The organism is Streptomyces bottropensis ATCC 25435 (assembly GCF_000383595.1).
In the GTDB taxonomy this organism is placed as follows: domain Bacteria; phylum Actinomycetota; class Actinomycetes; order Streptomycetales; family Streptomycetaceae; genus Streptomyces; species Streptomyces bottropensis.
Map to the genome: position 1 here is coordinate 2,056,728 of NZ_KB911581.1, position 115,343 is coordinate 2,172,070.

At 70.6% G+C, this 115,343-nt stretch carries 77 protein-coding genes, 1 tRNA gene, 3 rRNA genes and 4 pseudogenes (2 of these 85 cut by a window edge); 61 read left to right on the forward strand and 24 right to left on the reverse strand.

What is annotated here, in order from left to right; all coding sequences use genetic code 11:
* Positions 1–953, forward strand: partial view of a PucR family transcriptional regulator gene (locus tag STRBO_RS0109230; protein ID WP_005479724.1) — the 3' portion only. 670 nt of this gene lie to the left of the window's left edge; only the last 953 of its 1,623 coding nucleotides appear in the window; its start codon lies beyond the left edge, outside the window; it ends in the stop codon at positions 951–953.
* Between the two features lie 374 nt (positions 954–1,327).
* The gene (locus STRBO_RS0109235; protein ID WP_005479723.1) at positions 1,328–2,779 is read left to right on the forward strand and encodes an aldehyde dehydrogenase family protein; all 1,452 of its coding nucleotides are present in this window, start codon (positions 1,328–1,330) and stop codon (positions 2,777–2,779) included.
* Positions 2,780–2,936: 157 nt separating this feature from the next.
* On the opposite strand, the gene STRBO_RS0109240 is transcribed toward STRBO_RS0109235, so the two are convergent.
* Positions 2,937–5,789 carry a glycoside hydrolase family 3 C-terminal domain-containing protein gene (locus STRBO_RS0109240; protein WP_005479722.1) on the reverse strand — a complete coding sequence of 951 codons (2,853 nt, stop codon included), beginning with the start codon at positions 5,787–5,789 and terminating at the stop codon, positions 2,937–2,939.
* Between the two features lie 376 nt (positions 5,790–6,165).
* Here STRBO_RS0109240 and STRBO_RS0109245 point away from each other — a divergent pair, with 376 nt between their 5' ends.
* The 6 genes from STRBO_RS0109245 to STRBO_RS0109270 all read left to right on the forward strand — a co-directional run bounded on the left by STRBO_RS0109245 (position 6,166) and on the right by STRBO_RS0109270 (position 15,242).
* On the forward strand, positions 6,166–7,851 hold the full coding sequence (locus STRBO_RS0109245) for an extracellular solute-binding protein (RefSeq protein ID WP_005479719.1): 1,686 nt from the start codon (positions 6,166–6,168) through the stop codon (positions 7,849–7,851).
* A gap of 26 nt (positions 7,852–7,877) precedes the next feature.
* On the forward strand, positions 7,878–8,918 hold the full coding sequence (locus STRBO_RS0109250) for an ABC transporter permease (protein ID WP_020114095.1): 1,041 nt from the start codon (positions 7,878–7,880) through the stop codon (positions 8,916–8,918).
* Positions 8,915–9,886, forward strand: a complete 972-nt coding sequence (locus tag STRBO_RS0109255; RefSeq protein ID WP_005479714.1) for a carbohydrate ABC transporter permease — start codon at positions 8,915–8,917, stop codon at positions 9,884–9,886. Before STRBO_RS0109250 ends, STRBO_RS0109255 begins: the two co-directional genes overlap by 4 nt.
* 259 nt (positions 9,887–10,145) lie before the next feature.
* Positions 10,146–12,368 carry a sialidase family protein gene (locus STRBO_RS0109260; RefSeq protein ID WP_005479711.1) on the forward strand — a complete coding sequence of 741 codons (2,223 nt, stop codon included), beginning with the start codon at positions 10,146–10,148 and terminating at the stop codon, positions 12,366–12,368.
* The gene (locus STRBO_RS0109265) at positions 12,368–14,359 is read left to right on the forward strand and encodes a beta-galactosidase (protein ID WP_005479710.1); all 1,992 of its coding nucleotides are present in this window, start codon (positions 12,368–12,370) and stop codon (positions 14,357–14,359) included. Before STRBO_RS0109260 ends, STRBO_RS0109265 begins: the two co-directional genes overlap by 1 nt.
* A 130-nt stretch (positions 14,360–14,489) precedes the next feature.
* Positions 14,490–15,242, forward strand: coding sequence for a glycoside hydrolase family 12 protein (locus STRBO_RS0109270; protein ID WP_005479709.1), 753 nt, complete (start codon positions 14,490–14,492; stop codon positions 15,240–15,242).
* Between the two features lie 75 nt (positions 15,243–15,317).
* On the opposite strand, the gene STRBO_RS0109275 is transcribed toward STRBO_RS0109270, so the two are convergent.
* Complete coding sequence (locus STRBO_RS0109275) at positions 15,318–17,552, reverse strand: glycoside hydrolase family 36 protein (RefSeq protein WP_005479708.1); 2,235 nt, start codon at positions 17,550–17,552, stop codon at positions 15,318–15,320.
* Positions 17,553–17,657: 105 nt separating this feature from the next.
* On the opposite strand from STRBO_RS0109275, the gene STRBO_RS0109280 reads away from it, so the two are divergent.
* From STRBO_RS0109280 to STRBO_RS0109300, 5 genes are all read left to right on the forward strand, one after another.
* Positions 17,658–18,698, forward strand: a complete 1,041-nt coding sequence (locus tag STRBO_RS0109280; protein WP_020665516.1) for a LacI family DNA-binding transcriptional regulator — start codon at positions 17,658–17,660, stop codon at positions 18,696–18,698.
* A 93-nt stretch (positions 18,699–18,791) separates the two neighbouring features.
* Entirely contained in the window at positions 18,792–20,120 is a 1,329-nt protein-coding gene (locus tag STRBO_RS0109285) for an ABC transporter substrate-binding protein (protein ID WP_005479705.1), read from the forward strand.
* A 39-nt stretch (positions 20,121–20,159) separates the two neighbouring features.
* Positions 20,160–21,083: a carbohydrate ABC transporter permease gene (locus STRBO_RS0109290; protein WP_020114097.1), complete on the forward strand. Its 924-nt coding sequence runs from the start codon at positions 20,160–20,162 to the stop codon at positions 21,081–21,083.
* A gap of 8 nt (positions 21,084–21,091) precedes the next feature.
* Entirely contained in the window at positions 21,092–21,907 is an 816-nt protein-coding gene (locus STRBO_RS0109295; protein WP_051085332.1) for a carbohydrate ABC transporter permease, read from the forward strand.
* A gap of 100 nt (positions 21,908–22,007) precedes the next feature.
* A complete protein-coding gene (locus STRBO_RS0109300; RefSeq protein WP_020114098.1) occupies positions 22,008–24,482 on the forward strand; it encodes a CBM35 domain-containing protein in 2,475 nt (824 codons plus the stop codon).
* Between the two features lie 67 nt (positions 24,483–24,549).
* Here the strand turns inward: STRBO_RS0109300 and STRBO_RS0109305 are convergent, their stop codons facing one another.
* The 4 genes from STRBO_RS0109305 to STRBO_RS0109325 all read right to left on the reverse strand — a co-directional run bounded on the left by STRBO_RS0109305 (position 24,550) and on the right by STRBO_RS0109325 (position 30,509).
* Positions 24,550–25,737: a sulfotransferase family protein gene (locus STRBO_RS0109305; protein ID WP_005479692.1), complete on the reverse strand. Its 1,188-nt coding sequence runs from the start codon at positions 25,735–25,737 to the stop codon at positions 24,550–24,552.
* Positions 25,738–25,846: 109 nt separating this feature from the next.
* A complete protein-coding gene (locus STRBO_RS0109315; RefSeq protein WP_005479691.1) occupies positions 25,847–26,893 on the reverse strand; it encodes an AI-2E family transporter in 1,047 nt (348 codons plus the stop codon).
* Between the two features lie 305 nt (positions 26,894–27,198).
* Positions 27,199–29,250 carry a glycoside hydrolase family 31 protein gene (locus STRBO_RS0109320; protein ID WP_005479690.1) on the reverse strand — a complete coding sequence of 684 codons (2,052 nt, stop codon included), beginning with the start codon at positions 29,248–29,250 and terminating at the stop codon, positions 27,199–27,201.
* 248 nt (positions 29,251–29,498) lie between these two features.
* Positions 29,499–30,509, reverse strand: coding sequence for a LacI family DNA-binding transcriptional regulator (locus STRBO_RS0109325; RefSeq protein WP_005479688.1), 1,011 nt, complete (start codon positions 30,507–30,509; stop codon positions 29,499–29,501).
* Positions 30,510–30,965: 456 nt separating this feature from the next.
* Here STRBO_RS0109325 and STRBO_RS0109330 point away from each other — a divergent pair, with 456 nt between their 5' ends.
* Positions 30,966–32,906 (forward strand): acyl-CoA dehydrogenase family protein, encoded by a 1,941-nt coding sequence (locus STRBO_RS0109330; RefSeq protein WP_005479686.1) that lies wholly within the window; start codon positions 30,966–30,968, stop codon positions 32,904–32,906.
* A 96-nt stretch (positions 32,907–33,002) separates the two neighbouring features.
* Here STRBO_RS0109330 and STRBO_RS0109335 read toward each other — a convergent pair whose 3' ends face one another.
* Positions 33,003–33,458 carry a lamin tail domain-containing protein gene (locus STRBO_RS0109335; RefSeq protein ID WP_005479685.1) on the reverse strand — a complete coding sequence of 152 codons (456 nt, stop codon included), beginning with the start codon at positions 33,456–33,458 and terminating at the stop codon, positions 33,003–33,005.
* Between the two features lie 200 nt (positions 33,459–33,658).
* Here STRBO_RS0109335 and dxr point away from each other — a divergent pair, with 200 nt between their 5' ends.
* The 6 genes from dxr to STRBO_RS0109365 all read left to right on the forward strand — a co-directional run bounded on the left by dxr (position 33,659) and on the right by STRBO_RS0109365 (position 41,200).
* Positions 33,659–34,942 (forward strand): 1-deoxy-D-xylulose-5-phosphate reductoisomerase, encoded by a 1,284-nt coding sequence (dxr, locus tag STRBO_RS0109340; RefSeq protein ID WP_005479683.1) that lies wholly within the window; start codon positions 33,659–33,661, stop codon positions 34,940–34,942.
* Positions 34,939–36,243 (forward strand): M50 family metallopeptidase, encoded by a 1,305-nt coding sequence (locus STRBO_RS0109345; protein WP_005479681.1) that lies wholly within the window; start codon positions 34,939–34,941, stop codon positions 36,241–36,243. Before dxr ends, STRBO_RS0109345 begins: the two co-directional genes overlap by 4 nt.
* 284 nt (positions 36,244–36,527) lie before the next feature.
* A complete protein-coding gene (gene ispG, locus STRBO_RS0109350) occupies positions 36,528–37,664 on the forward strand; it encodes a flavodoxin-dependent (E)-4-hydroxy-3-methylbut-2-enyl-diphosphate synthase (protein WP_005479680.1) in 1,137 nt (378 codons plus the stop codon).
* Positions 37,665–37,896: 232 nt separating this feature from the next.
* A complete protein-coding gene (locus STRBO_RS0109355) occupies positions 37,897–38,751 on the forward strand; it encodes a GNAT family N-acetyltransferase (protein WP_020114100.1) in 855 nt (284 codons plus the stop codon).
* A gap of 121 nt (positions 38,752–38,872) precedes the next feature.
* Positions 38,873–39,403 (forward strand): GNAT family N-acetyltransferase, encoded by a 531-nt coding sequence (locus tag STRBO_RS0109360; RefSeq protein ID WP_005479678.1) that lies wholly within the window; start codon positions 38,873–38,875, stop codon positions 39,401–39,403.
* Positions 39,404–39,493: 90 nt separating this feature from the next.
* Positions 39,494–41,200, forward strand: coding sequence for a proline--tRNA ligase (locus tag STRBO_RS0109365; protein WP_005479677.1), 1,707 nt, complete (start codon positions 39,494–39,496; stop codon positions 41,198–41,200).
* Positions 41,201–41,366: 166 nt separating this feature from the next.
* Here the strand turns inward: STRBO_RS0109365 and STRBO_RS0109370 are convergent, their stop codons facing one another.
* The 3 genes from STRBO_RS0109370 to STRBO_RS0109380 are packed head-to-tail and all read right to left on the reverse strand — an operon-like array spanning position 41,367 to position 43,292.
* Complete coding sequence (locus STRBO_RS0109370; RefSeq protein ID WP_005479676.1) at positions 41,367–42,299, reverse strand: aminoglycoside phosphotransferase family protein; 933 nt, start codon at positions 42,297–42,299, stop codon at positions 41,367–41,369.
* 28 nt (positions 42,300–42,327) lie between these two features.
* Positions 42,328–42,783: a ferritin-like domain-containing protein gene (locus STRBO_RS0109375; protein WP_005479675.1), complete on the reverse strand. Its 456-nt coding sequence runs from the start codon at positions 42,781–42,783 to the stop codon at positions 42,328–42,330.
* Entirely contained in the window at positions 42,780–43,292 is a 513-nt protein-coding gene (locus STRBO_RS0109380) for a hypothetical protein (protein ID WP_005479674.1), read from the reverse strand. Before STRBO_RS0109380 ends, STRBO_RS0109375 begins: the two co-directional genes overlap by 4 nt.
* 308 nt (positions 43,293–43,600) lie before the next feature.
* On the opposite strand from STRBO_RS0109380, the gene rimP reads away from it, so the two are divergent.
* The 9 genes from rimP to STRBO_RS0109425 all read left to right on the forward strand — a co-directional run bounded on the left by rimP (position 43,601) and on the right by STRBO_RS0109425 (position 55,921).
* Complete coding sequence (gene rimP, locus STRBO_RS0109385) at positions 43,601–44,110, forward strand: ribosome maturation factor RimP (protein WP_005479673.1); 510 nt, start codon at positions 43,601–43,603, stop codon at positions 44,108–44,110.
* A gap of 2 nt (positions 44,111–44,112) precedes the next feature.
* Positions 44,113–45,099 (forward strand): transcription termination factor NusA, encoded by a 987-nt coding sequence (nusA, locus tag STRBO_RS0109390; protein ID WP_005479672.1) that lies wholly within the window; start codon positions 44,113–44,115, stop codon positions 45,097–45,099.
* Between the two features lie 147 nt (positions 45,100–45,246).
* Entirely contained in the window at positions 45,247–45,543 is a 297-nt protein-coding gene (locus tag STRBO_RS41440) for a YlxR family protein (RefSeq protein ID WP_167336820.1), read from the forward strand.
* Between the two features lie 147 nt (positions 45,544–45,690).
* On the forward strand, positions 45,691–48,846 hold the full coding sequence (gene infB / locus STRBO_RS41445) for a translation initiation factor IF-2 (RefSeq protein ID WP_005479668.1): 3,156 nt from the start codon (positions 45,691–45,693) through the stop codon (positions 48,844–48,846).
* Positions 48,847–49,041: 195 nt separating this feature from the next.
* On the forward strand, positions 49,042–49,335 hold the full coding sequence (locus STRBO_RS0109405) for a DUF503 domain-containing protein (RefSeq protein ID WP_005479665.1): 294 nt from the start codon (positions 49,042–49,044) through the stop codon (positions 49,333–49,335).
* Between the two features lie 60 nt (positions 49,336–49,395).
* Positions 49,396–49,842, forward strand: coding sequence for a 30S ribosome-binding factor RbfA (rbfA, locus tag STRBO_RS0109410; protein ID WP_005479664.1), 447 nt, complete (start codon positions 49,396–49,398; stop codon positions 49,840–49,842).
* On the forward strand, positions 49,839–50,753 hold the full coding sequence (gene truB / locus STRBO_RS0109415) for a tRNA pseudouridine(55) synthase TruB (protein WP_005479663.1): 915 nt from the start codon (positions 49,839–49,841) through the stop codon (positions 50,751–50,753). The genes rbfA and truB overlap by 4 nt, the downstream gene beginning before the upstream one ends.
* A 264-nt stretch (positions 50,754–51,017) precedes the next feature.
* Positions 51,018–54,833, forward strand: a complete 3,816-nt coding sequence (locus STRBO_RS0109420; protein ID WP_020114103.1) for a trypsin-like peptidase domain-containing protein — start codon at positions 51,018–51,020, stop codon at positions 54,831–54,833.
* A gap of 134 nt (positions 54,834–54,967) precedes the next feature.
* Positions 54,968–55,921 (forward strand): bifunctional riboflavin kinase/FAD synthetase, encoded by a 954-nt coding sequence (locus tag STRBO_RS0109425; RefSeq protein WP_028796557.1) that lies wholly within the window; start codon positions 54,968–54,970, stop codon positions 55,919–55,921.
* Between the two features lie 120 nt (positions 55,922–56,041).
* Here the strand turns inward: STRBO_RS0109425 and STRBO_RS41450 are convergent, their stop codons facing one another.
* The 3 genes and pseudogenes from STRBO_RS41450 to STRBO_RS0109440 all read right to left on the reverse strand — a co-directional run bounded on the left by STRBO_RS41450 (position 56,042) and on the right by STRBO_RS0109440 (position 60,385).
* Positions 56,042–58,747 carry a MinD/ParA family ATP-binding protein gene (locus STRBO_RS41450; protein ID WP_425336035.1) on the reverse strand — a complete coding sequence of 902 codons (2,706 nt, stop codon included), beginning with the start codon at positions 58,745–58,747 and terminating at the stop codon, positions 56,042–56,044.
* A gap of 687 nt (positions 58,748–59,434) precedes the next feature.
* A pseudogene (locus STRBO_RS45885) lies at positions 59,435–59,563 on the reverse strand (SCO5717 family growth-regulating ATPase); the annotation flags it as partial.
* 528 nt (positions 59,564–60,091) lie between these two features.
* Positions 60,092–60,385 (reverse strand): DUF397 domain-containing protein, encoded by a 294-nt coding sequence (locus STRBO_RS0109440; RefSeq protein ID WP_005479658.1) that lies wholly within the window; start codon positions 60,383–60,385, stop codon positions 60,092–60,094.
* 463 nt (positions 60,386–60,848) lie between these two features.
* On the opposite strand from STRBO_RS0109440, the gene rpsO reads away from it, so the two are divergent.
* From rpsO to STRBO_RS0109465, 5 genes are all read left to right on the forward strand, one after another.
* Positions 60,849–61,136 carry a 30S ribosomal protein S15 gene (gene rpsO, locus STRBO_RS0109445; RefSeq protein ID WP_005479656.1) on the forward strand — a complete coding sequence of 96 codons (288 nt, stop codon included), beginning with the start codon at positions 60,849–60,851 and terminating at the stop codon, positions 61,134–61,136.
* A 411-nt stretch (positions 61,137–61,547) separates the two neighbouring features.
* Positions 61,548–63,767 carry a polyribonucleotide nucleotidyltransferase gene (locus tag STRBO_RS0109450; RefSeq protein WP_005479655.1) on the forward strand — a complete coding sequence of 740 codons (2,220 nt, stop codon included), beginning with the start codon at positions 61,548–61,550 and terminating at the stop codon, positions 63,765–63,767.
* Entirely contained in the window at positions 63,764–65,143 is a 1,380-nt protein-coding gene (locus STRBO_RS0109455) for a M16 family metallopeptidase (RefSeq protein WP_005479654.1), read from the forward strand. Before STRBO_RS0109450 ends, STRBO_RS0109455 begins: the two co-directional genes overlap by 4 nt.
* Before the next feature lie 23 nt (positions 65,144–65,166).
* Positions 65,167–65,919 carry a 4-hydroxy-tetrahydrodipicolinate reductase gene (gene dapB / locus STRBO_RS0109460; RefSeq protein WP_020114106.1) on the forward strand — a complete coding sequence of 251 codons (753 nt, stop codon included), beginning with the start codon at positions 65,167–65,169 and terminating at the stop codon, positions 65,917–65,919.
* Positions 65,920–65,936: 17 nt separating this feature from the next.
* Positions 65,937–66,392, forward strand: a complete 456-nt coding sequence (locus STRBO_RS0109465; protein WP_005479650.1) for a tetratricopeptide repeat protein — start codon at positions 65,937–65,939, stop codon at positions 66,390–66,392.
* An 84-nt stretch (positions 66,393–66,476) separates the two neighbouring features.
* Here the strand turns inward: STRBO_RS0109465 and STRBO_RS0109470 are convergent, their stop codons facing one another.
* Entirely contained in the window at positions 66,477–67,034 is a 558-nt protein-coding gene (locus tag STRBO_RS0109470; protein ID WP_005479649.1) for a hypothetical protein, read from the reverse strand.
* A 188-nt stretch (positions 67,035–67,222) separates the two neighbouring features.
* Here STRBO_RS0109470 and STRBO_RS44475 point away from each other — a divergent pair.
* From STRBO_RS44475 to STRBO_RS0109510, 10 genes and pseudogenes are all read left to right on the forward strand, one after another.
* Positions 67,223–67,513: pseudogene (locus STRBO_RS44475) on the forward strand (FAD-dependent thymidylate synthase); the annotation flags it as partial.
* Between the two features lie 159 nt (positions 67,514–67,672).
* Positions 67,673–68,419, forward strand: a pseudogene (locus STRBO_RS44480) (HNH endonuclease); the annotation flags it as partial.
* A gap of 3 nt (positions 68,420–68,422) precedes the next feature.
* Positions 68,423–68,872: pseudogene (gene thyX, locus STRBO_RS44485) on the forward strand (FAD-dependent thymidylate synthase); the annotation flags it as partial.
* A gap of 211 nt (positions 68,873–69,083) precedes the next feature.
* Positions 69,084–69,983: a 4-hydroxy-tetrahydrodipicolinate synthase gene (gene dapA, locus STRBO_RS0109480; RefSeq protein ID WP_005479644.1), complete on the forward strand. Its 900-nt coding sequence runs from the start codon at positions 69,084–69,086 to the stop codon at positions 69,981–69,983.
* 148 nt (positions 69,984–70,131) lie between these two features.
* Positions 70,132–71,817, forward strand: a complete 1,686-nt coding sequence (locus tag STRBO_RS0109485; RefSeq protein ID WP_020114107.1) for a ribonuclease J — start codon at positions 70,132–70,134, stop codon at positions 71,815–71,817.
* Between the two features lie 505 nt (positions 71,818–72,322).
* Positions 72,323–73,849 (forward strand): 16S ribosomal RNA (locus STRBO_RS40005).
* A gap of 307 nt (positions 73,850–74,156) precedes the next feature.
* A 23S ribosomal RNA gene (locus STRBO_RS0109495) occupies positions 74,157–77,280 on the forward strand.
* 89 nt (positions 77,281–77,369) lie between these two features.
* Positions 77,370–77,486: ribosomal RNA gene (gene rrf / locus STRBO_RS0109500) — 5S ribosomal RNA — on the forward strand.
* Together the 16S, 23S and 5S rRNA genes form the textbook arrangement of a ribosomal RNA operon.
* A gap of 112 nt (positions 77,487–77,598) precedes the next feature.
* On the forward strand, positions 77,599–78,261 hold the full coding sequence (locus tag STRBO_RS0109505) for a DegT/DnrJ/EryC1/StrS family aminotransferase (RefSeq protein WP_005481422.1): 663 nt from the start codon (positions 77,599–77,601) through the stop codon (positions 78,259–78,261).
* A gap of 129 nt (positions 78,262–78,390) precedes the next feature.
* A tRNA-Thr gene (locus STRBO_RS0109510) sits at positions 78,391–78,463 on the forward strand.
* A 49-nt stretch (positions 78,464–78,512) separates the two neighbouring features.
* Here STRBO_RS0109510 and STRBO_RS0109515 read toward each other — a convergent pair.
* Entirely contained in the window at positions 78,513–81,257 is a 2,745-nt protein-coding gene (locus STRBO_RS0109515) for a SpoIIE family protein phosphatase (RefSeq protein WP_005481424.1), read from the reverse strand.
* Positions 81,258–81,667: 410 nt separating this feature from the next.
* On the opposite strand from STRBO_RS0109515, the gene STRBO_RS0109520 reads away from it, so the two are divergent.
* The 10 genes from STRBO_RS0109520 (at position 81,668) to STRBO_RS44490 (ending at position 96,965) form a co-directional block, all read left to right on the forward strand.
* Positions 81,668–87,157, forward strand: a complete 5,490-nt coding sequence (locus STRBO_RS0109520; RefSeq protein WP_086016340.1) for a HAMP domain-containing protein — start codon at positions 81,668–81,670, stop codon at positions 87,155–87,157.
* Between the two features lie 297 nt (positions 87,158–87,454).
* Positions 87,455–88,138, forward strand: a complete 684-nt coding sequence (locus tag STRBO_RS0109525; RefSeq protein WP_005481428.1) for a response regulator — start codon at positions 87,455–87,457, stop codon at positions 88,136–88,138.
* Positions 88,139–88,346: 208 nt separating this feature from the next.
* Entirely contained in the window at positions 88,347–91,094 is a 2,748-nt protein-coding gene (locus STRBO_RS0109530) for an FtsK/SpoIIIE family DNA translocase (protein ID WP_202499241.1), read from the forward strand.
* A 323-nt stretch (positions 91,095–91,417) separates the two neighbouring features.
* Positions 91,418–92,284, forward strand: coding sequence for a helix-turn-helix domain-containing protein (locus STRBO_RS0109535; protein WP_005481430.1), 867 nt, complete (start codon positions 91,418–91,420; stop codon positions 92,282–92,284).
* Positions 92,285–92,407: 123 nt separating this feature from the next.
* Positions 92,408–93,889 carry a 30S ribosomal protein S12 methylthiotransferase RimO gene (rimO, locus tag STRBO_RS0109540; protein ID WP_005481432.1) on the forward strand — a complete coding sequence of 494 codons (1,482 nt, stop codon included), beginning with the start codon at positions 92,408–92,410 and terminating at the stop codon, positions 93,887–93,889.
* Entirely contained in the window at positions 93,886–94,635 is a 750-nt protein-coding gene (gene pgsA / locus STRBO_RS0109545; protein WP_020114112.1) for a CDP-diacylglycerol--glycerol-3-phosphate 3-phosphatidyltransferase, read from the forward strand. Before rimO ends, pgsA begins: the two co-directional genes overlap by 4 nt.
* Complete coding sequence (locus STRBO_RS0109550) at positions 94,632–95,177, forward strand: CinA family protein (protein WP_005481439.1); 546 nt, start codon at positions 94,632–94,634, stop codon at positions 95,175–95,177. The genes pgsA and STRBO_RS0109550 overlap by 4 nt, the downstream gene beginning before the upstream one ends.
* A gap of 109 nt (positions 95,178–95,286) precedes the next feature.
* Positions 95,287–95,664, forward strand: coding sequence for a helix-turn-helix domain-containing protein (locus STRBO_RS0109555; RefSeq protein WP_005481441.1), 378 nt, complete (start codon positions 95,287–95,289; stop codon positions 95,662–95,664).
* A gap of 278 nt (positions 95,665–95,942) precedes the next feature.
* On the forward strand, positions 95,943–96,413 hold the full coding sequence (locus STRBO_RS0109560) for a Dps family protein (protein ID WP_005481443.1): 471 nt from the start codon (positions 95,943–95,945) through the stop codon (positions 96,411–96,413).
* Between the two features lie 258 nt (positions 96,414–96,671).
* The gene (locus STRBO_RS44490; RefSeq protein ID WP_078531513.1) at positions 96,672–96,965 is read left to right on the forward strand and encodes a hypothetical protein; all 294 of its coding nucleotides are present in this window, start codon (positions 96,672–96,674) and stop codon (positions 96,963–96,965) included.
* Here the strand turns inward: STRBO_RS44490 and STRBO_RS0109565 are convergent.
* The 3 genes from STRBO_RS0109565 to STRBO_RS0109575 all read right to left on the reverse strand — a co-directional run bounded on the left by STRBO_RS0109565 (position 96,913) and on the right by STRBO_RS0109575 (position 103,642).
* Positions 96,913–97,677 carry an SDR family NAD(P)-dependent oxidoreductase gene (locus STRBO_RS0109565; RefSeq protein WP_005481445.1) on the reverse strand — a complete coding sequence of 255 codons (765 nt, stop codon included), beginning with the start codon at positions 97,675–97,677 and terminating at the stop codon, positions 96,913–96,915. The two genes, STRBO_RS44490 and STRBO_RS0109565, sit on opposite strands and share 53 nt — an antisense overlap.
* Positions 97,678–97,709: 32 nt before the next feature.
* Complete coding sequence (locus STRBO_RS0109570; RefSeq protein ID WP_005481447.1) at positions 97,710–98,564, reverse strand: Fpg/Nei family DNA glycosylase; 855 nt, start codon at positions 98,562–98,564, stop codon at positions 97,710–97,712.
* A gap of 131 nt (positions 98,565–98,695) precedes the next feature.
* Complete coding sequence (locus STRBO_RS0109575; RefSeq protein WP_005481449.1) at positions 98,696–103,642, reverse strand: ATP-dependent helicase; 4,947 nt, start codon at positions 103,640–103,642, stop codon at positions 98,696–98,698.
* A gap of 235 nt (positions 103,643–103,877) precedes the next feature.
* On the opposite strand from STRBO_RS0109575, the gene STRBO_RS0109580 reads away from it, so the two are divergent.
* The 3 genes from STRBO_RS0109580 to STRBO_RS0109590 all read left to right on the forward strand — a co-directional run bounded on the left by STRBO_RS0109580 (position 103,878) and on the right by STRBO_RS0109590 (position 105,984).
* Complete coding sequence (locus STRBO_RS0109580) at positions 103,878–104,741, forward strand: AraC family transcriptional regulator (protein ID WP_005481452.1); 864 nt, start codon at positions 103,878–103,880, stop codon at positions 104,739–104,741.
* Between the two features lie 158 nt (positions 104,742–104,899).
* Positions 104,900–105,679, forward strand: a complete 780-nt coding sequence (locus STRBO_RS0109585; RefSeq protein WP_037627802.1) for an AzlC family ABC transporter permease — start codon at positions 104,900–104,902, stop codon at positions 105,677–105,679.
* Complete coding sequence (locus tag STRBO_RS0109590) at positions 105,676–105,984, forward strand: AzlD domain-containing protein (protein ID WP_005481456.1); 309 nt, start codon at positions 105,676–105,678, stop codon at positions 105,982–105,984. Before STRBO_RS0109585 ends, STRBO_RS0109590 begins: the two co-directional genes overlap by 4 nt.
* A gap of 111 nt (positions 105,985–106,095) precedes the next feature.
* Here the strand turns inward: STRBO_RS0109590 and STRBO_RS0109595 are convergent, their stop codons facing one another.
* Positions 106,096–107,040, reverse strand: a complete 945-nt coding sequence (locus STRBO_RS0109595) for a hypothetical protein (protein WP_005481457.1) — start codon at positions 107,038–107,040, stop codon at positions 106,096–106,098.
* A gap of 79 nt (positions 107,041–107,119) precedes the next feature.
* Between STRBO_RS0109595 and STRBO_RS0109600 the strand changes: the two genes are divergently transcribed.
* The 4 genes from STRBO_RS0109600 to recX all read left to right on the forward strand — a co-directional run bounded on the left by STRBO_RS0109600 (position 107,120) and on the right by recX (position 111,301).
* Positions 107,120–107,314, forward strand: coding sequence for a DUF3046 domain-containing protein (locus STRBO_RS0109600; RefSeq protein WP_005481459.1), 195 nt, complete (start codon positions 107,120–107,122; stop codon positions 107,312–107,314).
* A 208-nt stretch (positions 107,315–107,522) separates the two neighbouring features.
* The gene (locus tag STRBO_RS40010) at positions 107,523–108,863 is read left to right on the forward strand and encodes an AI-2E family transporter (protein WP_020114114.1); all 1,341 of its coding nucleotides are present in this window, start codon (positions 107,523–107,525) and stop codon (positions 108,861–108,863) included.
* 344 nt (positions 108,864–109,207) lie between these two features.
* Positions 109,208–110,335 carry a recombinase RecA gene (recA, locus tag STRBO_RS0109610; protein ID WP_020114115.1) on the forward strand — a complete coding sequence of 376 codons (1,128 nt, stop codon included), beginning with the start codon at positions 109,208–109,210 and terminating at the stop codon, positions 110,333–110,335.
* A gap of 3 nt (positions 110,336–110,338) precedes the next feature.
* Positions 110,339–111,301 (forward strand): recombination regulator RecX, encoded by a 963-nt coding sequence (recX, locus tag STRBO_RS0109615; protein ID WP_005481465.1) that lies wholly within the window; start codon positions 110,339–110,341, stop codon positions 111,299–111,301.
* A 124-nt stretch (positions 111,302–111,425) separates the two neighbouring features.
* Here recX and STRBO_RS0109620 read toward each other — a convergent pair whose 3' ends face one another.
* The 5 genes from STRBO_RS0109620 to STRBO_RS0109635 all read right to left on the reverse strand — a co-directional run.
* Positions 111,426–111,959: a cupin domain-containing protein gene (locus STRBO_RS0109620; RefSeq protein WP_028796559.1), complete on the reverse strand. Its 534-nt coding sequence runs from the start codon at positions 111,957–111,959 to the stop codon at positions 111,426–111,428.
* Between the two features lie 89 nt (positions 111,960–112,048).
* Positions 112,049–112,096: a hypothetical protein gene (locus STRBO_RS45890; RefSeq protein ID WP_309506048.1), complete on the reverse strand. Its 48-nt coding sequence runs from the start codon at positions 112,094–112,096 to the stop codon at positions 112,049–112,051.
* A 140-nt stretch (positions 112,097–112,236) separates the two neighbouring features.
* A complete protein-coding gene (locus STRBO_RS0109625) occupies positions 112,237–113,928 on the reverse strand; it encodes an FAD-dependent monooxygenase (protein ID WP_005481470.1) in 1,692 nt (563 codons plus the stop codon).
* Between the two features lie 198 nt (positions 113,929–114,126).
* Positions 114,127–115,050: an amino acid ABC transporter permease gene (locus tag STRBO_RS0109630; protein WP_005481472.1), complete on the reverse strand. Its 924-nt coding sequence runs from the start codon at positions 115,048–115,050 to the stop codon at positions 114,127–114,129.
* Positions 115,047–115,343, reverse strand: partial view of an amino acid ABC transporter permease gene (locus tag STRBO_RS0109635; RefSeq protein WP_028796560.1) — the 3' portion only. It continues 381 nt past the right edge of the window; 297 of the gene's 678 nt are visible here — the last part of the coding sequence; its start codon lies beyond the right edge, outside the window; the stop codon is at positions 115,047–115,049. Before STRBO_RS0109635 ends, STRBO_RS0109630 begins: the two co-directional genes overlap by 4 nt.

Here is a 115,343-nt window from a genome sequence, read left to right on the forward strand (position 1 = left end):
GACGCCGAGCCCGTGCCGCCCTCGCCGTCGGGACGGCGGCGGCCCTCGGCACGGCCGAGCGGTACGCCGTGCACTCCGCGATCGCCCTGCTGACCCTCACCACGGAGCGGTCGCGTCCGCTGCACGCCGCCGAGCAGCGGATCGGCGCGGCGGTGCTGCGGATGCTGCTGGCCGGAGAGTGCGACCATGCGCGCGCCGTCGCCGGGGATCTGTACGGGGAGCTGCTGGACGCTCCCTTCCGGCTGATCCTCGCGGAGTCCACCTCGTCGTCGGTCGCCACCGGCCCGGGGGGTGACCTGCTCGGACAGCTCGTCGAGGTCGTGGAGGCGGCCGCCGCGCGGGCCGGGGAGGCGGTGCTCGTCGTGCCCGACGGGGAGCGGCTGGTGGTGCTCGCCGTGGACGGGGGTGCGGCCGTGGACGCGTGCGGGGCGTTCGCGGTGGAGCTGGAGACGGCGCGGGCGGCCGGGCGGGAACCGGTGTCCGGGGGCGGCTCCGTCCCCGTCCCCGTTTCCGTCGACGAGGAGGAACTCGTCGTCGGGCTGTCCGCGCCCGCCGGGCCGATCGCGGCCGCCGCCGCGTACAAGCAGGCCGAGCAGGCGCTGGCCGTGGCCCGGAGACGGGGGCGGTGTCTCGTCGAGCACGAGGAGCTGGCGGCGGGGTCCGTGTTGCCGTTGCTCGGTGACGATGCGGTGCGGGCGTTCGCGGACAGTCTGCTGCGGCCGCTTCGTGAGCACGACGCGACCGGGCGGGGGGATCTTGTCGCTTCGCTGCGGGCGTGGTTGTCGCGGCATGGGCAGTGGGACGCGGCTGCCGCGGATCTGGGGGTGCACCGGCATACGTTGCGCTATCGGATGCGGCGGGTGGAGGAGATCGTGGGGCGGTCGCTCGATGATCCCGATGTGCGGATGGAGTTGTGGCTGGCGTTGAAGGCGACCGCTGCCGCGGGGGAGTAAGGCGTACTTTTCCGCCCCCGCCGCCCCTACCCGTCCCTCCCCAGGGGCTGCGCCCCTTCGACCCCCAGCCGCGGGTCCGGTGGGGGCTGGTCGCGCAGTTCCCCGCGCCCTTGAAGAGCAGGGGCTGCGCCCACTGCTCTTCAAGGGCGCGGGGCCGCAGCAGCACTCGGGTCCTCAGGGGCGCGGGGAAGCGCGCGAGGAGCCCCACCGGCCCGCAGCCGCTTCACCACCCCACCCCAGGCCGATCCACCCCTCCAATCCGGCGCACCCCCCAGCCGTAGTCATACGTGCCGGACAAGCGCCCCCTCGCCGTCCCGGCTCTACCGTGGAGCCGGAAGACGACATGTGTACCCACCGAAGGGCCGGGAACGACTATGACCGCCACTACCGCCTTCTGGCTCGCCGGCCGTCGGGCCACCGGTGAGACCACGTTCGATGTGACGTCGCCCTGGGACGGCCGCCTGGTCGCAGCGGTGAGCGTGCCGACGGACGAGCAGGTCGAAGAGGCCGTGGCCGCCGCGTACGCCGTACGGGACGAGTTCGCGGCGACGCCCGCGCACGTGCGGGCCGCCGTGCTCGACCACGTCAGCAGGAGTCTCGTCGAGCGGACCGAGGAGATCGCGCAGCTGATCTCCGCCGAGAACGGCAAGCCGATCAAGTGGGCGCGCGGCGAGGTCGGCCGTGCGGTCTCGGTGTTCCGGTTCGCGGCCGAGGAAGCCCGGCGGTTCAACGGCGGCGAGGCGCAGCGGCTCGACACCGACCTGGGCGGACAGGGGCGCCTCGCCCTCACGCGCCGCTTCCCCAAGGGCGTCGTCCTCGGGATCGCGCCCTTCAACTTCCCGCTCAACCTCTGCGCCCACAAGATCGCCCCGGCGATCGCGGCCGGTGTGCCGATCATCCTGAAGCCCGCCCCGGCGACGCCCCTGTCCGGGCTGATCATCGGTGAGCTGCTCGCGGACGCGGCGACCGCGCTGCCCGCCGGTTCCTGGAGCATCCTGCCGGTCGCGAACGACCGTATGCCCGCCCTCGTCCAGGACGAGCGGCTGCCCGTGATCTCCTTCACCGGGTCCGAGAAGGTCGGCTACGCGATCATGGACTCGGCGCCGCGCAAGCACTGCACCCTGGAGCTGGGCGGCAACGGCGCGGCGGTCGTGCTCGCCGACTACGCGAGCGACGAGGACCTCGACTGGGCCGCCGGCCGCATCGCGACCTTCTCGAACTACCAGGGCGGCCAGTCCTGCATCTCCGTGCAGCGGGTGATCGCGGACGCGTCCGTGTACGACCGGCTGCTGCCGCGCATCGTCGCCGCGGTCGAGGCGCAGGTGACCGGCGACCCGTCCGACGGCGCGACCGACGTGGGGCCGCTGGTCAGCGAGGACGCCGCCAAGCGGGTCGAGGCATGGGTGCGGGAGGCGGTCGACGCCGGCGCCACGCTGCTCACCGGCGGCAAGCGCGACGGCGCCTCGTACGCGCCGACCGTCCTCACCGACGTGCCCGCCGACGTGAGCGTCTCCTGCGAGGAGGTCTTCGGGCCCGTCCTCACCGTGCGGAAGGTGGAGGGGGAGGCCGCGGCCTTCGCCGCCGTCAACGACTCCAAGTACGGCCTCCAGGCGGGCGTCTTCACCCACGACCTGCAGACCGCCTTCCGCGCCCACCGGACCCTGGAGGTCGGCGGCGTGGTCATCGGTGACGTGCCGTCCTACCGCGCCGACCAGATGCCCTACGGCGGGGTGAAGCAGTCCGGTGTCGGGCGGGAAGGTGTGCGCTTCGCCATGGACGACTACACCTACGAGCGGGTGATGGTGCTGACGGGGCTCCAGCTCTGAGCGCCGTCGGACCGATCGCCGGCCCTCGATCCCCGACCAACCCTAGCTTGTGACAATCATTTTCATGTAGTCTCGGGTCGGATCCCGGGATGAAGGGGCCCGGCACCGATGCCTTCCGGTGCCGGGCCCCTTCTGTGTGCCGGCTCGCTCCGGACCCTCAACCGGAGAAGCCGACGTGCGCCAGCCGCAGTGGGCCGCGCAGCACTAGGCGGACGTCGTGCGTCCCGGCCGCCGAGGCGGCGGCGCGCAGGGTCGTGTACGCGTACGGACCCGCGGTGGGCGGGTCGAGCGTCAGGGTGGTCAGTACCGGGCCGCCCACGAGCGAGACCTCGACGCTTCCCGTCCCCGCCGCCTCCACCGCGATCTCGGTGACGCCCGCTCCGAAGTCGCAGGCGCGGTAGAGGAGTTCACCGGGGCCGTCGCCGGCCGGTGTCACCGCGTCGCCGGACACCTTCGTGCGGTCGACGATCTCCGTGCCCCGCTGTTCGTCGAAGTCCGCCGCGCCCAGGCCGTGGGTCACGACCGGGCGTGGGGCGACCGGTTCGCCGTCGACGGTGACGGTCGTACGCAGGCGGATGTCCTCGCTGGACGCACCCGCCAGCAGTTCGTAGGCGCCCGGCTCCCGATGCCAGGCGCCGTGGGCCACGTCCCAGAACTCCAGTACGGAGAGCGGGAGCCGGAAGGTCAGCTCCGTCGAGGCGCCGGGGGCGAGCGTGATCCGGCGGTGGCCGGCCAGCTCGCGGCGCGGGCGTGGGACCGACGGGCTCTCGGCGCGCACGTAGAGCTGGGCGACCTCGTCGGCGGTCACCGTGCCCGTGTTGGTGACGGTGAAGGAGATCGTCAGATCGCCGTCCCCCAGCCGGGCGGTCAGGTTTCCGTACGCGAACTCCGCGTAGGACAGGCCGTGGCCGAACGGGAACAGCGGGGTGCCCTCGAAGTAGAGGTACGTCTGGCGGGCGCCGATCACGTCGTAGTCGAGGAGGCCGGGGAGGTCGGCGTCGGCCGCGTACCAGGTCTGCGGGAGGCGGCCCGCGGGGGAGACGTCACCGGCGAGGACGCGGGCCAGGGCGGTGCCCGCGGCCTGGCCGCCGTGCGCGGTCCACATGACGGCGGGCAGGCCGGCGGGGTCGACGGCATAGGGGTAGGCCGAGACCAGGACCAGCGCCGTGTTCGGGTTGGCGGCGCGGGCCGCGCGCAGCAGCCGTTCCTGGTGGGCGGGGAGGGCGAGGGTCGTACGGTCCTCGGTCTCGCGGCCGTTGATGTGCGGGTCGTTGCCCGCGACCACGAGGACCACGTCGGCCTCGGCGGCCACCCGTGCGACGGCGGTCTCGCCGCGCTCGGTCACGACCAGGTCGAAGATTTCCGGATTGCCGTCGGCAACCTTTACTCCGTCGGCGCCGACAGTGACGTACCGGCCGGTTCCCAGGTGCTTGAGGAGGTGCCCCTTCCCGTGGGGTTCGCAGGGCTCCAGGCGGAACGTCTCCTGGACGATCCAGCCGCCCGGCTGGTCGGCGGAGGCGCGCAGGAAGCCGTCGTCGGCGACCGAGAGATAGCGGCCGTCCGGCGCGCGCAGCGTGAGCACGTCCTCGCCCCAGTCGACGAGGGCCAGTTCGGTGCCGTCCGGGTCGGTGGTGAGCGGCGACAGATCGGTACGGCCGGCCAGGAGCGCCGGATCGAGCGCCCCCTGTGCGCCGCGCACCTCGTCGGCGGCCTCGGGCGCCTCGGGGACGAACACGAACGCGCCGGTGGACTGCGCCCGCAGACGCACCCGGTCCACGCCCTCCGCGAACGTCACGCGCTCGGCGCCGAAGCGGTCGTACAGGCCTTCGAGCGGGGTCGAGCGGTGCAGGAGGGTGCCGCTGTACCAGTCGAGCTTGCACTCGTCGGCGAGCAGACCGACGACGGCGATACGGGTGTCGGCGGCGAGGGGGAGCAGGTCGCCCTCGTTCTTCAGCAGGACCACCGCCCCTTCCGCGGCCTCCTGGGCGAGGGCGCGGTGGGCCGGGGTGTCGAAGTCCTTGACGTCGGCGTACGGGTCGCGGCCGGGGTCGAACTCGCCCAGGCGGAAGCGGACCGAGAGCTGTCGGCGGACCGCCTCGTCGATGTCGGCCGGGGTCAGCAGGGAGCGGGCCAGGGCACCCCGGACGCGGTCGGTCATCGTCGAACCGTCCGTGCCGTGGTCGGTGAAGCTGTCGACCCCGGCGCGCAGCGAGGCGGCGGTCGCCTCCTCGTGGGTGTCGAAGTAGTGCTCGGAGTCGACCAGGTTCGTCGGCGCCCCCGCGTCCGAGCAGACCAGCAGGGGCTCGTCGGTCCAGGTCCGCAGGTGCTCCGCCAGGTGCGGCGAGACGTGGTTGGGGCGGCCGTTGACCAGGTTGTACGCGGGCATGACGCCGGCCACCGCGCCCGCCTCGACGGTCTCGCGGAAGGCGCGCAGGTCGTACTCGTGCAGGACGCGGGGGCGGACCGAGGAGGAGGTGGTGGAGCGGTCGGTCTCGTTGTTGTGCGCCAGCCAGTGCTTGAGGGCCGGGGCCGTGCGCCAGTACGTGGGGTGGTCGCCGCGCAGGCCGCGGGTGTACGCGGTCGCGATCGCCGAGGTCAGCCGTGGGTCCTCGGAGTAGCCCTCCTCGTTGCGGCCCCACAGGGGGTGGCGCAGCAGATTGACCGTCGGGGACCAGACGTTGAGGCCGACGCGGTCGTCGCGCGCCCGCATCGCGCGCACCTCGGTGGACACGGCCTCGCCCACCCGGCGCACGAGGTCCTCGTTCCAGGTCGCGCCGAGGCCGACGGCCTGCGGGAACACCGTCGCGGGACCCATCCACGCCACCCCGTGCAGCGCCTCCTGGCCGGTGCGGAAGGCGGCCACCCCGAGACGGTCGACGGCGGGCGCGAACTGGTGCAGGAACGCGATCCTCTCGTCCGGGGTGAGCCGCTGGAGCAGGTCGTCGATGCGCTTCGCGAGCGGCAACTGCGGATCGCGGAAAGGTGGCGTGGGGGTCGTCTCTGCGGTCACGTGGGGATCCCTTTGCGGTGGAACGACGAGGCGCTTTCGAAGCGCTTCGATGCTCATTCGACGGTGGGGCGGGTGTCAAGAGACCAAGGCGCAACAGATCCGTTTCCGCACCGTCATACAGGCCGGGAGAGCGAAGGTCGGAAGGGGTCGCTCCAGTCCTTCGCACCTCTGAGGAATCTGTGGATCGACCCTTGTGCACCCCCGGTCGTTCACTTAACCTCGCAGCAACATCGAAGCGCTTCGACTGTGGAGGGACCGCTTCGCATGCTCACCTCCCTCCGATGATCATCGCTTCTGCACAGCCAGTTCTGTTGAAGACACCGCAGCCGACGGCCACCGCCGGGTGTCCTGGTGTGCGCCATGAAGGGTTGACGCAATGACGCCGAACTCCGCCACCTCCGCCGCGCCCGGCCGGAGAAGCTTTCTCGCCTCCACGGCGGTCGCCGCCGCCGTAGTGGCGGGGGGCGTGCCGCTGCTGTCCGCCTGCGGCGGCTCGCAGGAAGGCCGCAAGGAGGGCGCGACGTCGGGCAAGGACGCCAAGAAGATCCTTCCGACGTTCGTCGCCTCGAACGTCGTGGCGCCCGACATCCCGTCGAAGAACGGCTCGGCGGCCGGCTTCACCAAGGCGATCCCCACGGCCGACCTGAAGACCTCGGTCCCGAAGAAGCTGGGCAGCGGCGGCGGACTGAAGGTCATGGCGCCGTTCTGGGGGACGCCGCCGAAGGGCGACAACCCGTACTACACGGCGATGAACGAGGCTGTGGGCGTCCAGGTGACCTGGCAGAACCAGGACGGCGTCACCTACGACCAGAAGCTCGGCGCGGTCCTCGCCTCCAGCGACATCCCCGACGTGGTCGTCGTCCCCGGCTGGAACCTGATGGGCAAGATACCCAGCGCCATCAACGCCAAGTTCGCCGACCTCGGCCCGTATCTCTCCGGCGACAAGGTCAAGGCGTACCCGAACCTCGCGGCCGTGCCCAGCGAGGCCTGGCAGCGCGGCATCTTCGGCGGCCAGCTGCGCGCGATCCCGATGCCCGCCTCGTACGTCACGGACATCGCGCCCATGTACCGCCGGGACATCTTCGACAAGAAGGGCTACACCGTCCCCACCAGCCCCGACGAGTTCCTGTCCTGGGCGAAGGAGGCCACCGACGCCAAGTCGAAGGTGTGGGCCTGCGACGACATGAAGTGGTCGGCGTTCAACTTCTACGGCGTCTTCCCCGGCAGCGACAAGGCGCTGTGGTGGAACACGGTCGACGGCAAGCTGGTCAACCGCGTCGAGACCGAGGAGTACCTCGAAGCCCTGGAGTGGGTCCGCAAGCTCTACGCGGCCCGCGTCGTCCACCCGGACGCGGTCTCCGGCAAAGCGGGCGGCAACGCCCGGAACCGGTTCACCGCCGGTGAGTCGCTGGTCTTCAACGACAACATCTCCGCCTGGTGGGGCTCGGTCTCCGAACAGGCCACCCAGAAGAGCGACTTCGACATGGCCGCGTTCGACATCTTCGGCCCCGACGGCGGTGACCCCACCCTGTGGGCGGTGCAGCCCGCCAACATCTTCACGTTCGTCAGCAAGAAGGCCTCCGCGCAGCAGATCAAGGACTTCCTCGCCCTCTGCAACTACTGCGCCGCGCCCTACGGCACCAAGGAGTTCATGCTCACCGCCTACGGCGTCGAGGGCACGGACTACGACACGAAGAAGGGCCTGCCGGTCAAGTCCACGACGGGCGTCAACGAGGTCAACGGCGCCTACGACTACACCGGCAACCCCGCCCCGTACGTCGCCTATCCCGACTTCCCCGACGTCACCAAGGGCATCGTCGAGTGGCAGCAGCGCATGGGCGCCTTCACCGAGAAGACCTCCTTCTTCGGGCTGACCGTCACCGAGCCCAACCGCTGGGCCAACCTCGCCGACAACTTCGAGCAGTTGGAGGACGACGTCGTGCGCGGGCGCAAGAAGATCAGTGACGTCCAGCAGGCGGTGTCCGACTGGAAGAGCAAGGGCGGTGACGACCTGCGGGACTGGTACAAGAAGCTGCTCGACGACACCGGTTCGGCGAACTGACCCGGGGCCGAGGCGAGGAGAAGGCCGTGTCCCACAGCACGGTGCCCCGGCCGAGGGCCGAGGCGAAGACTTCCGGGACGGCCCCCGTGGCGTCCGACGACGCCACGGGGCCCCCGCCCCGGAACGACGGGCGCGCGGGCAGGCTGAGCCTGCGCCTGAGATTCCGGCGCGACCGCACCCTGATCCTGATGACGCTGCCGGCGGTCCTGCTGATCCTGGTCTTCAACTACATACCGATCCTCGGCAACGTGGTCGCCTTCCAGGACTACGACCCCTACCTCAGCGAGAACGGCTTCGTCGCCATCTTCCAGAGCCCCTGGGTCGGCTTCGAGCAGTTCGAACGGATCTTCGCTGACTCGGACTTCTGGCACGCGGTGCAGAACACGTTCGTGCTGTTCTTCCTCCAGCTCGTCCTCTTCTTCCCCATCCCGATCCTGCTCGCGCTGCTCATCAACAGCATCGTCAGACCCCGGATCCGGGCGGTCGCCCAGGCCGTCATGTACCTCCCGCACTTCTTCTCCTGGGTCCTCGTCGTCACCGTGTTCATGCAGATCTTCGGCGGGGCGGGCGTCATCGCCCAGACCCTGCGCCAGCACGGCGTCGAGGGCTTCGACCTGATGACCAACCCGGAGACCTTCAAGTACCTGGTCACGGTCGAGATGATCTGGAAGGACGCCGGCTGGGGCATCATCGTCTTCCTCGCCGCGCTCTCCTCCGTCTCCCACGACCTCTACGAGGCCGCCGCGATGGACGGCGCGGGCCGCTGGCGGCGCATGTGGCACATCACCCTGCCCGCCCTGCGCCCGGTGATCGCCCTGCTGCTGGTGCTGCGCGTCGGCGACGCCCTGACCGTCGGCTTCGAGCAACTGCTGCTCCAACGGCAGGCGGTGGGCGTCGAGGCCTCCGATGTCCTCGACACCTATGTGTGGTGGAACGGCATCCGCAACCAGGACTTCAGCTACGCCGCCGCGGCGGGACTCATCAAGGGCGTGGTCGGCCTCGCACTGGTCCTGACCGCCAACAAGGTCGCCCATCTCATGGGCGAGCAGGGGGTGTACAAGAAATGAGCGCGCTCCTCGACACAGCGGACGAGGCGGCCGGAGCCGCCGACCGGCGGCCGGCACCGGGCAGGGCGAGCCGCTGGGCCGCACCGCCCCGCCCGGTCTGGGAGGAGGAACCCGCCAAGGCGGGACTCGCGGGCAAGGGCATCGCCCTCGGCCTCGCCTGTTTCGCGATCCTCTTCCCTCTGTGGATCGTCGTCGTCACGAGCCTCCAGACGAAGAAGACCATCGACGAGGCGGGCGGTCTCGTCGTCATCCCCGAGGGCATCACCTTCGTCGCCTACCGGGAACTCCTCGGCGGCGGCCAGGTCCAGACGGCCGCCCTGGTCAGCGTGGGTGTCACGGTCGTCGGCACCCTGTTCAGCATGACCGTCTCGGTCCTGTGCGCCTACGGCCTGTCCCGCGTCGGCTCACTCGCCCACCGCTGGATCCTGATGACCCTGCTCGCCACGATGTTCTTCGGCGCGGGCCTCATCCCGACCTATCTGCTGGTCCAGGCCCTCGGCCTCACGGACACCTATCTCGCGCTGATCCTCCCCAGCGCGGTGAGCGTCTTCAACATCCTGGTCCTGCGCTCGTTCTTCATGGGCATCTCGCCGGAACTCATCGACAGCGCCCGCATCGACGGCGCCGGGGACTGGCGCATCCTGTGGAAGATCGTGATGCCGCTGTCGAGGGCGGTCCTCGCGGTCATCGCCCTCTTCTACGCGGTGGGCTACTGGAGCGCCTGGTTCAACGCCTCCATCTACCTCACCGACCAGGACATGATGCCGCTGCAGAACGTCATGATCCAGCTCGTCCAGAAACAGGAACGCCCGGTCGGCCTCTCCGCCCAGATCAACACCGGCCAGCTCTCCCCGCTCGCGATCCAGATGGCGGTCATGGTCATGGCGCTGCTCCCCGTCGCGGTCCTCTCCCCCTTCGTCCAGAAGCACTTCAAGAAGGGGATGCTCACCGGCGCGATCAAGGGGTGACCGGGGCGCCTCTTTCCTCGGGGCCGAGGATGCGTGCGCGACCGCGGGTGGTCGGTGGTTGCTCGCGCAGTTCCCCGCGCCCCTAAAAGACTCCGGGCGCCACCCACGCCGCCAATGGGGCGCGGGGAACCGCGCGACCAGCCACGAACCACCGCGCGACCAGCCACGAACCACCCGCACCCGCCGACGAGCCGGACCCCACGAGCTCTTGGGCGACCCCCCGCTTCCTCCCCCCTCTCGCCGCAAAACGAGGTATGCCATGCCCACCCCCCAGCCGACCCGTCGCACCCTCCTCGCCGGAGCCACGGCCACCGCAGCCCTCACCACCCTCCCCGCACTCGCCACCCCGGCCCACGCCACCGACGCGAAAAGCGGCCCGACCGCCGGACGCTACCGCTGGCGCACCGCCGTCATCGGCGGCACCGGCTTCATCACCGGCGTCCTGTTCCACCCGACCGCGCGCGGATGCGCCTACGCCCGTACCGACATCGGCGGCGCCTACCGCTGGGACGACCACCAGGCCCGCTGGACCCCGCTGACCGACCACCTCGGCTGGGACGACTGGAACCTCCTCGGCGTGGAGGCCATCGCCGTCGACCCCGCCCACCCGAACCGCCTCTACCTCGCCCTCGGCACCTACACCCAGTCCTGGGCCGGCTACGGCGCGATCCTCCGCTCCGACGACCGCGGCGCCACCTGGGCCCGTACCGACCTGACCGTCAGGCTCGGCGCCAACGAGGACGGCCGGGGCACGGGCGAGCGCCTGCTCGTCGACCCCCGCGACAGCGACACCCTGTGGCTGGGCACCCGGCACGACGGTCTGCTCAGGTCGACCGACCGGGGCGCCACCTGGGCGACGGCGACCGGCTTCCCGGCCACCCCCAGCGCCTCCGGCCAGGGCGTCACCCTGCTGGTCGCCGCCGGACGCACCGTCTACGCCGGCTGGGGCGACGGCGACGGCACCACCGCCACCCTCTACCGGACCGGCGACGGCACCACCTGGGAAGCCGTCCCCGGCCACCCGACCGGTGCCTCCGCCAAGGTCCCGATCCGCGCCGCCTACGACAGCCACTCCCGCGAGCTGTACGTGACGTACGCCGACGCGCCCGGCCCCAACGGCCAGTCCGACGGCAGTGTGCGCAAGCTCCGCACCACCACCGGCGCATGGACCGACGTGACCCCGGTGCGGCCGGGCGGCACCACGAGCGACGGCGGCACCGACTCCTTCGGCTACGGCGGGGTCGCCGTCGACGCCCGGCGCCCCGGCACGGTGGTCGTCTCGACCAACAACCGCTGGGCCGAGATCGACACCGTGTTCCGCTCCACCGACGGCGGCCGTACCTGGAGATCCCTCAAGGACTCCGCCGTCCTCGACGTGTCCGAGACCCCCTATCTCGCCTGGGGGGCCGACAAGCCGAAGTTCGGCTGGTGGATCCAGGCCCTCGCCCTCGACCCGTACGACTCCAAGCACCTCGTGTACGGCACCGGCGCGACGCTCTACGGCACCCGTGACCTGAAGCACTGGGCGCCGCGGGTCCGGGGCCTGGAGGAGACGTCCGTACGGCAGCTGATCTCCCCGCCGACCGGCGAGGCGCACCTGATCAGCGGCCTCGGGGACATCGGCACGATGTACCACGAGCGGCTCACGGCGTCCCCGTCGCGCGGCATGGCGTCCAACCCCGTGTTCGGGACGGCGACCGGACTCGCGCAGGCCGCCGCCAAGCCCTCGTACGTGGTCCGCACCGGCTGGGGCGACCACGGCAACGGCGCCTTCTCCCGCGACGGCGGGCGGACCTGGGCGCCTTTCGCGGCCCAGCCCGCCCTCGCCAAGGACGCGCCGGGCCCGATCGCCACCAACACCGACGGCACCGCGCTGCTGTGGTCCTTCGTGCACTGGGACGGCACGAAGTACCCCGCCCACCGCTCCGCCGACAACGGCGCGACCTGGACCGAGGTCACCTCCTTCCCGAAGGGCGCCACACCGGTCGCCGATCCGGCCGACCCGGCCCGCTTCTACGCGTACGACACCGACGCGGGAACGCTGTACGCCAGCACCGACAGCGGCCGCTCGTTCGTGGCGCGCGCGAGCGGACTGCCGGGCGGGGACAGTCAGTTCGAGCTGGTCGCGGCCCCCGGACGCGCCGGTGACCTGTGGCTGAGCCTGAAGGGGAACGGGCTCTACCGCTCCACCGACGGCGGGGTGACCTTCTCGAAGGTCGACAGCTGCCGGGCCGCGTACACCCTCGGCTTCGGCAAGGCCGCCAAGGGCGCCCGTTACCCGGCGGTCTACCTGGTCGGCACGACGGAGACCGTCACCGCCGTCCACCGCTCCGACGACGGCGCGAAGACCTGGACCCGCATCAACGACGACGCCCACCAGTGGGGCTGGACCGGCGAGGTCGTCATCGGTGACCCGCGCGTGTACGGCCGCGTGTACCTGGCGACGAACGGGCGCGGCATCCAGTACGGGGACCCGGTCTGATGCCCGGGGCGACACGGCCGTCCCTCGCCGACGCCACGCGCGGACGGGTCCTCTTCGGCGGCGACTACAACCCCGAGCAGTGGCCCGAGGAGACGTGGCACGAGGACGTCCGCCTCATGCGGGAGGCCGGCGTCACCACCGTCACCCTCGGCGTCTTCTCCTGGGCGAAGCTCGAACCACGCCCGGGAGCACGGGAGTTCGGCTGGCTGGACACGCTGATGGACCTGATGCACGCGAACGGCATCGGCGTCGTCCTGGCCACCCCCACCTCCTCCCCGCCGCCGTGGATGGGCCGCCTGCACCCCGAGACCCTCCCGCGCGACGAGAACGGCCAGGTCGAGTGGTGGGGGTCCCGCCAGCACTTCTCCCACTCCAGCGCCACCTACCGCCGCTACGCCGCCGCCATCACCGAGGACCTCGCCGCCCGCTACGGCGGCCATCCGGCCCTCACCCTGTGGCACATCAACAACGAGTACTGCACCTACGACTGGGGCGACGAGGCGGCGGCCACCTTCCGCGACTGGCTCCGGCGCAGGTACGGCACCCTCGACGCGCTCAACCGGGCCTGGGGCACGGCCTTCTGGAGCCAGGGCTACGACGGCTGGCACGAGATCATCCCGCCGCGCCGCGCCCACTACCTGCGCAACCCCGCACACGTGCTCGACTTCAGACGCTTCACGAGCGACATGCTCCTGGAGTGCTACGCCATCGAGCGCGACATCGTCCGCCGGCACACCCCGCACATCCCGGTCACCACCAACTTCATGCCGATGTGGACGGGCCAGGACGCGTGGCGGTGGGCCGAGGAGGAGGACGTCGTCTCGGTCGACATCTACCCGGACCCGCGTGACCCGCTCGGCGCACAGCACGGGGCGCTGGTGCAGGACATGACGCGCTCCCAGGCGGGCGGCGGCCCGTGGATGCTCATGGAACAGGCGGCCGGCCCGGTCAACTGGCGCGGTGTCAACCACCCCAAGCCGCGCGGCCTCAACCGGCTGTGGTCCCTCCAGGCCGTCGCCCGGGGCGCGGACGCCGTCTGCTACTTCCAGTGGCGGCAGTCCCGGCAGGGCGCGGAGAAGTTCCACTCCGGCATGGTCGGCCACGCGGGCGAGCGGGGGCGCACGTACCAGGAGGTCAAGCGGCTCGGGGCCGAGCTGGCGGCGGTGGGACCGGCGGTGGCGGGGCAGCCCCTGCACGCCGAGGTGGCGATGCTGTTCGACTGGCACTCCTGGTGGGCGGGCGACCATGACGGCCGGCTGTCGAACGAGGTCGACCTGGCCCGGGTCGTACGGTCCTGGCACCGCGCCCTGTGGGAGTCGAACCTCACCACCGCCTTCGCCCACCCCGAGCACGACCTCTCCGCGTACCGGCTGGTCGTCGTACCGCAGCTCTACCTGCTCACCGACCCGGCCGTCGAGAACCTCCTCGCCTACGTACGAGGCGGCGGCACCCTCGTCAGCGGCTTCCTGACCGGCGTCGCCGACGAGGACGACCGCGTCCGCCCCGGCGGCATGGACGCGCGGCTCCGCGACCTCTTCGGCATCCGCACCCTGCACGAATGGTGGCCGCTGGACGCCGGGGAGGAGGTCGAGTGCGAGGGCCCGCGCGGGGTGTTCCGGGGCACGCTGTGGTCCGAGGAGATCGAGGCGGCGGACGCGGACGAGGCCGTCGCCTACAAGGGCGGTGAACTCGACGGGCTCCCGGCGGTGTTGCGCAGGGGACGCGCCTGGTACGTCTCCACGCTGCCCGAACCCGCTGAGCTGCGCGGCCTGTTGGCGCGGGTCGCGGCCGACGCCGGGGTACGGCCGGTGCTGGACGGGCTGCCCGACGGGGTCGAGGCGGTCCGGCGCGGCGATGTGCTGTTCGTGCTCAACCACGGCCGTGACACGGTCACCGTCGAGGTGCCGGGCACCCCTCGCGACCTGCTCACGGGCGCGACCGTGACCGGCACGCTGTCGCTCGCCCGGTACGGCGTGGCGGTGCTGAGGTAACCCCGACTTCCTCCGGCGCCGAAACGTGGCGGGCGATCGGCCTCGTCGCCGGAGAAGACCGCGTCCTCACCCCGGGGTCGTGGTAGCTCCCCCCGCAGTTCCCCCCACCCATGGAAGGAACCCACACCCCATGGCAACACGCACCCGCACCCGCACCCGCACCCGCACCCTGGGCCGGATCGGCAAGGTCCTGCTGGCCCCCGCCCTCGCCCTCGGTGTCACCGTCGGTCTCGCCTCCGCCCCCGCCTCGGCCGCCGTCTGGAACTCCTGCGACCGGTGGGGCAACACGAGCCTGGGCGGCTACACCCTCTACAACAACATCTGGGGCTCCGGCGCCGGCAGCCAGTGCGTCTGGGCCAACTCCGGTACCAACTGGGGGGTCTGGGCCGACCATCCCAACACCGGCGGCATCAAGTCGTACCCCAACTCCAAGAAGGTGATCAACAAGTCGATCACCTCGCTCGGCTCGCTCAACAGCAGCTACAACGTCACGGTCCCGTCCTCGGGCGCGTACAACACCTCGTACGACGTCTGGGACACGGACCACGACTACGAGATCATGCTCTGGGTCAACTACAACGGCGCCGTCGGTGCCCTCGGCAGCTTCCAGCAGAGCGTGACGGTCGGCGGCCACAGCTGGAACGTCTACAAGGGCCGGGCCTACCGGTCCGACGGCACGTACTGGGACGTCATCTCGTTCCTGCGCACCTCGGACTCGACCTCCGGCACCGTCCAGATCCTCCCCGTCCTGAAGTGGATCAAGGACACCAAGGGCTGGATGGGCAACGAGACCATCGGCGACGTGCAGTTCGGCTTCGAGGTCACCTCGTCCTCCGGCGGCTTGAACTTCACCACCAACAACCTGACGGTCAGCAGCAGTTGACGTCTGTCCCGGCAGTGATCCGCAGGTGAGACCGGGCCGGTGCCGTACCCCACGCGGCACCGGCTCGGGTCCGTCCTACGCCCGCGCCCCGCCCTGCGCCGTCAGCCGGAGCAGCAGCACCCCGGGGGCGCGCGGCACCGTCACCCGCAGGGCGCCGGCACCCGGTTCCCAGACGGCCTTCGCCCGCGTCCGCGCGATCGACGGATGCAGGATCTCCACCCGGACCGGGGTGCCCGGCTCCGCCAAATGCGCCACGGGCAGCCGCACCTCCTGCGCCCCGCCCCTGCGCCACACGGAGACGTACGCCGGTCCGCCCGGCCCGGGCGCCCGCAGTCCCAGCGCCAGCCACTCGTCCGTCCACCCCGGCAGACCGAGCGGCCAGAAGGGCACCGCGCGGGCCAGGTCCCCGCGGATCGCCTTGTACGTGTCCACCGCATCGCGCACGAGGCCGAGTTGCTGTTCCGTCATGCGGTCGAGATGGCCCGACAGATGGATGCGGCCGAGGAGGGCGCCACCCAGGGTGAAGGCGATCAGGGCGTCGTCGTGCTCGGGCTGCGGGTAGGCCCACACGGCACCCTGTTCCGGCGGCACCGCCGTGGGCGCGGCGGCGGCGATCGAGGGGTAGCGGAGGGGATCCTGCTGGTCGCTGGTCGACTGGAGCTGCGACACGGCCAGGGTGGCGCCGTCCATCCGCATCCCGCCGGAGGCGCAGTTCTCGACGACCAGGTGCGCGTGGCGGTCCAGCACGTCGGAGAGCCAGTCCAGGTAGGCCCGGGTGTGACCCAGGAGGCCGGCGCCGGGGGAGAGGTCGCCGGCGGCGGTGGTGCCGGGGTCGATCACGATGTTGTAGTCGAGCTTGAGGTAGCCCACGCCCCAGTCGCCGACCAGGCGGTCCACCGTCCTGTCGAGGTGCGCGCGGGCGGCCGGGTGGCGCAGGTCGAGCTGGTGACGGCCCTGTTCGGTCAGCCGCACCCCGTCCCGCTGGAAGAACGCCTCCGGCGGCAGTTCGGCCGCGACCGGGCTGCGTACGCCGACGACCTCGGGCTCCAGCCACAGCCCGGGCACCATGCCGCGCTCGCGGATCCGGTCCAGGACGGCCCGGATGCCGGCGCCCGGGAAACGGCGCGCCGACGGCAGCCATTCGCCCACGCCGTCCCACCAGCCGCCGTCCACCGAGTCGTCGTACCAGCCGGAGTCGATGCAGAAGTACTCCGCGCCCACACCCGCCGCCGCGTCGACCAGCGGCAGCAGCTTCGCGGTGGTGGGGTCTCCCATCAGGGTGTTCATGTAGTCGTTGAACACCACCGGCAGCGCCACGTGGTCCGCGTGCGGCCGCCGGACGGCCCGCCGGTACGAGGTCAGCGCACCCAGGGCCTCGTCGAGCGCGGGGCCGGGCCCGGCCCCGGTGGCCGCACCGGCATCCACCCCCAGGGCCAGTGCCACCGGCACCGTGGTGAACTCCTCCCCCCGCCCCAGCCGCACCCGCCACTGGTGCTCGGCGTCGGTCGGGCCGTTCAGGGCGAGGTAGGTGCCGTGTGCGCGTTCCCCCAGGTCCCAGCGCCAGCCGGCCGGTGACTCCACCTGCCAGACCCATGCCCGGCCGCCGTCACCCCGTTCCGTGAGCGCCCCCATCGGCAGATGCCCGTCACTGGGCCAGCTACCCCGCCCGGTGAGGGCGAGCGCCGCCCGGCTGTCGTGCTGATGGACGTCGACGCTGATGTCCGCGACGGTCGCCCGCAGCGGCTCGGCGTACCAACGGCACTCCGCAAGCCAGTCGTTGCGAGCGCGGTGCACGTCGAGGAGGTCGGGGGAGGGGAGGCCGCCGATGAGCAGGCTGCTGACGGACTGGACGACCAGGGGCTCGGTGCCGTCGTTGCGAAGGCGTACCCGGGACCGGAGCACGGCGACCCCGGCGGGGGAGGACAGCTCGACGAACGCGGTCAACCCGCAGGCGGGATCGTGGAGTTCGATCGTCAGCCACTCCCAGCCACCGTCACCCTCCCCCTCCCCACCGCAGCGGTGCCCCCGGTACGCCAGTCGCGCACCGAACGCCGTACCGGTGAAGCGCGGCCCGGACCACCCGCTGCCGTGCCCGAACGCGGTCAACTCGACCAGGGGGAGCGCGACTTCGGCGTCGACGGTGTCACCGAAGGGACCGAGCCGGACCAGCCGCAGCGTACCGTCGGCGGCCGTCGCGAACCTCGTCCCGATCGCTGGGTGACCCCAGGCGAAGCCGTCCCCGACGCCGTCGGCACCCCGCGCGCCGCCCGTCCGCCCGCTTCCGCCGAAGTCGCCCGCACCCGAGTCCACGTCGCTTCCTCTCCTCAGCCGTCACTTCGCCACTCGCCACGTTCTCCGGCACGTTCTTTGTTACGTTCTCTTGACGACGCATGTGTGACCGGTCACAATCTTGGCATGAATGTGACCGGTCACACAAGCCGCCCGGCAAGCATCCGGGACGTCGCGACCGCCGCCGGAGTCTCGTACCAGACCGTCTCCCGGGTGATCAACAATCACCCCAGCGTCAAGCACACGACGCGCGAGAGGGTGCAGGCCGCCATCGACGAGCTGGGGTTCCGGCGCAACGCCACCGCACACGCCCTGGCCAGCGGGCGCACCCGGGCCGTGACCGTGCTGACCGCCAACACCACGCACTACGGCTATGCCTCGATCCTCCAGGGCATCGAGGAGGCGGCGCGGGCGGCGTCGTACGCGGTCGGGATCGGTGTGCTGGAGTCGGCGGACGAGGCCGCGGTCGCCGCCGAGGTGCAGCGGGCGGCGGACGCGGGCGGTGGACTCGTCGTGATCGCCTACGATCCGGCCGGTGTGGCGGCTCTCGGCGCGGTCCCCGCCGCGCTGCCGGTCGTCGGCGTCGTCGAGACCCCCGCGACCCCGCCCGGCGGCGACCGCCCCTGGGTGTGGACCGACGACCGCCAGGCCGCCTACGAGGCGACCCGTCACCTGCTCTCCCTCGGCCACGAGACCGTGCACTACGTCGCGATCCCCTCCAGCACCCGCAGGACCAGCGCGGCCCGCACCACCGGCTGGCGGCAGGCGCTCCAGGAGGCCGGGGCGCCGGAACCCCGCCCGCTGCAGGGGAGTTGGGGCCCGGCGGGCGGCCACGCGGCCGGGCTCGAACTGGCCAAGGACCCGGCGGTCACCGCGGTCCTGTGCGGCAACGACGACCTCGCGCTCGGTGTGCTGCGCGCGCTGCACGAGTCCGGGCGCTCCGTACCGGGCGAGGTGAGCGTCACCGGGTTCGACGACGCCCCGCACTCCGCCTATCTGACCCCGTCCCTGACGACCGTACGCCTGGACTTCACCGGCCTCGGGCGGGCCGCGTTCGCCCTGCTGCACGGGGTCCTGGAGGCGTCCGCGCAGATCGCCCCGCACCCGGTCTCCGTACCGGAACTGGTGGTGCGGGAGAGCGCGGGCCCGCCGCCGGCCAAGCCCTGAACACCTCGGACCACCTCCTCCACCCGGCCGCTCACCGCTGCTCCGCATCCTGCTCTGTCCTGCCCTGAACCATCTGTTCTCGAAAGGCGCGCGATGAAGACAAGAGCTCTCCCCACGCTGGCCCTCATATGCGCCCTCGGCCTGGCCGCCACGGCGTGCAGCGATCCCACGGCGGGGACCTCCGGCGCGGAGAAGGACACCGGGCGGACGGCCGTCGACCCGACCGCCCGACTCGACGGCGTGAAACTGACGATGTGGACCGCGCAGAACACGGTCGACGCACCCCGGCAGGTCATCGACGCCTTCGAGAAGGCCACCGGCGCCGAGGTCGAGACCCAGCCGGTCCCGGACCCCTACGAGTCGAACGTGCCGACCAGGCTGGCCTCCGGCGACCGCCCCGACCTGATGTTCTGGCAGCCGTCCATCTCCACGCTCCCCTTCGTCCAGCCGAGCCAGAACCTGCTCACCCTCGACGGCGAGCCCTGGGTGTCCAAGCTCGGCGACACGGAGAAGTCGCTCGGCGTCATCGACGGCAAGCGGTACGCGGCGATCGTCACCAGCCCCGCGATGCTCGGCGTCTACTACAACAAGGACGTCTTCCGGCAGGCCGGCATCGCCGAGAAGGACTTCCCGAAGTCGTACGACGAACTGCTCGCCCTCGGCCACAAGGTCGTCGACGACACGGACGCGGCCGCCTTCTACGAGGCCGGCGGCGACAAGTGGCCCCTCCAGTGGCAGATGCAGGTGCAGCTCACCGACCTCGACAAGCAGTGGTGGGCGGGCCTGAACGAGAACAAGGAGAAGTGGACCGACCCGGTCGTCGTCGGCGCGATCAAGAAGTACAAGGACAAGCTGCTCGACGCCGGGCTCGCCCAGAAGAACCACCGGACGGGCACCTTCACCGGGCAGGCCGACGCGCTGTGGAAGGGCGAGGCCGGCATGGTCCTCAACGTCACCTCCTTCCAGAGCCAGTTGCAGGCCAGGTACTCCACCGCGGACATCGACAAGAAGATCGGCTGGTTCCCGATCGCCAACTCGTCCGCCACCGGCCTGTACTCGCCCGACCAGACCAACGGTGTCGTCGCGTTCAGGACCGGTGACGAGCAGCGGCAGAACGCGGCCCGGCAGTTCCTCGCCTTCTGGCTCGGACCCGACTACCCCGACTACATCAAGGCGATGAAGATCCCGTCCGTGCAGCCCTCCGTGCCCACCCCGGACGGCCTCCCCGAGGCATCGAAGGCCCAGGTCGAGGCCCTGCCCACGGCCATCGGCGTCTTCCAGGCCAAGGCGATCGTCGCCCCGGACACCCACCTCTACCTCGCCGACATGATCTTCGGGAAGAAGAGCCCGCGGCAGGTCGCCCAGGCCATCCAGGACCAGTTCGCGCAGGTGGCCAAGGCCCAGGGCGCGCCCGGCTTCTAGCGGAGGAGAGGCAGGGCGAGGAGGAGGCAGGGCTTTCCGATGGCGGACACGGCCGTACGCAGACGCAAACAGGCACCCACGAGAAGCGAACCCCGGCGGGTGGGGCGGCTGCCCCGCGCGGCCGTGCACCACCCCTGGTGGTTCGCGCTCCCCGCGATCGTCGTCTTCGCGGGCTTCTTCCTGGTGCCCAACCTGCTCAACTTCTACTACCCGTTCACCGACTGGTCCTCGTACCACCCGGACATCGCCTTCACGGGCCTCGACAACTTCACGACCATCGCCGACGACGGCACCCTCGTCCGCGCGATCCGCACGACCCTGCTCTACGCGTTGCTCGCGGCCGTCTTCCAGAACGGCTTCGGACTGGTGCTGGCGCTGCTGCTGGAGGACGACACCCGCTTCAACCGGTTCTTCCGCGCCGTCTTCTTCCTGCCGGTGCTCATCTCGGCCCTCGCCACCGGTTACGTCTTCCAGGCGCTCCTGAACCAGGACGGCGCGGTCAACTCCCTGCTGGGCACGGACATTCCGTGGCTGGGGTCGACGACCTGGACGCTCGTCGTCGTCACGCTCATCCACGGCTGGAAGTGGATGGGCCTGTCGATGCTGATCTACCTGGCGGGCCTCAAGGGCATCCCGGGCGACATGCTCGAAGCCGCCCGGATGGACGGGGCCGGGCCCTGGCGGACCTTCTGGTCGGTGCGCTGGCCGATGCTCGCCCCGGCCCTCACCTTCAACGTCACCACCGCGCTCATCGGCTCGATGAACACCTTCGACATCGTGCAGGCCACGACCGGCGGCGGGCCGGCCGCCTCCACCGAGGTCTTCAACATCTACATGTTCCGGATCTTCGGACAGGGCCTGTACGCACAGGCGTCCGCGATGAGTCTCGTCCTCTTCCTGGTCGTGGTGGCCGTCGCGATCCCGCTGGTCGTCGGACTGCGCCGAAGGGAGCAAATGCTGTGAGCACGGTGATGTGGCGCCACGGCCGCCCGGCCCTCGTCCTGCTGCTCGCCGGACTCGCCGTCGGCGTCCCCCTGTGGCTGGTCCTCGTCACCTCCGCCAAGCCGCAGGCGGAGGCCATCGAACCCAACCTGGACCCACCCGCGCACTGGCAGCCCGGCGCCAACTACGACGACGCCGTCGCCCAGGGCGAGATGCTGCGCGGACTTCTCAACTCCCTGCTCGTCGTGGTCCCTTCGGTGGTCCTCGTGCTGATCCTCGGCGCGGGCGCCGCCTGGGTCTTCGCCCGCCGGAGGTCGAGGCTCGTCTCGGCGGCGTACGCGCTGTGCATCAGCGGGCTGCTGCTGCCGCCGGCGGTCATCACGATCGTGATGGAGCTGCGGCAACTGGGGCTGGCCGGCACCCGGCCGGGAATGATCGCCGTCTACACCGGGATGTACCTCTCCACGTCGATCTTCTTCATGACGGGGTTCATCCGCGCCATCCCCATGGAGCTGGAGGAAGCGGCCCGCATCGACGGCGCGAAGCCGCTGCGGATCTTCACCCGGATCGTCCTTCCCCTCCTCCGGCCCGTCATCGCCACCGCGACGATCATGGTGATGCTCTACGCCTGGAGCGACGTCTTCTACGCCTTCTTCGTCCTCGGCGGCGGCGACCGGGCCACCCTCCCGCTCAACCTCTACAAGGTCGCGAGCGCCCAGCTCTACCTCAACAACTGGCATCTCGTCTTCGCGTACGTCGTGGTGATGAGCCTGCCGATGGTCGTCGTCTTCCTCGTCGGCCAGCGAAAGATCGTGTCCGGAATCACCAGTGGAGCCGTCAAATGACCGGAGGTCCAGCAGCGTGAGCCCCCACACCGGTACGACCACCCCCATGCGATCCCGTACCAGAACCGCCTTGCTCACAGCACTACTTGGAGTCACCGCCATGGCAGGAAGCACCCTCCCCGCCACCGGAGCGGCCACGGCCGCGGCAGCCGGCCCGCAGCGCCTCTCCGTCGACCTCTCCGCCTCCGAGGGCCCGGTGATGCTCGGCGCCAACGGCGCGCTCTACGGGCTCAGTGACGACGGCGTACCCAGCGACGCGGCCCTCGCGCCTCTGAAGATCACCAGCATCTCGCAGAAGCCGGAGGGCGGCGCCCAGCACCCCAACGGCGACGCGCTCACCGTCTCCCGGTCGTTCTTCCGCAACGGCGGCGGCGAGATCAACGTGATGATGCAGGACATCTACGCCAAGTGGCCCTACGAGGACCTCGGCATCGACGACTACCTCCCCAAGGTCGACAAGATCGTCGAGGAGGTGGCGGCCGACCCGAACAGCGACCGCTTCGTCTACATCCCGTTCAACGAGCCCGACCAGATCTGGTACAAGCTCGACGTCGCCGACCAGGCGCAGTACGAGGTCAACCGCGACCGCTTCTTCCGGGACTGGAAGACGGTCTACGAGCGCATCCGCGCCGTCGACCCCGACGCGCGGATCGCCGGCCCCAACGAAGCCGCCTACCACACCCGCCTGCTCAAGGACTTCCTCGCCTTCGCCAAGCGCGAGAACGTCCTCCCCCAGGTGATGACCTGGCACGAACTGGGCTCCGGCTCCCTCCGGGACTTCCAGGCCCACTACGACGACTACCGCGCCCTGGAGCGCGCGGCCGGCATAGCCCCGTTGAAGATCAACATCGACGAGTACGCCAACCGCCGCGACCTCTCCGTCCCCGGCCAACTCGTCCAGTGGGTCTCGATGTTCGAGAGGAACAAGGTGTACGCCAACCAGGCGTACTGGGACGCGGCGGGCAACATGGACGGCAACGTCGTCCGCTCCAACATCCCCAACGGCGGGTGGTGGTTCTTCCGCTGGTACGCGGGTCTGACCGGGAACACCGTCCAGGTCACCCCGCCGCAGGCGAACACCATCGACACCCTCCAGGGCCTCGCCTCCCTCGACACCTCCCGCCGCCAGGCGCAGGTGCTGCTCGGCGGCTCCGCCGGTGACACCGACGTCGTCGTCCGGAAGGTCCCCCGCTCCCTCTTCGGCCGCACCGTCACCGCGACCGTCGCCGAGGCCGCCTGGTCCGGCTACGAGGGTCAGCACGCGACCCCGCGCGTCCTGTCCCGTGCCAAGGTGCGGATCGCGGACGACGGCACGGTGACCGTGCCCCTGCGCGGCATGCACAAGATGTCGGCCTACCGCGTCGTCCTCACCCCGGGCGGCTCCGGCACCCCGACCGCCCCGTCCGTTCCCTGGACCGCCTCCTACGAGGCCGAGGACGCCGCCGTCACCGACGGCAAGGTCTACACCCAGGGCACCGTGAGCAACGCCAACGGCTACGCGGCCTCCGGCACCAAGGACGTCGGCTCGCTCAACCAGGCCGGCAGCAAGGTCGACTTCACGGTGTCGGTGCCGAAGGACGGCACGTACGACCTGGCGATCCTTTACGGCAACCAGTCCGGCGTCCCCGCCACCCAGAAGCTGACGGTCGACGGCGGCGAACCGGTCACGGTCGCCTACCCCTCCACCGAGAACTGGACCTACCGCGCGAAGAAGGACGTCACCGTCCACCTCACGGCCGGTACGCACCGGCTGACGCTCGCCAAGGACACCACCGAGGTCACCCTGGACCGGATCGACCTCACCGCCCGCACCGCCGAGCCCTCCGCCTCCTACGAGGCCACGCTCGCGGACATCGGCGGCAGGCCGTCGTACGACTACTCCTCGTCGAAGGGCGTGGGCACCGGCGAGCTGGTGATGCGCTCCGGCGACCGGGCGGTCTTCGACGTGTACGCCCCGCGCGACGGCTACTACCGGGTCGTGCCCCGGGCGTCGGCGCCGGTGAAGCTCGCCCTGCACGGGCAGTCGGTGGCCGCGGTGCCCGGCCGGCCGCTACGGCTCTACCTGGTGGCGGGCAACAACCGCATCACCGCGTCCGCCGGGCACACCGCCCTGCGCTCCCTCGACGTCACCGGCGCCGGCTCGACCACCGGCACCCTCGCCTACGAGGCCGCCGCGGCCACGCTCGCCGGTGGGGCCAAGCTCGTCGACTCCGCGTACGCCTCGGCCGGCTCCTACATCGGCTGGCTCGGCAACAGCGCGGACAGCACCGCCGAGTTCACGGTGAACACCCCCACGGCCGGCCGTCATGTCCTGGTCGTCCACTACGCGCACAACGAGCGCCGCGACAACGGCCACTCCTACAACACCGACATCATGTCCCGCACGGCGGACATCACGGTCGGGGCGGCCGAGCCGCGCAGGGTCACCTTCAAGAACACCTGGGGCTGGGACGACTACTGGACCGTCGGCGTCCCGGTCGACCTGAAGAAGGGCGCCAACAAGGTGACCTTCGGCAACGCCGGTGCCTGGGCGCCGAACATCGACCGGATCGAGGTGGGCCGGGTCGTCGGTTAGCCCCCACCGGACCCCGGTCACCGGCGTGCGCCGCCGGTGACCGGGGTCCGTGCCGCTCCGGGTTGCGTCAGGGCCGGTCGACCTCGGCCCGCAGCGCGTTGTACTCGGCGAACGAGGACTCCACGTCGGCCGGGGTCAGCCCGTAGCGGGCCAGGTCGTAGCGGTGGGGCCGGCTGCCCCGGGAGTGGGCGGCGGCCGCCGGGAGCCGGGCCGCGTCGGCCTCGGTCCAGCGGGCGCCGACGGCGTCGTACAGCTTCGGGGCGCCGGCGGCCGGGTCGGCGCCGAGCGAGGAGTACGGCACGTCCACCAGCGCCCCCGGGGCGATACCGGTGCGGGCGGCGAGGCCGCGCCGGACGGAACGGCTCAGCAGGTCGAGCCAGGTGGCGCCGAGTTGACGCGGGTCGAACCGGCGCAGCGAGGTGACCATACCGACCTCGACCAGGCTGCAGAAGGACGCGACGGCGGCGGCCGGGTCGCGGTGGGTCCACACGAGCGTGGCGTCGGGGAAGACCTTGACCAGCGCGTCCAGGTTCCCGGTGTGGAAGGGGGACTTCAGGATCCAGCGGCGGCGCGGACGGCCGTACTGCAGGACCTGGAGTGCCTGCTTGAGGTGGTGGTAGTCGGGTGTGAAGTCGTGCTCGAAGTGCCAGGCGTGGTAGGCCGGTATGTGCGCCTGGGCCAGCGGTACCAGGGCGTGCGGCAGGAGGAACGTGCACTCCTCCGGGCCCTCGGGGGTCATGGGGTGGATGTCACGGAAGCGCGGGCTGAGCAGATGGCTGCCGCTCAGGACGCGGCGCGCGGCCGTGATCCGCTTCTGCCGTTCCCGGGGCGACGGTTCCAGGTCGGGAGCCAGCAACTCCCACAGCAGCGGGCAGCGGTGGTCGTCCGAGAGGGAGAGCACCCCGTGGGTGAGCGTGCTCGCGGTGCGCGGCAGCCCGACCACGAACACCGGTTTCTCGACGGGCTCCTTTTCGATGGCCGGGTTCTCCGCGATCAGCCGCCGGAACCGGGCCCGGTTGGTGAGATGCCGGCGGACGTGCGCCTGCGCGGACTGCCAGCCGACCGGCCCGAGATCCTCGTCCTTCGCCCACTCCCGCAGCAGGAACCGGAAATTCTCGACGAACTCCTCGTCCCCGTCCGCCTGCCCGGCCCCGGCGACGATCCGGTCGAAGACCCGGTCCGGGTCGCGGCGGGAGCCGAGCGTGGGCCGGAGTAACAGGTTGGCCAGGGTGAGGGGCAGGGGAGTGGACGCCATCACAGGACTTCCCTTCGGTGCGGACGGGTGAGGGCGGACGCCGGTCCGGGCGCGATCCCGGTCCGGGCCCGGTGCTCGGCGGCCGTCCGGCCGGGACGGACGCCGGCGATCATCCTCCCGTGCGGGCGATCTCCCGCTCCGCCGGGGGTCCGGCCGGGCCCGCCCCGTCCCCGTACCGCGACCGCAGTTCCGACAGCACACCCGACACCGCCGCCGTCAGCGGCACCGCGAGGAGCATGCCGAGGATGCCGGCGATGGAGGCGCCCGCCGTGAGGGCCAGCAGGATCGCCGCCGGGTGCATCTGCACGGTCCGGCTGTGGATCATCGGCTGGAGCACGTTCCCTTCGAGGAGCTGCACCGCGAAGACCACGCCGACCGCCCACAGCGCGGTCACCAGACCCCGGTCCGCGAACGCGACGAGGATCGCCACCGCGCCCGACAGGAACGCGCCCAGATACGGGATGTACGCGCCGACGAACACGAGCGCGCCGAGGCCGACGGCCCCCGGCACCTGCAGGATCAGCAGACCGACGGCGATGCAGACACCGTCGATGAAGGCGATCAGCGTCGTGCCCCGCATATAGCCCTCGATGGCCCGGAACGCGCGCCGGGCCATCACCTCCAGGGTGTCACCCGAGCCGCGCGGCGCGAGCGAGTGCAGGGAGGCGACCGCCCGGTCGGAGTCGCGCAGGAAGAAGAACATCAGCAGCATCGCCAGCACGGCCGCCGCCACGAACTCGCTGACCGCGCTGACGCCGGTGAGCACCCCGGAGGCCGCGGTGCCGCCGAACTTCGACAGCAGCTCCCTCGCGTTCTTCGCGAGGTCGTCCAGCGACGTCCCCGCGAACCCGAAATCGTCGCTGAGCGACTTCGCCGCCTGCCTGAGCGAGGAGATGATCTGGTCACCGGTGTCGATCAGGGCGGCCACCACGATGTACGCGGCCCCGCCCATCACCACCACCACGGCGGCACAGGTGAGCCCGGCGGCCAGGGATTTGTTGAACCTCATCGCGACCAGCCGCCGGTAGAACGGGCCGAGCAGCGCGGTCCCCAGCAGCGCGATCAGCACCGGCGTGACCGCGGTCTGGAACGTCACGCAGATCCACACGCCCACGTAGACGACACCCGTCACCAGCAGCGTCAGCGCGCTCCACACGGCGATGTGCCGCGCGGGCCCCGGCAGGAAACCCCGGGGGACGCCCTCGCCCGACGGCGCGACGGCCCTCGGCGCCGCCGCGTACCCGCCGGTGGTGCGTATCGTCGTGCGTGTCCGATGGACAGGTCTGTGCGCGGGCCCACCCCGACGGCCCTGCCGTCCCCCGCGTACTGCGCGGGAGTCTCCCGTACGGCTGTTCATCCTCCGCCATCTCCACTCGTTCAAGGGTCGCGCGCACCCCTGAGGATCATGGGATGGCTGTGGCGCCATAGCGTAGACCCGGCCGGCGAACAGGCGTCCGGCACCTACCCGGCGATCGGCACCGGGGCCCCGTCCCGCAGGAACACCGGAATCCGCTCCAGCGGCGCGTCCACGGTCACCGACCGGCCCCCCTCGTACGTCTCGCCGGTCCACGCGTCGGTCCACCGCGCTCCCACCGGCAGATACGTCGTCCAGCGGGTCACCCCCGCCTCCAACACCGGCGCGACCAGCACGTCCCGCCCGAACAGGTAGGCGTCGTCCACCGACCAGGCCCGCTCGTCACCGGGGAACTCCAGGAACAGCGGCCGCATCACCGGCAGCCCCTCCTCGTGGGCCTCCCGCATCACGCGCAGCACGTACGGCTTCAGGCGCTCCCGCAGCCGCAGGAAGTCCTCCAGGATCGCCCCGGCCTCCTCCCCGTACGACCACACCTCGTTGGGACCCCCGGTCATGGCCGGCCCCAACGGCATGCCGGGTTCACGGAACCCGTGCAGCCGCATCAGCGGCGAGAACGCGCCGAACTGGAACCAGCGCACCATCACCTCGCGGTACGCCGGATCGTCCGGGTCGCCGCCGTGGAAGCCGCCGATGTCGGTGTTCCACCAGGGGATGCCGGACAGCGCGGTGTTGAGGCCCGCCGCGATCTGCCGGCGCAGCGTCGGGAAGTCCGTGCCGATGTCACCGGACCACAGCGCGGCCCCCCACCGCTGACTGCCCGCCCACGCCGAACGGTTGAGGGAGACGATCTCCTCCTCACCCGTCGCCCGCAGCCCCTCGTAGAAGGTACGGGCGATCTCGGCCGGGTAGATGTTGCCGACCTCCAGGCCGGGACCCGCCCAGTAGCGCAGGTTCTCCTGGAAGCCCGGCTTGATCTCCGGCTCGCAGGCGTCCAGCCAGAACGCCTTGATGCCGTACGGCTCCAGGTAGTTCTCCTTCACCCGTGACCACACGAACTCCCGGGCCTCGGGGTTCGTCGCGTCGTAGAAGGCGACCTGGACCGTCGAGGCGACCTCCTTGTCCGGCCAGTCGGCGTGCGCCATCGGGCCGTACTGGGTGCCGATGAAGTAGCCGCGCTGTTCCATCAGGTGGTGGTTCTCGCTCAGCGGCGAGACCGACGGCCACACGGACACCACCAGCCTGATGCCCAGCTCCTCCAGCTCCCGGACCATGGCCCCGGGGTCGGGCCACTCGGCCGGGTCGAACTTCCACTCGCCGAGGTGCGTCCAGTGGAAGAAGTCGCACACGATGACGTCGATGGGCAGTCCCCGCCGCTTGTACTCCCGTGCCACGGCGAGGAGTTCGTCCTGCGTGCGGTAGCGCAGCTTGCACTGCCAGAACCCGGCCGCCCACTGGGGCAGCATCGGCGTGCGGCCCGTCGCCGCGCTGTAGCGGCGCTGCGCGTCTGCCGGGTCGCCCGCGGTGATCCAGTAGTCGAGCTGCCGGGCCGAGTCGGCGACCCACCGGGTGCCGTTGCCGGCCAGCTCGACGCGGCCGATCGCCGGGTTGTTCCACAGCAGGGTGTAGCCGCGGCTGGAGGTGAGCACCGGGATGCCGACCTCGGCGTTGCGCTGCACCAGGTCGAGCACCAGCCCCTTCTGGTCCAGCCGCCCGTGCTGGTGCTGACCGAGGCCGTACAGCTTCTCGTCGTCGTACGCGGCGAAGCGCTGCTCCAGGCGGTGGTGGCCGTTGCCGACGGCGGTGTAGAGGCGCGGGCCGGGCCACCAGAAGTGCGCGCGGGCCTCCGACAGCAGTTCGGCGCCGTCGGCGGTGCGCGTGTACCGGATCAGGCCCTCGGGGTCGACCTCGACGGTGAGCGCGCCGACGGTCAGCCGCCCGAGCCCGTCCTCGATCTTGACGCTGCTCTCGGTGCTCTCCGCCTCGTCGAGCAGGGCGCCCGGCAGCCCGTCGAGGATGGGGCCGCCCAGGCGGGCGCGGACCCGGACCGCGTCCGGGCCCCAGGGCTCGATCCGCAGGGTCTCCTGGCGTCCGCTCCACTCCAGGGCACCGTCCCGCTCACGGAACGTGCCGACGGTGGGGGAGGACTGGGCGAGGCTGACCGCGCCCGTCGGGGTCTGGTTCTCGGCAGGCTGATTCACGAGAGGTCTCCTGGAAGGGAGGAGGAGGTCAGGGAGGAGATCAGGAGGAGGTCAGGAGGAGGTCAGGGGGGAGAGGTCGGGGGAGGGAACCGTACGGCGGCTTCCGTACGGCGCTTGCGTGCGACGGTCCGCGGACGGCCGTCCGGGGCCCGTCATCCGCCATCCGTCATCCGTCGGCGTCGGGTCGGCGTCCGGGTCCGCGGGGCCGGCCCGCGCCGGCGTACGACGCGGGTGCGGCCCGTGCCGGGTCAACCGGCGGTCAGCGGCCCCGTGCTCGCGCGGATGGTCAACTCGGGGGCGAGGAGCACCACTTCGTCGGTGTCCCGGCCCTCCAGCTTGGCGATCAGCTGCTCCACGGCCCGGCGGCCCATCTCCTGGGCGGGGATGGCGACGGAGGTGAGCCGTACCGAGGCCTGCACGGCGACCTGGTCCGGACAGACCGCGATCACCGAGACGTCCTCGGGGACCGCGCGCCCCTGCTGCCGCAGCAGCGCGAGCAGCGGTTCCACCGCGGACTCGTTCTGCACGACGATCCCCGTGGTGCCCGGCCGCTCGTCGAAGATCCGGGCCAAGGTCGCGGCCATCGCGTCGTAGCCGCCCTCACAGGGGCGGTGCAGCACGCGCAGACCCAGCTCCCGCGCCCGGGACCGGAGTCCGTCGAGGGTGCGTTCGGCGAAACCGGTGTGCCGTTCGTACACCGCGGGCGCCTCGCCGACGACCGCGATGTCGCGGTGGCCGAGCATCGCCAGATGCTCCACGCACAGCGCGCCCGTGGCCCCGAAGTCCAGGTCGACGCAGGTCAGCCCGCTGGTTTCGGCCGGCAGTCCGATGAGTACCGACGGCTGATCGGTGCCGCGCAGCAGTGGCAGCCGCTCGTCGTCCAGCTCCACGTCCATCAGGATCATCGCGTCGGCGAGCCCGCTGCCCGTGACGCGGCGCACCGCGTCGGGGCCCTCCTCGCCGGTGAGCAGCAGCACGTCGTAGCCGTAGGTGCGGGCCGTGGTGGCCACCGCGATGGCGATCTCCATCATCACCGGGACGTACATGTCGGTGCGCAGCGGAACCATCAGGGCGACGATGTTCGACCTGCTGCTCGCCAGGGCGCGGGCCCCCGCGTTCGGGTGGTAGCCGAGCTCCTGGATGCTCCGCTCGACCCGCTGCCGGGTGCCCGCGGAGATGGACCGCTTGCCGCTGAGGACATAGCTCACCGTGCTCGCCGAGACTCCGGCGTGCTGGGCGACCTCGGCGAGGGTGACCATCCAGCTCTCCAAGCGTGTTTAAGCGCTTCGACAGCGCAGTGTTTCTGAACCGGGACGAGTGAGGGTGGCACGACAGTAGCTCGGCGCCGGATGGGTGTCCATAGGCTGTCGAAGCGCTTCGATTATTCGCCGGACAGGGGAGGGAGTGGTGGGGGTGAGTCGGGTGCGGCCGCGGGTCCGTGGGGTTCTCGCGCGGTCCCCCGCGCCCCTTGAGGGCACTCTCGGCCACAGTCTAGAACTCGTCGCCGTGCCCGGGCGGCCGCACCGCGCACGCGCGGGCGCATCCGGCCGGTGCGAGCCGCCGGGGCGTGCGCGGGCCGGCGGAAGCGGCCGATCGGGCACGCGAGGGGTGGCGGGCTCATCCCGAATCGGGTACCAACGATCGAGTAGCACCCATCGGTAACCATTCAGGTACCCATCCGGTACGAGATCCCGATTCGCGGCGAGGTGAGCCTCATGTCCGCCCCACCCCTCAAGAAGCCCGTCGTCACAGAACGTGAGGCCCGCCAGGTGGCGGAGGCCGCCCGGGAGCAGGCCTGGCGCAAGCCCAGCTTCGCCAAGGAACTGTTCCTCGGCCGGTTCCGCCTCGACCTCATCCACCCCCATCCGCTGCCCACGGACGAGGCCGTCCGGCGCGGCGAGCAGTTCCTGGCCAAGCTCCGCGCCTTCTGCGAGACGAAGGTCGACGGCGCCCTGATCGAGCGCGAGGCCCGGATCCCCGACGAGGTCATCGACGGCCTCAAGGAACTCGGCGCCCTCGGCATGAAGATCGACCCCAAGTACGGCGGTCTCGGCCTCACCCAGGTGTACTACAACAAGGCGCTGGCCCTGGTGGGCTCGGCCAGCCCGGCCATCGGCGTCCTGCTCTCGGCGCATCAGTCGATCGGCGTACCGCAGCCGCTGAAGCTGTTCGGCACCCCCGAACAGAAGGAGAAGTTCCTGCCGCGCTGCGCCCGCACCGACATCAGCGCCTTCCTCCTCACCGAGCCGGACGTCGGCTCCGACCCGGCCCGCCTCGCCACCACCGCGGTGCCCGACGGGGACGACTACCTCCTCGACGGCGTGAAGCTCTGGACGACGAACGGCGTGGTCGCCGACCTCCTCGTCGTCATGGCGCGGGTGCCGAAGTCCGACGGACACAAGGGCGGTATCACCGCCTTCGTGGTGGAGACCGACTCGCCCGGCGTCACCGTCGAGAACCGCAACGCCTTCATGGGTCTGCGCGGCATCGAGAACGGCGTCACCCGTCTGCACCAGGTCCGGGTTCCCGCGGCCCACCGCATCGGCCCCGAGGGCGCCGGCCTGAAGATCGCGCTCACCACCCTCAACACCGGCCGGCTCTCGCTCCCGGCGTCCTGCGTGGCCGCGGGCAAGTGGTGTCTGAAGATCGCCCGCGAATGGTCGGCGGCCCGTGAGCAGTGGGGCAAGCCGGTCGCCCACCACGAGGCGGTCGGGCAGAAGATCTCCTTCATCGCCGCCACCACCTTCGCCCTCGAAGCGGTGCTGGACCTCTCCTCGCAGATGGCCGACGAGGACCGCAACGACATCCGTATCGAGGGCGCCCTCGCGAAACTCTTCGCCTCCGAGATGGGCTGGAAGATCGCCGACGAGCTGGTCCAGATCCGCGGCGGCCGGGGCTTCGAGACCGCCGACTCCCTCCGGGCGCGCGGCGAACGGGCCGTCCCCGCCGAGCAGATCCTGCGCGACCTGCGCATCAACCGGATCTTCGAGGGCTCCACGGAGATCATGCACCTGCTGATCGCCCGCGAGGCCGTCGACGCCCACCTCACCGTGGCCGGCGACCTGATCGATCCGGAGAAGTCCCTCTCCGACAAGGCGAAGGCCGGCGCGAACGCGGGCGTCTTCTACGCCAAGTGGCTGCCCAAGCTGGTCGCGGGTCCGGGTCAACTCCCGCGCACGTACGGCGACTTCCATCCCGCGGGCCACCCCGACCTCTCCACGCACCTGCGTTACGTCGAACGCAACGCCCGCAAGCTCGCCCGCTCCACCTTCTACGCCATGTCCCGCTGGCAGGGCCGGATGGAGACCAAGCAGGGCTTCCTGGGCCGGATCGTCGACATCGGCGCGGAACTCTTCGCCATGAGCGCGGCCGTCGTCCGCGCCGAACTGCTCCGCGGCCAGGGCGACCACGGCCGTGAGGCCTACCAGCTCGCCGACGTCTTCTGCCGCCAGTCCCGCATCCGCGTCGAGGAACTCTTCGGCCGCCTGTGGAGCAACACCGACGACCTCGACCGCAAGGTGGTCAAGGGCGTCCTCGGCGGTGCCTACGAGTGGCTGGAGCAGGGCGTGATCGACCCCTCCGGCGAGGGCCCCTGGATCGCGGACGCGACTGCGGGCCCGAGCGAGAAGGAGAACGTCCACCGTCGCATCCGCTGACCTCGGCACTCCCCGCGCCCCGTTCCAGGGGCGCGGGGAATCGCGCGACCGGCCACGGCGGACCCGCGGCCTACGAACGACCTTCCCCCGCGGCGACTAGCAGTACTTGTCGCCGGCGTCGCGCGTGGTCCACGAGCAGGAGTCCGCCTTCGCCCCGCTCGCCTTCAGCAGCTTCGCCGTGTCGCTGGTGTTGTTCCAGACATAGGCCTTGCGGTTCTGGTACTTGGTCGCGGTGGTGTCCGTACCCGACCCGGTGCGGATCTTGATGTACTTCTTCGCCCCGATCTTGATGTTCGGGAACGTGTACTTGTGGTTGTCGAGGTCCTTCAGCACCCAGCCCTTCAGCGAGATCGCCGACGAGCTCGTGTTCTTGATCTGCACCCACTCGGCGTTGTACTGCGCGTTGGTCCGCGTGTCCTTGCCCGGGCTGTCGAAGTACACGCGGTGGATGACCACACTCCCGGCGGCCTCCGCCGGGCTGCTCAGCAGGGTGCCGGTCAGGGCCACCGCTCCGGCGAGCGCGGGCACGGCGGCGCGTATGCGCTTGCGCATGAATCCCCCCAGGATCCGTGTTCATACGTTCATGATCGGCTGATACGACAATCGGATCAGCAAGGGAGAAGTCATATCACCCCGCCTTCACACGTGCTTCACAAACGGAGAAATGCGCTCGTCAACCGCACACGGCACGAAGTGGGTCATCAAGGGGGCGCGCGGTCCTGCCGGACGCCGGATGCGGCCACAATGGGGGGATGAGCGACAGTCCAGCCCCTCTCGCCGATCCGCATCTCGTCTTCGACCCGGTCGACGGCGCACGGGACGTAGTGATCCTCGGATCGACCGGCTCGATCGGCACCCAGGCCATCGACCTCGTCCTGCGCAACCCGGACCGCTTCCGCGTCACCGGGCTCTCGGCCGCCGGAGGGCGGGTGCAGCTGCTGGCCGAACAGGCCCACCGGCTGCGTGTGCGGACCGTCGCCGTCGCCCGCGAGGACGTCGTACCGGCACTGCGCGAGGCCCTGGCCGCCGCCTACGGCGCCGGGGAGACCCTCCCCGAGATCCTGGCCGGCCCGGACGCGGCCACAGCCCTGGCGTCCTCCGACTGCCACACCGTGCTGAACGGCATCACCGGCTCCATCGGCCTCGCCCCGACCCTCGCCGCCCTGGAGGCGGGCCGCACCCTCGCGCTCGCCAACAAGGAGTCGCTCATCGTCGGCGGCCCGCTGGTGAAGGCGGTGGCGAAGCCCGGCCAGATCATCCCGGTCGACTCCGAGCACGCCGCCCTCTTCCAGGCCCTCGCCTCCGGCACCCGGGCCGACGTGCGCAAGCTCGTCGTCACCGCCTCCGGCGGCCCGTTCCGGGGCCGTACGAAGGCCGAGCTGGCCGACGTGACACCCGCCGACGCCCTCGCCCACCCCACCTGGGCCATGGGTCCGGTCATCACCGTGAACTCCGCGACCCTCGTGAACAAGGGCCTGGAGGTGATCGAGGCGCACCTCCTCTACGACATTCCCTTCGACCGCATTGAGGTCGTCGTGCACCCTCAGTCGTATGTCCACTCGATGGTTGAGTTCACGGACGGATCGACGATGGCCCAGGCGACGCCCCCCGACATGCGCGGGCCCATCGCCATCGGCCTCGGCTGGCCGCAGCGCGTCCCGGACGCCGCGCCCGCCTTCGACTGGACCAAGGCGTCCAGCTGGGAGTTCTTCCCCCTCGACAACGACGCGTTCCCGTCGGTCGGGCTCGCCCGCCACGTGGGGCAGCTCGCGGGCACCGCCCCGGCGGTGTTCAATGCGGCGAACGAGGAGTGCGTCGACGCGTTCCTGCACGGAGGTCTCCGGTTCGACGCGATCATGGAGACCGTCACACGGGTGGTGGCGGAGCACGGCACCCCCGCCTCGGGAACTTCCCTGACGGTGGCGGACGTCCTCGAAGCGGAGACCTGGGCGCGCGCCCGCGCCCGCGAACTGACCACCTCGACCACCTCGACCGGCAAACCCACCGAGCGGACGACCGCGGAGGCCCGTGCATGACGACCCTGATGTTCATCCTCGGCATAGTGGTCTTCGTGATCGGCCTGGCGTTCTCGATCGCGTGGCACGAGCTGGGCCACTTCTCGACCGCCAAACTCTTCGGCGTCCGCGTGCCCCAGTTCATGGTGGGCTTCGGCCCGACCATCTGGTCGAAGAAGAAGGGCGAGACCGAGTACGGCGTCAAGGCGATCCCGCTCGGCGGTTACATCCGCATGATCGGCATGATCCCGCCCGGCCCGGACGGCAGGATCGAGAGCCGCTCGACCTCCCCGTGGCGCGTCATGATCGAGGACGCCCGCGCGGCCTCCTTCGAGGAGCTCCAGCCCGGCGACGAGGACCGTCTCTTCTACCGGCGCAAGCCGTGGAAGCGCGTCATCGTGATGTTCGCCGGGCCCTTCATGAACCTGATCCTGGCCTTCGTGATCTTCCTCGGCGTGATGATGACCTTCGGCGCCCAGACCTCGACGACCACGGTCAGCAAGGTCTCGGACTGTGTCATCTCCGCCAGTGAGAACCGCTCGAAGTGCAAGGACAGCGACAAGGAGGCCCCCGCCAAGGCGGCGGGCCTGAAGCCCGGCGACAGGATCGTCGCCTTCGACGGCACCCCCGTCGAGGACTGGTCCGCCCTGCAGGCCGACATCCGCGACAACCCCGGCAAGCAGGTCACGCTCACCGTGGACCGGGGCGGCGAGAAGGTCGACCTGACCCCCACCCTCATCAAGAACCAGGTCAGCCAGACCGACGGCCAGGGCGGCTACGTCAAGGACAAGTACGTGTACGCCGGCTGGCTCGGCTTCACCCCCGCCGCCGACATCCTCCCGCTCTCCTTCGGCCAGTCCGTCGACCGCATGGGCGACATGATGGAGAACGGCGTCGAGTCCCTGCTCTCCCTGCCCGCCAAGGTCCCCGCCCTGTGGGACGCCACCTTCGGCGACGGCGAGCGCGCGGCGGACTCACCCATGGGCGTGGTCGGCGCGGCCCGCGTCGGCGGCGAGATCTTCACCATGGACATCCCCGCCACCCAGCAGCTCGCCAGCTTCCTGATCCTGCTGGCCGGCTTCAACCTCTCCCTGTTCCTGTTCAACATGCTCCCGCTGCTCCCGCTCGACGGCGGGCACATCGCGGGCGCCCTGTGGGAGTCGCTGCGCCGGAACACGGCCAAGGTGCTGCGCCGGCCCGACCCCGGCCCGTTCGACGTGGCCAAGCTGATGCCCGTCGCGTACGTGGTGGCCGGCATCTTCGTCTGCTTCACGCTGCTCGTGCTGATCGCGGACCTCGTGAACCCGGTGCGCATCTCCTAGTCACCCGCGGTTCACGGCGGCCGGGCACACCCACGCGGTGGGCCCGGCCGCCGTCGTTCGCGCAACGGAGCCGGTCACCCGTGCCCGAACATCGCGGCGAGCATCCCCAACGGGTGGGTTTACGGACGATGGGGGTCCCCCCGCCGAGTGCGTTCGAGGTGGGGGCGTGCCGGGGTCCCTGCCCGTGCCGTAATCTCGAAGCCCGGAGCCCGCGCGTACCGGGACCCGATCCTGATCCACAACTTGGGGTTGCACAGCAGATGACTACTGCGATTTCTCTCGGCATGCCGTCCGTTCCGACCAAGCTCGCCGAGCGCCGCAAGAGCCGGCAGATCCAGGTCGGGTCCGTGGCGGTCGGTGGAGACGCCCCGGTGTCGGTCCAGTCGATGACCACCACGCGTACGTCGGACATCGGCGCCACGCTGCAGCAGATCGCCGAGCTGACGGCGTCCGGCTGCCAGATCGTCCGCGTCGCCTGCCCCACGCAGGACGACGCCGACGCCCTCCCGGTGATCGCCCGCAAGTCGCAGATCCCGGTGATCGCGGACATCCACTTCCAGCCGAAGTACGTCTTCGCCGCGATCGAGGCCGGCTGCGCCGCCGTCCGCGTCAACCCGGGCAACATCAAGCAGTTCGACGACAAGGTCAAGGAGATCGCCCAGGCGGCGAACGACCACGGCACCCCGATCCGGATCGGCGTCAACGCCGGCTCCCTCGACCGCCGCCTCCTGCAGAAGTACGGCAAGGCCACCCCCGAGGCGCTGGTCGAGTCCGCCCTCTGGGAGGCCTCCCTCTTCGAGGAGCACGGCTTCCGGGACATCAAGATCTCGGTCAAGCACAACGACCCGGTCGTCATGGTCAACGCCTACCGCCAGCTCGCCGCCCAGTGCGACTACCCCCTCCACCTCGGCGTCACCGAGGCCGGCCCCGCCTTCCAGGGCACCATCAAGTCGGCCGTCGCCTTCGGCGCGCTGCTCTCCGAGGGCATCGGCGACACCATCCGCGTCTCCCTCTCGGCCCCGCCGGTCGAGGAGATCAAGGTCGGCAACCAGATCCTGGAGTCGCTGAACCTGAAGCCCCGCCGCCTCGAAATCGTCTCCTGCCCTTCTTGCGGCCGCGCCCAGGTCGACGTCTACAAGCTCGCCGAAGAGGTCACCGCCGGCCTCACCGGTATGGAGGTCCCCCTCCGCGTCGCCGTCATGGGCTGTGTCGTCAACGGCCCCGGCGAGGCCCGCGAGGCCGACCTCGGCGTCGCCTCCGGCAACGGCAAGGGCCAGATCTTCGTCAAGGGCGAGGTCATCAAGACCGTCCCCGAGTCCAAGATCGTCGAGACTCTCATCGAAGAGGCGATGAAGATCGCCGAGCAGATGGAGGCGGACGGCATCACCTCGGGCGAGCCGACGGTGGCGGTAGCGGGCTGAGGACCGGGCGCCCCTGGCGGGTGAGGGCCGCAGGCCCTTCTCCCGCCGGGGGCGCGGGGCTGTATCGCTGTGCGGCTCCGCCGCGTGGGTGCGACCAGCCACGACGCACCCGCACCCGCCGACGCACAGGAGCCACCGAGCCATGAGGCGCCCCGGCCGCGGCGCGCCCCCGCACAGCCCGGCAGGGTATCGTGCCAAGACCAGCGCAGACCCCAGGGTGAGGCCCCCGCACGTGTTGACCCAGACCACCACCAGGGTCCTCGAACCGAGTGACCTGGACGCCGCACTCGCCGTCCTGAACCGAGACCCCGTCGCGAACGCCTTCGTGACGTCCCGCGTCCAGGTCGCCGGCCTGGATCCCTGGCGGCTCGGCGGCGAGATGTGGGGCTGGTACGAGGACGGTGCCCTCACCTCCCTCTGCTACGCCGGTGCCAACCTCGTTCCCATCTGCGCCACCCCCCGCGCCGTGCGCGCCTTCGCCGACCGCGCCCGCCGGGCCGGGCGCCGCTGCTCCTCGGTCGTCGGCCCCGTCGAACCCACCGCCCAGCTCTGGCGGTTGCTCGAACCCAGCTGGGGCCCGGCCCGCGAGGTCCGCTCCCACCAGCCCCTGATGGTCACCGACCGGCTCCCCGACCCCGCCGACGTCGTCCCCGACCCGTACGTCCGCCGCATCCGCAAGGACGAGATGGACGCGATCATGCCGGCGTGCGTCGCGATGTTCACCGAGGAGGTCGGCGTCTCCCCGCTGGCCGGCGACGGCGGCCTCCTCTACCAGGCGCGGGTCGCCGAACTCGTGGGCTCCGGCCGCTCCTTCGCGCGCCTCGCCCCCGACGGCCGCGTCCTGTTCAAGGCCGAGATCGGCGCGGCGACGCCCCGCGCCTGCCAGATCCAGGGTGTCTGGGTGGCCCCCGAGTTCCGCGGCCAGGGCCTGGCCGCCCCCGGCATGGCAGCGGTCCTCCGCTACGCCCTGGCCGACGTCGCCCCCCTGGTCAGTCTGTACGTCAACGACTTCAACACGGCGGCGCGGCGCACGTACCAGCGGGTGGGCTTCCAAGAGGTCGGCGCGTTCATGAGCGTCCTGTTCTGAGAAGCCGGGCCCCGTAAGGGGCGCGGGGCTGTATCGCTGTGCGGCTCCGCCGCGTGGGCGCGACCAGCCACATCCGGCCCTCACCCGGCACACGATCGGTACCCCCCTGTACAGTCCCCGCATGGACCTCGTCATCGGCCCCTTGGACCTCTCCGCCCACGTAGACGAGGCACTGGCCGTCCAAGCGATCGCCTTCGGGCTAGGCCCCGAGGAGGTGGCGGTCCGCCGCCAGATCGTCCTGCGCCACATGACGTACCCCGGCGCCCGTGCCCTCGGCGTCACCACCGCCGGACGGCTCGTCGGCTTCGTCTACGGCATGCCCAACGACCGCGCCCACTGGTGGTCCACCGTCGTCGAGCCCTACCTCCGCGCCGTCCACCACGACCACTGGCTCGACGACTCGTTCGTGATCACCGAACTGCATGTGCACCCCCGCCACCAGAATCGAGGCGTCGGCCGGGCCCTCATCACGACCATCACCGACAGCGCGGCCGAACCCCGCTCGATCCTCTCCGCGATCGACGTCGACAGCCCGGCCCGCGGCCTCTACCACTCCCTCGGCTACACCGACCTCGCCCGCCAGGTCGTCTTCCCCAGCGCCCCCAAGCCGTACGCGGTGATGGGCGCCCCCCTGCCCCTGCGCCGCAGGTAGCGCCGTCCCCGTACCGGTGGATTTCCACGGGCCCGCCCACCCCCGCTAACCTCCTGGCATCACCCGATCCGCAGCAGGAGTACGAGAATCATGGCGAACCCACCGGTCCAGCGCATGTCCCAGTTGATGGCGAAGACGCTGCGCGACGACCCGGCGGACGCCGAGGTGCTCAGCCACAAGCTCCTCGTCCGCGCCGGATACGTCCGCCGCACGGCGGCCGGCGTGTGGACCTGGCTGCCGCTCGGCAAGAAGGTGCTCGCCAACGTGGAGCGCATCGTCCGCGAGGAGATGGACGCGATCGGCGCCCAGGAGGTCCTGCTCCCCGCCCTGCTGCCGAAGGAGCCCTACGAGGCGACCGGCCGCTGGGACGAGTACGGCCCCGAGCTGTTCCGTCTCAAGGACCGCAAGGGTGGCGACTACCTCCTCGGCCCCACCCACGAGGAGATCTTCACGCTGATCGTGAAGGACCAGGCGTCCTCCTACAAGGACCTGCCGGTGATCCTCTACCAGATCCAGACGAAGTTCCGCGACGAGGCCCGCCCCCGTGCCGGCATCCTGCGCGGCCGTGAGTTCCTGATGAAGGACTCGTACTCCTTCGACACCGAGGACGAGGGCCTCGCCCGGTCGTACGCCCTGCACCGCCAGGCGTACCAGAAGGTGTTCGAGCGTCTGGGTCTCGACTACCGCATCTGCGCCGCCACGGCGGGCGCGATGGGCGGCTCCAAGTCGGAGGAGTTCCTGGCCCCGGCAGGAGCCGGCGAGGACACCTTCGCGGACTGCCCCGCCTGCGACTTCGCCGCCAACACCGAGGCGATCACGTTCGAGCTGAAGCCGGTGGACGCCGAGGGCGTGGCCGCCCTCGAAGAGATCCCGACGCCCGACACCCCGACCATCGAGACCCTCGCCGCCCACCTGGGCGTCGAGGCCTCCGCCACCCTCAAGAACCTCCTCGTGAAGGTCGACGGCGAGATCGTCGCCGTCGGTGTCCCCGGCGACCGCGAGGTCGACATGGGCAAGGTCGAGGCGCACTTCGCCCCGGCGGTCGTCGAGATGGTCACCGAGGCGGACTTCGCGGGCCGCCCCGACCTGGTCCGCGGCTACGTCGGCCCGCAGGGCCTCGGCGAGAAGGTCACCTACATCGCCGACCCGCGCGTCGCGCCGGGCACCGCCTGGATCACCGGCGCCAACAAGCCGGGCACCCACGCGAAGAACGTCGTCGCGGGCCGTGACTTCGAGGTCGGCGCGTACGTCGACGTCGTGGTCGTCCAGGAGGGCGACCCCTGCCCGAACTGCGGCACCGGCCTCAAGCTGGACCGCGCCATCGAGATCGGCCACATCTTCCAGCTGGGCCGCAAGTACGCCGACGCCCTCAAGCTCGACGTCCTCGGTCAGCAGGGCAAGCCCGTCCGGGTCACCATGGGCTCGTACGGCATCGGCGTCTCCCGCGCGGTCGCCGCCCTCGCCGAGCAGTCCGCCGACGACAAGGGCCTGTGCTGGCCCGCCGAGGTCGCTCCGGCCGACGTCCACGTGGTCGCCGCGGGCAAGGCCCTCCAGACCGAACTGGCCCTCGACGTCTCCGAGAAGCTGCGGGCCGCCGGCCTCCGCGTCCTGGTCGACGACCGGGCCGGTGTCTCCCCGGGTGTGAAGTTCACCGACTCCGAGCTGATCGGTGTGCCGAAGATCCTGGTCGCCGGCCGCCGCTCCGCCGAGGGCGTCCTGGAGCTGAAGGACCGCCGCACCGGTGAGCGCGAGGAGCTGACGGTCGACGAGGCGATCGCCCGCCTGACCGCCGCCTAGAGGACGCGCCGAGCATCCTGCGGGCGGGACCCGTACGTCCCCCACAGGTTCTTTCGGACCGTTCCCCGACCGGCAGGGCGTGACAGAACGTCTCTCCGGCCGGGGAACGGCCCTGACGACCGGTGAACGCGCCCCGGCGGTCGGCCAGGCTCACCGTCCGAACCGCTCAGAGCCACCCGGCGAACTCGAGCAGCAACTCCGCGTCCCTCGGCCGCCCCACGCGCAGCGCCCGTACCCCGGACTCCACGGCCCGGAACAGCGTCCACCCCCGCAGCCGCTCCTGATCCACGTCCAACGACTCGGCCAGTTTCCTGACCCGCCGCCGCGTGATCGCCGCCCCCGACGGCGACGCGATCAGATCCTCCACCCGATCCCGCACCAGGCGGGCGAGATCGAAGGCACACTCACCCACCACCGGGTCCGGCCCCACCGCCAGCCACGGCAACCGCTCCCCGGCCAGCACCTTGCTCTGCCGGAACGTCCCGTGCAGCAACCGCTCCTCGGGCGCGTCCGCGAGCAACTCCGCCCGCACGGTGAGGGCCGCGTCGACCAGGGCGCCGGTCTCCCCGTCACCGGCGGAGCCGGATCGCATCAGCTCGGCCTGCCGCCCCGTCCGCCCCGCCACGGTCTCGAAGACATGCGCCCCGGGCGGCTCGACCCACAGCCGCCGCAAGGTCGCCGCCGCCTCCAGCAACGCCTTCGCCTCGGGCAGCGACCGCACCGACAGATCGGGACGCAGCCGCTCCAGCAGCAGCAGACCGTGCCCGTCCCCGGGGTCGAGCAACCGCACCGCGCCCCGCCCGTCCCAGTGCGCGAGGGCCGCCCGCTCGCTCTTGGGCCGGGCCCGCTCGGGCGCCACCTTGAGCACGGCGGGGGTGCCGTCGATCAGCCGTACGAGGACCACGAGACTGCTGCGGCCACCGGGAGCCTGCACCCGCTCGACGGTCAACTCGCGTAGATCGACGGCCTGTTGCAGCATCTCGGGGAGGTTTTCCAGCCATGCGCCGATCCCGTCGCCGCCGTCCGGCCGCCGGGTCTCGGCCAGCGCTCGCACCAGCCGCTGCGGCGGTTCGAAGTCCTCGAAAGCCCTGCGCGCCATGTGCGAGTCGTTCCCTTCCGGACCGTGATCAGGAGTGCGGTGCGGCCGACGGACCCGCGGCGGCCGTCCGCTCGGCCAGACCAGGGAAGGCTACGCTCGCGCCCCGCCACCGCACCGCCCGCACCGCCGCTTCCCGCAGTGCCTCGGCTGCGGCGCTCCGCCGGTCACCCTCGGATGCCCGCACGAGGTCGGAGTACACACCGGCCACCCGCTCCTCCAGCTCGGCGGCGAGCCGTTCGGCGGAGCCGGAATCGGTCACCTGGAAGGGCAGCGCGTATCCGGCCGCCGCCACGGCGGGCTCGCCGCCCAGGTCCCGCACCGCCCGGATGAGCTGGTCCCGGCGGGCCCGGTGCGCGTCGTAGTCCTTCCGCGCCTCGCTCTGCCGCGCCTCACCGATCTTCCCGCCGACGACGCCGTACCCGTACACCGCCGCGTGCTCGGCCCCGAGCGCCGCCTGGACCGCCTTCAGCTCCCCGTCGCTCACTTCGCACCCTCCGTCAGCATGTACGCGTGCCCGGCCCCCGCCGCCGCCACGGAAGCCATCAGCCGCGCCACCTCGCCCGGTACCTCCAGCAGCGCCTTGGCCCGCCGGTCGGCGAGCTTCCGCTCGGCGGCGGCCAGCCCGGCGAGGGCGGCCCCGGGGTTCTCGGGCACGGGTGAGGGGGACGCCGGCGCGGAGGGCGAGCCGGAAGCAGAGGCGGACGGAGAAGCGGAGGCCTTGTCCGTGCCCGTCTTCCCGGCACCCGCCGCCTTTCCGCCCCCGAACGCCTTGGCGTGCCGTACGACCTCCGCCCGCAGCGGTGTCAGCAGCGCCGCCAGACCGGGATGCGCGGCGACGACGGCGTCGTACCGCTCGACGAGCGCCTCGCTGTCCCGGGCGACACGCGCGCGTGCCCGCTCCACGGCCGACGGACCGCCCCCGGCGACGTCCGACCCCTCACCTCCGGACGAGCACCCCACGAGCAGGCCCGCACCGGCGGCCCCGACGAGCAAACTCCTTCTGCGCGGCCCCGACAGGGCACGCGACGGCAGGCTGAACGACACAGCAGACGTCCTAGGGAGGTCGTACGAACAAAGAAGCGGTGCGATCACGGTACCCGCGCATGTGATCCAAGGCCGCCACCAGCGCGCCCCAAAGGGGGACGGGGAACCGCGCGGCGGGCCGCACCGCACCCGCGCCCGCCCTTCCGCGGCCACCGCCCGGGGCCGGAGGCGGACGGCAACACCCCAGTGGAGCGGCTACCCTTTGACCTGACACGCGCCCTACCCACAACAGCACACGCGGCCGAGGAGTCACCCGGATGAGCACCACCCAGAGCGAGAGGCTGCGAGAACTGCTGGAACCGCTCGTACGCTCCCAGGGCCTCGATCTCGAAGAGATCGCAGTGGACTCGGTCGGACGCAAGCGGGTGCTGCGCGTGGTCGTCGACTCGGACGAGGGCGCGGATCTGGACGCGGTCGCCGACGTCAGCCGCGCGCTCTCGGCCACGCTGGACGAGACGGACGCGATGGGCCAGTCGGAGTACACCCTGGAGGTCGGGACGCCGGGCGCCGAGCGCGCTCTCACCGAGCACCGCCACTACCGGCGTGCCGTGGACCGGCTGGTGAAGTTCACGCTCCGCGAGGACGGGGAACTGATCGCCAGAATCCTGACCGTGGACGACGACGGCCTCGACCTCGAAGTACCCGGCGTGAAGGGCCGCAAGGCCACCACCCGCCGGCTCGCCTTCGACGAGATCGACAAGGCCCGCGTCCAGGTCGAGTTCAACCGCAAGGACAAGAAGGACATGACGGAAGAGGAGGAGGCGTAGCCGTGGACATCGACATGAGCGCCCTGCGGGGCTTGGTACGGGAGAAGGAGATCTCCTTCGACCTGCTCGTCGAGGCGATCGAGGCGGCCCTCCTCATCGCCTACCACCGCACCGAGGGAAGCCGCCGTCACGCGCGCGTGGAGCTCAACCGGGAGACCGGCCATGTGACCGTGTGGGCGAAGGAGGACCCTCAGGACCTGGAGGAGGGGCAGGAGGCGCGCGCGTTCGACGACACCCCGTCGGACTTCGGGCGCATCGCCGCCACCACCGCCAAACAGGTGATCCTGCAGCGGCTGCGGGACGCGGAGGACGACGCGACGCTCGGCGAGTACGCGGGGCGCGAGGGCGACATCGTCACCGGCGTGGTCCAGCAGGGCCGCGACCCGAAGAACGTCCTCGTCGACATCGGCAAGCTGGAGGCCATCCTGCCGGTGCAGGAACAGGTCCCGGGCGAGACGTACCAGCACGGCATGCGGCTGCGGTCGTACGTCGTGCGGGTGGCGAAGGGTGTGCGCGGTCCCTCCGTGACGCTCTCCCGCACCCACCCCAGCCTGGTGAAGAAGCTCTTCGCGCTGGAGGTGCCGGAGATCGCCGACGGGTCCGTCGAGATCGCCGCCATCGCCCGCGAGGCCGGTCACCGCACGAAGATCGCCGTCCGCTCCACCCGCAGCGGCCTGAACGCCAAGGGCGCCTGCATCGGCCCGATGGGCGGCCGGGTGCGCAACGTCATGGGCGAGCTGAACGGCGAGAAGATCGACATCGTCGACTGGTCGGACGACCCGGCGGAGATGGTGGCGAACGCGCTCTCCCCGGCCCGGGTCTCCAAGGTCGAGGTGGTGGACCTCGCGGCCCGCTCCGCGCGGGTGACGGTGCCCGACTACCAGCTGTCGCTGGCGATCGGCAAGGAGGGCCAGAACGCCCGCCTCGCCGCCCGTCTCACCGGCTGGCGGATCGACATCCGGCCGGACACCGAGCAGCCGTCGGAGTAATCACCCGATCGGACGTCCGAACGGGTCACCCGGGAACACCCCGGGGCCGGGGAACAGATCCAAGCCGCATGTCGTTTGGATCACGACAACAACCGTTCGATTTTTGCCCCCAAGGGGTGAGGTCGGTGCGGGGAGGTAGACTTAGCAGTGTCTGGCCGGACGCACGCCCGCGCATGCCCTGAACGCACCTGTGTGGGGTGCAGGCGGCGATCGGCCAAGACCGAACTGCTGCGGGTCGTGGCGATCGAGGGCGAATGCGTCCCCGATCATCGCGGTACGCTGCCCGGCCGGGGTGCGTATCTGCACCCCGCCCAGGTCTGTCTCGACCTGGCGGTACGCCGCCGGGCGTTCACGCGGGCGCTGCGTGCCCCGGGAACGCTCGACACAAAGGCGTTGCGCCGATACGTGGAGCAGACAACAGTTGCCGACCAGGCAACACCGTAAGACGCGTCGCACGGAACCTCCGTGCGGCCCTGGTACCCCGCGAGTTGGAAGTAGGTCGAGATTGCGATGAGCACTCGATGAGCACGCGATGAGTACGCCCATGAAGTAGCGACGGTCCGGACGCACCCGGACCTAAAAAGGAGCGAAGTGGCTAAGGTCCGGGTATACGAACTCGCCAAGGAGTTCGGGGTTGAGAGCAAGGTCGTCATGGCCAAGCTCCAGGAGCTCGGTGAATTCGTCCGTTCGGCGTCCTCGACGATCGAGGCGCCCGTTGTACGCAAACTGACTGACGCCCTCCAGCAGGGCAGCGGCGGCGGCAAGCCCGCGCCGCGCAAGGCCGCCCCGGCTCGTCCGGCGGCCCCCTCTCCCGCGCAGGCCGCGCGTCCGGCCGCCCCGCGCCCGGGTCCGGCAGCGCCGAAGCCCCCCGCCGCGGAGAAGCCCGCCACGTCGGCTCCGGCTCCGGGTCCGCGCCCGCTGCCCGGCCCCAAGCCGCCGACGCCGAAGCCCGCTCCGGCCTCCCCGGCCCCGAGCGTGCCCGAGTTCCAGGCGCCCCCGTCGGCTCCGGCCGCCCCTGCCGCCCCCGCCGCGTCCGCCCCGTCCGCTCCGCGTCCGGGCGCCCGTCCCGGTCCGGCGGCGCCGCGTCCCGGTGGTCAGCGTCCGGGTGGTCCCGGCCAGGAGCGTCAGGACCGTGGTGACCGCGGTCAGGGTCAGCGTCCCGGCGGCCAGCGTTCCGAGCGCCCCGGTGGCGCCGGCGCGCCCAAGCCGGGCGGTGCCCGTCCGGCCGGTCCGCGTCCGGGCAACAACCCCTTCACCTCCGGTGGTTCGACCGGCATGGGACGCCCGCAGGCGCCCCGTCCGGGCGGCGCGCCGCGTCCCGGCGGCCCCGGTGGCGCCCAGGGCGGCGGTCCGCGTCCGCAGACTCCCGGCCAGGCTCCCCGTCCGCAGGGCGGTCCCGGTGGCGCTCCGCGTCCCCAGGGCGGTCCGGGCGGTGCCCGTCCCACTCCGGGCGGCATGCCCCGTCCGCAGGCGCCCCGTCCCGGCGGCGGCCCCGGCGGCAACCGTCCGAACCCCGGCATGATGCCGCAGCGTCCGGCTGCCGGCCCGCGTCCCGGCGGCGGTGGCCCCGGCGGCCGCGGTCCCGGTGGTGGCGGCGGTCGTCCCGGTGGTCCCGGTGGTGGCGGCGGCGGTCGTCCCGGTGGCGGCGGCGGCTTCGCCGGTCGTCCCGGTGGTGGCGGCGGCGGCTTCGCCGGCCGTCCGGGCGGTCCCGGTGGTGCCGGTGGCGGTGGCGGTTTCGCCGGTCGTCCCGGTGGTCCCGGTGGCGGCGGCGGTCGTCCCGGCTTCGGTGGTCGTCCCGGTGGTCCGGGTGCCCGTGGTGGCACGCAGGGCGCCTTCGGCCGTCCCGGTGGTCCCGCGCGTCGTGGTCGCAAGTCGAAGCGGCAGAGGCGTCAGGAGTACGAGGCCATGCAGGCCCCGTCGGTCGGCGGCGTGATGCTGCCTCGCGGCAACGGACAGTCCGTCCGCCTGTCGCGCGGTGCGTCGCTCACCGACTTCGCCGAGAAGATCGGCGCCAACCCGGCGTCGCTCGTCGCGGTGATGATGAACCTCGGCGAGATGGTCACCGCCACGCAGTCCGTCTCCGACGAGACCCTCCAGCTGCTCGCCGGCGAGATGAACTACGTCGTCGAGATCGTCAGCCCGGAGGAGGAGGACCGCGAGCTGCTCGAGTCCTTCGACATCGAGTTCGGCGAGGACGAGGGCGGCGAGGAGTTCCTCGTCCCGCGTCCGCCGGTCGTGACCGTCATGGGTCACGTCGACCACGGTAAGACCCGACTGCTGGACACCATCCGCAAGACGAACGTCGTCGCGGGCGAGGCCGGCGGTATCACGCAGCACATCGGCGCGTACCAGGTCGCGACCCAGGTCAACGACGAAGAGCGCAGGATCACCTTCATCGACACCCCGGGTCACGAGGCGTTCACCGCCATGCGTGCCCGTGGTGCGAAGTCGACCGACATCGCGATCCTCGTGGTGGCGGCCAACGACGGTGTGATGCCCCAGACGATCGAGGCGCTGAACCACGCCAAGGCGGCCGACGTGCCGATCGTGGTCGCGGTCAACAAGATCGACGTCGAGGGCGCCGACCCGACCAAGGTGCGCGGTCAGCTCACCGAGTTCGGTCTGGTGGCCGAGGAGTACGGCGGCGACACGATGTTCGTCGACATCTCCGCCAAGCAGGGGCTGAACATCGACGCCCTGCTGGAGGCCGTGGTCCTGACCGCGGACGCCTCGCTCGACCTGCGGGCCAACCCGGAGCAGGACGCGCAGGGCATCGCGATCGAGTCCCACCTCGACCGCGGCCGCGGTGCCGTCTCCACCGTCCTCGTCCAGCGCGGCACGCTGCGCATCGGCGACACGATGGTGGTCGGCGACGCGTACGGCCGAGTCCGGGCGATGCTCGACGACAACGGCAACAACGTCGAGGAAGCGGGTCCCTCGACCCCCGTCCTCGTCCTCGGTCTCACCAACGTTCCCGGCGCCGGCGACAACTTCCTCGTCGTCGACGAGGACCGTACCGCCCGTCAGATCGCCGAGAAGCGTGCCGCCCGCGAGCGGAACGCCAACTTCGCCCGACGGGGTGTCCGGTTCTCCCTGGAGAACCTGGACGAGGCCCTCAAGGCCGGTCTGGTGCAGGAACTCAACCTCATCATCAAGGGCGACGCGTCCGGTTCGGTGGAGGCCCTCGAGTCCTCGCTGCTCCAGCTCGACGTCGGCGAAGAGGTCGACATCCGCGTCCTGCACCGCGGCGTGGGTGCGGTCACCGAGTCGGACATCGACCTGGCGACCGGCTCCGACGCCATCGTCATCGGCTTCAACGTCCGCGCCGCGGGCCGCGCACAGCAGATGGCGGAGCGCGAGGGCGTCGACGTCCGGTACTACTCGGTGATCTACCAGGCCATCGAGGAGATCGAGGCGGCCCTCAAGGGCATGCTCAAGCCGGAGTACGAGGAGGTCGAGCTCGGCACGGCGGAGATCCGCGAGGTCTTCAAGTCGTCCAAGCTGGGCAACATCGCCGGTGTCCTGGTCCGCTCGGGCGAGGTCAAGCGCAACACGAAGGCTCGACTCGTCCGCGACGGCAAGGTCATCGCGGAGAACCTCACCATCTCCGGTCTGCGTCGCTTCAAGGACGACGTCACCGAGATCCGCGAAGGGTTCGAGGGCGGTATCAACCTCGGCAACTTCAACGACATCAAGATCGACGACGTCATCGCGACGTACGAGATGCGCGAGAAGCCGCGGTCGTAATCAGCGGTGGTCCATGCCGGCCGGGGGTGACCTGTTCACCCCCGGCCGGTGTGGCCGTTCCGGGGGGCTTCGCCCCCTCGGGCCCCCACGAACAATCCCGTCGAGGGTCCGCGCCTTTCGATGTACGGTTCTGATGTTCCCGCCCGCGATGCGGCCGGGCCGTCTATCCCGTACCGGCGGGTGAACCGGACACACATGTACGTGGGGACTCTGTCCTTCGACCTCCTGCTCGGCGACGTACGGTCGCTGAAGGAGAAGCGCTCCGTCGTCCGCCCGATCGTGGCCGAGCTGCACCGCAGGTTCGCGGTGAGCGTGGCGGAGGTCGACCATATGGATCTGCACCGCCGGGCCGTGATCGGGCTGGCGGTGGTGTCGGGTGACACGGGGCACCTGACCGACGTACTCGACCGGTGCGAGCGGCTGGTCGCGGGGCGTCCCGAGATCGAACTGCTCTCGGTCAGACGGCGGTTGCACGGTGACGACGACTGACCGGTCGCAGAGACCATTCAAGAACCAGCAGTAACGCAGAACGAGCTAGGAGACGGACCAGTGGCCGACAACGCGCGTGCCAAGAGGCTGGCGGACCTCATCCGAGAGGTGGTGGCCCAGAAGCTGCTGCGCGGGATCAAGGACCCGCGGCTCGGCTCCCACGTCACCATCACGGACACCCGGGTGACCGGCGACCTGCGGGAGGCGACCGTCTTCTACACGGTGTACGGGGACGACGAGGAGCGGGCGGCCGCCGCCGCGGGGCTGGAGAGCGCCAAGGGCATCCTCCGCTCCGAGGTCGGCCGTGCGGCCGGTGTGAAGTTCACGCCGTCCCTCACCTTCGTGGCCGACGCCCTCCCGGACACCGCCAAGACCATCGACGACCTCCTCGACAAGGCGCGCGCCTCGGACGCCCAGGTGCGCGAGACCGCGTCGGGCGCGAAGTACGCCGGTGAGGCCGACCCGTACCGCAAGCCGGAAGACGACGAGGACGACGCCGCCGAATGACCGAGCAGCGCCAGAAGAACACCACGCCCGACGGCCTTGTCATCGTCGACAAGCCGTCGGGCTTCACGTCGCACGACGTCGTCGCCAAGATGCGCGGCATCGCCCGGACCCGGCGGGTCGGGCACGCGGGGACGCTCGACCCCATGGCCACCGGGGTGCTCGTCCTGGGGGTGGAGAGGGCGACCAAGCTGCTCGGTCACCTCGCACTCACCGAGAAGGAGTACCTCGGGACGGTCCGGCTCGGGCAGACGACGGTCACCGACGACGCCGAGGGCGAGATCACGGCGTCGGTCGACGCGTCGAAGGTCACCCGCGAAGCCGTCGACGCCGGAGTCGCGGAGCTGACCGGACGCATCATGCAGGTGCCGTCCAAGGTCAGCGCCATCAAGATCGACGGCGTGCGGTCCTACAAGCGGGCCCGGGACGGCGAGGACTTCGAGATTCCCGCCCGGCCCGTCACCGTCTCCTCCTTCGCCGTGTACGACGTCCGGGACGCCGTCGCCGAGGACGGCACCCCGGTGCTCGACCTCGTGGTGTCGGTGGTGTGCTCCTCCGGGACGTACATCCGCGCCCTCGCCCGCGACCTGGGCGCCGGGCTCGGTGTCGGCGGCCACCTCACCGCGCTGCGCCGCACCCGCGTGGGGCCGTACAAGCTGGACTCCGCGCGGACGCTCGACCAGCTCCAGCAGGAGCTGACCGTGATGCCGGTCGCCGAGGCCGCCGGCGCCGCGTTCCCCCGCTGGGACGTGGACGACAGGCGGGCGGGGCTGCTGCTGAACGGGGTGCGGCTGGAGATGCCCGAGGAGTACGCCGAGCGCGGTGCCGTCGCCGTCTTCGACCCCGCCGGCCGCTTCCTGGCCCTGGTGGAGAGCCAGAAGGGCAAGGCCAAGAGCCTGGCCGTCTTCGGCTGAGGGACGGCACCCCGAGGGGTGCCGGCTTCTGCCTGAGCCGAGCGTGGAGCGGCGGTCACGGGGACTGCTGTTCCCGCCGCTCCACGTTCCCCCCTCGGTTCCCCCACCCAGAGGTGTATCCATCTGCCCGGGGCTATTCACCCCTTCGTGCAGGCGCTCGGAGTGAACCGAGGGAGCGGAAGGGGGCGCGTTCGCCGCGCGATCTGTTCCGCTGATCTTCACGTGCCTACCGTCGGAACACAGGTACGACGGGGAGGTCAGGACATGGCGGTACGGGGCCGTCGGGCGACCGACGACGGCCGTCGGGCGGCGCGGGACGAAGTCCTGGTGCGGGTCGGCGATCTGACGGGACGACAACGCGGCACGGGCTTCGTCGCCGACCACCACGGCACGGTCGTCACCAGCCACGAGGCGGTGGACGGACTGGCCCGCATCGTGGTGCACGCCACCGGCGACCGCGTCTGTGTGGTGACCTCCGACGCGGTGACTGCGCTGCCCGCCCTCGATCTCGCGCTCATCCGCACCGAGGGGCTGTGCGTGGACCCGCTGCCCTTCGCCCTGCGGGACGAGGTCGCGACGGGCGCGTACGTCCGCATCGCGGCCGGCGGCTGGCGCGAGGCACGGGTGCTGGGCACGGCGGACGTCACGTACACGGCGACCGACGGTTTCCATCTGCTGCGCGGCGCCCTGGAGTTGGCGATCGGGACGGCCGGGAGCGAGGCGCTGCGACTGGGCGGGGGCGCGGCCGGCGGACCGGTTCTCGACGTGACCACCGGCGCCGTGGTGGGCGTGCTCGGCACGGCCCTTCAGGCACCGCACCGCACCACCGGTTTCGCCGTGCCCCTGCGCGACTGGCGGGCCGAGCGGCCACTGGCCGAGCTGCTCGCCCGCAACGCGGCGACCGTGGGCGCGTACGGCACCGATCTCAACCTGGCCGGGGTGCTGGAGCTCACGGCCACCACCGTGGGGTCGGACGGGCCGGGGGCGGGAGCCGGAGCCGTCGCGGCGGCCGGTGCCGACCCGGTCGAACGCGTCGATGTCGTAAGGGAGTTCACCGCCTTCGCCGACGGCTCCGCCACGGTCCTCGGCCTCGTCGGCCCACCCGGCAGCGGGCGTACGACGGAGCTGGCCGCCCTCGCCGCCCGGCGCGGCCGGGGCCCCGAGCCCGCGCCCACACTGTGGCTCCGCGGCGCCGACCTCCTGTCCGACGACGACTCCGTGGCGGACGCGGCACGACGCGCGCTGGAGCGGGCCGGGCGGATCGTGGCCGCGTCGGCGGGGTACGGGGGCGGGGCGTCGGCGGCGTTCGCGGCCTCGGCGGCCCCGCAGGGGTCCGGGGCGCCAGGGGCTTGTGCAGCCGCGGAGGACGGGCTCGGTGCGGCGGGAGGGTCCTCGTCCGGCCGGTACGACGGTGAGCTGGGGGACATCCGGCCCGAGCGGCTCGCCCGGCTCGCCGTGGCGGAGGGACGGCCCCTGCTGCTGCTTCTCGACGGGCCCGAGGAGATGCCGCCGACGCTCGCGCACCGGCTGGCCGAGTGGACCGCCGGGACGGCACGGTGGCTGCGGGAGAACGGGGCTCGGCTCGTGGTGGCCTGCCGCGCCGAGTACTGGGAGCGGGCCGGGGCGCAGTTCCCGGCGGAGCTGCTGCACGGCGAGGCGGCCGGCGGAGAGGAGCAGTCGCTGCCCGCCTGCGTACGGCTGGGCGACCTGACGGAGAGCGAGGCCCGGCGGGCCCGGCTCCGGTACGGGCTCCCGGAGGACGCGCTCGCCGGGCCCGACGCCCGGCACCCGCTCACCCTGCGGCTCCTGTCCGAGGTACGGGCGGCGCTCCCGGCCACCCCGGGCGGGCGGCCCGGCGAGGATGGCGCCCTCGCCGGGCCGCACCACGCCGCGGCACCCTCCGCCCGCGCGGAAGCCTCCCGCGCGCCCTCGGGACGGCCCGGCCGGGACGAGGTGCTGGGTGCCTACCTGGATCTGATGTGTCTGCGCGTCGCCGTGCGGCTCGCCGCGGTGAACGGAGTGCGGGGGACTGCCGTGCGGCGGCTCGCGGCGCAGGTCTCCGGGCAGGTGCACGAGGCGGCCCGGCGATGTCTGGGCCCCGGCCAGGGAGAGCTGGACCGGACCGCGTTCGAGGCGGTGTTCCCCTGGGGACCGGTGCCGGGGCGGCGGCTCGGCGGCACCACCGGCTGGGCCTCGGCCGTGCTCACCGAGGGACTGCTCGTCCCGGCGGGCGACGGCTACCGCTTCGCCCACGAGGAGCTGGCCGACTGGATCCAGGGCGCCCATCTGGACCTCGACGCGGCCCTGCACGCGCTGGTGCACCGGGGCTGGGTCGCGCAGGCCGAGGCACGGCGCGGCTGGGCCACGATGCCCTCGCAGGCCCGTGTCCGCCGCCACGCCCGCCGGGCCACCCGCAACCTCCCCGTGCCCCGCCACCGCGTCGGCCCCGTCGTCCACGCCCTGCTCCTCCTCGCCCGGCAGCAGGGCCCCACCGAACTCGCCGGGCGCCTGGAGGAGTTGCTGGACGCCCTGGACGCACTGCTGCCGCCGGGCTCCCCGGCCCCCGACGACCCCACCTGGTGGGCCACCCGCCTCCTGTCCGAGGTGCTGCTCCGGGTGCCCGACGCGACGCCGTACACCCGGGTCCTGCGCTTCCTCACCGAGCGGATCGGGGCCTGGCGGGCCCAGGGCCGGGGCGTGCCGGGGGAGTTCGGGCCGGACTTCTGGGCGGCCCTGCCGTTGCCCGAGGCGGAACGGTTCGACCTGCTGCGACGCCTGGTCGTCGCCGACCCGGCCACCGGCGAGGGGCCCCGCTACCTCGACGTGGTCTCCCGGCTCCTCGCGGCCCACCCCGCCGCCGTGCAACCGCTGCTCACCCGCTGGTTCCTCGACGACACCCCGCTGGTCGCGACCCCCGACGCCACCGTGGCGACGGCCGCGCAGGCGCTGCTGCACACCCATCGGCGACGCGCCCCGGACGACCTCACCGAGGCGCTGGTCGACAGTGCGCACCGGCGCGGCGACGAACTGCTCGCGGTGCTCTCCGAGGAGGAACCCTCGGCGGTGTGCCGGGCCGTCGACCGGTGGGCGCACGACGACCGCCCGGCCCGGCGGGTCGCCGGGCTCGCGTACGGACTGCGGACCGCTCCGCACGTGGACACGGAGGCCGACCGCGGGCTGCTCCGCCACGCGGCGCTCGCCCTGCTGGGCCGCCCGGCCGATGTCACCCTGCACAGCGGTGCCCTCGCCCTGCTCGTACGGGATCCGCTGACCCGGCCGCGGTATCTGCCGCAGGCGCTGGAACGCTTCGCGGCCGGGGACCCGCAGCTGCCCGCGAGCGCCCTGGTCACCGCGCTCGCCACCCACCCGGACCCGGTCCTCGACGCCTTCCGCGCCCGGCTGCGGACCCCGGGCGCCGAGGGCGCGGACGGCGAGGCCCTGCGCACCCTCGCCGAGGTCACCACGCCCGGACTCGCGCGCCGCGTCACCGTCCTGGTCCGGGAGGTCGTCGAGCGGCGCCCGGAGGTGGCCGGGCACGTGGCCGCGTACGTCGACCGCAGGCTGGAGCACGGCCAAGGGACCCGCGCCGTGCTGTTCCCGCTGCTCAGTGGCCTGATCGTGGACGGTCCCGTGCAGGTCCGCGCGGCCCTCGCGGCGGTCTTCGCCGAGCCGGGCACCCCCGCCTCCGGCCCCCTGCGGCGCGAACTGCTCGACCTGGTGATGGCCACCGAGCGGGACCCGTCCGTCCTCGACGCCCTCCTGCGGGCGGCCGCCGCGCGCGGCGTGACCACGGATGCGGAGGGGACGGAGGGCGCGGAGGGCATGGTGGGGACCAGCGACGCCGCGGCCGCCCGCTTGCTGGTCCACCGGGTCGGGCTGCTGCTCGTGCGTACGCCGGAAGGGGCGACCCGGTTCGACTGGGCGCTCGTCGACCTGGCCCGCCATGTGCCCGGTTTCGCGGGGCTGGTGGCGGGCTGGCTGAGCGGCACACCCGAGGAGTGGGCGGCGGTGGTCGGGCCGAGCACCCGCCGGATGATCGAGAACCTGGCGGGGGTACAGGGGGTGCGGGTACCCGCGTGAACCGGGCCGGCTTCCCGTGCTCCGGGTCACAGCACGGATGCCGATGCGGGGCGAGAGCACCGGGCATGGCACCCTTAGACCTGCGCAAGGGTTAGGCGTCAATACGGACACGGGTTCGACGAGGAGCGGTCACAGTGCAGCGCTGGCGTGGCTTGGAGGACATCCCCGAGGACTGGGGGCGCAGCGTCGTCACCATCGGTTCCTACGACGGGGTGCACCGCGGGCACCAGCTGATTCTCCGGCACGCCGTGGAACGCGCCCGCGAACGGGGCGTTCCCGCCGTCGTCGTGACCTTCGACCCGCACCCCAGCGAGGTCGTGCGCCCCGGCACCCACCCGCCGCTGCTCGCCCCGCACCACCGCCGTGCCGAACTCATGGCGGACCTGGGCGTGGACGCGGTGCTGATCCTGCCGTTCACCTCCGAGTTCTCGCGACTGTCCCCGGCCGACTTCGTCGTCAAGGTCCTGGTCGACAAGCTGCACGCCAAGGCCGTGGTCGAGGGCCCCAACTTCCGCTTCGGCCACAAGGCCGCCGGAGACGTGGCGTTCCTGGCCGAGCAGGGCAAGACGTACGACTTCGAGGTCGAGATCGTCGACCTGTTCGTCACCGGCGAGGCGGGCGGCGGACAGCCGTTCTCCTCGACCCTGACCCGGCGACTGGTCGCCGAGGGCGACGTCGAGGGCGCGCGCGAGATCCTCGGCCGGCCCCATCGCGTCGAGGGCGTGGTCGTCCGCGGTGCGCAGCGCGGCCGTGAACTGGGCTTCCCCACAGCCAACGTGGAGACGCTCCCGCACACCGCGATCCCCGCCGACGGCGTCTACGCCGGCTGGCTGCACACCGACGGCGAGGCCATGCCCGCCGCGATCTCCGTCGGTACGAACCCGCAGTTCGACGGCACCGAGCGCACGGTCGAGGCGTACGCCATCGACCGCGTCGGACTCGACCTCTACGGCCTGCACGCCGCCGTCGACTTCCTCGCCTTCGTGCGCGGCCAGGCGAAGTTCGACTCGCTGGACGCGCTGCTCGTGGCGATGGGCGAGGACGTCAAGAGGTGCCGGGAGCTGATCGCGGCGTACCGGCCGGAGTAGCGATCGCGGTCGGCTCCGGCCGTCCGAAGCCGGAGCCGACAGAGGGCCCGTGGCGTTCACGATCCGTGAACGCCACGGGCCCTCTGTTCGTCTTCCCGGCTGCCCGGCTTCTGCCGGCTCCTACTGCTGAGGCGGAGCCGGCGGGTAGGGCTGGCCCGGCTGCGGGTGCTGCGGGTGCTGCGGTTGTTGCGGTGGGTAGGGCTGTCCGGGAGCCGGCTGGCCGGGGTGACCATAAGGCTGCGGGGCAGGGGCCTGGCCGGGGGCCGGCTGACCCGGGTAGGGCTGGCCGGGGTACGGCTGGCCCTGCTGCTGCGGCGGATACGGCTGCTGACCGGGGATCTGCCGGCCGGGCAGAGGCGGGGCGACCACCGGCGGCGGGTTGCCGTCCGAAGTCCACAGGCCGTGCGACTGCTGGTGCCTGGCGATGTCCTCGGCGACCATCGCGGCGAGCGTGAAGTACGCCTCCCGCACCTTCGGCCGCATCATGTCGAGGTCCAACTCGGCGCCTGCCGACAGGTGTTCGTCGAAGGGCACGACGACGACACCCCGGCAGCGCGTCTCGAAGTGGGAGACGATGTCGTCCACCTTGATCATCTTGCCGGTGTCGCGCACCCCGGAGATGACCGTGAGGGAACGGGCCACCAGGTCCTGGTATCCGTGCGCGGACAGCCAGTCCAGCGTCGTACTGGCGCTGCTCGCCCCGTCCACGGACGGCGTCGAGATGATGATGAGCTGGTCGGCGAGATCGAGCACCCCGCGCATGGCGCTGTAGAGCAGGCCGGTGCCGGAGTCGGTGAGGATGATCGGGTACTGCTTGCCGAGGATGTCGATCGCGCGCCGGTAGTCCTCGTCGTTGAACGTCGTGGAGACGGCGGGGTCCACGTCGTTGGCGATGATCTCCAGCCCCGAGGCAGCCTGTGAGGTGAACCGCCGGATGTCCATGTACGAGTTGAGGTACGGGATCGCCTGGACGAGGTCACGGATGGTCGCCCCGGTCTCGCGCCGCACGCGACGGCCGAGCGTTCCGGCGTCCGGGTTGGCGTCGATCGCGAGGATCTTGTCCTGCCGCTCGGTGGCGAGCGTCGAGCCGAGCGCCGTGGTGGTCGTCGTCTTGCCGACGCCACCCTTGAGGCTGATGACCGCGATGCGATAGCAGGACAGCACCGGCGTCCTGATCAGCTCCAGCTTCCGCTGCCGCTCGGCCTCCTCCTTCTTTCCCCCCAGCCTGAACCGCCCGCCCCCGGACGCCGGGCGGCTGCTCTTCGTCTTCTGCTTCTTGCTGTTCAGCAGCCGGTCGGACGACAACTCCACCGCGGCCGTGTAACCGAGCGGCGCCACACCGGGGTTGGTGGGCTGCCGCTGATCATGCTGCACGGGCTGCGGCCAGGCCGCGCCTGTGCGGGGGTCGACGGGGGCGGTGGGCGCAGTGGGATACGGGTGCCCCCCAGGCTGACCGGGCTGGCCGGGCTGACCCGTGTACTCCGGATGGCCGGGCTGGGTGGGGGGTTGGGGGAAGCCGTAACCGCTCGGGGGAGCAGGGGAGTTGGGCGGGCCCTGTGGCGCCGGGGCGCCGGGCGGGAAGCCGTAGCCGGGCTGAGGGGCGGGCTGTTCGGGGNGGCCGGGCTGGGTGGGGGGTTGGGGGAAGCCGTAGCCGGCCTGCTGGGGGAGGGGTGCGTGCGGGGGTACGGGCGCATCGGGTTGGGGGAAGCCGTAGCCCGGTGCGGGGTGTGCCGGTGGCGGGGTGGGCGCGGGGGTGCCGGGCTGCCCGTCGGGCTGCTCGGGCTGGGTGGGGGGTTGGGGGAGGCCGTAGCCGACCTGTTGCGGGACGGGTGCGTGCGGCGGGACCGACGCACCAGGGGGCGGGAAGCCGTAACCGGCGGGGGACGGGGCGTGGGGTGCCTGGGGGGCTGCCGGCTGCTGGTCGGGCGTGGGTGCCGGGGCCGGGGTGACGGGCGTGGCGGAGGCGTGCGGTGGTGCGGGGGGCACGGTGTCGCCGGTGTCGCCGGGCGCGCCGGTTGGCGCAGGGACTCCGGGGCTGGCCGGCGGCGCTCCGGGTGTTGCAGGTGCACCGGGCCCACCAGAGGCACCGGGCGTGGCATCGACCGGGTTGCCCCAGGCGGCAGGCGCACCCTGGGGGGCCTGCGGGGGGAACGGCTGCTGCTGGGGCGGCGGCACCGGCTGCTCGGCCTGCGCGACCGCGGGCTGCTGGTTCGGCAGCGCGGGATGCACCGGCGCCGTCGGCGCGACCGGTGGCCACTGCGCTCCCGCGGCAGGCGCCGGCGGCGTGGCCAGTCGGTACGCGGGCGGCAACGGCGGAAGCGCACCCTGCTGCGCCGGAGGCGTCCAGGCGGGAGGCGTCTGCGGTACGCCGCCGGGGGCGACCGGAGCGGGCGCGGCCTCCTGGGGCGCGGCCGGCTGAGGCGCGGCGGTCTGGGGCTCCACGGTCCGCGGCACCGCACCCTGGGACTCGGCGGTGCCGGGGGCGCCGCCGACAGGCTCGGCAGGAACGGTGTCATGCGGACCGGAGTTCTGCGGCGCGAGGTCCTGCGCAACGGCTGCCTGAGGGGCGGCGCCCTGAGCGGGCACATCCTGCGGTGCGGTGCCCTGAGCGGGTGCCTCCTGCGGGGCGGCACCCTGAGCCGGTGTCTCCTGCGGGACAGAGATCTCGGCCACGGCATCCTGCTGGGCGACCGCACCCGGCTCGGCCTCGCCGGAGACGACATCCGGACGCTCGGCACCGCCGGCCGACGGACCCTCGGGGTCACCGGCCTGAGCGGCACCGGCCTCTACGGCACCGGCCTCGCCGGAAGCATCCGCACCGGCCAACCCCTCCGGGCCTACACCGCCGTCGCCGCCCTCGCCCGCTCCGCCCTGAGCGTCCTGGCCCTCGCCGGACGACACCACGGCCTCGGCGGGCTGGGGGACACCGCCGGCATCCACGTCGGCACCGGCGCCCTCCGAACCATGAGGCGGCGCCTCCGCGGCCGTACCGGCTGCCGTCACGTCCCCGGAGCCAGAAACCCCGGCGTCGGAGCGCGCGGCGCTCGCCGGCTCCCCACCCGGCACCTGCGGCGCGTTCAACTCGAAGTCACCGGCACTCGCCGCACCACGGGCGGCACCCCCGTCAGAGCCCGCACCAGCAGTCGTACCCGCACCGGAGGCACCCTGTGCGGCGGCGCCGTCCCCGACCTCGCGCTTCATCGCGGCAGCGGAGATCCGCATGGTCGCCCCGCTCTCGATGTCCCCGTCGCCCTCACCACCGGCGCCGGCCACGGGCGCGGCGGCCGTCGGAGGCCAGGGAGGCGGATACGAACCGGGCACACCGGACATGTCGAGAGGAGCGCCGGCGGGCGGCGCGAACGGCAGCCCGATCGGCGGCCGCACGGAACCGGCGACCGGAGGAACGCCCCCCGCACCGGTACCCGTACCCGCCCCCGCACTCGTGTCAGCACCAGCACCAGCACCAGCACCCGCACCCGGTTCCGAGCCGGCCCCTCCCGGAGAGGCGTTCTGCGTGTACCAGGCAGGCGGCGCGTAGTCGATGGTGAACTCGCCCGTCATCTCGATGGCGGACTCCGCGTCGGGCTGGTCATCGTCGGGTGTGGCCCAGCCCCCGCGCATCCCGTCCCGATCGCTGCTCACAATTCCTCCTGGTGTGGTCGAGCACCCTCATGCCGTGCTGGGGCGACCGTTCCTGTCGTCTGATGTCGCCGGGCTTGTCCCCCCTCGGGCCCCGGGCCAAGTCACACAGCCCGTACCACCCGCGTGCGGGCAACTCGCGACGTGCTGCACCCCAGCCTAATCATCAGGAGCCCGGACCCGGCAGGCCCGTCTCTCCCGACCGGCTCACCCGAAGCGCCCAAGCAGCCTGAAAGGGGAGCAACTTGGGCATGCTGCCCAGACTGGATCTTCGCGCGCCCGACTTGTCACCACCGCCGGAGCGGGCGCCCCGCGCACACAAGGCCCGCACAAGCCCAGGCCCACACAAGGCGAGAGGCAGGCACAAGGCGAGGGCCCACACGGAACAAAAGGACCGACACAAGCAAAGGGACCGACACGAACAAGAGGACCGACGCAGAACAACAAGTGGACCGACGCAAAACAAGAGGGGCAGGCAGCCGACCCCGGCTCCCCGCCCCTTCCCCCGATCCGCGCTTCGCGCCCCGCGCTCTACGCAGCCGGCGCCCCGTCCCCCGGTGCCGGCTCCAGATCGAACTCCCCGTCCCGCGCCCCCAGTACGAACGCCCGCCACTCCCCCTCCGTGTACCGCAGCACGGTGTCGGGGTCGAGCGAGGACCTCATGGCCACGGCGCCTTCCGGGAGGTAGGCGATCTCGACCCGCTCCTGCTGATCCTCGGTGCCCGGAGCGCTGTGCCACTCGACGCCGGAGATGTCGAGGGCGTACAGCTCGTCCTTCTCCCGCTCCTTGCGCGCCTTGAGTTCCTTGTCCTCGGCCTCGGCCATCGCGGCTGGGTCCCTTCGTCCGTGCCAACGAGCTTCGTGTCGACGAGCTTCGTGTCAACAAGCTGTCAGGTCACCCTACTTGTCCTCGTTCGCCCTGGTCAGGGGTTTGCCGATGTCCGCACACCGCACCGCCGGCGACAGCATGGTCCCTGGCCCGGCCGCTTCCCGCCCGCCCCTTCGGGACAAAGGTTTCTCCCTCAGGTCAGCGGCTTCACCCCCACGAGGGAGTCCGGGGTGCGACGGCCACGACGGTCGAGGCTCGGCGCCGACGGCGATCCGGGGCGCGGCCCCCGGTCGGACGTACCCCTCCAAGCTGGTACTCTGTCCCGTGGCCGTTTGTGTGCGCACCCCCGGACTCCGGAGGTAGCCCCCAGCGGACCCCGCCACCCGAGTCACAGAAGCCCCCCTGAGACGCAGACCAGGGGCACTCGGTGGCATCAACGAGACTCATGAGGAGTATCGCGTGTCGCTCGACGCCGCTACGAAGAAGCAGATCATCACCGAGTTCGGTACCAAGGAGGGCGACACCGGCTCCCCCGAGGTCCAGGTCGCGATGCTCTCCCGCCGCATCTCGGACCTGACCGAGCACCTCAAGACCCACAAGCACGACCACCACTCCCGCCGTGGTCTGCTGATCCTGGTCGGTCAGCGTCGCCGTCTGCTGCAGTACCTCGCCAAGAAGGACATCCAGCGCTTCCGTGCGCTGGTCGACCGCCTCGGCATCCGCCGCGGTGCGGCGGGCGCCAAGTAGGACGCCGTGAGGGGAGCGGTTCCCGGGAGATCGGGGGACCGCTCCCTTTGCTGTACGCACCGGGACTCCGCCGGCCCGGCCGACCCCGTCGGCAGGGGGCGCGCGGCCCCGACGCACGCGGGACGTACGGGCGGAAACGTGCGGAGTGTCACCACCCCTTTGTAGTGTGGTAGCACAACGCAAGAGGCACGACACAGCGTGAGGCGCCCGGAGGGCTGCCGCACGCACACGAACGAGGAGAAGCGCACCTCGCCGCCGCCGGTCCTCGGTAGTGGCCCCCGGGAGATTGCGAACCCCGAGGGCTTCGATCGAAGACCGGCCCGCACCAGACGGCGCGCTTCTCCGCCACCGTCCCCCTGCCACACGGGCAGGCCCAGGGACGAAAGACGAAAAGTATCGGAGAATTTGCTAGTGGAGAACGAGACCCACTACGCCGAGGCCGTCATCGACAACGGCTCCTTCGGCACCCGCACCATCCGTTTCGAGACGGGCCGTCTGGCCCGCCAGGCCGCCGGCTCCGCCGTGGCCTACCTGGACGACGACACCATGGTGCTGTCGGCCACCACGGCTTCCAAGAACCCCAAGGACCAGCTCGACTTCTTCCCCCTCACGGTGGACGTCGAGGAGCGGATGTACGCCGCCGGCAAGATCCCCGGCAGCTTCTTCCGCCGTGAGGGCCGTCCCTCCGAGGACGCCATCCTCACCTGCCGGCTGATCGACCGCCCGCTGCGCCCGTCCTTCAAGAAGGGCCTGCGCAACGAGATCCAGGTCGTCGCCACGATCATGGCGCTCAACCCCGACCACCTGTACGACGTCGTGGCGATCAACGCCGCGTCCGCGTCCACGCAGCTGGCCGGTCTGCCCTTCTCCGGTCCGATCGGCGGCGTCCGCGTCGCGCTGATCAACAACCAGTGGGTGGCCTTCCCGACGCACACCGAGCTCGAGGACGCCGTCTTCGACATGGTCGTCGCGGGCCGCGTCCTGGAGGACGGCGACGTCGCGATCATGATGGTCGAGGCCGAGGCCACCGAGAAGACGATCCAGCTGGTCCAGGGCGGCGCCGAGGCGCCGACCGAGGAGGTCGTCGCCGCCGGTCTGGACGCCGCGAAGCCCTTCATCAAGGTGCTCTGCAAGGCCCAGGCCGACCTCGCGTCGAAGGCCGCCAAGCCCACCGGCGAGTTCCCGGTCTTCCTCGACTACCAGGACGACGTCCTGGAGGCGCTCACCGCCTCGGTCAAGGACGAGCTGACGCAGGCCCTCACCATCGCGGGCAAGCAGGAGCGCGAGGCCGAGCTGGACCGCGTCAAGGGTCTGGCCGCCGAGAAGCTGCTCCCGCAGTTCGAGGGCCGCGAGAAGGAGATCTCCGCCGCCTACCGCTCGCTGACCAAGTCCCTGGTCCGTGAGCGCGTCATCAAGGACAAGGTCCGCATCGACGGCCGCGGCGTCACGGACATCCGTACGCTGGCCGCCGAGGTCGAGGCCATCCCGCGCGTGCACGGTTCGGCGCTGTTCGAGCGTGGCGAGACCCAGATCCTGGGCGTCACCACCCTCAACATGCTCCGGATGGAGCAGCAGCTCGACACCCTCTCCCCGGTGACGCGCAAGCGCTACATGCACAACTACAACTTCCCGCCGTACTCCGTCGGCGAGACCGGCCGCGTCGGCTCCCCCAAGCGCCGCGAGATCGGCCACGGCGCGCTCGCCGAGCGCGCCATCGTGCCGGTGCTGCCGACGCGCGAGGAGTTCCCCTACGCGATCCGTCAGGTGTCCGAGGCCCTCGGCTCCAACGGCTCGACGTCCATGGGCTCGGTCTGCGCCTCCACCATGTCGCTGCTGAACGCCGGTGTGCCCCTCAAGGCCCCCGTCGCCGGTATCGCCATGGGCCTGATCTCCCAGGAGATCAACGGCGAGACGCACTACGTCGCCCTCACCGACATCCTCGGTGCGGAGGACGCCTTCGGCGACATGGACTTCAAGGTCGCCGGCACCAAGGAGTTCGTCACCGCCCTCCAGCTCGACACCAAGCTGGACGGCATCCCCGCCTCCGTCCTGGCCGCCGCCCTCAAGCAGGCCCGTGACGCCCGCCTCCACATCCTCGACGTGATGATGGAAGCGATCGACACGCCGGACGAGATGTCCCCCAACGCCCCGCGGATCATCACCGTCAAGATCCCCGTGGACAAGATCGGCGAGGTCATCGGCCCGAAGGGCAAGATGATCAACCAGATCCAGGAGGACACCGGCGCCGAGATCACGATCGAGGACGACGGCACCATCTACATCGGTGCCCAGCAGGGCTCGCAGGCCGAGGCCGCCCGCGCCACGATCAACGGCATCGCCAACCCGACCATGCCGGAGGTCGGCGAGCGCTACCTGGGCACCGTCGTGAAGACGACGACCTTCGGCGCGTTCGTGTCGCTGCTCCCGGGCAAGGACGGTCTGCTGCACATCTCGCAGATCCGCAAGCTCGCCGGCGGCAAGCGCGTGGAGAACGTCGAGGACGTCGTCGGCGTGGGCTCCAAGGTCCAGGTCGAGATCGCCGAGATCGACTCCCGCGGCAAGCTCTCCCTCATCCCCGTGATCGAGGGCGAGGACGGTTCCGAGGACAAGAAGGACGACGGCGACAAGTGACGTCCCGTAGCTCCCAGGCGACGGCCCGCACCTCCACGGAGGCGCGGGCCGTCGCCCGTACCCAAACCCTGATCAAGGGCAGAGACGGCATCGGCACGGTCCGCAAGACCACCCTCCCGGGCGGCCTGCGCATCGTCACCGAGACCCTGCCGTCCGTGCGCTCCGCCACCTTCGGCATCTGGGCGCACGTCGGCTCCCGCGACGAGTCGCCCGCGCTGAACGGCGCCACCCACTACCTGGAGCACCTGCTCTTCAAGGGCACCTCGCGCCGCAGCGCGCTCGACATCTCCTCCGCGATCGACGCGGTCGGCGGCGAGATGAACGCGTTCACGGCCAAGGAGTACACGTGCTACTACGCGCGCGTGCTCGACACCGACCTGCCGCTCGCCATCGACACGGTCTGCGACATGCTCACCGGCTCGCTCATCCGCGAGGAGGACGTCGACGTGGAGCGCGGCGCCATCCTCGAAGAGATCGCGATGACCGAGGACGACCCGGGCGACTGTGTGCACGACCTGTTCGCGCACACCATGTTCGGCGACACCCCCCTCGGCCGCCCGGTCCTCGGCACGGTCGACACCGTCAACGCCCTCACCGCCGACCGCATCCGCCGCTTCTACCGCAAGCACTACGACCCGACCCACCTCGTGGTCGCCTGCGCGGGCAACGTCGACCACAACAAGGTCGTACGACAGGTCCGCGCGGCCTTCGAGAGCGCCGGCGCCCTCACCCGCGCCGACGCCACCCCGATCGCCCCGCGCGAGGGCCGCCGCGGCCTCCGTACGGCCGGCCGGGTCGAACTGGTCGGCCGCAAGACCGAGCAGGCGCACGTCGTCCTCGGCATGCCCGGCCTCGCCCGCACCGACGAGCGTCGCTGGGCCCTCGGCGTGCTCAACACCGCGCTCGGCGGCGGCATGTCCTCCCGTCTCTTCCAGGAGGTCCGGGAGAAGCGCGGCCTCGCCTACAGCGTGTACTCGTACACGTCCGGCTTCGCCGACTGCGGCCTCTTCGGCGTCTACGCCGGCTGCCGTCCGTCCCAGGTGCACGACGTGCTGAAGATCTGCCGCGACGAACTCGACCAGGTCGCCGAGAACGGGCTGCCCGACGACGAGATCGAGCGCGCCATCGGCCAGCTCCGCGGCTCCACGGTCCTCGGCCTGGAGGACACCGGTGCGCTCATGAACCGCATCGGCAAGAGCGAGCTGTGCTGGGGCGAGCAGATGTCCGTCGACGAGATGCTGACCCGCATCGCGATGGTGACCCCGGACGAGATCCGCTCCGTGGCCCGCGAGATTCTGGGCCGGCGGCCTTCCCTGTCGGTGATAGGCCCGCTCAAGGACAAACAGGCGTCCCGTCTCCACGAAGCCGTCGCCTGACACCCCAGTTAAGGAACCAAGCAATGAGCAAGTTGCGCGTGGCGGTCATCGGCGCCCGGGGCCGTATCGGCTCGGAGGCCGTGCGGGCCGTCGAGGCCGCCGAGGACATGGAGCTGGTCGCGGCCCTGAGCCGGGGCGACGAGCTGCGGACCCTGGCGGAGACCGGCGCCCAGGTCGCCGTCGAACTGACCACCCCCGCCTCGGTCATGGACAACCTCGACTTCTGCGTGCGCCACGGCATCCACGCCGTCGTCGGGACGACGGGCTGGACCGACGAACGCCTCGCGCAGCTGGGCGGCTGGCTGGCGAAGTCCCCGGAGACGGGCGTGCTCATCGCGCCCAACTTCTCCATCGGGGCCGTCCTGACCATGAAGTTCGCGCAGATCGCCGCGCCGTACTTCGAGTCCGTCGAGGTCGTCGAACTGCACCACCCGAACAAGGTCGACGCCCCCAGTGGCACCGCCACCCGCACCGCGCAGCTCATCGCCGAGGCCCGCCGGGCCGCCGGCACGGCCCCCGCGCCGGACGCCACGGCCACGGCCCTGGACGGTGCGCGGGGCGCCGACGTCGACGGCGTCCCCGTGCACGCCGTACGCCTGCGGGGTCTCCTCGCCCACCAGGAAGTGCTGCTCGGCGGGGAGGGGGAGACTCTGACGGTTCGTCATGACTCCCTCCACCACAGCAGTTTCATGCCGGGCATCCTGCTCGGCGCCCGCCGCGTGGTGACGACCCCGGGACTCACGTTCGGCCTCGAACACTTCCTCGACCTGGGCTGATCGGGCCGGGAGAAGTCATGCGCGCGAAGCTCACCTACGCCGTCACGGCAGCCGTCCTGGTCGTCTATTTCGTCCTGGTCGGCAGCCGCGGGCTCCTGCTCATCGAGACCGGCACACCCATCACGATCGCCTTCGGTGTCGCCGTGCTCGTCCTGCCGGGGATCGGCCTGTGGTTCCTCTGGAAGAACACCCAGTTCGTCCGCAGGGCAAACCAGCTCGCCGCCGAACTCGACGCCGAAGGGGGCCTGCCCGTCGACGAGTTGAAGCGGACCCCGAGCGGCCGCATCGACCGCGACTCGGCCGACGAGGTCTTCGCGCGCCGCAAGGAGGAGACCGAGGACGCCCCCGACGACTGGCGCACCTGGTTCCGGCTCGCCGTCGCCTACCACGACGCCCGAGACACCCCCCGGGCCCGCAAGGCCATGCAGCGCGCGATCGCCCTCCACGACGGCAGACCGGCACCGACCGCCTGATCTGCCGCCGCCGGCACGGGCGCGGTCGCGTACGACTGAGGGGCCGATCCGCACAACGGATCGACCCCTCAGTCGTATGTTCGATTACGCGGCGCGCCCGTACTCCGCCGCCCAGGCCTCGATCGTGTCGGCCGCCTTGTCGAAGGCCTCCGTACGCGCCAGGAAGTCGGCGTTGTGCGTGGTCATCAGCGGCGTCACGTACTCCTGCACACGGTCCGTACGGACCAGGAGCAGCGCCTGTCCCTGCACGGACCGGGGCAGCCCGAGCCAGCGCACCGGCTGCTGCACGGTACGCACCGAGACGCTGGCCTGCCACGACGCGGTACGCGTGCGGAAGAAGCCCACCTGACGCACTCCCCGCGCACTCACCCAGATGCCGACACGCAGCAGCCGCAGGGCGCAGCCGATGACCAGCAGAGCCGCGCCGAAGCAGAGCGCACCGGCCTGCGGGGTATCGGCCACCGCGATGATGACGGCCGCGACCAGCACGTACGAGGCGAGCAGCAGCAGGAGCGCGGCCGCCCCGACCCGCCAGGGGCCGGGACGGTAGGGGCGTCGCCAGCGGTCGCGGTCCTCGAACGGCAGCGCCTCGTCCACCGTGTGGTCGAAGGCGCGGTCGGCGGTCAGGAAGGGCAGGGGCACGGCTGGTCCTCACTCGATCCACGCACAGCTTTCGCCGGGTGAGGCTACCGAGCCGGGCCCCTCCCCACCACTTTCAGGGGCCCGACAGGGGGACAAGCGGACGCAACTCGGGTCATCCCGCGCCCTGCGACGCCGAGCCGTAGAGTGGGCGCCGCCCGAGCGCAGCAATGGGAAGGATCCTCCGAGCCGTGACCGACACCCCCGCCGACGACCTCAAGCCCAGCTTCCGCAGCGATGTCACCGTCGAGTTGGTGAAGCACAGCGCGGCCGATTCGGACGTGCTGTGGGCCGCCCGAGTCTCCACCGCCGGCGAACAGTCCCTGGAGGAGCTGACGAAGGACCCCGAGCGCTCCAAGGGCCTCATCAACTACCTCATGCGGGACCGGCACGGCAGCCCCTTCGAGCACAACTCGATGACCTTCTTCATCAGCGCCCCGATCTTCGTCTTCCGCGAGTTCATGCGGCACCGGGTGGGCTGGTGCATCGCCGGAGACACTGAGATCACGCTGGAGAGCGAGGCCGGCAATGTCAGGCGGCGTTCCATCGCGGAGCTCCACAAGCTCTGGCACCTCGGAGTTGAGGACGGTCTTCCGCATTCCGCCGGTGGAGTGACCTGGCACGGCCGGGCCGGGAAGTGGATGGCGCAGGTCGGGCGCGGCGAGAAGAACCACTACCTCGGCCTGTACGAGAGTCGTGAGGCCGCCGAGTCCGCCGTGGCGGAATTCCGGGAACTGCACCCCGATACCCGTATCCGCAAGCTCGAATCGGTCCGTCGCAACCATGTGCGCTGCTACGACGAGGAGACGCTGCTGGCCCAGCGTGCCAGGATCGTCGACGTCATCGAGTCCGGGGTGAAGCCGCTCATCAGGATCACCACCGAGTCCGGGAAGACGCTCCGCTGTACGGTCGATCACGCGGTGCTGACGCCCGAGGGCTGGAGCAAGGCCGGGGAGTTGGCCGTCGGGGACGCGGTCATGGCGGCGGGAGACGTCCCCCTCCCGTCGGACGCACCGGTCCCGCCGAGCCTGCGTCGCGGCATCGGCGTGTGGACCTCCATGCAGCGAGAGCGGCTGATCAAGGAGATCGACGCCTGCCACCTCTGTGGCCAGGATTTCCCCCGGGCGGAACTCGCCCTCGACCACGTGGTTCCGGTGGCGGGCGACCTGGCTCAGGCCCTCGACGAGAAGAACCTCGCCCCCGCGTGTGAACCGTGCCATGCGATCAAGAGCGCCGGCGAGCAGGCCCTGGCCCGTCGCGGCGACAAGGCCGCCGGCGCCGTTCCGGACCGGATCGTCGCCGTCGAACAGGACGGCGAGGAGATGACGTACGACCTCTCCGTGGAAGGCCCCTGGCACAACTTCCTCGCCAACGGGATCGTCGTCCACAATTCGTACAACGAAGAGTCGGGCCGCTACCGGGAGCTCCAGCCCCACTTCTACGTCCCCGACGAGGCCCGCAAGCTCGTCCAGGAGGGCCGGCCCGGCAAGTACGTCTTCGTGGAGGGCACGCAGGCGCAGCAGGAGCTGGTCGGGCGGGTCATGGAGGACTCGTACGTCCACGCCTACGAGGCGTACCAGGAGATGCTCGCCGCCGGAGTGGCCCGGGAGGTCGCGCGCGCGGTGCTGCCCGTCGGTCTCTTCTCCTCGATGTACGCCACCTGCAACGCCCGCTCGCTGATGCACTTCCTCGGTCTGCGCACCCAGCACGAGCTCGCGAAGGTGCCGTCCTTCCCCCAGCGGGAGATCGAGATGGTGGGCGAGCGGATGGAGGCGGAGTGGGCGAAGCTCATGCCGCTGACGCACGCCGCGTTCAATGCGAACGGCCGGGTCGCGCCGTAGCGGGCCGTCGAGTTTCGGCCAGGCACAGATGTACGGGTCAGCCGAGCGAAGTGTCCGTATTGCGGCATTTCGAGAAGTTCATCTAGCCTGATCAAACGGACCCGGCACTGCTTGAACCCCCGAGCAGGCAGTGCCGGGCTCCGCATTTGTCCTGACTTTTCCCGCCCCCCGAGGGCAGACCGTGCCCTGAGCAGCGAGTAGCGTGTTACCCATGGCTCCGACCTCGACTCCGCAGACCCCCTTCGGGCGGGTCCTCACCGCCATGGTCACGCCCTTCACGGCGGACGGCGCACTCGACCTCGACGGCGCGCAGCGGCTCGCCACCCACCTGGTGGACGCAGGCAACGACGGCCTGGTCATCAACGGCACCACCGGCGAGTCGCCCACCACCGGTGACGCGGAGAAATCGGACCTGGTACGAGCCGTCCTCGAAGCCGTCGGCGACCGTGCCCACATCATCGCCGGCGTCGGCACCAACGACACCCACCACAGCATCGAGCTGGCCCGCGCCGCCGAGAAGACAGGCGCCCACGGACTCCTCGTCGTCACGCCGTACTACAACAAGCCCCCGCAGGAGGGCCTGTACCGCCACTTCAGGGCGATCGCCGACGCCGCCGAGCTGCCGGTGATGCTGTACGACATCCCCGGCCGCAGCGGCGTCCCGATCGACACCGAGACGATCGTCCGACTCGCCGAGCACCCGCGCATCGTCGCCAACAAGGACGCCAAGGGCGACCTCGGCCGCGCCAGCTGGGCCATCGCCCGCTCCGGTCTCGCCTGGTACTCCGGCGACGACATGCTGAACCTCCCGCTGCTCTCCGTGGGCGCGGTCGGCTTCGTCTCCGTCGTCGGCCACGTCGTCACCCCCGAGCTGCGCGCCCTCGTCGACGCGTACGTCTCCGGTGACGTCCAGAAGGCCACCGAGATCCACCAGAAGCTGCTCCCGGTCTTCACCGGAATGTTCCGCACCCAGGGCGTGATGACCACCAAGGCGGCGCTCGCTCTCCAGGGTCTGCCGTCCGGACCACTGCGCGCCCCCATGGTCGAGCTTTCGCCCGAGGAGACCGCCCAGCTCAAGATCGATCTTGGTGCCGGCGGGGTACAGCTCTGACAACGGACGCCGCACGACGCGCCCACCAGACTTCACAACTGAATAGGCAGGACGAAAGCGCCTGCTTCCCCATCCACAACTGCTTTTGCACGAACGTCATGCGCGCCACGTGCCCCAGGTACGTGGCGCGCATGGTGAGGAGAGTCTTTTGAGTCATCCGCATCCTGAACTCGGCCCACCGCCCCCGCTCCCGGAGGGTGGCCTGCGGGTCACCCCGCTGGGAGGCCTCGGCGAGATCGGCCGGAACATGACCGTCTTCGAATACGGCGGCCGGCTGCTGATCGTGGACTGCGGGGTGCTCTTCCCCGAGGAGGAGCAGCCCGGAATCGACCTGATCCTGCCGGACTTCTCGTCCGTCAGGGACCGCCTCGACGACATCGAGGGCATCGTCCTCACGCACGGTCACGAGGACCACATCGGAGCGGTCCCGTACCTGCTCCGCGAGAAGCCCGACATCCCGCTGATCGGCTCCAAGCTGACGCTCGCGCTCATCGAGGCCAAGCTCCAGGAGCACCGCATCCGCCCGTACACCCTTGAGGTGACCGAGGGGAACCGCGAGCGCATCGGTCCCTTCGACTGCGAGTTCGTCGCGGTCAACCACTCCATCCCGGACGCCCTGGCCGTGGCCATCCGCACGCCCGCGGGCATGGTGGTCCACACGGGCGACTTCAAGATGGACCAGCTCCCGCTGGACAACCGCCTCACAGATCTCCACGCGTTCGCACGGCTGAGCGAGGAGGGCATCGATCTCCTCCTCTCCGACTCCACGAACGCCGAGGTCCCGGGTTTCGTTCCGCCCGAGCGCGACATCTCCAACGTCCTGCGTCAGGTCTTCGCGGGCGCCGGCAAGCGGATCATCGTGGCCAGCTTCGCCAGCCACATCCACCGCATCCAGCAGATCCTCGACGCCGCCCACGAGTACGGCCGCCGGGTCGCCTTCGTCGGCCGCTCGATGGTCCGCAACATGGGCATCGCCAGGGACCTCGGCTATCTGAAGGTGCCGCCGGGTCTGGTCGTGGACGTCAAGACGCTCGACGACCTGCCCGACCACGAGATCGTCCTCGTGTGCACCGGTTCGCAGGGCGAGCCGATGGCCGCCCTGTCCCGCATGGCCAACCGGGACCACCAGATCCGTATCGTCCAGGGCGACACGGTGATCCTGGCCTCGTCCCTGATCCCCGGCAACGAGAACGCGGTCTACCGCGTCATCAACGGCCTGACCCGCTGGGGCGCCAACGTCGTCCACAAGGGCAACGCCAAGGTCCATGTCTCCGGACACGCCTCGGCCGGTGAGCTGCTGTACTTCTACAACATCTGCCGCCCGAAGAACCTGATGCCGGTGCACGGCGAATGGCGGCACCTGCGGGCCAACGCCGAACTGGGCGCGCTGACAGGCGTTCCGCACGACCGCATCGTCATCGCCGAGGACGGCGTGGTGGTCGACCTCATCGAGGGCAAGGCCAAGATCTCGGGCAAGGTACAGGCCGGCTACGTGTACGTCGACGGCCTCTCGGTCGGCGATGTGGGCGAACCCGCGCTGAAGGACCGGAGGATCCTGGGCGACGAGGGCATCATCTCCGTCTTCGTCGTCGTGGACTCCTCCACCGGCAAGATCACTGGCGGTCCCCACATCCAGGCTCGCGGTTCCGGCATCGAGGACTCCGCCTTCAGCGCGGTCGCTCCGAAGATCACGGAAGTCCTGGAGCGGTCGGCACAGGACGGGGTCGTCGAACCCCACCAGCTGCAACAGCTCATCCGCCGCACCCTCGGCAAGTGGGTCTCCGACACCTACCGGCGCCGGCCGATGATCCTGCCTGTGGTGGTTGAGGTCTGACCCACCGTCAGTGCCTGTTCCGGAGCGGGGCCCCTCGATTTGCATCGGGGCGCCCCGCTCCAGTACGTTTACGGCTCCGCCCAGGGGGGCACCCGACGCAACTGAGCGTCAGGAGCCACCCGGACCGGGCGGAAATTCCGACTCAGAACTTCTGATAAAGTCGGAACTGCCGGAAAGGGAAACGCGAAAGCGGAAACCTGGAAAGCGCCGAGGAAATCGGAACCGGAAACGGTCTGATAGAGTCGGAAACGCAAGACCGAAGGGAAACTGCCCGGAGGAAAGCCCGAGAGTAGCTTGGGTGAGTACAAAGGAAGCGTCCGTTCCTTGAGAACTCAACAGCGTGCCAAAAATCAACGCCAGATATGTTGATACCCCGTTCCCGGCCGGATTTCCGGTTGGGGCGAGGTTCCTTTGAAGTAAAACACAGCGAGGACGCTGTGAACGGTCGGGCTTATTCCGCCTGACTGTTCCGCTCTCGTGGTGTCAACCCGATTACGGGTAAACATTCACGGAGAGTTTGATCCTGGCTCAGGACGAACGCTGGCGGCGTGCTTAACACATGCAAGTCGAACGATGAACCACTTCGGTGGGGATTAGTGGCGAACGGGTGAGTAACACGTGGGCAATCTGCCCTTCACTCTGGGACAAGCCCTGGAAACGGGGTCTAATACCGGATACAACACTCTCGGGCATCCGATGAGTGTGGAAAGCTCCGGCGGTGAAGGATGAGCCCGCGGCCTATCAGCTTGTTGGTGAGGTAACGGCTCACCAAGGCGACGACGGGTAGCCGGCCTGAGAGGGCGACCGGCCACACTGGGACTGAGACACGGCCCAGACTCCTACGGGAGGCAGCAGTGGGGAATATTGCACAATGGGCGAAAGCCTGATGCAGCGACGCCGCGTGAGGGATGACGGCCTTCGGGTTGTAAACCTCTTTCAGCAGGGAAGAAGCGAAAGTGACGGTACCTGCAGAAGAAGCGCCGGCTAACTACGTGCCAGCAGCCGCGGTAATACGTAGGGCGCGAGCGTTGTCCGGAATTATTGGGCGTAAAGAGCTCGTAGGCGGTCTGTCGCGTCGGATGTGAAAGCCCGGGGCTTAACCCCGGGTCTGCATTCGATACGGGCAGACTAGAGTGTGGTAGGGGAGATCGGAATTCCTGGTGTAGCGGTGAAATGCGCAGATATCAGGAGGAACACCGGTGGCGAAGGCGGATCTCTGGGCCATTACTGACGCTGAGGAGCGAAAGCGTGGGGAGCGAACAGGATTAGATACCCTGGTAGTCCACGCCGTAAACGGTGGGAACTAGGTGTTGGCGACATTCCACGTCGTCGGTGCCGCAGCTAACGCATTAAGTTCCCCGCCTGGGGAGTACGGCCGCAAGGCTAAAACTCAAAGGAATTGACGGGGGCCCGCACAAGCAGCGGAGCATGTGGCTTAATTCGACGCAACGCGAAGAACCTTACCAAGGCTTGACATCGCCCGGAAAGCATCAGAGATGGTGCCCCCCTTGTGGTCGGGTGACAGGTGGTGCATGGCTGTCGTCAGCTCGTGTCGTGAGATGTTGGGTTAAGTCCCGCAACGAGCGCAACCCTTGTTCTGTGTTGCCAGCATGCCCTTCGGGGTGATGGGGACTCACAGGAGACTGCCGGGGTCAACTCGGAGGAAGGTGGGGACGACGTCAAGTCATCATGCCCCTTATGTCTTGGGCTGCACACGTGCTACAATGGCAGGTACAATGAGCTGCGAAGCCGTGAGGCGGAGCGAATCTCAAAAAGCCTGTCTCAGTTCGGATTGGGGTCTGCAACTCGACCCCATGAAGTCGGAGTTGCTAGTAATCGCAGATCAGCATTGCTGCGGTGAATACGTTCCCGGGCCTTGTACACACCGCCCGTCACGTCACGAAAGTCGGTAACACCCGAAGCCGGTGGCCCAACCCCTTGTGGGAGGGAGCTGTCGAAGGTGGGACTGGCGATTGGGACGAAGTCGTAACAAGGTAGCCGTACCGGAAGGTGCGGCTGGATCACCTCCTTTCTAAGGAGCATCTAGGCTGCCGGGCTTGCCCGGTGGTCCAGGGCCATAACGCAGGCGAATGTTCTGCGGTGGTTGCTCATGGGTGGAACGTTGATTATTCGGCATCTTGAGTCATCTCAGGCTGTGAGTACTGTCCTTTCGGGGGCGTGGAAAGCTGATCTGAGTGGTGAGGGTGCCGGGCACGCTGTTGGGTGTCTGAGGGAATGAATTTTCCTTCAGTGCCGGCCCCAGTGAACTCCGGTGGTTACCGGGGGTGATGGGTGGTTGGTCGTTGTTTGAGAACTGCACAGTGGACGCGAGCATCTGTGGCCAAGTTTTTAAGGGCGCACGGTGGATGCCTTGGCACCAGGAACCGATGAAGGACGTGGGAGGCCACGATAGTCCCCGGGGAGTCGTCAACCAGGCTTTGATCCGGGGGTTTCCGAATGGGGAAACCCGGCAGTCGTCATGGGCTGTCACCCTTGCCTGAACACATAGGGCAAGTGGAGGGAACGCGGGGAAGTGAAACATCTCAGTACCCGCAGGAAGAGAAAACAACCGTGATTCCGGGAGTAGTGGCGAGCGAAACCGGATGAGGCCAAACCGTATGCGTGTGAGACCCGGCAGGGGTTGCGTATACGGGGTTGTGGGATCTCTCTTTTACAGTCTGCCGGCTGTGAGACGAGTCAGAAACCGTTGATGTAGGCGAAGGACATGCGAAAGGTCCGGCGTAGAGGGTAAGACCCCCGTAGCTGAAACATTGACGGCTCGTTTGAGAGACACCCAAGTAGCACGGGGCCCGAGAAATCCCGTGTGAATCTGGCGGGACCACCCGCTAAGCCTAAATATTCCCTGGTGACCGATAGCGGATAGTACCGTGAGGGAATGGTGAAAAGTACCGCGGGAGCGGAGTGAAATAGTACCTGAAACCGTGTGCCTACAAGCCGTGGGAGCGTCGCGCATCGAGTTTACTCGGTGCGTCGTGACTGCGTGCCTTTTGAAGAATGAGCCTGCGAGTTTGCGGTGTGTTGCGAGGTTAACCCGAGTGGGGTAGCCGTAGCGAAAGCGAGTCCGAACAGGGCGATTTTAGTAGCACGCTCAAGACCCGAAGCGGAGTGATCTAGCCATGGGCAGGTTGAAGCGGAGGTAAGACTTCGTGGAGGACCGAACCCACCAGGGTTGAAAACCTGGGGGATGACCTGTGGTTAGGGGTGAAAGGCCAATCAAACTCCGTGATAGCTGGTTCTCCCCGAAATGCATTTAGGTGCAGCGTCGTGTGTTTCTTGCCGGAGGTAGAGCACTGGATAGGCGATGGGCCCTACCGGGTTACTGACCTTAGCCAAACTCCGAATGCCGGTAAGTGAGAGCACGGCAGTGAGACTGTGGGGGATAAGCTCCATGGTCGAGAGGGAAACAGCCCAGAGCATCGACTAAGGCCCCTAAGCGTACGCTAAGTGGGAAAGGATGTGGAGTCGCACAGACAACCAGGAGGTTGGCTTAGAAGCAGCCACCCTTGAAAGAGTGCGTAATAGCTCACTGGTCTAGTGATTCCGCGCCGACAATGTAGCGGGGCTCAAGCGTACCGCCGAAGTCGTGTCATTCCAGCATATAGGGCCAACGCCTGCTGGGATGGGTAGGGGAGCGTCGTGTGCCGGGTGAAGCAGCCGCGGAAGCGAGTTGTGGACGGTTCACGAGTGAGAATGCAGGCATGAGTAGCGATACACACGTGAGAAACGTGTGCGCCGATTGACCAAGGGTTCCTGGGTCAAGCTGATCTGCCCAGGGTAAGTCGGGACCTAAGGCGAGGCCGACAGGCGTAGTCGATGGATAACCGGTTGATATTCCGGTACCCGCTGTGAAGCGTCAAACACTGAACCAGGCGATGCTAAGTCCGTGAAGCCGTTCCGGACCCTTCGGGGAAAGGAAAGTGGTGGAGCCGACGGACCAGACTTGTAGTAGGTGAGTGATGGGGTGACGCAGGAAGGTAGTCCATCCCGGGCGGTGGTTGTCCCGGGGTAAGGGTGTAGGCCGTGCGATAGGTAAATCCGTCGTACTTGTGGCTGAGACCTGATGCCGAGCCGATTGTGGTGAAGTGGATGATCCTATGCTGTCGAGAAAAGCCTCTAGCGAGTTTCATGGCGGCCCGTACCCTAAACCGACTCAGGTGGTCAGGTAGAGAATACCGAGGCGTTCGGGTGAACTATGGTTAAGGAACTCGGCAAAATGCCCCCGTAACTTCGGGAGAAGGGGGGCCATCACTGGTGATCCGATTTACTCGGTGAGCTGGAGGTGGCCGCAGAGACCAGCGAGAAGCGACTGTTTACTAAAAACACAGGTCCGTGCGAAGCCGTAAGGCGATGTATACGGACTGACGCCTGCCCGGTGCTGGAACGTTAAGGGGACCGGTTAGTCACATTTCGGTGTGGCGAAGCTGAGAACTTAAGCGCCAGTAAACGGCGGTGGTAACTATAACCATCCTAAGGTAGCGAAATTCCTTGTCGGGTAAGTTCCGACCTGCACGAATGGCGTAACGACTTCTCGACTGTCTCAACCATAGGCCCGGTGAAATTGCACTACGAGTAAAGATGCTCGTTTCGCGCAGCAGGACGGAAAGACCCCGGGACCTTTACTACAGTTTGATATTGGTGTTCGGTTCGGCTTGTGTAGGATAGCTGGGAGACTTTGAAGCTCGGACGCCAGTTCGGGTGGAGTCGTCGTTGAAATACCAGTCTGGTCGTGCTGGATGTCTAACCTGGGTCCGTGATCCGGATCAGGGACAGTGTCTGATGGGTAGTTTAACTGGGGCGGTTGCCTCCTAAAGAGTAACGGAGGCGCCCAAAGGTTCCCTCAGCCTGGTTGGCAATCAGGTGGTGAGTGTAAGTGCACAAGGGAGCTTGACTGTGAGACCGACGGGTCGAGCAGGGACGAAAGTCGGGACTAGTGATCCGGCGGTGGCTTGTGGAAGCGCCGTCGCTCAACGGATAAAAGGTACCCCGGGGATAACAGGCTGATCTTCCCCAAGAGTCCATATCGACGGGATGGTTTGGCACCTCGATGTCGGCTCGTCGCATCCTGGGGCTGGAGTCGGTCCCAAGGGTTGGGCTGTTCGCCCATTAAAGCGGTACGCGAGCTGGGTTTAGAACGTCGTGAGACAGTTCGGTCCCTATCCGCTGCGCGCGCAGGAATATTGAGAAGGGCTGTCCCTAGTACGAGAGGACCGGGACGGACGAACCTCTGGTGTGCCAGTTGTCCTGCCAAGGGCATGGCTGGTTGGCTACGTTCGGGAGGGATAACCGCTGAAAGCATCTAAGCGGGAAGCCTGCTTCGAGATGAGTATTCCCACCCACTTGATGGGGTAAGGCTCCCAGTAGACGACTGGGTTGATAGGCCAGATATGGAAGCCTGGTAACGGGTGGAGTTGACTGGTACTAATAGGCCGAGGGCTTGTCCTCAGTTGCTCGCGTCCACTGTGTTGGTTCTGAAACCACGAACAACCCCATGCCATGGTCACGGTGTGGTGCGGTTGAGTGTTTCATAGTGTTTCGGTGGTCATAGCGTGAGGGAAACGCCCGGTTACATTCCGAACCCGGAAGCTAAGCCTTACAGCGCCGATGGTACTGCAGGGGGGACCCTGTGGGAGAGTAGGACGCCGCCGAACAAATATTGAGAGCTGGTCCCCGAATTTCGATTCGGGGACCAGCTCTTTTTTGTTGTGCGTCACTTGGAGTTCACGTTGGCCGACCAGGATCCGCGCCATGGGTACCGTTGGAATGCTCAGGGCCGCGGGTGTCGGCGCCGGTGACGAAGTCGTAGTGCCGGCGTTCGGGAACCCGGAGGTCGCTCAGGCCGTGAGCCTGGCAGGGGCCGTGCCGGTGTTCGCCGACATAGACCCGGTGACGTACTGCCTGGATGCCTCGGCTGTCGAGGCCGCGGTGACGTCCCGGACGGTGGCGGCGGTCGTCGTCCACCGCTTCGGCAGGTGCGCCGATGTCGCGGCGCTTCGTCAAGTCGGGCAGCGGCACGGGCTGTTGGTGCTGGAGCAGGGGGAGTCGGAGACTCCGTACAGCGAGCTGGGGGAGCGTCGGCGCCGGGCGGCGTATCTCAGTGCGAAGCTGAAGGGCGTGCGGACTCCCGAAGGGAGCGACGGGCACACCTTCCAGCAGTACGTCGTGCGCGTGCCCGGGAACGGGCGGCCGGACCGGGACGCCTTCGCGCGGGCCGTACGGGCCAAGGGAGTCGAGTGCAGAGTGCCGGTGAAGACACCGGTGCACCGGATGCCCGGGTTCCGGCGGGACGTGTGTCTGCCCGAGACCGAGCGGGCCGCCGACGAGACGCTGGCGCTGCCCATCGGCGGTGAGATGTCGCGGCGTGAACTGCAGCGGCTGGTGTCCGCGTGCAATGCGCTCGGCGGTCTGCTGCAGCCGGCCTTCTAGGTCTTCGGATGCGGGGGCGACCCAAGGGCGTGTCCGTCTCACGGCGGTGCGCTGGGTGGTTCTGGGCAGCGGTCGAGTCGGGGTATGATCTATCTCGTTGCCGCGAGGGACACCTCGAACAGGTGACAGGCCCCTATAGCTCAGTCGGTAGAGCGTCTCCATGGTAAGGAGAAGGTCAACGGTTCGATTCCGTTTGGGGGCTCAAGTGAAAGGCCCCGCCCTATCGGGCGGGGCCTTTGTCGTGTCCGGAGTCAGTCGGTCTGGAGGCCCGGGACGCGCATGGCCAGGATGGCCATGTCGTCGGAGGGGGCGTCGGAGGCGAAGCGTTCGACCGCGCGCATGACGCGGGCCGCGACCGCGCCCGCCGTAAGGCCCGTGCAGGCGGTGAGAACCTCGGCGAGGCCGTCGTCGCCCAACATGCGGGTGCCTTCGCGGCGTTCGGTGACGCCGTCCGTGACACACAGGAGGACGTCGCCGGGGTCGAGAGTGACCGTCTGCTCGTACAGCTCCAGGTCCTCCATGACGCCGAGGAGGGCCTGTGGCTCGGCGGCGGGCTCGACCGTGCCGTCCTGGCGCAGGCGCAGCGGGAGCGGGTGGCCGGCGCAGACCACCTTCAGGAGGGCGCTGCCGTCCTCCTGGGGCCACAGCTCGCCGTACAGGAGCGTCAGGAAGCGGCTGCGGGCGCCCTCGTCGATGATCGCGGAGTTGAGGCGCTCCAGGACCGCCGGGCCCGCGTAGCCCTCGCGGGCCAGCAGGCGCAGGGCGTGGCGGGCCAGGCCGGTGACGGCGGCGGCCTCCGGGCCGGTGCCGCAGACGTCGCCGATGGCGAAGCCGTACGCGCCGTCGCGGATGGGGAAGAGGTCGTAGAAGTCGCCGCCGACCTCGTTGCCCTCGCCGGCCGCGCGGTAGATGACCTCCACCTCGACGCCGTCGATCTGGGGGAGTTCCGGCGGCAGGAGGCTGCGCTGGAGGGACTGGCTGATGGCCACGCGCTCCGAGTACAGGCGGGCGTTGTCCAGGGCCAGGGCCGCCCGGCGGGAGAGGTCCTCGGCCAACTCCAGGATCTCCTGGCGGAAGTGCTCGTCCGTGGGCTTGCCGAGGGTCAGCATGCCGATGACGCGGTTGCGGGCCACGAGCGGCAGGACGACCGTCTCGCCGCCCACCGCCGAGGCCGTCGCCAGCGTCGTGCCGATGCCCGAGCTGACCGTGGCGGGCTCGCCCAGGCCCAGGCTGCGCATGGAGGTGCGCAGCGCCGCCTGGTGGGCCGCCTCGGCGGGGGCCGTCCAGACGCGGGCGCCGGGGGTCGGGATGGGCTCCGGCGGGCGGATCTTGGAGAGGAGGGCCTTGAGGCCGTCGATGAGGTCCTCGTCCTCGTGCAGGACGTACGAAAGGTACGGGTCCGAGGCCTGGTCGGCGATCGTGTAGACCGCGCACCAGGTGGCGAGGGTCGGGATCGTCATCTGGGCCATGAGGGCGAGGGTCTGGTCGCGGTCCAGGGTGCCCGCGAGGAGGTCGGAGGCCTCGACCAGGAAGCTCAGCGAGCCGCGGCGCAGGCGCTCCAGCTCGCCCAGCCGGGCCGACTCGACGGCCAGGGCGATGCGGTCGGCGGCGAACTGCAGGCGCAGGGCCTCCTCGTTGGAGTAGCGGCCCTGGGACTCGGCGGCGACGCCCAGGGAGCCCGTGAGGCGGCCCTCGACCTTGAGGGGGACCGTGACGACCGAGCGCATGCCCGTGCCGTTGAGGAGCGGGACGGCGCCGGGGACGGCCGTGAGGTCGTCGTGGACGGCGGGCATCCGGGCGGAGCCGTAGCGGCCGGGGCCGGCGTCCACGGGGACGCGGGCGAAGCGCTGGCGGGCCGACGGGAGACCGGTGGAGGCCCGGACTTCCAGTTCCGTCTCGTCGTCGGTCGCGAGGAGCAGGAAGGCGGAGTCGCCGTCGAGCATGTCGCGGGCGCGCTCGACCGTGCGCTGGAGGAGGCCGTCGAGGTCGTCCGGGGCGGGGGACCCGATGAAGACCTCGAAGGGGTCCGTGGCCTGGCCGTCGCCGGAACCGGATCCGTCGCCCGCGGCCATGCGCAGCGGGGTCTGCAGGACGGCGCGCTCGTGGTCCCGGACGAGGAGACAGACCGTGGAGGGGTCGCCCGCGGTGTCGCGGACCCGGAGGTGGGAGGCGTAGACGGGCGTCACCCGGCCGTTGGCGGCGCGGATGCCGTAACTGCCCTCCCAGCGGGAGAGTTGGAGGGCCTCGGCGACGCCGGTGCTGGTGCCGGGGGTGTGCGGCCAGGCGGCGAGGTCGGTGAGGGGCTTGCCGATGACGTGGTCGGGGGCGTAACCGAAGAGTTCCTCGGCGTCCTCGTTCCAGGCGCCGATCGCGCCCGCGCGGTCGATCTGGACGACCGCGACGCGGACCCGCCCGTCGGCGAGCGGGAGCAGCTCGGCGGGGAGGGCCGGGCCGGCGGAGCGGGTGCCCACGGGGCGGTCGGGCAGGTCGAGTTGGAACCAGACCTGCTTGTGCGTGGGGGTGTACTCGACGCCCCAGCGGGTGGCCATCGCCGCGCACAGCTGGAGGCCGCGGCCGCCCTCGCGGTCCGGGTTGCCCATGTTGATGTGGCTGCCCTGGAGAGGGATCTCACGCTCGGGATATCTGTCGGCGACCTCGATGCGTACGCCGTCGTCGGCGCGCAGGCACAGGACGTCGGCGGAGGTGCCCGCGTGGACGACCGCGTTGGTGACGAGTTCGCTGGTGAGGACCACCGCGTCGTCGACGATGTCGGCGAAGCCCCAGCCCTGGAGGGTGTCGCGGACGAACGAGCGGGCGGTCGCGACGGATCGTGAGACGGCAGCGAAGCTGGCGGCCGCGCGCGCGGTGATCACGGCACTCCTTGTCCGGTTCTCGATGTGGGGGGGTCCTGGGACGGCCTCCTGCCGTGGCAGTGGCTGGTTCTCCGTCGGCCTGGGTTCCTGGGGGGTCTCCCCGGGATGCAGTCCGGTGGTCATGGTGAGGCCGCCCCTCCGATGCCTGCCCGCTCGTGCTCGTGCGCCACCGCCCAGGCCGGACGGGACCGGCATGGCTGGACAGCCGCATGCAAGGTTACTTACCTTCGCCGTCCATGCGGATGCCGGTCGTCTGTGTTTCCGCCCGGAGGTGTGCGGACCGTGTGCGAAGCTGCCGAACTGTTATGGCCTGGTTCAGCCATGGTGAAACACTGGGCAGGCTTCCGGGAGAAGGCCGGACGGGTCCGAGTACCTTCCCGGTGCGGCGTAGAGCGGCATCGGGCCCGCCGGGCGGAAGTATCCGAGTACGAAGCGGTACGAGTGGTACGAACAGTGTGAGCAGTACGTAGCGTTCGAATGCGGTGACGTACGTCCAGCAGGAACGAACGGTCGACCCTTGCGGGAGGGACACAGTGGAGTCTGGCGCAGCGACGCGAGGCACTAAGGCGCGCGCGAAAGGCGGACAGTCCCTGAGTGACAAGCGCACATCACGTAAACCGCGCAATGGGACCACCACTGTGGACACCGCTGCCCTGAACCGGCTGCTCACGGCGTTGGAAGCGATGCGGGACGGCAATTTCCGCAAGCGGCTGACGGTGTCGGGCGACGGTGTGATGGCCGAGATCGCCGCCGTGTACAACGAGGTGGCGGACCGGAATCTGCACCTGACGGGTGAGTTGTCGCGGGTGCGGCGTGTGGTGGGGCGTGAGGGGAAGCTCACCGAGCGGCTGGAGACGGGGGCCACCGAGGGGTCCTGGGCGGCCGCGATCGACGCGTCGAACGCGCTGGTCGACGACCTCGTACGGCCTGTCTCCGAGGTGAGCCGGGTGCTGTCGGCCGTCGCGGAAGGTGATCTGTCGCCGCGGATGGAACTGCGGTCGCAGGGGCCGGACGGGACCGGGCATCCGCTGCGCGGGGAGTTCCTGAAGGTCGGGCGTACGGTCAACAACCTGGTCGATCAGTTGTCGACGTTCACCGACGAGGTCACGCGGGTGGCCAGCGAGGTGGGCACCGAGGGCAAGCTGGGCGGGCAGGCCAAGGTGCGCGGCATGTCCGGTTCGTGGAAGGACCTGACGGAGTCCGTCAACACCATGGCGCACCGGCTCACCGCACAGGTGAGGGACATCGCACTGGTGACGACCGCGGTCGCGAAGGGTGACTTGTCCCGGAAGGTCACGGTTCATGTGGCCGGGGAGATGCTGGAGCTGAAGGAGACCGTCAACACGATGGTCGACCAGCTCTCGGCCTTCTCCTCCGAGGTGACCCGGGTCGCCCGTGAGGTGGGCACCGACGGTCAGCTCGGCGGGCAGGCCGAGGTGCCGGGTGTGGCGGGTGTGTGGAAGGAACTCACCGATTCGGTGAACACCATGGCCGGCAATCTCACCGCGCAGGTGCGTGGGATCGCGCAGGTCACCACGGCCGTCGCCAACGGTGACCTGTCGCAGAAGGTGACCGTGCCCGCACGCGGGGAGGTCGCCAAGCTCGCCGAGACCATCAACCAGATGACCGAGACGCTGCGGATCTTCGCGGACGAGGTCACGCGGGTGGCGAACGAGGTGGGTGCCGAGGGCCGGCTGGGCGGTCAGGCGCAGGTGCCGGGCGCGGCGGGGACGTGGAAGGACCTCACCGATTCGGTGAACACGGTCTTCCGGAACCTCACGATCCAGGTACGGGACATCGCGGCGGTGACGACGGCCGTGGCCAACGGCGATCTCTCGCAGAAGGTCACCGTGGATGTGGCCGGCGAGATGCTGGAGCTGAAGAACACCGTCAACGGGATGGTCGACCAGCTCTCCTCCTTCGGTGACGAGGTCACGCGGGTGGCCAACGAGGTGGGTGCCGAGGGCCGGCTGGGCGGTCAGGCGCAGGTGCCGGGCGCGGCCGGTACATGGAAGGACCTGACGGACTCCGTCAACACGGCGTTCCGCAATCTCACCGGACAGGTGAGGAACATCGCGGCGGTGACGACGGCCGTGGCCAACGGCGACCTCTCGCAGAAGGTCACCGTCGATGTCGCGGGCGAGATGCTCGAACTGAAGAACACCGTGAACACGATGGTGGACCAGCTGTCGTCGTTCGCCGACCAGGTGACGCGGATGGCCCGGGATGTGGGCACGGAGGGCCGGCTCGGCGGTCAGGCCCGGGTGGACGGTGTGTCGGGGACGTGGAAGGAACTCACCGACTCCGTCAACTCGATGGCCGGCAACCTCACCTCGCAGGTGCGCAACATCGCGCAGGTGACGACGGCCGTGGCGCGGGGCGACCTGTCCCAGAAGATCGACGTCGACGCGCGCGGCGAGATCCTGGAGCTGAAGAACACCATCAACACGATGGTCGACCAGCTCTCCTCCTTCGCCGACCAGGTGACCCGCGTGGCCCGGGATGTGGGCACGGAGGGCCGGCTCGGCGGTCAGGCGCAGGTGCCCGGGGTCGCCGGTGTGTGGCGTGACCTCACCGAGTCCGTGAACGGCATGGCCGGCAACCTGACCGGCCAGGTCCGCAACATCGCTCAGGTCGCCACGGCGGTGGCCCGCGGTGACCTGTCCCAGAAGATCACCGTGGACGCGCGCGGCGAGATCCTGGAGCTGAAGAACACGCTGAACACGATGGTGGACCAGCTGTCGTCGTTCGCGGAGGAGGTGACCCGGGTCGCCCGCGAGGTGGGCACGGAGGGTCAGCTCGGCGGTCAGGCCGAGGTGCAGGGTGTCTCCGGCACCTGGAAGGACCTCACGCAGTCGGTGAACTTCATGGCGAACAACCTGACGATCCAGGTGCGTCAGATCGCCGAGGTCACCACCGCCGTCGCGAAGGGCGACCTGTCGAAGAAGATCACCGTCGACGCGAAGGGCGAGATCCTCGAACTCGTCACCACCGTCAACACGATGGTCGACCAGCTGTCGTCCTTCGCCGAGCAGGTGACCCGGGTCGCCCGCGAGGTGGGCACCGAGGGCATCCTGGGCGGCCAGGCGCATGTGCCGGGCATCACCGGCATCTGGAAGGACCTCAGCGGCAATGTGAACCTGATGGCCAAGAACCTCACCATGCAGGTGCGGAACATCTCCCAGGTCGCGGCCGCCGTCGCCAACGGTGACCTGACCCGTACGGTGACGATCGAGGCGGCCGGTGAGGTCGCGGAGCTGGCCGACACCTTCAACAGCATGGTGAAGACGCTCAGTTCGTTCGCCGACCAGGTCACCAAGGTGGCCCGCGAGGTGGGCACGGACGGCATCCTGGGCGGCCAGGCGCACGTACCGGGTGTGGCGGGCACGTGGAAGGACCTCACCGAGTCCGTGAACTCGATGGCGTCCAACCTGACCGGCCAGGTCCGCAACATCGCCATGGTGACGACCGCCATCGCCAAGGGCGATCTGACCAAGAAGATCGACATCGACGCGCGCGGCGAGATCCTGGAGCTGAAGACCACCATCAACACGATGGTCGACCAGCTGTCGTCCTTCGCCGAGGAGGTCACCCGCGTGGCCCGCGAGGTGGGCACCGAGGGCCAGCTGGGCGGCCTCGCGCGCGTGCGGGACGTCGACGGCACCTGGCGGGACCTCACCGAGTCGGTGAACGAGATGGCCGGGAACCTGACCCGGCAGGTGCGCGCCATCGCGCGCGTGGCCACCGCGGTGACCCGGGGCGACCTGAACCTCAAGATCGACGTCGACGCGTCCGGCGAGATCAAGGAGCTGCAGGACTACATCAACAAGATGATCGCCAACCTGCGCGACACGACGATCGCCAACCAGGAGCAGGACTGGCTCAAGGGCAACCTCGCCCGGATCTCCGCCCTGATGCAGGGCCGCCGGGACCTGGCCGACGTGGCCTCGCTGATCATGAGCGAGCTGACGCCGGTGGTGTCCGCGCAGCACGGCGCCTTCTTCCTCGCGCTGCCGTTCCTCGACGGCAAGGACCTGGCCCCCGACAACGACGACCAGTACGAGCTGCGCATGCTGGGCTCGTACGGCTACTCCATGGGGTCCATGCCGGCGTCCTTCCGGCCGGGTGAGGCACTGGTGGGGACGGCGGCGAAGGAGAAGCGCACGATCCTGGTGGAGAACGCGCCGAGCGGTTATCTGAAGATCTCCTCCGGGCTCGGCGAGGCGCCTCCGGCGCAGGTGATCGTGCTGCCGGTGCTCTTCGAGGGGACCGTGCTCGGTGTGATCGAGCTGGCGTCCTTCACGCCGTTCACGCAGATCCAGAAAGACTTCCTGAACCAGATCGCGGAGATGATCGCGACCAGCGTCAACACGATCTCCGTCAACACCAAGACCGAGGTGCTGCTGAAGCAGTCGCAGGAGCTGACCGAGCAACTGCGTGAGCGCTCCGACGAGTTGGAGAACCGGCAGGAGGCCCTCCAGGCGTCCAACGCCGAGCTGGAGGAGAAGGCCGAGCTGCTGGCCCGGCAGAACCGCGACATCGAGGTGAAGAACACCGAGATCGAGGAGGCGCGGCAGGTTCTGGAGGAGCGCGCCGAGCAGCTCGCGGTCTCGATGCGTTACAAGAGCGAGTTCCTGGCGAACATGTCGCACGAGCTGCGCACCCCGCTCAACTCGCTGCTGATCCTCGCCAAGCTGCTCGCCGACAACGCCGAGTCGAACCTGACGCCCAAGCAGGTCGAGTTCGCCGAGACCATCCACGGGGCGGGCTCGGACCTGCTCCAGCTGATCAACGACATCCTGGACCTGTCGAAGGTCGAGGCGGGCAAGATGGACGTCTCGCCGACCCGTATCGCCCTCGTCCAGCTCGTCGACTACGTGGAGGCCACCTTCCGGCCGCTGACCGCGGAGAAGGGCCTGGACTTCTCGGTGCGGGTCTCGCCGGAGCTGCCCGCCACGCTGCACACGGACGAGCAGCGCCTGTTGCAGGTGCTGCGGAACCTGCTGTCCAACGCGGTGAAGTTCACCGACTCGGGGGCTGTGGAGCTGGTCATCCGGCCGGCCGGGGCGGATGTGCCGGTGGCCATCAAGGAGCAGCTGCTGGAGGCGGGCTCGCTGCGGGACGCGGACGCCGACATGATCGCGTTCTCGGTGACGGACACCGGCATCGGAATCGCGGCCGGCAAGATGCGGGTCATCTTCGAGGCGTTCAAGCAGGCGGACGGCACCACGAGCCGCAAGTACGGCGGTACGGGCCTGGGGCTGTCCATCTCACGCGAGATCGCCCGGCTGCTGGGCGGCGAGATCCATGCGCAGAGCGAGCCCGGACGCGGTTCCACCTTCACCCTGTATTTGCCGCTGCACCCGAGCGAACTGCCCCCGCAGGGCTACGCGAACAGTGCCCCCGACTCGCTGGAGGCGGGGGAGCTGCTGGCCTCCGAGCCCGAGCACACCGAGACACCGGCCGAGGTGAAGTCGTACCGCGAGACCCAGAACGGGGCCGCGGCACTCTTCCGCAGGCGCCGCAGGCCCGTGTCGGCCGGCTCCGCCTCCGACCTGCTCCGGCAGGACAACGGGCAGCCGCAGGAGGACTGGACGCAGCTGGCCGCGCAGGAGGCGGCGGTCCCGTCGCGCCGGACGATCAGCTTCGACGGGGAGAAGGTGCTCATCGTCGACGACGACATCCGCAACGTCTTCGCGCTCACCAGCGTCCTGGAGCAGCACGGCCTGTCGGTGCTGTACGCCGAGAACGGCCGTGAGGGCATCGAGGTCCTGGAACAGCACGACGACGTGACGGTCGTCCTGATGGACATCATGATGCCCGAGATGGATGGGTACGCGACGACCACGGCGATCCGCCGGATGCCCCAGTTCGCCGGACTGCCGATCATCGCGCTGACGGCCAAGGCGATGAAGGGCGACCGGGAGAAGGCGATCGACTCGGGGGCCTCGGACTATGTGACCAAGCCCGTCGATCCGGATCATCTACTGGAGGTCATGGAGCAGTGGATGCGGAGTGGGTGACGGAAGGTACGGCTCGTCGTCACAACCCGTGGAGGGGCGCGCGGAGTTGCTGACGGAGTGTGGCCGAGGCCGTGTAGAAACGCGGGATTCGGGGAACCTTCTGGTCCCCTGTCGCGTTTCTGCTACGAGCACAGTGACATCACGGTGACAGGGTGTGGCGACGGGCGGGGTGCGGCTACGATGACCGGCACAAGGACGGGTGGCGCGAGGGAGTCGTCCCCTGGGGTGGCACCGACCGGTGTCACGCCGAGTCCTGCGGACAGGGGAGGCCCCAAGCCGGGGCGAGGAGGGCGGGCCATGGTGCAGAAGGCCAAGATCCTCCTGGTCGATGACCGGCCGGAGAATCTGTTGGCGCTGGAGGCCATCCTCTCCGCGCTCGATCAGACACTGGTGCGGGCATCGTCCGGGGAGGAAGCGCTCAAGGCGCTGTTGACGGACGACTTCGCGGTCATCCTGCTGGACGTCCAGATGCCGGGAATGGACGGTTTCGAGACGGCCGCGCACATCAAGCGGCGTGAACGGACCCGGGACATCCCGATCATCTTCCTCACCGCCATCAACCACGGACCGCATCACACGTTCCGTGGGTATGCGGCGGGTGCGGTCGACTACATCTCGAAGCCGTTCGACCCTTGGGTGCTGCGTGCCAAGGTCTCGGTGTTCGTCGAGCTGTACATGAAGAACTGCCAGCTCAGGGAGCAGGCGGCGCTGCTGCGGCTGCAGTTGGAGGGTGGCGGCAAGGGCGCTGCGGGCGGTTCGAAGGAGCCTGCCGGCGGCATTCTCGCCGAGCTGTCCGCGCGGCTCGCGGCCGTCGAGGAGCAGGCGGAGGCGCTGTCCAAGCAGCTCGACGACGACTCGGCGGACGCGGCGGCGGTCGCCACCGCCGCGCATCTCGAACGCAAACTGACGGGTCTGCGCAGGGCGCTGGACGCGTTGGAGCCGGGCACGGGCGGGCCCTCGCCGATGCCGTCGCAGAACTGAGCACATCCCGGGGCACGTCCCCGGGTGCGTTCCCGGGCGCGGGCGGGGTCCTCCAAGTGGCCCCGGTCCGCGCCCGTTTGCGTACGGTCGTCGTGCGGGGTGAGGGCCTGTCAGGGTGCGTCACTTTCGGGCCCGGAGTCCGCGACACGAACGGGTGAAGCAGTAGGCACACGTGTCGGCTGTGGTCTCCACCGGTAACCTCACACTCATGGCCTCACGTCAGTCCGCAGCGAAGAAGCCGGCCGCGAAGAAGGCGGCCGCTCCGACGAAGGCTCCGGCGAAGAAGGCCCCCGCGAAGAAAGCCGCCGCCAGGAAGGCACCCGCCAAGCGGGCGGCGGCGAGGAAGACGGCCCCTCCGAAGCCGGCGCCCAGTCCCACCGGAGGCGTGTACAGACTCGTACGCGCCGTCTGGCTCGGTGCCGCGCACGCGGTCGGCGCCGTCTTCCGTGGCATAGGGCAGGGCGCGAAGGGTCTCGACCCGGCGCACCGCAAGGACGGTGTCGCGCTCCTGCTGCTCGCCCTCAGCCTGATCGTCGCCGCCGGCACCTGGTCCAACCTGCGCGGCCCCGTCGGTGATCTCGTCGAGATGCTCGTGACCGGCGCCTTCGGCCGGCTCGACCTGCTCGTGCCGATACTGCTCGCGGTCATTGCCGTGAGGTTCATCCGGCACCCCGAGAAGCCCGACGCCAACGGACGCATCGTCATCGGCCTGTCCGCGCTCGTCATCGGCATCCTCGGCCAGGTCCACCTCGCGTGCGGCTCGCCCGCGCGCAGCGCCGGGATGCAGGCGATAAGGGATGCCGGCGGACTCATCGGCTGGGGCACGGCCACCCCGCTGACGTACACCATGGGCGAGGCCCTGGCCGTGGCGATGCTCGTGCTGCTCACCGTCTTCGGTCTGCTCGTCGTCACCGCGACGCCGGTCAACGCGATTCCGCAGCGGCTGCGGCTGCTCGGGCAGAAGCTGGGCATCGTCGCGGACGACGCCGTCGAGTACGACGACGTCGCCGAGTACGGCGAGGACGACGCCCGCTACGACGAGCAGTGGCGCGACGCGCTGCCCGCGCGCCCCCGCAGGCGCGGCTCCGCCCCCGAGCCGTACGACCCCGACGGCGCCGAGCAGGAGGCCCTCACCCGGCGACGCCCGCGGCGCTCCGCCGTCCGCCAGCCCGACCCGAACCGCCCGATGGACGCCGTGGACGTCGCCGCGGCGGCCGCCGCCGCGCTCGACGGGGCGGTGCTGCACGGCATGCCGCCCTCGCCGGTGGTCGCCGACCTGACCCAGGGCGTGAGCGTGGGCGACCGGGAGGAGACCACTCCGGTCCCGGCCGCGCGCAGCAAGGCCTCCAAGGAGGACCCCCCGGCCGCCAGGCCGCCCAAGGGCGCCCGGCAGGACTCCCTGGTGCCGGACCTGACCAAGCAGGCCCCGGACGAGCCCCGCGAGCTGCCGCCGCGCGCCGAGCAGCTCCAGCTCGCCGGCGACATCACCTACTCCCTGCCCTCACTGGACCTCCTGGAGCGGGGCGGCCCCGGCAAGACCCGCAGCGCGGCCAACGACGCCATAGTGGCCTCCTTGTCCAACGTGTTCTCCGAGTTCAAGGTCGACGCCTCCGTCACCGGCTTCACCCGCGGACCGACGGTCACCCGGTACGAGGTCGAGCTGGGCCCGGCGGTGAAGGTCGAGCGGATCACCGCGCTCACCAAGAACATCGCCTACGCCGTCGCCAGCCCGGACGTACGGATCATCAGCCCCATCCCCGGCAAGTCGGCCGTCGGCATCGAGATCCCCAACACCGACCGCGAGATGGTCAACCTGGGTGACGTCCTGCGTCTCGCGGACGCGGCCGAGGACGACCATCCGATGCTGGTCGCGCTCGGCAAGGACGTCGAGGGCGGCTATGTGATGGCCAACCTGGCGAAGATGCCGCACGTGCTCGTCGCGGGTGCGACCGGCTCCGGCAAATCGTCCTGCATCAACTGCCTGATCACCTCGGTCATGGTCCGCGCGACCCCCGAGGACGTCCGCATGGTCCTCGTCGACCCCAAGCGCGTCGAACTGACCGCCTACGAGGGCATCCCGCACCTCATCACGCCGATCATCACCAACCCCAAGCGGGCCGCCGAGGCACTGCAGTGGGTCGTGCGCGAGATGGACCTGCGCTACGACGACCTGGCCGCGTTCGGCTACCGGCACATCGACGACTTCAACGAGGCCATCCGCAACGGCAAGGTCAAGCTGCCGGAGGGCAGTGAGCGCGAGCTGCAGCCGTACCCGTACCTGCTGGTCATCGTGGACGAGCTGGCCGACCTGATGATGGTGGCGCCCAGGGACGTCGAGGACGCGATCGTGCGGATCACGCAGCTCGCGCGTGCGGCCGGCATCCATCTGGTGCTCGCCACGCAGCGGCCGTCCGTGGACGTCGTCACGGGTCTGATCAAGGCGAACGTGCCCTCGCGGCTCGCCTTCGCCACCTCCTCGCTCGCCGACTCGCGCGTCATCCTCGACCAGCCCGGCGCGGAGAAGCTGATCGGCAAGGGCGACGGGCTGTTCCTGCCGATGGGGGCGAACAAGCCGACCCGTATGCAGGGCGCGTTCGTGACCGAGGGCGAGGTCGCGGCGATCGTGCAGCACTGCAAGGACCAGATGGCGCCCGTCTTCCGGGACGACGTCACCGTGGGCACCAAGCAGAAGAAGGAGATCGACGAGGAGATCGGCGACGACCTGGACCTGCTGTGCCAGGCGGCCGAACTGGTCGTCTCCACGCAGTTCGGCTCCACCTCGATGCTCCAGCGCAAGCTGCGCGTCGGCTTCGCCAAGGCCGGGCGGCTCATGGACCTCATGGAGTCCCGGGGCATCGTGGGGCCGAGCGAGGGCTCCAAGGCACGTGACGTTCTGGTGAAGCCCGACGAGCTGGACGGCGTGCTGGCCGTGATCCGGGGGGAGACTGGGGCGTAGGGACCGTAGACGGGATCGCGGAGGGGCGCGGCTGGGGCGCACGGCGGGGATCACCGATTGCCGGGCGGGCGGAACACGGATGCGATTACGGCATCCGGGTAGGCGAACGTGACTGATCCGTAAGGAAAGGGTGAGCAACCGTTTCCCTTCGGCGTACGTCAAGTTGGACGAGGCGACAGATCTGTGCCCCACCCTCACCACCAGCAGGATGACCGGCCATTCTGATGGCGTACAAAGTCCCACCGCCCGGTTGCCCCACCCTTTCGTACCCCCCCTAGACTGAACTTCCAGCACAGGTGGCTACACGCTCGAAAGGCGCCCCCGTGTCCATCGGCAACTCCCCTGACGGCAACTTCCCCGAAGACGAGCGTCCGTTCGAAGACGACAGTGACGAACGCTCGGCGGAACGCCCCTCGATCGGTCGTGCCCTCCAGCAGGCACGCATCGCGGCCGGGCTGACCGTCGACGACGTCAGCAACGCCACCCGGGTCCGCATCGCCATCGTGCACGCGATCGAGCACGACGACTTCTCCCCCTGCGGTGGCGATGTCTACGCGCGCGGTCACATCCGCAACCTCGCGCGCGCGGTGCGCATCGACCCCGCCCCGCTGATGGAGCAGTACGACGAGGCCCACGGCGGGCGGCCCGCGCCGACGCCCGCGGCCCCGCTGTTCGAGGCGGAACGGATCCGGCCCGAGCGGCGCGGCCCCAACTGGACCGCCGCCATGGTCGCCGCGATCGTCGCGGTGATCGCCTTCGTCGGCTTCACCGCGTTCGACGGCGGGGACGACGACGGCTCCGGCACACAGGTCGCCGAGGGCTCCACGCCCACGACCAGCAAGCCCGCCCCGTCCAAGCCCAGGACCGACAAGCCCGACGCCGACCCCAAGCCCGACCCGACCGACAGCGCCATCGCGGCAGCGCCCCGCGACAAGGTGACCGTGCGGGTCAGTGCCTCCGACGGGCGCAGCTGGATCTCCGCCAAGGACCACAACGGCCGGCTCCTGTGGGACGGCCTTCTCAAGCAGGGCGAGTCCAAGACCTTCCAGGACGGCTCCAAGATCGACCTCGTCCTCGGTGACGCCGGGGCCGTCCAGCTCTACGTCAACGGCAAGAAGATCGAGGACGACTTCCAGCCGGGCCAGGTCGAACGGCTGACCTACACGAAGGGCGACCCCGAGGTCGGCTGAGCCCCCGGTAGGGCCGGGCGACGGACCACGGACGATGCGAAGGAAACGTGAGAGACGGGGTTGGCCAAGATCGGCCAACCCCGTCGACGTGGGCTGTCACTGGGACGAAGTAGTCTTGAGCCCATGCCTGAACGCCGTACCGTCGCACTCGTCACTCTTGGCTGCGCCCGTAACGAGGTGGACTCGGAGGAGCTCGCAGGCCGCTTGGAGGCGGACGGCTGGGAGCTCGTCGAGGACGCCGAGGAAGCGGACGTCGCGGTCGTCAACACCTGTGGCTTCGTCGAGGCCGCCAAGAAGGACTCCGTCGACGCGCTCCTGGAGGCCAACGACCTCAAGGGACACGGCAGAACCCAGGCCGTCGTGGCCGTGGGCTGCATGGCCGAGCGGTACGGCAAGGAGCTGGCCGAAGCGCTGCCCGAGGCCGACGGCGTGCTCGGCTTCGACGACTACGCGGACATCTCCGACCGCCTCCAGACCATCCTGAACGGCGGCATCCACGCCTCGCACACCCCGCGCGACCGCCGCAAGCTGCTGCCGATCAGCCCGGCCCAGCGCCAGGATTCGGCCGCCGGCGTCGCGCTGCCGGGGCACGCCCCCGCCGATCTTCCGGAAGGCCTCGCTCCGGCTTCCGGGCCGCGTTCGCCGCTGCGTCGCCGCCTGGACGGCTCGCCCGTCGCCTCCGTGAAGCTCGCCTCCGGCTGCGACCGCCGCTGCTCCTTCTGCGCCATCCCCTCCTTCCGCGGCTCCTTCATCTCCCGCCGCCCCTCGGACGTGCTGAACGAGACCCGCTGGCTGGCCGAGCAGGGCGTCAAGGAGGTCATGCTCGTCTCCGAGAACAACACCTCCTACGGCAAGGACCTGGGCGACATCCGGCTGCTGGAGTCCCTGCTGCCCGAGCTGGCCGAGGTCGACGGCATCGAGCGGGTGCGGGTCAGCTACCTCCAGCCCGCCGAGATGCGGCCCGGCCTCATCGACGTGCTCACCTCCACGCCCAAGGTCGTGCCCTACTTCGACCTCTCCTTCCAGCACTCCGCCCCGGCCGTGCTGCGCTCCATGCGCCGCTTCGGCGACACCGACCGCTTCCTGGAACTGCTCGACACCATCCGCGGCAAGGCACCCGAAGCCGGCGTGCGCTCCAACTTCATCGTCGGCTTCCCCGGCGAGAGCGAGGCCGACCTCGCGGAGCTGGAGCGCTTCCTGAACGGCGCGAGACTGGATGCGATCGGCGTCTTCGGGTACTCCGACGAGGAGGGCACCGAGGCGGCGACGTACGACGGCAAGCTGGCCGAGGACGTGGTCGCCGAGCGGCTGGCGCACATCTCGCGGCTGGCCGAGGAGCTGGTCTCGCAGCGTGCCGAAGAGCGCGTCGGGCAGACCGTCCGCGTGCTGGTCGAGTCGGTCGACGGAGACGAGGGCGCCTACGGCCGGGCCGCCCACCAGGCACCCGAGACCGACGGCCAGGTGCTGTTCACGAGCGGCGAGGAGCTGAGCGTCGGCCTTATGGTCGAGGCGAAGGTGGTCGGCACGGAAGGCGTCGATTTGGTGGCCGAGGCGCTTCCGGGCTCGCACGACTCCCTCGCGTGTACTGAGGAGGCGGCCAGATGACGGGAGTCCCGGCATCCGCGGCGGGCGGCACCTCCGGCGCCAAGGGCGCGACGAGCGCCCCGGGCGTTCCCGACGCCCCGAGCTCTGCCGGCGCCCCGAGCGCTGCCGGGGAGGCACGGGCCGTGCGTGGCGGGAAGCTGGGAGCTGCCGCCGTCGACCAGGCCAGCCTCTGGAACATCGCGAACATCCTGACCATGGTCCGCCTGGTCCTCGTGCCGGGCTTCGTCGTGCTGATGCTCATGGACGGCGGGTACGACCCGGTGTGGCGTGCCTGGGCATGGGCCGCCTTCGCCGTCGCCATGATCACCGACGTCTTCGACGGCCACCTGGCCCGGGCCTACGACCTCGTCACCGACTTCGGGAAGATCGCCGACCCCATCGCCGACAAGGCGATCATGGGAGCCGCGCTGATCTGTCTGTCCTACCTCGGCGATCTGCCGTGGTGGGTGACGGGAGTCATCCTCGGCAGAGAGCTCGGGATCACACTCCTGCGTTTCGTCGTCATCCGCTACGGAGTCATCCCCGCGAGCCGCGGCGGCAAGCTGAAGACCCTGATCCAGGGCATCGCCGTCGGCATGTACGTCCTGGCGCTGGAGGGGTGGCTGGCCACTCTGAGGTGGTGGGTGATGGCCGCGGCGGTCATTCTGACCGTGGTCACCGGAATCGACTATGTGAGACAGGCCATTGTGCTGCGCCGACGCGGAACCGCCGAGCGCGAAGCCGCAGCGGAGGGAGCGGAGCATTGACCTCCACGGCCGCCGAAGTGCTGCGACTACTGACAGTGAGGGGTGAGACGCTCGCCGTCGCCGAGTCGCTGACCGGCGGCCTGGTCGCGGCCGCTCTCACCGCGGCCCCCGGCTCCTCCCAGGCGTTCCGGGGCTCCGTCACCGCCTACGCCACGCAGCTGAAGCACCAGTTGCTCGATGTCGACCCCGCCCTGCTGGAGCAGCGCGGGGCGGTGGATCCGCAGGTCGCGGCCCAGATGGCGGAGGGTGTCCGCAAGGCGCTCGGCGCCGACTGGGGAATTTCGACCACCGGAGTCGCGGGTCCCGAACCCCAGGACGGCCAACCCGTCGGCACGGTCTACGTGGCCGTCGCCGCGCCGTCCGCAGCCGATTCCGGCGTATCAGGTGGCGGGAAAGTGTCGTCGTTGCGGTTGAACGGCGGCCGGGCGGAAATCCGTATGGAGAGTGTACGGAGCGTACTCGCACTGCTTCTCGAGGAGCTTGCGGGCGAACAGACCGGAAATGAGCGGGCACAGGATACGGAACAGAACGGGGGGACCTGATGTTTGCAGCCCTGAGTGAACACAACAGCGCTCCCCGCACGGCCGCAGCGCAAGGCGGTACGGTGGGGCGTGAAGGATGCGGCTACGCGGTCCGAGGAGGGAGCCACCGATGATTCTGCTCCGTCGCCTGCTGGGTGACGTGCTGCGTCGGCAGCGCCAGCGCCAGGGCCGTACTCTGCGCGAAGTCTCCTCGTCCGCCCGAGTCTCACTCGGCTATCTCTCCGAGGTGGAGCGGGGGCAGAAGGAGGCTTCCTCCGAGCTGCTCTCCGCCATTTGCGACGCGTTGGACGTACGGATGTCCGAGCTCATGAGGGAAGTGAGCGACGAGCTCGCCCTCGCCGAGCTGGCCCAGTCCGCAGCGGCCACCGAGCCGGTGCCAGCACCAGTGCGTCGACCGATGCTCAACTCCGTCTCGGTGGCCGGTGTGCCGCCGGAACGGGTCACGATCAAGGCACCCGCCGAAGCGGTGGACGTCGTCGCGGCGTGACCTGCCGCGACGGTGTGCGTGAGGTTCGGCGCGTGCCGGTGAAGAAGTAGCAGCGAGACGGGAGCCCCGGGCGGGGTCTCCAGGGAGACCTGGGGGCGCCGGCCGGGGCTTTCGCGTTGCGCCCGTCGTGGGGCCGGGGTCCTGGGCCGCCCCCCGTTTGCCGGGGTGGTGGTGTGCGGTCATGGTGGAGGGGCGTAACGGGGGACCTGCGCGCCATTCGATCGTCTGTGCGGGCGCACGGGGTCGTACGGTCGTCTCAAGAATCCGGAGCTGCGCTGATGTACGTGGTGAAGAGCCCGCTGTCCGATGCCGATCTCAGGACCGTCTCCGAGGCGCTGCAGGGTGCCCTCGTCGATCTCGTCGACCTCTCGCTCGTGGCCAAGCAGATCCACTGGAACGTGGTCGGGCCGCGGTTCCGATCGGTCCATCTCCAGCTCGACGAGGTCGTGGACACCGCCCGGCTGCACTCCGACACGGTCGCCGAACGCGCCTCCACCCTCGGTGTCCCACCGGACGGGCGGGCCCGGACGGTGGCCGGGAGCAGCGGGATCGCCCCGGTCCCGGACGGCTGGGTCAAGGACGCGGACGCGGTGGGGGCCCTGGTCGACGCGCTCGGCTCGGTGATCACCCGGATGCGGACGCGGGTGGGGAGCACGGCGGAGGCGGATCCGGTGAGCCAGGACATCTTCATCCAGATCACCGCGGATCTGGAGAAGCATCACTGGATGTTCCAGGCGGAGAACGGATAGCGCGACGTCGTCCGGCGTCGCGAGCCGGCGCCGGGCTTCCGTGCGCTCCCGCCTCGGTGGGTCGTGCGCCCCGGGGCCGGTGCGTGCGGTGGGGGCGTGAAAACGGCGGTGAGTGGCTGCGGGGCGCATCGTGTGCCCCGCGGGCGCGGTCCTCGTGAGAGGGGCGTGCGTCCTTGTGCCGGTGGTGCGCCCTCTCCGCCCGTGACGAGGGCCGTCTAGCGTCGTTCTGGGGGCCCGGAGGCCTTGGAGGTGGCGGCCATGCGGATAGTTCGCTGGGGGGCGGCTCTGGGGCTCGGTGCGCTGTGGTGGTGGGGCGTGCTGCGGCTCGCGCTGGTGCCGGACGCCGGCGCGGTGGAGGGGGCCGTCGCGGCCGGGGGGTGGGGGCTGAGCCTCCTTCCTGTGCACTGCGTACCGAAGGGACGGGCACCGGGGCGGCCGGGGGGCGCGTCAGGGGGCGCGGGGGGTGGTCCGGTTCTGGAGGGCGCGGTGGGGGCCGCGGTCACCAGGGCATGGCCACCCCGCCGTTCGGGCGGAGGATCTGACCCGTCGTGAACGCCGAGGCGTCGGAGGCGAGGTGCAGGACGGCGTGCGCGATGTCGTCGGGCTCGCCGACCCGGCTCAGCGGCGACAGCCGGGCCATGAAGGACTCCGTCCGTGCCTGTGCCTCGCCGTCGTGGCGATCGGTCATGGGCGTACGGATCCAGCCCGGGGCCACCGCGTTGACGCGGATGCCGTGGGCGCCGACCTCGGTCGCCAGGGTCTTCGTCAACTGGACCACCGCCGCCTTGGTCACGCCGTAGCAGAGCAGCCCCGGACCGCCGGTGTCGACGGCGCCGGAGGCCATGGTGACGATGCTGCCCCGCGTCCCGTCGTCGATCATCCGGCGGGCCGCCGCCTGGCAGGCGTGGAGAACCCCCTTGAAGTTGACGCTCCACACCCGTTCCAGGTCCTCGTCCCGGGTCTCCAGAACCGGGCTGCTGTGCATGATCCCGGCGATCGCCGCCATCACATGGAGCCGCTCGCAGGCGGCGACGGCCCGGGTGAGCTGGGCGCGGTCGGTGACGTCGAGGTGGTGGGTGTGGGCGGTGGCGTTCCTGGCTTTGATGAGGGTCGCCGTCTCGTGCAGGCCCTGTGCGTCGCGGTCCGCACAGTGCACCGTCGCGCCCGCCTCGGCGAGCAGCACGGCCGACGCGCGGCCGATGCCACTGCCGGCGCCGGTGACGAACGCGGTGCGGCCGGTGAGGTCGTACGCCGGGATGGACATGACTCGACGGTACGAGCGTATCTGACGGTCCGTCAATTAGGTGTGCGGCGCTGAACTCGGCTGCTCGGGCGGGGACTTCGCGTGGTGCCCGGGGGCGGCGCCGGGCCCGGCTGGCAGGTGGGGCACCAGTAGGTGGGGCGTTCGCGGGAGCCGTCGCCCTGGTCGGCCACGCGGACGGAGGTGTGGCAGCGCAGACAGGGGCGGGGGGCCCGGCCGTACACGAACAGGTCGTGGTGGCGGTGGCCTGTCGTGTTGCGGATCGGGCGGTCGCGGTTGGCTTCGAGGAGCTTCTTGGCGAGGGCGGGCAGCCGGGCGGCGAGATCCTCCGGGAGGGCGCCGGCGGGGAGCCAGGGGGTGACCCGGAGCAGGAAGCACAGCTCGCTCTTGTAGACATTGCCGATGCCGGCCAGATTGCGCTGGTCCAGGAGGGCCTCGCCGAGGGCGCGGTCGGGGTCGCTCAGGAGGTTGGCGAGGGCGCGGTCGGGGTCCCAGTCCGGGCCGAGCAGGTCGGGGCCGAGGTGGCCGACGGCGCGGTGTTCGTCGGTGGTGCGGATCAACTCCAGGACGGGGAGGCGGTAGCCGACGGCCGTGCGCTCGGTGTTGCCGAGGATGGCGCGGATCTGGTGCGCAGGGCCGCCGCGCCAACGCTCGCCGTGGGCGTACACCTTCCAGGAACCGTCCATCCGCAGGTGCGAGTGCAGCGTCAGGCCGCCTTCGACGCGGGTGAGGAGATGTTTGCCGCGAGGGGTGACGTCCAGGACGGTACGGCCGGTGAGGTCGGCCGTGGCGTACTTCGGCACGCGGAGGTCGGAGCGGGACAGCACCTTGCCGGCGAGGGCGGTGTGGAGTCGCCTCGCCGCCTGCCAGACGGTGTCACCTTCGGGCATGGGTCAAGGGTGGCATGGGTTCGGTGGCGGGTGGCGGGTGGCGGGTGCCGGTTCCGGTGCCGGCGTCGGGTGGCTCGGGGTGGGTGGGGTCGAGCGGGGTCGGTTCAGGGGCAGGGTCTCGCGCTCGGTGATCATGCTCGGATGCGGAGGCCGCGCGGGGTCGCGATGAAGCCCGCCGCTTCCAGGAGGGGGCCGTGGGGGGAGGTGAGGGCGGAGGTGCCGTTCACACGCTCCACCGTGACCGTGCCGAGTGAGCCCGCGCGTGCGGCCGCTGCCAGGGCTTCGGCGGCCGGGCGGAGGCGGGGGTCGTCCAGGGGCCTGGCGTCCGGGTCGGCGGGCCAGGCCAGGAGCGTCTTGCCGCCGCGCTCCATGTAGACGGTCAGCTCGCCGTCGACCAGGACGACCAGGGAGCCCGCCTTGCGGCCCGGTTTGTGTCCGGCCTCAGTGGGCGGATCGGGCCAGGGGAGGGCGGCGCCGTAGGCGTTGGCGGGGTCGGCCGCGGCCAGGACGACGGCTCTGGGGGAGGGGGTGGTGCGGGTGCGGTGCGGGTCGCGGCCGGATCGGGCACGGGGGCTGAAAGGGCCGTCTGGCACGCTGCGGCCGTAGGGGGCGCCGCCGTCGGTGTGAGCGAAGTCCTGGTCGTAGGTACCGGGCCCGCCGTGGAGGTCGGCGTCCAGGCCGTCGGGGGCGGCCAAGGAGGCGGGGGCGAACGGCTCGCCGGGGCCCGGGCCGTGGTGGCCCGGTCCGTCGGGGAAGTCGTCCCAGGGAGTGGCGGCCTGGGGTGTACCGGGGATTTCGGGGAAGTCGTCCGGGGCGGGGCTTCGCAGGGGCTCGTTCCGGTCGCGGGCGTTGGACACCGCGCGGAGGCGGTCCACGGCGCCGTCCATCGCGAACTGGGCGGCGCCCAGACCCTCGACGACATAGCCGCGGCGGGCCTGGCCGCTCTCCTCGAAGACGGACAGGACGCGGTACACCGCGGAGAAGCCGCCCTCGACGCCCTCGGCGGCCACGGCACCCCGGGTCACGACACCGTGGCGGTCGAGCAGTGTGCGGGCCAGGGCGTGGGCGCGGACGGTGGGGTCGGGCTCGTGGGCGGGGAGGAGGGACCAGCGGCCGGCGACCGTGGGCGGTCCCGTACGGGACTGGGGGCGGGCGGCGGCGGTCAGCGATCCGTACCGGCCGCGCGGGACGGTGCGCTTGGCACGGTGGGCGGTGGAGCCCGCGGTGCGGCCCGAGCCCAGGAGGGAGCGCATCGGGGTGAGCGTGTCGTTCGTGAGCCTGCCGGACCAGGCCAGGTCCCACACGGCGTCGGCCAGTTGAGGGTCGGTGACGTCGGGGTGGGTGGTCGCGCGGATCTGGTCGGCGATCTGGCGGAAGAAGAGGCCGTAGCCGCCGGAGAGGGCGGTCAGGACCGATTCGTGGAGCGCGGTCACCTCCAGTGGATGCGCCGGAGGCAGCAGGAGCGGGGCCGCGTCCGCCAGATACAGCGAGACCCAGCCGTCCTTGCCCGGGAGGGCTCCGGCGCCCGCCCACACGACCTCGCCGGCCGCGGTGAGCTCGTCGAGCATCGCGGGGGTGTAGCCGGCGACCCGGGAGGGCAGGACCAGCTTCTCCAGTGCGGAGGCGGGCACCGAGGCCCCCTGCACCTGCTCGATCGCGCGCACCAGCCCGTCGATGCCCCGCAGCCCGTGACCGCCCCCCACGTGCTGCCACTGCGGCAGGAACTGGGCGAGCGCGGCGGGCGGCACCGGCTCCAGCTCGTGCCGCAGGGCCGCCAGCGAGCGGCGGCGCAGTCGGCGCAGCACGGCCGCGTCGCACCACTCCTGGCCGATGCCCGCCGGGTGGAACTCACCCTGCACGACACGGCCGTTCGCCGCGAGCCGGTGGAGTGCCCCGTCCGTGACGGCCACCCCCAGGCCGAAGCGCGCGGCCGCCGTGGCCGAGGTGAAGGGGCCGTGGGTGCGCGCGAACCGGGCGAGGAGGTCACCGAGGGGATCCTTGACGGGCTCGGTGAAGGCTTCCGGGACGCCGACCGGCAGGGCCGTGCCGAGCGCGTCGCGCAGGCGGCCCGCGTCCTCGATCGCCGCCCAGTGGTCGGTGCCGCCGATCCGGACGCGGATGGCGCGGCGGGCCCCGGCCAGCTCCCGCGCCCACTGCGGCTCGGCGCCCCGCTCGGCCAACTCGGCGTCCTTGAGCGGGCCGAGGAGCCGGAGCAGGTCCGCGACACCTTCGGCGTCCTTGACCCGCCGGTCCTCGGTGCGCCACTGCAGCTCCTGCTCCAGCTCCGTCAGCACCTCGGCGTCGAGCAGTTCGCGCAGCTCCGCCTGGCCCAGCAGCTCGGCCAGCAGCCGGGAGTCCAGCGACAGTGCGGCGGCGCGGCGCTCGGCGAGCGGGGAGTCGCCCTCGTACAGGAACTGGGCGACGTATCCGAAGAGGAGGGAGCGGGCGAAGGGGGAGGGCTCCGGGGTGGTGACCTCGACGAGGCGGACCTTGCGGGACTCGATGTCGCCCATCAGCTCGGTGAGGCCCGGGACGTCGAAGACGTCCTGGAGGCATTCGCGGACCGCCTCCAGGACGATGGGGAAGGACCCGAACTCACTCGCCACCTGCAGCAGTTGGGCCGCGCGTTGACGCTGTTGCCACAGAGGTGTGCGTCTGCCCGGACTGCGACGGGGCAGCAGGAGCGCGCGGGCGGCGCACTCGCGGAAGCGGGACGCGAACAGCGCCGAACCGCCCACCTGGTCGGTGACGATCTGGTCGACCTCGCCCTTGTCGAAGGCGACGTCCGCCGCGCCGATCGGGGCCTGCTCGGCATCGTATTCGGTGCCCGCTTTCACGGGCTCCATGTCGAGCAGGTCCAGGCCCATCAGGTCGGCGTCGGGCAGGCGCAGCACGATGCCGTCGTCGGCGTGCATGACCTGCGCGTCCATGCCGTACCGCTCGGAGAGCTTCGCGCCCAGGGCGAGGGCCCAGGGGGCGTGGACCTGGGCGCCGAAGGGGGAGTGGACGACGACCCGCCAGTCGCCCAGCTCGTCACGGAAGCGTTCGACGACGATCGTGCGGTCGTCGGGGACGTGGCCGCAGGCCTCGCGTTGTTCGGCCAGGTACGCGAGGACATTGTCGGCGGCCCAGGCGTCGAGTCCGGCGGCCAGCAGGCGCAGCCGGGCGTCCTCGTCCGACAGGGAGCCCACCTCGCGCAGGAACGCGCCGACCGCGCGGCCCAGTTCGAGCGGGCGGCCGAGCTGGTCGCCCTTCCAGAAGGGCAGGCGGCCCGGGACGCCCGGCGCGGGGGAGACGAGCACCCGGTCGCGGGTGATGTCCTCGATGCGCCAGGAGCTGGTGCCGAGGGTGAAGACGTCCCCGACGCGGGACTCGTACACCATCTCCTCGTCGAGTTCGCCGACCCGGCCGCCGCCCTTCTTGGGGTCGGAGCCCGCGAGGAAGACACCGAAGAGGCCGCGGTCCGGGATCGTGCCCCCGGAGGTGACCGCGAGGCGCTGGGCGCCCGGCCGTCCCGTGATCGTGCCCGCGACCCGGTCCCACACCACGCGCGGGCGCAGCTCCGCGAAGGCGTCGGAGGGATAGCGGCCCGCGAGCATGTCGAGGACGGCCGTGAACGCGGACTCGGGGAGGGCGGCGAAGGGCGCCGCGCGGCGGACGGTCGCCAGGAGATCGTCGAACTGCCAGGTGTCCATCGCGGTCATGGCGACGATCTGCTGCGCCAGGACGTCCAGGGGGTTGCCGGGGATCCTCATGGACTCGATGGAGCCGCTGCGCATCCGCTCGGTGACCACGGCCGACTGGACCAGGTCACCGCGGTACTTGGGAAAGACGACGCCCGTGGAGACCGCGCCCACCTGGTGTCCCGCGCGGCCCACACGCTGCAGACCGGAGGCGACCGAGGGCGGCGACTCCACCTGGACGACGAGGTCCACCGCGCCCATGTCGATGCCCAGTTCGAGACTGGACGTGGCGACCACGGCCGGGAGCCGTCCCGCCTTCAGATCCTCCTCGACCAGGGCGCGCTGTTCCTTGGAGACCGAGCCGTGGTGGGCGCGGGCCAGGACCGGGGGCGCTCCCTGGGCCGCGCCCGAGCCGCCCATCAGCTCGGCCGGGCCGTGGTGTTCGTCCAGCGGCTCACCGGTGGCCCGCTCGTACGCGATCTCGTTCAGCCGGTTGCACAGGCGCTCCGCGAGGCGGCGGGAGTTGGCGAACACGATCGTCGAGCGGTGGGCCTGCACGAGGTCGGCGATCCGCTCCTCGACGTGCGGCCAGATCGAGGGGCGCTCCGCCCCCTCGTTGCCGTCCGCGACCGGGGAGCCGCCCAGCTCGCCCAGGTCCTCCACCGGCACGACCACCGACAGGTCGAACTCCTTGCCGGACGGAGGCTGGACGATCTCCACCCTGCGGCGCGGGGACAGATAGCGCGCGACCTCGTCGACCGGACGCACCGTGGCGGACAGGCCGATACGGCGGGCCGGCCTGGGCAACAGCTCGTCGAGCCGCTCCAGGGACAGCGCGAGGTGGGCGCCGCGTTTGGTGCCCGCGACCGCGTGCACCTCGTCCAGGATCACCGTCTCCACGCCCGTGAGCGCGTCGCGGGTGGCCGACGTCAGCATCAGGAACAGGGACTCGGGGGTGGTGATCAGGATGTCCGGCGGACGCGTGGACAGGGCCCGGCGCTCGGCGGGTGGGGTGTCCCCGGAGCGGATGCCCACCTTCACCTCGGGCTCGGGCAGCCCCAGGCGTACCGATTCCTGGCGGATACCGGTGAGCGGACTGCGCAGGTTCCGCTCCACGTCCACCGCGAGTGCCTTCAGCGGGGACACGTACAGGACCCGGCAGCGCTTGCGGGGGTCGGCCGGGGGCGGGCTCGATGTCAGCTGGTCCAGCGCGGCGAGGAACGCGGCCAGTGTCTTGCCGGAGCCGGTCGGGGCCACCACCAGCACGTCCGAGCCCTCGCCGATCGCCCGCCACGCCCCGGCCTGGGCCGCGGTGGGCGCGGAGAAGGCCCCCGTGAACCAGCCGCGGGTCGCGGGGGAGAAGCCGTCGAGGGCTCGATCTGCGGAGCTGACCATGCCCCCATCCTGCACCCGGCCACTGACAATGGCCCGGACCTGCGGAAACGGAAGGGGCGGGGGCGGGGTGGATCCGGTGGGGGCCGTGATGTCGGCGGGTGGGTCCTCCCGGTCACATGGTCACCTTGGTTGGCGATCGCGTGTCACGACGCCGCCGACGCCCCCGCACCAGGTCCGCACGCCCGCCACCGCCCCGGACTTCGTCGCCCGGACGGGCCACCCGCAAAATGGGGGCATGGCGGGTTCGGCGGAGCGGGCGAGGCACTGGCGGTACGCGGAGCTGCCCGGTGTGGATCTGCTGCGGGCGACCTACGTCGAGAAGAAGTTCGTGCGGCACACCCACGAGCACTTCGTGATCGCGGCCATCGCCGACGGAGTGGAGATCTTCCGCCACGGGGGCGCCGATCAGTACGCCGGCCCGGGAGCGCTGGCCCTGGTCAACCCCGACACCCCGCACACGGGTCGCGCGGGTGTGCCCGAGGGCTGGCGCTACGGGGCGGTCTACCCGTCGCCGGACGTGGTGGCCGAGATCGCCGCCGAGACCACCACGATCCGCGGCACCCCCGGCTTCGTCACCCCCGTGCTCGAGGATCCGTACGCCGCCGGGCTCGTCCACCAGGTCCTGCGGGCCGTCGACGAGAGCAACGCGCTGGCGGCCGACACCCTGCTGCGGGTGGTCGTCACCCGGCTGCTGCGCCTGAACGGCGGGCCCCTGCCCCAGCGTGCCCTCCGCACGGCCGGCGCCCCCGTCGCGGCACGCGCGCGTGCCGTGCTCGAGGAGCGGATGGCCGACCCGCCGACCCTGGAGCGGCTCTCGGCCGACCTCGGCACCAGCCCCTTCGCTCTCTTGCGGGCCTTCCGCACGGCTTATGGCATGCCTCCGCACACCTGGCTGACCGACGCCCGCGTCCGACGGGCCCGCGGTCTGCTCGACACCGGCACGACTCCCGCCGCGGCCGCCGTCGCCGTCGGCTTCACGGACCAGCCGCATCTCAACCGCCACTTCAGCCGCATCGTGGGCGTGCCGCCGGGCGCGTACCAGCGGGAACGCACGGGCGGGGCCGACGACGGATCGCGAACCCGGGGACGACGTATATGAGCAGGAGGGGCGGGTGCGTGTGCCTACGAACGCCGCGCCCACGAACGCCTCGCCCACGAGCGCTGCGTGCATGAGTGTGAGGGCGGCGCGGGCGGCGCGGGCGGGCGCAAGAACGTACAAGACCCGTAAGGGTGGCCGCTCGTACCGTCCAGGGCGTGGTGACTGAACAGACTGGTCTCGTGGAGACGCAGGACGGCGGCGGCGTGAAACCCGACGGAGCCGTCGTTCGGGACGCTCTCGGCGTCGGGGTCGCGGTCGGACTGTCCGGGTTCGCCTTCGGGGTGACCTCGGCCGGCAGCGGGCTCGGGCTGCTGCAGACCTGCGCCCTGAGCCTCCTGGTGTTCACCGGGGCCTCCCAGTTCGCCCTGGTGGGCGCGCTCGCGGCCGGCGGCAACCCCTTCACGGCAGCGGCCGGGGCCTTCTTCCTGGGCGTGCGCAACGCCTTCTACGGGCTGCGCCTCTCCCAACTGCTGGCCCTCCCGCGCGCGGTGCGGCCTTTCGCCGCCCAGTGGGTCATCGACGAGACCACGGCCGTCGCCCTTGCCCAGCCCACGCGTCGCGCCGCCCGTATCGGCTTCACCGTCACCGGGCTCAGCCTCTATGTGCTGTGGAACCTCACCACGTTGCTCGGCGCGCTCGGTGCCGAGGCCATCGGCGACACCGACGCGTGGGGGCTCGACGCGGCCGGGCCCGCCGTCTTCCTGGCCCTCCTCGCGCCGATGCTGCGGACCACCGCGGAGCGGGCCGTCGCGGGCATCGCCGTCGTCCTGGGACTCGGTCTGCTGCCCGTCCTGCCCGCCGGGGTCCCGGTCCTCGTCGCCGCGGTGGCCGCTCCGGTCGTCCTCTGGGCGGAGGGGCGCCGCAGGGCCGACGACCGGCCGGACGACAGCCTGGGAGGCGACCAGGAAGACGGTGTCCAGGAAGGTGGCGACCGATGAACGTCTGGATCGCGATCATCGGCACCGCCGTCGGCTGTTACGCCGTCAAACTGATCGGCCTGCTGGTCCCCGAGGGCATCCTGGAACGCCCGCTCGTCCAGCGCCTCGCCGCCCTGCTGCCCGTTGCCCTCCTCGCCGCTCTCACGGCTCAGCAGACCTTCGCCGACGGGCACGACCTGGTGCTGGACGCGAGGGCCGCCGGGCTCGCCGCAGCCGCCGTCGCACTGCTCCTGCGTGCCCCGTTCCTGCTCGTCGTGGCCGCGGCGGTCGTCGTGACGGCCGGGGTGCGGGCCTTGTCGGGCTGACGCGGCTTGTCGTGGGGCACGCACGCTGTCGTCGATCTCGCCCTCGACGTACGCGCGCGTGCCGACCGGCGGTACGCGCGCGGTGTCCGTCGCGTCGTCGCGTCGAAGGTCTCAGCCGATGGACCGTCCGTACGCCCGCAACGTGCGCAGCGCCTCGATCGTCACGATGGGGCGGCTCTCCATGGCGGTGCTCGGGGCCCATTGGCGCCAGCGGATCGGCCAGCCGCCGTCCTCGCCCTGTTCACTCGCCAGGAAGTCGAGGGAGCGGGCCATCTCCGCGTCGGTGAACCACGCGCGCGCGAGCGATTCCGGGGTGTGCGCGAAGTCGTGCGGGTAGTGGTGCTCACCCGGCGCGTAACCGGCGGACACCGGGTAGTCGTCCGGTCGTGCCGGATCCAGTGTGGCGAGCCGGTGTTCGCGCACCAGGCGGCCGAGCCGGTCGGCGGCGGCCCGGGCGCGCGAGCGGTCGGGCACGGACTCCAGGAACGCCACGGCGGCGTGGACCTCGTAGGGGTGCGACTTCTCCAGGGACTCGACCGCCTGCCAGCAGAAGTCGGTGGCCCGGAACAGCCACGCGTGCCACACCTGATTGCGGTGCAGCAGGCCCACCACCGGCCCCGTGGCCAGCAGATCACTGGGCGGGTCGTCGACGATCGGCACGAACGGGGCCACCGGGTAGCCACGCTGGCTGGGGTGCACGGCGGGAAGGGCACCGTCCTGGGACGACACCGACGTCAGGTAGCGGCACACGCGCTCCACCCGCTGTCCGCCGCAGCGCCCGATCGAGTCCAGCACACGCAACGCGTGCCCGGTGTGCAGCGGCTGGCTCACGGGCCCGCGCAGATCGGGTTCGAGCGCGTGGCCGTACCCGTCGTCGGCATTGCGGTAGGCGGACAGCGCGGTCTCCACCGCGTCGGCTCCCCCGTCCAGGAAGTGGTACGCGAAGCGGCGCTGCTCCAGTACGCGCGCGGTGAGCCAGACGAACTGTTCGGCTCGAGCCAGCGGGGTGGGCGCCGGGGACGACGAGGGGAGTGGGGATGCTCCGGTTTCGGCCATGGATCCGACCGTAGGGCGGAAAGCGGTATCGGAAAGCCGTCCCGGCCAGGCCCACCCCCTGGGGCGGGATACTGGACTCATGCGGTTGACGGTCTTCTGGCAGCGGATGGCGGATCACTTCGGTGAGGGGTACGCCGACACCTTCGCGCGCGATCATGTGATGTCCGGCCTCGGCGGGCGCACGGTCAGCGAGGCGCTGGACGCCGGCTGGGAGGCCAAGGACGTGTGGCGCGTGGTGTGCGCGACCATGGGCGTTCCGGCGGAAAACCGCTGAGAGGCAACGGACTTCACCGGACGGACGCCGCTCGTTGGACCGGAGGGCCCGGGGCCGGCGACTGATTGTCGGTGCCGTGGGCGAGACTTGGTCCGTGGCACCCACAGACGAGACCGCGCGTTTCGAGCACCAGGCAACTCCGTCCGGCACGACACCGCCCTCCGGCCCCCCGACCGGCGCGGGGCCCGGTGCCGCGCCGAGCGAGCGCATGCCACGCTGGCTGCCGCGCGCCATGGTGCTGGCTCTCTCCCTCGTCGCGGTCTTCCAGCTCGGCAGCTGGGCGTTCCACCAGCTCATCGGGCTGTTGGTCAACATCCTCATCGCGTTCTTCCTGGCGCTGGCGATCGAGCCCGCGGTGAGCTGGATGGCCTCGAAGGGGCTGCGCAGGGGCTTCGCCACGTTTCTGGTCTTCCTGATCACGCTGATCGGGGCCGCCGGTTTCGTCACCCTGCTCGGTTCGATGCTGGCCGGCCAGATCATCAAGATGGTCGAGGACTTTCCGGCGTACCTCGACTCCGTCATCAGCTGGATCAACACGAGCTTCCACACCGAACTCAAGCGCGTCGACATCCAGGAGGGGCTGCTCCGCTCCGACTGGCTGCGGAAGTACGTGCAGAACAGCGCCACAGGCGTCCTCGACGTCTCCACGCAGGTGCTGGGCGGTCTCTTCCAGCTGCTGACGATCACGCTGTTCTCGTTCTACTTCGCCGCCGACGGCCCTCGGCTGCGCCGCGCGCTGTGCTCCGTCCTGCCGCCCGCCAAGCAGGCCGAGGTGTTGCGCGCGTGGGAGATCGCGGTCGACAAGACCGGCGGCTATCTGTACTCCCGCGGCCTGATGGCACTGATCTCCGGGGTGGCGCACTACGTCCTGCTGGAGTACCTCGACGTGCCCTATGCGCCCGCGCTCGCGGTCTGGGTCGGCCTGGTCTCGCAGTTCATCCCCACGATCGGCACCTACCTGGCGGGTGCCCTGCCCATGCTGATCGCCTTCACGGTCAACCCGTGGTACGCGCTGTGGGTCCTCGTCTTCGTGGTCATCTACCAGCAGTTCGAGAACTACGTGCTGCAGCCCAAGCTGACCGCCAAGACCGTGGACATCCATCCGGCCGTGGCGTTCGGCTCGGTCATCGCGGGCACCGCGCTCCTCGGCGCCGTGGGGGCGCTCATCGCCATCCCCGCCATCGCCACCCTGCAGGCCTTCCTCGGGGCCTACGTGAAGCGGTACGACGTCACGGACGACCCCCGCGTGCACGGGCACCGCAGACGCGGCACGGGCAACCTCATCGCCCGGCTGCGGAGGCACCCGCACCGGACGGCGGAGGAGGACGGGACCGACGGCGACGTCCTCACGCGTGTGCGCAGGCGGCTGGAGGAGCGGCGCGGCACGAGACCGTCGCCGGACGACTCCGCGAACGGGCGGCGGGACGACGGCACCGCGCGTCGGGAGCCGGAGGCGGAGGGGGATTCCGGCTCGGAAGGCGGCGCCGGGCCCGAGAACACCTCGGGGCCGGACACCACTGCCGGGCCCGAGGACACCACCACCCCGTAGGGCTGCTGCAGCCGCCCCCGTACCGCCGTACGCCCGCGCCCTCGTACCGCGCGCCCTGCCGCCGGCCCCTCCGCCGGCACCGAGGCGTGTCATCGGCCGCCGTTTCGGCGGGGACCCGCTCCGCCGGAAGTGCTCCGGGTGCCGTGTGGTGCGCTTGACACTAAAATCGAACATCCATTCTGATGGGGGCTCCGGCGAAGCATCCCGGCCGGAGTTCGGCAGGGTTTTCGTGGAGAAGTGCCCGAGTTATCCACAGGCCGGGCGGGCGTCGGGGCCCATTGTCAGTGGCAGGCGTTAGCGTCTTTCACGTGAAGCGATCGACTCAAGCAAACCGGGTGGAACCCATGGCAGGAACCGACCGCGAGAAGGCGCTCGACGCCGCGCTCGCACAAATTGAACGGCAGTTCGGCAAGGGCGCGGTGATGCGCCTGGGCGAGCGGCCGAACGAGCCCATCGAGGTCATCCCCACCGGGTCGACCGCACTCGACGTCGCCCTCGGTGTCGGCGGTCTGCCGCGAGGCCGAGTGATCGAGGTGTACGGCCCGGAGTCCTCCGGCAAGACGACCCTGACCCTGCACGCGGTGGCGAACGCACAGAGGGCCGGCGGCCAGGTGGCCTTCGTGGACGCCGAGCACGCCCTCGACCCCGAGTACGCCAAGAAGCTCGGCGTCGACATCGACAACCTCATCCTGTCGCAGCCGGACAACGGCGAGCAGGCCCTGGAGATCGTGGACATGCTGGTCCGCTCCGGAGCTCTCGACCTCATTGTCATCGACTCCGTCGCCGCGCTCGTCCCGCGCGCGGAGATCGAGGGCGAGATGGGCGACAGCCACGTGGGTCTGCAGGCCCGTCTGATGAGCCAGGCCCTGCGGAAGATCACCAGCGCGCTCAACCAGTCCAAGACCACCGCCATCTTCATCAACCAGCTCCGCGAGAAGATCGGCGTGATGTTCGGCTCCCCGGAGACCACGACCGGTGGCCGCGCGCTGAAGTTCTACGCATCGGTGCGACTCGACATCCGCCGTATCGAGACCCTGAAGGACGGTACCGACGCCGTCGGCAACCGCACCCGCGTCAAGGTCGTCAAGAACAAGGTCGCGCCGCCCTTCAAGCAGGCCGAGTTCGACATCCTGTACGGACAGGGCATCAGCCGCGAGGGCGGCCTGATCGACATGGGCGTGGAGAACGGCTTCGTCCGCAAGGCGGGCGCCTGGTACACGTACGAGGGCGACCAGCTCGGCCAGGGCAAGGAGAACGCCCGCAACTTCCTGAAGGACAACCCCGACCTCGCCAACGAGATCGAGAAGAAGATCAAGGAGAAGCTGGGCGTCGGCGTCCGGCCCGAGGAACCCACCGCAGAGCCGGGAGCGGACGCGGCAGTCTCCGCCACGCCCGCGGACGACACCGCGAAGGCGGTGCCGGCGTCGGCTGCCAAGACCGCCAAGACCAAGGCTGCGGCGGCGAAGAGCTAGTCCGTGACACGCAGAACGGACTGGGGCGAGTACGCATACCCCAGTGCCCCCGAGAGCCGGGGGCGCGGGGGTACCGGCGAGGGCACCGGGGAAGCCAGCGCGGACGGGTACGGATTCGGACCGTACGACGACACACCGTCGTACGGCACGGACACGGACATACCCCCCGGCGGTGCGCCTGACGACAGTGAGCCCCACGGGGATCAGTCGTACGACGGCTACGGCCGGGGCGGCGGCGCCGGTCGGCGGGCGGACGAGGCGCGCTTCGGTGCGGGCTCGACCGCCGGCACCCGTCGACGCGGCGACGGCGCCTCGCGCGGTGCGGGCGGTGACGCGCGAGGGGGGCGCGGTGGCCGGAGCGGTCGACGGCGCGGCTTCGGGGAATCGGGCGACGGCACGGACGGCGGGGGGCCACAGGACGGGGGTTCGTCTTTCTCGTCGAGGGCCGAGAAGGGGGAGTCCTCAGGGGACCCGGCTGAGCGGGCACGCGGGATCTGCCTGCGCCTGCTCACCGGGACCCCGCGTACCCGCAAGCAACTCGCGGACGCCCTGCGCAAACGCGAGATCCCCGAGGACGTGGCGGAGGAGGTGCTGTCGCGGTTCGAGGAGGCCGGGCTGATCAACGACGGCGCGTTCGCGGACGCCTGGGTGGAGTCCCGGCATCACGGCCGGGGGCTGGCCAGACGAGCTCTCGCCCGGGAGCTGCGCACCAAGGGCGTCGACTCGGCACTGATCGACGAGGCAGTGTCCCAGCTCGACTCCGACCAGGAGGAGACCACCGCACGCGAGCTGGTCGCCCGCAAGCTGCGCTCCACCCGTGGCCTCGACCGCGACAAACGCCTCCGCCGGCTCGCAGGCATGCTCGCCCGCAAGGGTTACTCCGAGGGCATGGCCCTCCGCGTGGTCCGGCAGGCGCTGGAGGAGGAGGGGGAGGACACGGAGGGGCTGGAGGGCGAGGGGTACTGAGCCGAGAGGCACAGAGCTGAGCCGAGGCCCTGGGGCGAGGACGTCGAGAACGGCATGGGAAGGGGCGAATCCTCCCGGTGACACCAGAGCGTTCGGGGCCGCGCGGACCCCTCGCGGGCTGGGCTCACTGCCAGTCGGCGGGGCGCTCCACATGCTCCAGGCGCAGTACCTGTCCCGTGCGGCTGTAGCGGCGGATACGGGGGAGGGGCGGGTAGTAGGCGTGGACCGAGATCGCGTGCTCCTCGGTGGACTCGTTGAGCACCTCGTGGACGTGGTGGCGTCCGAAGGAGCGGCCCTTGCCGGCGGACAACCGCCGTTCGCGGTCGACGCCTTCGGTGAGTTCGAGGGTCTTCCAGCCGTCGGTGGGCAGCCGGGCGGCGAGCGAGTACTCCTTGAGCGCACCCGCGGCGGTGACGAAGGCGCCCACCGAGTCGGCGTGGTCGTGCCAGCCGGTACCGGTGCCGGGAGGCCAGCCGATGAGCCAGGCCTCGCTGCCACCGGGGCCTTCGAGCCGCACCCACGTGCGGCCCTCCGGATCGAGCGGGAGCGAGGCGATCAGCTCGCCGTCGGCAGCCGTCCGACGCGCGAAGTCGAGCAGTTCCGCCTGAGTGGGACCGGAGAGGGTGGGGGCGGGGGGAACAACGGGGGACACAGACACGGGTACCGTCCTGAAGTGCGTTCGCTCGGAAAGCGCGCGGAGCACACGGGTGGCGCGCGGAAGGCGAAGGGATGCCGAGGGATGCGAGTTCAGCAGGACGGACGACACACGCAGCCCGCATAGCGGACGAGGTCCATATGGACCCTCCGCCACAGGCGCGTCGAGGTGTCGGTCACGGACCGGAGTAGACCATGACCGCGCGGAGCGGTCAACCGACCGTCACTATGTGGACACACAGTGACGGTCACCACCTCCGGCCGGCCCGGTCCGGGGCGTTTCAGTGCGAACCCGATGCCGCCCCGGCCGTCTCGGACTGCTGCTCCGCCACGCCCAGCGTCGCCGCTGCCGCCGTGTACAGGTCGGCCGGGCGGACACCGCTCAGGGCGGTGACCAGGTATCCGTCGGGACGGACGAGGAGAACGGTGTGGGCGCCCGCGCCCGGGTATGCCTCGGCGACCAGCAGCTCGGCGGAATGTGGCAGGGCGGAGACGGCGGCGGCCAGGCGGGGCATGATCCCGGCGCTCATCCAGTGCTTGCGTTCCCACACTCCGGTACCCGGCGCGACGAGCACTACCAGGAGCGCCCCGCGCCCGAGCCGGTCCCGCAGCGGCACGAAGGAGCCGTCCTCCGCGGTCACCTCCACGTCCACGACCTGGGTGCCCGGCAGCGTGTCGATCGGCGTCTCCCCGTCGGCGGGCGGAGGCATGAGCGGAGAGCCGGAGTACGCCCCCGGCGCACCCAGCGCCCCGCGCCCCAGGTGTCCGTCCGAGAGCAGCGCGTCGTGGCCCCGGGAGGAGCCGGGGACGTACGAGCGCAGTCCCTTGCCGCCACGCAACAGGGGCAGCACCTGGTCGGCGGCGCGCAGCCGGGTGGCGACGACCGCGCGCCGCTCCGCCTGGTAACTGTCCAGCAGGGCTTCGTGCGGGCCGTGGTGCCAGGCCAGAGCGAGTTTCCAGGCGAGGTTGTCGGCGTCCCTCAGACCCTCGTCGAGGCCCTGGGTGCCGAGCGCACCGAGCAGATGCGCGGCGTCCCCGGCCAGGAAGACCCGCCCGACCCGCCACCGCCGGGCAAGCCGGTGGTGCACGGTGTGGACACCGGTGTCGAGCAGGTCGTACGGCGGTGTGGAGCCGCCCGTCCAGCCGGCCAGGGTCTCGCGGACGCGGGCCACGAGGAGTTCGGGCGTCACGAGGTCCTTGCCCGGTGGCAGGAGCCAGTCCAGGCGCCAGACGTCGCCGGCGAGCGGCCGCGCGGTGATCTCCCCGCCGGACGGGCCCGAGGTGCGCCACGGCGGCATGCGGTGCAGCAACGCTTCGCCGGGCCAGGGGAGTTCCGCACGCAGCGCCGCCACCGCGTGCCGTTCCACCGCCGTACGGCCGGGGAAGCGGATGTCCTGGAGCTTGCGGACCGTCGAGCGCGGGCCGTCGCAGCCCACCAGGTAACTGCCCCGCCACCAGGTGCTCTTGGGGCCGCGGGTGTGGGCCGTGACGCCGGACTTCTCCTGCTCGATCGCGTCGAGCCGGCTCTCCACCGCGACCTTGACGAGCCGCTCGCCGACGATGGCCTCGCGCAGGGCGGCGGTCAGGACGTGCTGGGCGATGTGCAGCGGCGGGAGGTCGGCGGAGCCCTCGACGACCTCCTCCGGGCCGCCGCGAACCCCTTTCGAATTGTCCCGCGGTGGAGCGTCCTTCTCCTCGAAGCCGGCCTCGTCGAACCGGACCCGACGCATCACCTGCTTGCGCCGCATCGACCGCCATCCGGCCCAGCGGCGGCCGGACCGGGAGAGCGGGACGCCGGACAATCGTTCCAGCAGCGCGGCGGTGTCCTCGTTCAGAACCACCGTCCGCGCGAGCCGCTGCTCGTCCTTCCCCGGCCCCTCGTCGAGGACCACGGACGGCACCTCCTGCCGCGCCAGCGCCAGGGCGAGCGTGAGCCCCACGGGCCCCGCTCCGACGATGATCACCGGATCCACGGCGCGGCGCCCCCTGCCCGACGTGACGTCCCGGCGGACGTGGGTGAACAGAAAGTTGGAGCAGGGTGCACGATCACAGAACGTATGCAACCCATTGCCGGTGCTTGCGTCAAGTGACGGAGGGCAGTGGCGATCATGCCACTGCCCTCCGGGGAACGAATCGGGGGACATCCTGGGCGGATGTCACCTGATCGATCGTCAGGTGTCCTTCTTGTCGATGTAGGTGCCGAGGCCGGGCAGACCGCCACCTTCCCCGCCGGTGGCCGTCGCGCCTCCGACCGCCGCAGCCGGGATGACGGCCCCCGTCGACTTCTTGCCCCGCCGCAGCCGCTGCTCCAGCCAGCTCGCGAAGCTGGTGATGATGAAGTTCAGGACGATGTAGATGATCGCGACGACGACGAAGCTGGGCACGACGTTGGCGTACACCGCCGCCAGCGTCGCGCGTCCGCTGAGCAGTTCGGTGAACCCGATCATCACGCCGCCGAGCGCGGTGTCCTTCACGATGACCACCAGCTGGCTGACGATGGCCGGCAGCATCACCGTGACGGCCTGCGGCAGCAGGATGGAGGACATCGTCTGGCCCTTGCGCAGACCGATCGCCTGGGCGGCCTCCGTCTGGCCCTTGGGGAGGGCGAGGATGCCGGCGCGCACGATCTCGGCGAGGACCGAGGCGTTGTACAGCACCAGACCGGTGACGACCGCGTAGAGCTGCCGTTGCTCGGTGGTGACTTCCAACGAGCGAGCGATGACCTCGTTGGCGAACAGCATCAACAGCAGGACCGGGATGGCCCGGAAGAACTCGACCACCGCACCGGCCGGGATGCGGACCCACAGGTGGTCGGAGAGGCGCGCGATGCCGAAGAGCGCACCGAGGGGCAGGGCGATCACGATGGAGAGCGCCATGGCCTTGAGCGTGTTGGCGAGACCGGGCAGCAGATACGTCGTCCAGGCCTCGGAGGTGAAGAACGGCTTCCAGAGCTTCCACTCCAGCTGGTTCCTGCTGTCCAGCGCTCCCCAGAGCCACCACGCGAGGAGGGCCAGCAGAACGACGAAGACCACCGTGAGGATCACGTTGCGCCGTTTGGCCCGGGGGCCGGGGGCGTCGTAGAGAACGGAACTCATCGCTTCACCGCCAGTCGCTTGCTCAGCCAGCCGAGGATCAGGCCGGTGGGAAGGGTCAGAACAACGAATCCGAAGGCGAAGATCGCGCCGATGAGCAGCGTCTGTGCCTCCTTCTCGATCATGCCCTTCATGAGGTAGGCGGCCTCCGCCACACCGATCGCGGCCGCCACGGTGGTGTTCTTGGTCAGCGCGATCATCACGTTGGCCAGCGGGCCGATGACTGAACGGAACGCCTGCGGCAGCACGATCAGGCCGAGGACCTGGGCGAAGCTCAGCCCGATGGCGCGGGCTGC

Bases quoted from the DNA above. Each gene is read 5' to 3' on its own strand.
- STRBO_RS0109595 (WP_005481457.1), bottom strand. From the start codon at position 107,040: ATGGCCGAAACCGGAGCATCCCCACTCCCCTCGTCGTCCCCGGCGCCC.
- STRBO_RS0109565 (WP_005481445.1), bottom strand. From the start codon at position 97,677: ATGTCCATCCCGGCGTACGACCTCACCGGCCGCACCGCGTTCGTCACC.
- STRBO_RS0109290 (WP_020114097.1), top strand. From the start codon at position 20,160: ATGGCGGACACGGCCGTACGCAGACGCAAACAGGCACCCACGAGAAGC.
- STRBO_RS0109525 (WP_005481428.1), top strand. From the start codon at position 87,455: ATGGTGCAGAAGGCCAAGATCCTCCTGGTCGATGACCGGCCGGAGAAT.
- STRBO_RS0109345 (WP_005479681.1), top strand. From the start codon at position 34,939: ATGACGACCCTGATGTTCATCCTCGGCATAGTGGTCTTCGTGATCGGC.
- STRBO_RS0109580 (WP_005481452.1), top strand. From the start codon at position 103,878: ATGGCGGGTTCGGCGGAGCGGGCGAGGCACTGGCGGTACGCGGAGCTG.
- STRBO_RS0109280 (WP_020665516.1), top strand. From the start codon at position 17,658: ATGAATGTGACCGGTCACACAAGCCGCCCGGCAAGCATCCGGGACGTC.
- STRBO_RS0109305 (WP_005479692.1), bottom strand. From the start codon at position 25,737: ATGGCGTCCACTCCCCTGCCCCTCACCCTGGCCAACCTGTTACTCCGG.
- STRBO_RS0109505 (WP_005481422.1), top strand. From the start codon at position 77,599: ATGCTCAGGGCCGCGGGTGTCGGCGCCGGTGACGAAGTCGTAGTGCCG.
- STRBO_RS0109260 (WP_005479711.1), top strand. From the start codon at position 10,146: ATGCCCACCCCCCAGCCGACCCGTCGCACCCTCCTCGCCGGAGCCACG.
- STRBO_RS0109245 (WP_005479719.1), top strand. From the start codon at position 6,166: ATGACGCCGAACTCCGCCACCTCCGCCGCGCCCGGCCGGAGAAGCTTT.
- STRBO_RS0109330 (WP_005479686.1), top strand. From the start codon at position 30,966: ATGTCCGCCCCACCCCTCAAGAAGCCCGTCGTCACAGAACGTGAGGCC.
- recA (WP_020114115.1), top strand. From the start codon at position 109,208: ATGGCAGGAACCGACCGCGAGAAGGCGCTCGACGCCGCGCTCGCACAA.
- STRBO_RS0109325 (WP_005479688.1), bottom strand. From the start codon at position 30,509: ATGGTCACCCTCGCCGAGGTCGCCCAGCACGCCGGAGTCTCGGCGAGC.
- STRBO_RS0109530 (WP_202499241.1), top strand. From the start codon at position 88,347: ATGGCCTCACGTCAGTCCGCAGCGAAGAAGCCGGCCGCGAAGAAGGCG.
- STRBO_RS0109360 (WP_005479678.1), top strand. From the start codon at position 38,873: ATGGACCTCGTCATCGGCCCCTTGGACCTCTCCGCCCACGTAGACGAG.
- dapA (WP_005479644.1), top strand. From the start codon at position 69,084: ATGGCTCCGACCTCGACTCCGCAGACCCCCTTCGGGCGGGTCCTCACC.
- STRBO_RS0109590 (WP_005481456.1), top strand. From the start codon at position 105,676: ATGAACGTCTGGATCGCGATCATCGGCACCGCCGTCGGCTGTTACGCC.
- pgsA (WP_020114112.1), top strand. From the start codon at position 93,886: ATGACGGGAGTCCCGGCATCCGCGGCGGGCGGCACCTCCGGCGCCAAG.
- STRBO_RS0109465 (WP_005479650.1), top strand. From the start codon at position 65,937: ATGCGCGCGAAGCTCACCTACGCCGTCACGGCAGCCGTCCTGGTCGTC.
- rimO (WP_005481432.1), top strand. From the start codon at position 92,408: ATGCCTGAACGCCGTACCGTCGCACTCGTCACTCTTGGCTGCGCCCGT.
- STRBO_RS0109335 (WP_005479685.1), bottom strand. From the start codon at position 33,458: ATGCGCAAGCGCATACGCGCCGCCGTGCCCGCGCTCGCCGGAGCGGTG.
- STRBO_RS44490 (WP_078531513.1), top strand. From the start codon at position 96,672: ATGCGGATAGTTCGCTGGGGGGCGGCTCTGGGGCTCGGTGCGCTGTGG.
- STRBO_RS0109255 (WP_005479714.1), top strand. From the start codon at position 8,915: ATGAGCGCGCTCCTCGACACAGCGGACGAGGCGGCCGGAGCCGCCGAC.
- STRBO_RS40010 (WP_020114114.1), top strand. From the start codon at position 107,523: ATGCCACGCTGGCTGCCGCGCGCCATGGTGCTGGCTCTCTCCCTCGTC.
- STRBO_RS0109575 (WP_005481449.1), bottom strand. From the start codon at position 103,642: ATGGTCAGCTCCGCAGATCGAGCCCTCGACGGCTTCTCCCCCGCGACC.
- STRBO_RS0109285 (WP_005479705.1), top strand. From the start codon at position 18,792: ATGAAGACAAGAGCTCTCCCCACGCTGGCCCTCATATGCGCCCTCGGC.
- STRBO_RS0109295 (WP_051085332.1), top strand. From the start codon at position 21,092: ATGTGGCGCCACGGCCGCCCGGCCCTCGTCCTGCTGCTCGCCGGACTC.
- STRBO_RS0109405 (WP_005479665.1), top strand. From the start codon at position 49,042: ATGTACGTGGGGACTCTGTCCTTCGACCTCCTGCTCGGCGACGTACGG.
- STRBO_RS0109365 (WP_005479677.1), top strand. From the start codon at position 39,494: ATGGCGAACCCACCGGTCCAGCGCATGTCCCAGTTGATGGCGAAGACG.
- STRBO_RS0109235 (WP_005479723.1), top strand. From the start codon at position 1,328: ATGACCGCCACTACCGCCTTCTGGCTCGCCGGCCGTCGGGCCACCGGT.
- STRBO_RS0109300 (WP_020114098.1), top strand. From the start codon at position 22,008: ATGGCAGGAAGCACCCTCCCCGCCACCGGAGCGGCCACGGCCGCGGCA.
- dxr (WP_005479683.1), top strand. From the start codon at position 33,659: ATGAGCGACAGTCCAGCCCCTCTCGCCGATCCGCATCTCGTCTTCGAC.
- STRBO_RS0109420 (WP_020114103.1), top strand. From the start codon at position 51,018: ATGGCGGTACGGGGCCGTCGGGCGACCGACGACGGCCGTCGGGCGGCG.
- STRBO_RS0109440 (WP_005479658.1), bottom strand. From the start codon at position 60,385: ATGGCCGAGGCCGAGGACAAGGAACTCAAGGCGCGCAAGGAGCGGGAG.
- dapB (WP_020114106.1), top strand. From the start codon at position 65,167: ATGAGCAAGTTGCGCGTGGCGGTCATCGGCGCCCGGGGCCGTATCGGC.
- ispG (WP_005479680.1), top strand. From the start codon at position 36,528: ATGCCGTCCGTTCCGACCAAGCTCGCCGAGCGCCGCAAGAGCCGGCAG.
- STRBO_RS0109515 (WP_005481424.1), bottom strand. From the start codon at position 81,257: ATGACCACCGGACTGCATCCCGGGGAGACCCCCCAGGAACCCAGGCCG.
- STRBO_RS0109270 (WP_005479709.1), top strand. From the start codon at position 14,490: ATGGCAACACGCACCCGCACCCGCACCCGCACCCGCACCCTGGGCCGG.
- STRBO_RS0109600 (WP_005481459.1), top strand. From the start codon at position 107,120: ATGCGGTTGACGGTCTTCTGGCAGCGGATGGCGGATCACTTCGGTGAG.
- truB (WP_005479663.1), top strand. From the start codon at position 49,839: ATGACCGAGCAGCGCCAGAAGAACACCACGCCCGACGGCCTTGTCATC.
- STRBO_RS0109560 (WP_005481443.1), top strand. From the start codon at position 95,943: ATGTACGTGGTGAAGAGCCCGCTGTCCGATGCCGATCTCAGGACCGTC.
- STRBO_RS0109630 (WP_005481472.1), bottom strand. From the start codon at position 115,050: ATGAGTTCCGTTCTCTACGACGCCCCCGGCCCCCGGGCCAAACGGCGC.
- STRBO_RS0109555 (WP_005481441.1), top strand. From the start codon at position 95,287: ATGATTCTGCTCCGTCGCCTGCTGGGTGACGTGCTGCGTCGGCAGCGC.
- rimP (WP_005479673.1), top strand. From the start codon at position 43,601: ATGAGCACCACCCAGAGCGAGAGGCTGCGAGAACTGCTGGAACCGCTC.
- STRBO_RS0109265 (WP_005479710.1), top strand. From the start codon at position 12,368: ATGCCCGGGGCGACACGGCCGTCCCTCGCCGACGCCACGCGCGGACGG.
- STRBO_RS0109570 (WP_005481447.1), bottom strand. From the start codon at position 98,564: ATGCCCGAAGGTGACACCGTCTGGCAGGCGGCGAGGCGACTCCACACC.
- STRBO_RS0109370 (WP_005479676.1), bottom strand. From the start codon at position 42,299: ATGGCGCGCAGGGCTTTCGAGGACTTCGAACCGCCGCAGCGGCTGGTG.